Annotated in this window: 112 protein-coding genes, 3 tRNA genes and 1 pseudogene (1 of these 116 running past the window's edge); 45 read left to right on the top strand and 71 right to left on the bottom strand. The window is 50.2% G+C overall.

What is annotated here, in order from left to right:
- Together KGI06_02675 and KGI06_02670 are read right to left on the bottom strand one after the other, a co-directional pair.
- Positions 1-584, bottom strand: partial view of a hypothetical protein gene (locus tag KGI06_02675; protein ID MDE1871120.1) — the 5' portion only. Its footprint begins 478 nt before the window's first position; only the first 584 of its 1,062 coding nucleotides appear in the window; it begins with the start codon at positions 582-584; its stop codon lies off the left edge, out of view.
- Positions 585-597: 13 nt separating this feature from the next.
- Positions 598-704 (bottom strand) — tRNA-Arg (locus tag KGI06_02670).
- Positions 705-830: 126 nt separating this feature from the next.
- Between KGI06_02670 and KGI06_02665 the strand changes: the two genes are divergently transcribed.
- The gene (locus KGI06_02665; GenBank protein MDE1871119.1) at positions 831-1,040 is read left to right on the top strand and encodes a hypothetical protein; all 210 of its coding nucleotides are present in this window, start codon (positions 831-833) and stop codon (positions 1,038-1,040) included.
- Here KGI06_02665 and KGI06_02660 read toward each other — a convergent pair whose 3' ends face one another.
- Complete coding sequence (locus KGI06_02660) at positions 1,041-2,891, bottom strand: arginine--tRNA ligase (protein ID MDE1871118.1); 1,851 nt, start codon at positions 2,889-2,891, stop codon at positions 1,041-1,043.
- A 2-nt stretch (positions 2,892-2,893) separates the two neighbouring features.
- Positions 2,894-3,334: a GNAT family N-acetyltransferase gene (locus KGI06_02655; GenBank protein MDE1871117.1), complete on the bottom strand. Its 441-nt coding sequence runs from the start codon at positions 3,332-3,334 to the stop codon at positions 2,894-2,896.
- Between the two features lie 178 nt (positions 3,335-3,512).
- Here KGI06_02655 and KGI06_02650 point away from each other — a divergent pair, with 178 nt between their 5' ends.
- Positions 3,513-4,352: a hypothetical protein gene (locus tag KGI06_02650; protein ID MDE1871116.1), complete on the top strand. Its 840-nt coding sequence runs from the start codon at positions 3,513-3,515 to the stop codon at positions 4,350-4,352.
- Positions 4,353-4,864: 512 nt separating this feature from the next.
- Here KGI06_02650 and KGI06_02645 read toward each other — a convergent pair.
- The 3 genes and pseudogenes from KGI06_02645 to KGI06_02635 all read right to left on the bottom strand — a co-directional run bounded on the left by KGI06_02645 (position 4,865) and on the right by KGI06_02635 (position 6,393).
- Positions 4,865-5,509 (bottom strand): annotated as a pseudogene (locus tag KGI06_02645) (thioredoxin family protein).
- Positions 5,425-6,144 carry a cytochrome C biogenesis protein gene (locus KGI06_02640; protein MDE1871115.1) on the bottom strand — a complete coding sequence of 240 codons (720 nt, stop codon included), beginning with the start codon at positions 6,142-6,144 and terminating at the stop codon, positions 5,425-5,427. The pseudogene KGI06_02645 and the gene KGI06_02640 overlap by 85 nt, the downstream one beginning before the upstream one ends.
- Before the next feature lie 96 nt (positions 6,145-6,240).
- Positions 6,241-6,393, bottom strand: coding sequence for a preprotein translocase subunit Sec61beta (locus KGI06_02635; protein ID MDE1871114.1), 153 nt, complete (start codon positions 6,391-6,393; stop codon positions 6,241-6,243).
- Positions 6,394-6,458: 65 nt separating this feature from the next.
- Between KGI06_02635 and KGI06_02630 the strand changes: the two genes are divergently transcribed.
- Entirely contained in the window at positions 6,459-6,980 is a 522-nt protein-coding gene (locus KGI06_02630; GenBank protein MDE1871113.1) for a hypothetical protein, read from the top strand.
- On the opposite strand, the gene ychF is transcribed toward KGI06_02630, so the two are convergent.
- Together ychF and KGI06_02620 are read right to left on the bottom strand one after the other, a co-directional pair.
- Positions 6,981-8,153 carry a YchF-related putative GTPase gene (gene ychF, locus KGI06_02625; GenBank protein MDE1871112.1) on the bottom strand — a complete coding sequence of 391 codons (1,173 nt, stop codon included), beginning with the start codon at positions 8,151-8,153 and terminating at the stop codon, positions 6,981-6,983.
- A 12-nt stretch (positions 8,154-8,165) separates the two neighbouring features.
- Complete coding sequence (locus KGI06_02620; GenBank protein MDE1871111.1) at positions 8,166-9,494, bottom strand: amino acid permease; 1,329 nt, start codon at positions 9,492-9,494, stop codon at positions 8,166-8,168.
- Positions 9,495-9,565: 71 nt separating this feature from the next.
- Between KGI06_02620 and KGI06_02615 the strand changes: the two genes are divergently transcribed.
- Positions 9,566-9,651 (top strand) — tRNA-Leu (locus KGI06_02615).
- 31 nt (positions 9,652-9,682) lie between these two features.
- Here KGI06_02615 and KGI06_02610 read toward each other — a convergent pair.
- Genes KGI06_02610 through KGI06_02600 form a run of 3 tightly spaced genes read right to left on the bottom strand, consistent with a single transcriptional unit; the run spans position 9,683 to position 11,053 of the window.
- Positions 9,683-10,060, bottom strand: a complete 378-nt coding sequence (locus tag KGI06_02610) for a hypothetical protein (GenBank protein ID MDE1871110.1) — start codon at positions 10,058-10,060, stop codon at positions 9,683-9,685.
- Between the two features lie 10 nt (positions 10,061-10,070).
- Positions 10,071-10,847, bottom strand: coding sequence for a DUF814 domain-containing protein (locus KGI06_02605; protein ID MDE1871109.1), 777 nt, complete (start codon positions 10,845-10,847; stop codon positions 10,071-10,073).
- A 2-nt stretch (positions 10,848-10,849) separates the two neighbouring features.
- Positions 10,850-11,053 (bottom strand): protein translocase SEC61 complex subunit gamma, encoded by a 204-nt coding sequence (locus KGI06_02600; protein MDE1871108.1) that lies wholly within the window; start codon positions 11,051-11,053, stop codon positions 10,850-10,852.
- A gap of 82 nt (positions 11,054-11,135) precedes the next feature.
- Here KGI06_02600 and thiI point away from each other — a divergent pair, with 82 nt between their 5' ends.
- Positions 11,136-12,275 (top strand): tRNA 4-thiouridine(8) synthase ThiI, encoded by a 1,140-nt coding sequence (gene thiI, locus KGI06_02595; GenBank protein ID MDE1871107.1) that lies wholly within the window; start codon positions 11,136-11,138, stop codon positions 12,273-12,275.
- An 11-nt stretch (positions 12,276-12,286) separates the two neighbouring features.
- Here thiI and KGI06_02590 read toward each other — a convergent pair whose 3' ends face one another.
- Both KGI06_02590 and KGI06_02585 read right to left on the bottom strand, forming a co-directional pair.
- Positions 12,287-12,769: a DinB family protein gene (locus KGI06_02590; GenBank protein ID MDE1871106.1), complete on the bottom strand. Its 483-nt coding sequence runs from the start codon at positions 12,767-12,769 to the stop codon at positions 12,287-12,289.
- Positions 12,770-12,825: 56 nt separating this feature from the next.
- The gene (locus KGI06_02585) at positions 12,826-13,596 is read right to left on the bottom strand and encodes a serine protein kinase RIO (GenBank protein MDE1871105.1); all 771 of its coding nucleotides are present in this window, start codon (positions 13,594-13,596) and stop codon (positions 12,826-12,828) included.
- Positions 13,597-13,742: 146 nt separating this feature from the next.
- Between KGI06_02585 and KGI06_02580 the strand changes: the two genes are divergently transcribed.
- The 4 genes from KGI06_02580 (at position 13,743) to KGI06_02565 (ending at position 18,622) form a co-directional block, all read left to right on the top strand.
- Complete coding sequence (locus KGI06_02580) at positions 13,743-14,891, top strand: hypothetical protein (protein ID MDE1871104.1); 1,149 nt, start codon at positions 13,743-13,745, stop codon at positions 14,889-14,891.
- Positions 14,855-16,474 carry a hypothetical protein gene (locus KGI06_02575; protein MDE1871103.1) on the top strand — a complete coding sequence of 540 codons (1,620 nt, stop codon included), beginning with the start codon at positions 14,855-14,857 and terminating at the stop codon, positions 16,472-16,474. Before KGI06_02580 ends, KGI06_02575 begins: the two co-directional genes overlap by 37 nt.
- Before the next feature lie 77 nt (positions 16,475-16,551).
- Positions 16,552-17,217, top strand: a complete 666-nt coding sequence (locus KGI06_02570; GenBank protein ID MDE1871102.1) for a hypothetical protein — start codon at positions 16,552-16,554, stop codon at positions 17,215-17,217.
- Between the two features lie 112 nt (positions 17,218-17,329).
- A complete protein-coding gene (locus KGI06_02565; protein ID MDE1871101.1) occupies positions 17,330-18,622 on the top strand; it encodes an MFS transporter in 1,293 nt (430 codons plus the stop codon).
- An 8-nt stretch (positions 18,623-18,630) separates the two neighbouring features.
- Here the strand turns inward: KGI06_02565 and top6B are convergent, their stop codons facing one another.
- Together top6B and KGI06_02555 are read right to left on the bottom strand one after the other, a co-directional pair.
- Entirely contained in the window at positions 18,631-20,256 is a 1,626-nt protein-coding gene (gene top6B / locus KGI06_02560; protein ID MDE1871100.1) for a DNA topoisomerase VI subunit B, read from the bottom strand.
- Positions 20,257-20,266: 10 nt separating this feature from the next.
- Entirely contained in the window at positions 20,267-20,791 is a 525-nt protein-coding gene (locus tag KGI06_02555; protein MDE1871099.1) for a hypothetical protein, read from the bottom strand.
- Between the two features lie 290 nt (positions 20,792-21,081).
- On the opposite strand from KGI06_02555, the gene KGI06_02550 reads away from it, so the two are divergent.
- Both KGI06_02550 and lysS read left to right on the top strand, forming a co-directional pair.
- Complete coding sequence (locus tag KGI06_02550; GenBank protein ID MDE1871098.1) at positions 21,082-21,630, top strand: hypothetical protein; 549 nt, start codon at positions 21,082-21,084, stop codon at positions 21,628-21,630.
- Between the two features lie 99 nt (positions 21,631-21,729).
- Entirely contained in the window at positions 21,730-23,166 is a 1,437-nt protein-coding gene (lysS, locus tag KGI06_02545; GenBank protein MDE1871097.1) for a lysine--tRNA ligase, read from the top strand.
- On the opposite strand, the gene KGI06_02540 is transcribed toward lysS, so the two are convergent.
- Together KGI06_02540 and KGI06_02535 are read right to left on the bottom strand one after the other, a co-directional pair.
- Entirely contained in the window at positions 23,167-23,727 is a 561-nt protein-coding gene (locus KGI06_02540) for a uracil-DNA glycosylase (GenBank protein MDE1871096.1), read from the bottom strand.
- 8 nt (positions 23,728-23,735) lie between these two features.
- Entirely contained in the window at positions 23,736-25,262 is a 1,527-nt protein-coding gene (locus tag KGI06_02535; protein MDE1871095.1) for an exosortase/archaeosortase family protein, read from the bottom strand.
- 134 nt (positions 25,263-25,396) lie between these two features.
- Here KGI06_02535 and KGI06_02530 point away from each other — a divergent pair, with 134 nt between their 5' ends.
- Both KGI06_02530 and KGI06_02525 read left to right on the top strand, forming a co-directional pair.
- Positions 25,397-25,849 (top strand): archease, encoded by a 453-nt coding sequence (locus KGI06_02530; protein MDE1871094.1) that lies wholly within the window; start codon positions 25,397-25,399, stop codon positions 25,847-25,849.
- Positions 25,850-25,934: 85 nt separating this feature from the next.
- A complete protein-coding gene (locus KGI06_02525; GenBank protein ID MDE1871093.1) occupies positions 25,935-26,312 on the top strand; it encodes a DUF4870 domain-containing protein in 378 nt (125 codons plus the stop codon).
- Positions 26,313-26,556: 244 nt separating this feature from the next.
- On the opposite strand, the gene KGI06_02520 is transcribed toward KGI06_02525, so the two are convergent.
- Complete coding sequence (locus KGI06_02520) at positions 26,557-27,393, bottom strand: hypothetical protein (GenBank protein MDE1871092.1); 837 nt, start codon at positions 27,391-27,393, stop codon at positions 26,557-26,559.
- Positions 27,394-27,618: 225 nt separating this feature from the next.
- Between KGI06_02520 and KGI06_02515 the strand changes: the two genes are divergently transcribed.
- Both KGI06_02515 and KGI06_02510 read left to right on the top strand, forming a co-directional pair.
- A complete protein-coding gene (locus KGI06_02515) occupies positions 27,619-28,761 on the top strand; it encodes a CBS domain-containing protein (protein MDE1871091.1) in 1,143 nt (380 codons plus the stop codon).
- Positions 28,758-29,237: a hypothetical protein gene (locus tag KGI06_02510; protein ID MDE1871090.1), complete on the top strand. Its 480-nt coding sequence runs from the start codon at positions 28,758-28,760 to the stop codon at positions 29,235-29,237. The genes KGI06_02515 and KGI06_02510 overlap by 4 nt, the downstream gene beginning before the upstream one ends.
- Positions 29,238-29,244: 7 nt before the next feature.
- On the opposite strand, the gene KGI06_02505 is transcribed toward KGI06_02510, so the two are convergent.
- From KGI06_02505 to KGI06_02410, 20 genes are all read right to left on the bottom strand, one after another.
- Positions 29,245-29,973 carry a histidine phosphatase family protein gene (locus KGI06_02505; protein MDE1871089.1) on the bottom strand — a complete coding sequence of 243 codons (729 nt, stop codon included), beginning with the start codon at positions 29,971-29,973 and terminating at the stop codon, positions 29,245-29,247.
- 63 nt (positions 29,974-30,036) lie between these two features.
- Positions 30,037-30,639: a hypothetical protein gene (locus KGI06_02500; GenBank protein ID MDE1871088.1), complete on the bottom strand. Its 603-nt coding sequence runs from the start codon at positions 30,637-30,639 to the stop codon at positions 30,037-30,039.
- A gap of 70 nt (positions 30,640-30,709) precedes the next feature.
- Positions 30,710-33,133 carry a hypothetical protein gene (locus tag KGI06_02495; protein ID MDE1871087.1) on the bottom strand — a complete coding sequence of 808 codons (2,424 nt, stop codon included), beginning with the start codon at positions 33,131-33,133 and terminating at the stop codon, positions 30,710-30,712.
- Positions 33,133-33,303: a hypothetical protein gene (locus KGI06_02490; protein ID MDE1871086.1), complete on the bottom strand. Its 171-nt coding sequence runs from the start codon at positions 33,301-33,303 to the stop codon at positions 33,133-33,135. The genes KGI06_02495 and KGI06_02490 overlap by 1 nt, the downstream gene beginning before the upstream one ends.
- A gap of 4 nt (positions 33,304-33,307) precedes the next feature.
- Positions 33,308-34,039 carry a hypothetical protein gene (locus KGI06_02485; protein ID MDE1871085.1) on the bottom strand — a complete coding sequence of 244 codons (732 nt, stop codon included), beginning with the start codon at positions 34,037-34,039 and terminating at the stop codon, positions 33,308-33,310.
- Between the two features lie 99 nt (positions 34,040-34,138).
- Positions 34,139-34,528: a hypothetical protein gene (locus KGI06_02480; protein ID MDE1871084.1), complete on the bottom strand. Its 390-nt coding sequence runs from the start codon at positions 34,526-34,528 to the stop codon at positions 34,139-34,141.
- A gap of 4 nt (positions 34,529-34,532) precedes the next feature.
- A complete protein-coding gene (locus KGI06_02475) occupies positions 34,533-34,841 on the bottom strand; it encodes a hypothetical protein (GenBank protein MDE1871083.1) in 309 nt (102 codons plus the stop codon).
- Positions 34,834-36,354: an ATP-binding protein gene (locus KGI06_02470; protein MDE1871082.1), complete on the bottom strand. Its 1,521-nt coding sequence runs from the start codon at positions 36,352-36,354 to the stop codon at positions 34,834-34,836. The genes KGI06_02475 and KGI06_02470 overlap by 8 nt, the downstream gene beginning before the upstream one ends.
- A 41-nt stretch (positions 36,355-36,395) precedes the next feature.
- Entirely contained in the window at positions 36,396-37,229 is an 834-nt protein-coding gene (locus tag KGI06_02465; GenBank protein MDE1871081.1) for a hypothetical protein, read from the bottom strand.
- Positions 37,230-38,066, bottom strand: a complete 837-nt coding sequence (locus KGI06_02460; GenBank protein MDE1871080.1) for a hypothetical protein — start codon at positions 38,064-38,066, stop codon at positions 37,230-37,232.
- 135 nt (positions 38,067-38,201) lie between these two features.
- Positions 38,202-39,341, bottom strand: coding sequence for a hypothetical protein (locus tag KGI06_02455; protein MDE1871079.1), 1,140 nt, complete (start codon positions 39,339-39,341; stop codon positions 38,202-38,204).
- 14 nt (positions 39,342-39,355) lie between these two features.
- Positions 39,356-40,378: a hypothetical protein gene (locus KGI06_02450; protein ID MDE1871078.1), complete on the bottom strand. Its 1,023-nt coding sequence runs from the start codon at positions 40,376-40,378 to the stop codon at positions 39,356-39,358.
- Positions 40,379-40,388: 10 nt separating this feature from the next.
- Positions 40,389-41,564 (bottom strand): hypothetical protein, encoded by a 1,176-nt coding sequence (locus tag KGI06_02445; protein MDE1871077.1) that lies wholly within the window; start codon positions 41,562-41,564, stop codon positions 40,389-40,391.
- Between the two features lie 9 nt (positions 41,565-41,573).
- Positions 41,574-43,118, bottom strand: coding sequence for a hypothetical protein (locus KGI06_02440; protein MDE1871076.1), 1,545 nt, complete (start codon positions 43,116-43,118; stop codon positions 41,574-41,576).
- Entirely contained in the window at positions 43,115-44,266 is a 1,152-nt protein-coding gene (locus KGI06_02435; protein MDE1871075.1) for a hypothetical protein, read from the bottom strand. Before KGI06_02435 ends, KGI06_02440 begins: the two co-directional genes overlap by 4 nt.
- A gap of 9 nt (positions 44,267-44,275) precedes the next feature.
- Complete coding sequence (locus KGI06_02430) at positions 44,276-45,607, bottom strand: hypothetical protein (protein MDE1871074.1); 1,332 nt, start codon at positions 45,605-45,607, stop codon at positions 44,276-44,278.
- A gap of 37 nt (positions 45,608-45,644) precedes the next feature.
- Positions 45,645-46,376 carry a hypothetical protein gene (locus KGI06_02425; GenBank protein MDE1871073.1) on the bottom strand — a complete coding sequence of 244 codons (732 nt, stop codon included), beginning with the start codon at positions 46,374-46,376 and terminating at the stop codon, positions 45,645-45,647.
- 151 nt (positions 46,377-46,527) lie between these two features.
- The gene (locus KGI06_02420) at positions 46,528-46,959 is read right to left on the bottom strand and encodes a hypothetical protein (protein MDE1871072.1); all 432 of its coding nucleotides are present in this window, start codon (positions 46,957-46,959) and stop codon (positions 46,528-46,530) included.
- Positions 46,960-47,075: 116 nt separating this feature from the next.
- A complete protein-coding gene (locus KGI06_02415) occupies positions 47,076-48,632 on the bottom strand; it encodes a DUF2079 domain-containing protein (GenBank protein ID MDE1871071.1) in 1,557 nt (518 codons plus the stop codon).
- 21 nt (positions 48,633-48,653) lie between these two features.
- On the bottom strand, positions 48,654-50,405 hold the full coding sequence (locus tag KGI06_02410; GenBank protein MDE1871070.1) for a hypothetical protein: 1,752 nt from the start codon (positions 50,403-50,405) through the stop codon (positions 48,654-48,656).
- Positions 50,406-50,538: 133 nt separating this feature from the next.
- Between KGI06_02410 and KGI06_02405 the strand changes: the two genes are divergently transcribed.
- Positions 50,539-50,943 (top strand): hypothetical protein, encoded by a 405-nt coding sequence (locus tag KGI06_02405; GenBank protein ID MDE1871069.1) that lies wholly within the window; start codon positions 50,539-50,541, stop codon positions 50,941-50,943.
- Here the strand turns inward: KGI06_02405 and KGI06_02400 are convergent, their stop codons facing one another.
- Genes KGI06_02400 through KGI06_02375 form a run of 6 tightly spaced genes read right to left on the bottom strand, consistent with a single transcriptional unit; the run spans position 50,944 to position 58,801 of the window.
- Positions 50,944-52,683: a glycosyltransferase family 39 protein gene (locus KGI06_02400; protein MDE1871068.1), complete on the bottom strand. Its 1,740-nt coding sequence runs from the start codon at positions 52,681-52,683 to the stop codon at positions 50,944-50,946. It lies immediately after the preceding gene.
- Positions 52,684-54,390 (bottom strand): hypothetical protein, encoded by a 1,707-nt coding sequence (locus tag KGI06_02395; GenBank protein ID MDE1871067.1) that lies wholly within the window; start codon positions 54,388-54,390, stop codon positions 52,684-52,686.
- Positions 54,391-54,412: 22 nt separating this feature from the next.
- A complete protein-coding gene (thrS, locus tag KGI06_02390) occupies positions 54,413-56,113 on the bottom strand; it encodes a threonine--tRNA ligase (GenBank protein ID MDE1871066.1) in 1,701 nt (566 codons plus the stop codon).
- 56 nt (positions 56,114-56,169) lie between these two features.
- Positions 56,170-56,859, bottom strand: coding sequence for a glycosyltransferase family 2 protein (locus KGI06_02385; protein MDE1871065.1), 690 nt, complete (start codon positions 56,857-56,859; stop codon positions 56,170-56,172).
- The gene (locus KGI06_02380) at positions 56,856-57,704 is read right to left on the bottom strand and encodes a hypothetical protein (protein ID MDE1871064.1); all 849 of its coding nucleotides are present in this window, start codon (positions 57,702-57,704) and stop codon (positions 56,856-56,858) included. Before KGI06_02380 ends, KGI06_02385 begins: the two co-directional genes overlap by 4 nt.
- Positions 57,705-57,757: 53 nt before the next feature.
- A complete protein-coding gene (locus KGI06_02375) occupies positions 57,758-58,801 on the bottom strand; it encodes a radical SAM protein (protein ID MDE1871063.1) in 1,044 nt (347 codons plus the stop codon).
- Positions 58,802-58,913: 112 nt separating this feature from the next.
- On the opposite strand from KGI06_02375, the gene KGI06_02370 reads away from it, so the two are divergent.
- Positions 58,914-59,990 carry a polyprenyl synthetase family protein gene (locus tag KGI06_02370; protein ID MDE1871062.1) on the top strand — a complete coding sequence of 359 codons (1,077 nt, stop codon included), beginning with the start codon at positions 58,914-58,916 and terminating at the stop codon, positions 59,988-59,990.
- Position 59,991: 1 nt separating this feature from the next.
- On the opposite strand, the gene KGI06_02365 is transcribed toward KGI06_02370, so the two are convergent.
- Positions 59,992-60,507: an NUDIX hydrolase gene (locus KGI06_02365; GenBank protein MDE1871061.1), complete on the bottom strand. Its 516-nt coding sequence runs from the start codon at positions 60,505-60,507 to the stop codon at positions 59,992-59,994.
- An 80-nt stretch (positions 60,508-60,587) separates the two neighbouring features.
- Between KGI06_02365 and KGI06_02360 the strand changes: the two genes are divergently transcribed.
- Entirely contained in the window at positions 60,588-62,474 is a 1,887-nt protein-coding gene (locus tag KGI06_02360; GenBank protein MDE1871060.1) for a hypothetical protein, read from the top strand.
- A 263-nt stretch (positions 62,475-62,737) separates the two neighbouring features.
- Here KGI06_02360 and KGI06_02355 read toward each other — a convergent pair whose 3' ends face one another.
- Positions 62,738-63,274 (bottom strand): hypothetical protein, encoded by a 537-nt coding sequence (locus tag KGI06_02355; GenBank protein ID MDE1871059.1) that lies wholly within the window; start codon positions 63,272-63,274, stop codon positions 62,738-62,740.
- A gap of 923 nt (positions 63,275-64,197) precedes the next feature.
- Here KGI06_02355 and KGI06_02350 point away from each other — a divergent pair.
- Both KGI06_02350 and KGI06_02345 read left to right on the top strand, forming a co-directional pair.
- Positions 64,198-64,458 carry a hypothetical protein gene (locus tag KGI06_02350; protein ID MDE1871058.1) on the top strand — a complete coding sequence of 87 codons (261 nt, stop codon included), beginning with the start codon at positions 64,198-64,200 and terminating at the stop codon, positions 64,456-64,458.
- Positions 64,455-64,787, top strand: a complete 333-nt coding sequence (locus tag KGI06_02345; protein ID MDE1871057.1) for a hypothetical protein — start codon at positions 64,455-64,457, stop codon at positions 64,785-64,787. Before KGI06_02350 ends, KGI06_02345 begins: the two co-directional genes overlap by 4 nt.
- Positions 64,788-64,916: 129 nt before the next feature.
- Here the strand turns inward: KGI06_02345 and KGI06_02340 are convergent, their stop codons facing one another.
- Positions 64,917-65,546: a site-specific integrase gene (locus KGI06_02340; protein MDE1871056.1), complete on the bottom strand. Its 630-nt coding sequence runs from the start codon at positions 65,544-65,546 to the stop codon at positions 64,917-64,919.
- An 87-nt stretch (positions 65,547-65,633) separates the two neighbouring features.
- Positions 65,634-65,719, bottom strand: a tRNA-Leu gene (locus KGI06_02335).
- Positions 65,720-65,827: 108 nt separating this feature from the next.
- Between KGI06_02335 and serS the strand changes: the two genes are divergently transcribed.
- Both serS and prf1 read left to right on the top strand, forming a co-directional pair.
- Positions 65,828-67,126, top strand: a complete 1,299-nt coding sequence (gene serS, locus KGI06_02330) for a serine--tRNA ligase (GenBank protein ID MDE1871055.1) — start codon at positions 65,828-65,830, stop codon at positions 67,124-67,126.
- Positions 67,127-67,137: 11 nt separating this feature from the next.
- Complete coding sequence (prf1, locus tag KGI06_02325; GenBank protein MDE1871054.1) at positions 67,138-68,340, top strand: peptide chain release factor aRF-1; 1,203 nt, start codon at positions 67,138-67,140, stop codon at positions 68,338-68,340.
- 5 nt (positions 68,341-68,345) lie between these two features.
- On the opposite strand, the gene KGI06_02320 is transcribed toward prf1, so the two are convergent.
- The 12 genes from KGI06_02320 to KGI06_02265 all read right to left on the bottom strand — a co-directional run bounded on the left by KGI06_02320 (position 68,346) and on the right by KGI06_02265 (position 81,958).
- A complete protein-coding gene (locus KGI06_02320; protein ID MDE1871053.1) occupies positions 68,346-68,867 on the bottom strand; it encodes an adenine phosphoribosyltransferase in 522 nt (173 codons plus the stop codon).
- A 4-nt stretch (positions 68,868-68,871) separates the two neighbouring features.
- On the bottom strand, positions 68,872-69,468 hold the full coding sequence (locus KGI06_02315; protein ID MDE1871052.1) for a hypothetical protein: 597 nt from the start codon (positions 69,466-69,468) through the stop codon (positions 68,872-68,874).
- 44 nt (positions 69,469-69,512) lie between these two features.
- Positions 69,513-71,588, bottom strand: a complete 2,076-nt coding sequence (locus tag KGI06_02310; GenBank protein ID MDE1871051.1) for a hypothetical protein — start codon at positions 71,586-71,588, stop codon at positions 69,513-69,515.
- A 174-nt stretch (positions 71,589-71,762) separates the two neighbouring features.
- On the bottom strand, positions 71,763-74,741 hold the full coding sequence (locus KGI06_02305; protein ID MDE1871050.1) for an S-layer protein: 2,979 nt from the start codon (positions 74,739-74,741) through the stop codon (positions 71,763-71,765).
- 125 nt (positions 74,742-74,866) lie between these two features.
- Complete coding sequence (locus KGI06_02300) at positions 74,867-75,469, bottom strand: hypothetical protein (protein MDE1871049.1); 603 nt, start codon at positions 75,467-75,469, stop codon at positions 74,867-74,869.
- Between the two features lie 20 nt (positions 75,470-75,489).
- On the bottom strand, positions 75,490-77,085 hold the full coding sequence (locus KGI06_02295; protein ID MDE1871048.1) for an oligosaccharide flippase family protein: 1,596 nt from the start codon (positions 77,083-77,085) through the stop codon (positions 75,490-75,492).
- A 9-nt stretch (positions 77,086-77,094) separates the two neighbouring features.
- Entirely contained in the window at positions 77,095-77,751 is a 657-nt protein-coding gene (locus KGI06_02290; GenBank protein ID MDE1871047.1) for an FkbM family methyltransferase, read from the bottom strand.
- A gap of 22 nt (positions 77,752-77,773) precedes the next feature.
- A complete protein-coding gene (locus KGI06_02285) occupies positions 77,774-78,679 on the bottom strand; it encodes a glycosyltransferase (GenBank protein MDE1871046.1) in 906 nt (301 codons plus the stop codon).
- A gap of 43 nt (positions 78,680-78,722) precedes the next feature.
- The gene (locus KGI06_02280; GenBank protein ID MDE1871045.1) at positions 78,723-79,937 is read right to left on the bottom strand and encodes a methyltransferase domain-containing protein; all 1,215 of its coding nucleotides are present in this window, start codon (positions 79,935-79,937) and stop codon (positions 78,723-78,725) included.
- The gene (locus KGI06_02275) at positions 79,934-81,004 is read right to left on the bottom strand and encodes a glycosyltransferase (protein ID MDE1871044.1); all 1,071 of its coding nucleotides are present in this window, start codon (positions 81,002-81,004) and stop codon (positions 79,934-79,936) included. Before KGI06_02275 ends, KGI06_02280 begins: the two co-directional genes overlap by 4 nt.
- A complete protein-coding gene (locus KGI06_02270) occupies positions 81,001-81,840 on the bottom strand; it encodes an NAD(P)-dependent oxidoreductase (protein MDE1871043.1) in 840 nt (279 codons plus the stop codon). The genes KGI06_02275 and KGI06_02270 overlap by 4 nt, the downstream gene beginning before the upstream one ends.
- Positions 81,841-81,871: 31 nt before the next feature.
- Positions 81,872-81,958 (bottom strand): hypothetical protein, encoded by an 87-nt coding sequence (locus KGI06_02265; GenBank protein MDE1871042.1) that lies wholly within the window; start codon positions 81,956-81,958, stop codon positions 81,872-81,874.
- Between the two features lie 110 nt (positions 81,959-82,068).
- On the opposite strand from KGI06_02265, the gene KGI06_02260 reads away from it, so the two are divergent.
- The 11 genes from KGI06_02260 to KGI06_02210 all read left to right on the top strand — a co-directional run bounded on the left by KGI06_02260 (position 82,069) and on the right by KGI06_02210 (position 94,980).
- Positions 82,069-84,627, top strand: coding sequence for a phospholipid carrier-dependent glycosyltransferase (locus KGI06_02260; protein ID MDE1871041.1), 2,559 nt, complete (start codon positions 82,069-82,071; stop codon positions 84,625-84,627).
- Positions 84,628-84,673: 46 nt separating this feature from the next.
- Positions 84,674-85,306 (top strand): HAD-IA family hydrolase, encoded by a 633-nt coding sequence (locus KGI06_02255; protein MDE1871040.1) that lies wholly within the window; start codon positions 84,674-84,676, stop codon positions 85,304-85,306.
- 34 nt (positions 85,307-85,340) lie between these two features.
- Positions 85,341-86,423 (top strand): glycosyltransferase family 4 protein, encoded by a 1,083-nt coding sequence (locus KGI06_02250; GenBank protein MDE1871039.1) that lies wholly within the window; start codon positions 85,341-85,343, stop codon positions 86,421-86,423.
- 29 nt (positions 86,424-86,452) lie between these two features.
- Positions 86,453-87,553, top strand: coding sequence for a DegT/DnrJ/EryC1/StrS family aminotransferase (locus KGI06_02245; protein ID MDE1871038.1), 1,101 nt, complete (start codon positions 86,453-86,455; stop codon positions 87,551-87,553).
- A 4-nt stretch (positions 87,554-87,557) separates the two neighbouring features.
- Positions 87,558-87,947 carry a WxcM-like domain-containing protein gene (locus KGI06_02240; protein MDE1871037.1) on the top strand — a complete coding sequence of 130 codons (390 nt, stop codon included), beginning with the start codon at positions 87,558-87,560 and terminating at the stop codon, positions 87,945-87,947.
- 21 nt (positions 87,948-87,968) lie between these two features.
- Positions 87,969-89,039 (top strand): GDP-mannose 4,6-dehydratase, encoded by a 1,071-nt coding sequence (locus tag KGI06_02235; GenBank protein ID MDE1871036.1) that lies wholly within the window; start codon positions 87,969-87,971, stop codon positions 89,037-89,039.
- Between the two features lie 41 nt (positions 89,040-89,080).
- The gene (locus KGI06_02230) at positions 89,081-90,610 is read left to right on the top strand and encodes an alkaline phosphatase family protein (GenBank protein ID MDE1871035.1); all 1,530 of its coding nucleotides are present in this window, start codon (positions 89,081-89,083) and stop codon (positions 90,608-90,610) included.
- Positions 90,607-91,479, top strand: a complete 873-nt coding sequence (locus tag KGI06_02225; GenBank protein ID MDE1871034.1) for an FkbM family methyltransferase — start codon at positions 90,607-90,609, stop codon at positions 91,477-91,479. The genes KGI06_02230 and KGI06_02225 overlap by 4 nt, the downstream gene beginning before the upstream one ends.
- 5 nt (positions 91,480-91,484) lie before the next feature.
- Complete coding sequence (locus KGI06_02220) at positions 91,485-92,552, top strand: hypothetical protein (GenBank protein ID MDE1871033.1); 1,068 nt, start codon at positions 91,485-91,487, stop codon at positions 92,550-92,552.
- A 69-nt stretch (positions 92,553-92,621) separates the two neighbouring features.
- Entirely contained in the window at positions 92,622-94,235 is a 1,614-nt protein-coding gene (locus KGI06_02215) for an ABC transporter permease subunit (GenBank protein ID MDE1871032.1), read from the top strand.
- Between the two features lie 10 nt (positions 94,236-94,245).
- Positions 94,246-94,980, top strand: a complete 735-nt coding sequence (locus KGI06_02210) for an ABC transporter ATP-binding protein (protein MDE1871031.1) — start codon at positions 94,246-94,248, stop codon at positions 94,978-94,980.
- 1 nt (position 94,981) lies between these two features.
- Here the strand turns inward: KGI06_02210 and KGI06_02205 are convergent, their stop codons facing one another.
- Positions 94,982-95,455 carry an AAA-associated domain-containing protein gene (locus KGI06_02205; GenBank protein MDE1871030.1) on the bottom strand — a complete coding sequence of 158 codons (474 nt, stop codon included), beginning with the start codon at positions 95,453-95,455 and terminating at the stop codon, positions 94,982-94,984.
- A 71-nt stretch (positions 95,456-95,526) separates the two neighbouring features.
- On the opposite strand from KGI06_02205, the gene KGI06_02200 reads away from it, so the two are divergent.
- Complete coding sequence (locus KGI06_02200; protein MDE1871029.1) at positions 95,527-96,459, top strand: hypothetical protein; 933 nt, start codon at positions 95,527-95,529, stop codon at positions 96,457-96,459.
- Positions 96,460-96,499: 40 nt separating this feature from the next.
- Here KGI06_02200 and KGI06_02195 read toward each other — a convergent pair whose 3' ends face one another.
- The 3 genes from KGI06_02195 to KGI06_02185 are packed head-to-tail and all read right to left on the bottom strand — an operon-like array spanning position 96,500 to position 100,557.
- Positions 96,500-97,006, bottom strand: a complete 507-nt coding sequence (locus KGI06_02195) for a CDP-2,3-bis-(O-geranylgeranyl)-sn-glycerol synthase (protein MDE1871028.1) — start codon at positions 97,004-97,006, stop codon at positions 96,500-96,502.
- A 9-nt stretch (positions 97,007-97,015) separates the two neighbouring features.
- A complete protein-coding gene (alaS, locus tag KGI06_02190; GenBank protein ID MDE1871027.1) occupies positions 97,016-99,715 on the bottom strand; it encodes an alanine--tRNA ligase in 2,700 nt (899 codons plus the stop codon).
- Positions 99,691-100,557, bottom strand: a complete 867-nt coding sequence (locus KGI06_02185; protein MDE1871026.1) for a PD-(D/E)XK nuclease family protein — start codon at positions 100,555-100,557, stop codon at positions 99,691-99,693. Before KGI06_02185 ends, alaS begins: the two co-directional genes overlap by 25 nt.
- Before the next feature lie 278 nt (positions 100,558-100,835).
- Between KGI06_02185 and KGI06_02180 the strand changes: the two genes are divergently transcribed.
- Positions 100,836-101,663, top strand: coding sequence for a hypothetical protein (locus KGI06_02180; GenBank protein MDE1871025.1), 828 nt, complete (start codon positions 100,836-100,838; stop codon positions 101,661-101,663).
- Here the strand turns inward: KGI06_02180 and KGI06_02175 are convergent.
- Complete coding sequence (locus KGI06_02175; GenBank protein MDE1871024.1) at positions 101,650-102,300, bottom strand: DedA family protein; 651 nt, start codon at positions 102,298-102,300, stop codon at positions 101,650-101,652. The two genes, KGI06_02180 and KGI06_02175, sit on opposite strands and share 14 nt — an antisense overlap.
- Before the next feature lie 64 nt (positions 102,301-102,364).
- On the opposite strand from KGI06_02175, the gene KGI06_02170 reads away from it, so the two are divergent.
- The 6 genes from KGI06_02170 (at position 102,365) to KGI06_02145 (ending at position 107,332) form a co-directional block, all read left to right on the top strand.
- Positions 102,365-103,711: a serine hydroxymethyltransferase gene (locus KGI06_02170; protein ID MDE1871023.1), complete on the top strand. Its 1,347-nt coding sequence runs from the start codon at positions 102,365-102,367 to the stop codon at positions 103,709-103,711.
- Positions 103,712-103,810: 99 nt separating this feature from the next.
- Complete coding sequence (locus tag KGI06_02165) at positions 103,811-104,419, top strand: lactate utilization protein (GenBank protein ID MDE1871022.1); 609 nt, start codon at positions 103,811-103,813, stop codon at positions 104,417-104,419.
- A gap of 120 nt (positions 104,420-104,539) precedes the next feature.
- Positions 104,540-104,788, top strand: coding sequence for a hypothetical protein (locus KGI06_02160; GenBank protein ID MDE1871021.1), 249 nt, complete (start codon positions 104,540-104,542; stop codon positions 104,786-104,788).
- 116 nt (positions 104,789-104,904) lie between these two features.
- Positions 104,905-105,930, top strand: a complete 1,026-nt coding sequence (locus tag KGI06_02155; protein ID MDE1871020.1) for an mRNA surveillance protein pelota — start codon at positions 104,905-104,907, stop codon at positions 105,928-105,930.
- Between the two features lie 27 nt (positions 105,931-105,957).
- On the top strand, positions 105,958-106,905 hold the full coding sequence (locus tag KGI06_02150; protein MDE1871019.1) for an FAD-dependent thymidylate synthase: 948 nt from the start codon (positions 105,958-105,960) through the stop codon (positions 106,903-106,905).
- Between the two features lie 94 nt (positions 106,906-106,999).
- On the top strand, positions 107,000-107,332 hold the full coding sequence (locus KGI06_02145) for a hypothetical protein (protein MDE1871018.1): 333 nt from the start codon (positions 107,000-107,002) through the stop codon (positions 107,330-107,332).
- Positions 107,333-107,342: 10 nt separating this feature from the next.
- Here KGI06_02145 and KGI06_02140 read toward each other — a convergent pair whose 3' ends face one another.
- Together KGI06_02140 and KGI06_02135 are read right to left on the bottom strand one after the other, a co-directional pair.
- Positions 107,343-108,887 carry a DUF2079 domain-containing protein gene (locus tag KGI06_02140; protein ID MDE1871017.1) on the bottom strand — a complete coding sequence of 515 codons (1,545 nt, stop codon included), beginning with the start codon at positions 108,885-108,887 and terminating at the stop codon, positions 107,343-107,345.
- A complete protein-coding gene (locus KGI06_02135) occupies positions 108,884-109,615 on the bottom strand; it encodes a glycosyltransferase (protein MDE1871016.1) in 732 nt (243 codons plus the stop codon). The genes KGI06_02140 and KGI06_02135 overlap by 4 nt, the downstream gene beginning before the upstream one ends.
- A gap of 314 nt (positions 109,616-109,929) precedes the next feature.
- On the opposite strand from KGI06_02135, the gene KGI06_02130 reads away from it, so the two are divergent.
- The gene (locus KGI06_02130; protein ID MDE1871015.1) at positions 109,930-110,316 is read left to right on the top strand and encodes a hypothetical protein; all 387 of its coding nucleotides are present in this window, start codon (positions 109,930-109,932) and stop codon (positions 110,314-110,316) included.
- A gap of 307 nt (positions 110,317-110,623) precedes the next feature.
- Here the strand turns inward: KGI06_02130 and KGI06_02125 are convergent, their stop codons facing one another.
- Entirely contained in the window at positions 110,624-111,049 is a 426-nt protein-coding gene (locus KGI06_02125; GenBank protein MDE1871014.1) for a hypothetical protein, read from the bottom strand.
- 176 nt (positions 111,050-111,225) lie between these two features.
- Here KGI06_02125 and KGI06_02120 point away from each other — a divergent pair, with 176 nt between their 5' ends.
- Complete coding sequence (locus tag KGI06_02120) at positions 111,226-111,585, top strand: type II toxin-antitoxin system death-on-curing family toxin (GenBank protein MDE1871013.1); 360 nt, start codon at positions 111,226-111,228, stop codon at positions 111,583-111,585.
- Between the two features lie 66 nt (positions 111,586-111,651).
- On the opposite strand, the gene KGI06_02115 is transcribed toward KGI06_02120, so the two are convergent.
- Positions 111,652-111,954, bottom strand: a complete 303-nt coding sequence (locus KGI06_02115) for an MGMT family protein (GenBank protein ID MDE1871012.1) — start codon at positions 111,952-111,954, stop codon at positions 111,652-111,654.
- Positions 111,955-112,009: 55 nt separating this feature from the next.
- Between KGI06_02115 and KGI06_02110 the strand changes: the two genes are divergently transcribed.
- Both KGI06_02110 and KGI06_02105 read left to right on the top strand, forming a co-directional pair.
- Positions 112,010-112,930, top strand: coding sequence for a branched-chain amino acid transaminase (locus tag KGI06_02110; protein ID MDE1871011.1), 921 nt, complete (start codon positions 112,010-112,012; stop codon positions 112,928-112,930).
- Between the two features lie 50 nt (positions 112,931-112,980).
- Positions 112,981-113,511 carry an AAA family ATPase gene (locus KGI06_02105; protein MDE1871010.1) on the top strand — a complete coding sequence of 177 codons (531 nt, stop codon included), beginning with the start codon at positions 112,981-112,983 and terminating at the stop codon, positions 113,509-113,511.
- A 2-nt stretch (positions 113,512-113,513) separates the two neighbouring features.
- Here KGI06_02105 and KGI06_02100 read toward each other — a convergent pair whose 3' ends face one another.
- A complete protein-coding gene (locus KGI06_02100; GenBank protein ID MDE1871009.1) occupies positions 113,514-114,308 on the bottom strand; it encodes an inositol monophosphatase in 795 nt (264 codons plus the stop codon).
- Between the last annotated feature and the right edge of the window lie 213 nt (positions 114,309-114,521).

The raw sequence follows: 114,521 nt of genomic DNA, 5'->3' as shown, positions 1-114,521 counted from the left end.
ACGTATATCGGTATTGGAAGAGAGGTCTTGCATGCGGATTCTCCGTACAGGCTCACTGTTCCGAGAGCAGCCACGCTGTCGTTCGTGGGGATTGCCGGCTTGAGCGTCTGGAGGTAGGAGTTTGCGATGCTCAGGTTCGAATCGTGGAGAGCCATTGAGATGTTGAATGTTATGTTCCTGTTGTACGGGTCTATGTACGGGGTTACCACGAGCCATTCCTTGCTCTGCGGCAGGTAGCTTACCTCAGACTCGTTCACAAGCGAGAAGTACGGTATGAGCGAGAGCGACGTGTTTATGCTGGAATACGCCGCAAGGTACCTGCTTGCCGCTGCAAGCGCCTGCGCGCTCGTGTGCATCGTGGTGTTGCAGGTTCCGTTTGACATAGATCCGTACTGGCAGTTGGTTATGACAACGCCCTGCTTGAAGTAGCTTAGCGCGAACGCAAGCACAATCAATACCACAACAAGCGCGAGAAGCGTTATGTGAAGGTAATCGAGCCCGAAGTTCTTGAGCGCAGGCTTGACTATGAAGACAGGCTCCTTGCCCGTCATTTTGGGATCCTTGCCCTGTTTTTTGACTACCATGCATACACCATTACGGGCCTGGTGGGATTTTCATAACTTTCGGACTATCAAAAGTTTACTTTGAACCCACGACCTTCACCTTAGGAGGATGCCGCTCTATCCAAGCTGAGCTACAGGCCCTTCATTAATTTTAGAAGGATAGTTATATTAAACATTAACGGATTAAGCGATTTTGCAATCCCCAGGCATTGCCCAGAATCAGTAAACTATATATATCTCGCATATCGTATATGAATTGATGGTAATATGGAAGTTAGGAAACCTGTGTCAAATACCAAGAATGATTCTGTAGCGCCGCTATTAAGGAAGGAGGCAGAGAAGCAGACAAAAAAGAGGAGAAGCAAGAGGCCGGTTGCAGAAGGGTCCGTAATACTACCGCCTTCCGAATGCTATGGATTGCGCCTCCCGACCCCGGTAAAGGGGTTTAGGTATCCCATACCATACGCTGAAGACTAGTCACATCCTTTCCAATGCACATATGCCGATAACTTCAAGCATCTCCTTCATCGAATCCTTGAACGCAGCGGTTAGCTTGATCCTGATTAGCTTCTCGCTGTCAGATTCTGCCTTGAGTATCGGCGAGTTCTCGTAGAAGCTCGCGAACGCATAGCCGAGCTCGCTTATGTAATCGGTTATCACGTTTGGCCTCAGCTCTTTCACGGCCTTTTCAAGCACAAATCCCTTCTTGGAGATTAATTTTATCAGCGCAAACTCCGATTCATTCAGTTCCGGTATACGCATTTCCTTTTTCAATAATTCCTTCGGGGCTTCCTCCATTATCCTTGACGCCCTAGCATGCATGTATTGGGCATAGGGGCCTGAGTTACCCTCGAAGTTCAGCGCCTTTTCCCACGAGAACACTATCTTTTTTTCAGGGCTGACTTTCAGGAATTCAAACTTTATTGCGGCGATTGCGACCTCCTTTGCTATCTCATGCTCCTCCTCCCTGCCAAGCTTGAACCTTGAGCTTACAAGGGTCATCGCCTTTGCCTCCGTTTCCCTTAGCAGGTCATCTGCGCTGTAACCCTGCCATGTGCCCTTTCTCCCCGAGAGCGCCCCTGATTCAAGCTCGACCATCCCGTATGCCAGATGCCTGATATTTCCGGCTTCGTCCTTTTTGCCCATGGTGCTGAACACAAGCCTCAGGACAGACTGCGGGTGGCTCTGCCTTACGTCTATGATGTTTATCGCGATCTTCGCGTTGGTGAAATCCATCTGTTTGCCCTCCGGACTGGTCGTGTACAACGCATCGCCATTCGGCTGCCTTCCCATAAATGCGGAGTACTTGAACGTATTCTCTATCATCCCGAATTTCCACATGTGGAAGGCTATGTCCTTGGCTATGTACGTTGGCGCGCCGTTGCTCCTCACCAGCACCTTGACGTCTTCCTTCAGGCCCTTGAATTCTTCAGGGAGATCCTTTATTTTCTTGAGATCGATTAGGATGCAATTGGCGTAATCCCCTTCTTTGGGCGTTTCCACGAACCCGTGGCCCTTGAGCATATGCAGCGCCTTTTCGAGGAGCTTCTCCCTTACTATGTCGCTTTCCCATACGAGCAGGTCATGGAATATGGAAAGGTTGAACGCGGTTTCGTATTGAGCCTTCACGCATTCATTCACCACGTCCCTCAGGAGCTTCGATTCATACGTTCCGTCCTGGCTCATCAGCGACATCATGTCCGATATGCCGCTCTTTGCAGATTCCTCGTTTATGTGCTGGTTGGCCTTAACGTATTCCTCACCGAGCCAGTGATCGAATTTCTTTTCTGGCTTCCGGTTTGTGCTCACGTACCACCACAGCGTTTCGGCCATCTGCAAGCCCAGATCGTCTATGTAGTCCTCGCGCTCTATATCGAAGCCCAGGGCAGAATACATCTTGGATATCGAATCCCCGAGAAGCGCGTTCCTTAGGTGACCGATGTGCCATGGCTTGTTCGGGTTTACGCTCGGATACTCTATTATGACCTTGCCTGCCTTGCGCTTGGCTGGATTTTCATTTGGCCTCAGGACCATTTCAGCAAACGCGTTCCTGTCCAAATGGAAATTAAGGAAACCGTTTTCAACCGTTATTTCACTGACAAACCCCGGCTTTTCCATTTTTGACATTATTTCCCTTGCTATGGAATTCGCATCCTTCTTCAGCTCCTTTGCAAGCCTGAACGATATGGATGACGAGAAATCCCCGAATCCCTTCGAGAATTCTATTGTGCCCGTTATGTTTTCCGCGCTGTGGCCCAGTTTGCCCGCGGCCTTGCCTATCGCCTCTGACAATTTCGAGACCGCATTTGAATATGTTGAGCCGTTCATGCTTACCCATAGAATACTTTATCGACTATATAGAAGTCGTACCCCCTATTGAACCCGAGTTTCTTCATCATCTTCAATGTCCTGCTGTTGTTTGTGCGCACAAGGCCCTGTGCATACACCACCCCGAGTTTCTTCAGCCTTTTGCTTGCGCCGTTTATCAATGCTGTCGCTATGCCCTTCCTCCTGTGCATAGGATCCACAACCATGCTGTCAAGCAGCGACCAGCGCTTGTAGTGCACGTAGCACAGGAGAAATCCAACGACTTTCCTGTTTTCTTCCGCAACGAGCAGCAGGTCGTCGCCCTTTGATTTGAGCCACACATTCAATGCAATCTTCGGGTACCACCTGCCAAGCGAGGAAGACTGCAGCTCCCTTGCCTTTACGGCCATTTTATATACTGCGTTTATGTCGCTTTTCCGCATATTCCTTATTTTTAGCGCCACGGAAATCATCCCATCAGCATAAGTATCGTTGCTTCAGCCTTTGGCTATTCCAAACCATTTTAAGCTTTCTATTCTATAAATATAACTGGCAATACTTATTTATTGGCTTTAGTGTGGTGGTAAGATTCCAAAGGTATACAAGACGAACAACAAGCTTGTCGTATCGATACCGTATGACGTGATAGATTCGCTTGGCATAAAGGACGGCGACGACCTTGATTTCCTGAAATACGGCGAGAGCACGTTCCTGGTAGCAAAGAAGATGGACATCGTAAAGCTGCTTTCCAAGAACACTCCGGACGAGGCGAAGCCTGCGGGAAAGGCCTATGTGCCGCGAAGCACTGGAAGGGCCGCGCATCTTGAGCCGCAGGAGCTTGCGGTGCTCAAGAAGCTTGACACGCTGAAATACAACGACAGGACGAGCGTAAAGGTCGCGCCGATGCTCAACAGCTCCGAAAAGGAGACATTGCAGGCACTGATAAACAGGAGCATAGTGGTGCCGTTCAGGAAAGGGAGCGAGAAGGAAGTAAGGTACAGCATACAGAAGAGCGTCTACGATGCGTTTTTGTACAGGAAGAAGCAGGAGCAGCAGCCTGCCGCTTCGCAGCAGGTGCAGAAAGCGAGGCCGCAGCTTTCCTCCAGGCAGCCAAAGGCATGGGAGCAGAAAATAGGCGGCGACAACGACGTTTACATAGAGACGCTGGAGTCAAAGGGCTTTGTAGTCCTTGGGAACGAGGCCGAGGCAGCGATAGTTTCCGCCTCTTTGGAGGACAGCATAAGGCAGGGGCTCATCCTAGGAACCAGGGCCTTCAACAAGAAGTTCTACATAGGCCTGCGCGGCTTCATAAACAAGAATGCGCCGAAGATACTGAAGCTGATAGAGCAGAGGAGCGTGGACATAGAGGAGATAGCCAAGAGCGTCGGCCTTGAAGAGGACGGGGTAAGGACCATACTCTACGTCCTGTCGGAGAGCGGTGACGTGACTGAGGTAAGGAAGGACGTTTTCAGGGCGGCCTAGCCGAACGTGAACGTGTACAGCCTGAATCCCTTGCTTGCGTCTATTTCAATCGTGTGCCATCCTGCCGATGGCGCTGATACAATGTTGTAAAGCCTTGACGAGTTTACCGCTGCGATTGCCGTGCCGTTCGATAAATGCACGTCCGCACCGAGGTAATCCTGCTGCTCGCTGCTGCCGTCCACCTTTACGCCTATCATCGTGGACGAATTTCCATCAGCGACTATATTCAGTTTCTTTGCATAGTAGACCAGGAATACCTTTGAGCCGTTCCCTCCTGCAATCATGGAGTCCGGCGCATTGTACCAGTTACCCGAAAAGTACACCGTGTTGTTCTTCGATATGGCCGTGAATGAATAGTTCACGGTCCTGTTCGGGGCGAATCCCTGGCCGTTTCCTATCGGCGCCCTGGCCCTGGAATAGCCGACGTATATTTCAGGCGTGCCTATCTGCGAGAAGTTTACTCCGAGAGGTACGCTGGTGAGGTTTTGCTGTATCTTGTATCCCGCATTCTGCAACAGCTCCCTTATTACTGCTTCCGTCTGGTTGTAGTTGCCCTCTCCGAAAACGACGTACCTTACGTTGCCGTTCCTGTCTATCAGGTAATCTGCTGGCCAGTACTGGTTCCCATATGCGTCCCATGTGGAATAATTGTTGTCCAGCGCGACAGGATACCTTACGCCGAACCTCTGCACAGCGGAATAAACGTTGCTGTAGTTGTGCTCGAACTGGAACTCAGGGGTATGCACCCCTATTATGACAAGGCCGTTTGCGCCGTATGCGCCGTACCATGCGTTGAGGTGGGGTATGGAGCGTATGCAGTTTATGCAGGAATACGTCCAGAAATCAACCAGCACAACCTTGCCCTTGAGCTGGGATATGTTTATCGGCCCGGAATTTATCCAGCCGGATATCCCTTGCAGGTTCGGTGCCGGGCCGTAATTTGTCAGATTCGCCGCTGAGATGTTTTTAGGGGAGGAATTTGCGAGGTTTTTGTTGAATGCGAATGTTGAGAATGCAGCAACGAGCACCAATGCTGCTATGATGCCGAACACGATAACATATATGTTGGTTTTTATTTTCTCACCGTTTCGGATGCTGTACCTGCCATATAGGAGAAATATGCCGGAAGAAGCGGCAGTATGCACGGGGAAAGGAATGTAAGCACTCCGGCAACAATCGCGAGCAGGAAATTGAGCTGGTTGCTGAGGGACATCGGGCCGTTTGGACCCACAAGGAATACAGAGATCAGGCCTATATAACCAGTGATTACGAGGATGCCTAGCGCCATCAGGAAAAGGCCGCTTATGATGCTGAAGTACTTCAGGAAGAGTCGTATTCTTTTGAGGAAGCCTGACAATTTGGATATGAAGGCCCCGAATATAAGGAATGGTATTCCTAGCCCGATGGAGTATGCGAGCAGAAGCAGGAAACTCAGGCCCGGGGATGATGCGGCCAATGCGTATATGGAGCCGAGTATGGCGCCGACGCACGGCGTCCACCCCAGCGCGAACGCAATCCCGAATACTATCGACGTCAGGTAGCTGTTGCTGAATCTCCTCACGCTGATTTTATGCTCTGCCGAAAAGAAGGGTATTATGTACCGCGTAGAGGCTATCATCAATATCCCGAAGAATATTATCACCGCGCCGCCTATGTCCCTGACTACGTACATCGCTGTGTGCCCCACATGCAGCAAAATCGTCTGGAACAGTATGCCGATGATTGAAAAGACGATAGTAAAGCCAAGGACGAAGAACACGGAGTTGAGGAATATTATATCCTGTTTGCGCATTTGGATCACATGCATTGCATCGCATCCGTTGGGCTGCCGGCCGTAGGATTTTCACCCATTGAGCCTCGCACGGTTATTGCGCGTTGAGGCCGGGAATCAATAAAGGAAATGGTCCGCCACGAGTATGGCTATGGTGAATATTATGACTATCGCAAGCAGCAGCTTCGGGTTTACCTTCGGCCCTTTGGTCGGTGCGTCGTAGAAGCTCTGTATGCCCGCGGAGCTTTGGGGCGTGTACAAGTCTGCCATCAAATCATTATACTATTTTATGCAAGACTTTAATATCTTTTCTGCTCATATAGAAAAGTGATTCGGTGGCCTACGACAGCTATTACAGGAAGGACAAGGCGGAGAACAAGGAGGAAAGGAAGGATGAAGAGGTAACGATAAGCATCGAGAGCCCGCTGATGTTCTGGGTAGGCCTTCTCCTAATAGCAGCTTTGCTGCAGCTCGTGATACTGCCTTTTGCAAGCCACTACGGACGCGTGCTGTTCAAGGGAGTACTGGAGGACTTCGCAAACTACCTCATATACATACCGGGGATAGTCGTAATGCCGCTGGTCATATCGCTTTGGGTCGGGGACAGGGTAAGCTACATACGCAAGGGGTCGCAGGTGCTCGCCTACAAGGGGCTCCTGAACGCGCTTTACACCTCGCTGGTATACTCGATATCCATATTCATAATCTACATACTGATGAGGTTCTCCAACGGCGGCGTGCTCGCTAACCTGAGCGTGGTCACGTTCTCCGAGTACCTCATAGTCATACCCTTCGCGATAAACATGATAGTCATACCGATATTCGCGATCCTCTCGGCTGAAAGGAGGCACGGATAGTCATCTTGCAGCGCTGACTATCCTTATCACGTCGTTGTGCTTGAGCTCGTAGTCCTTGCCAAGGCGCATCTTGCTCCTCGCATCGACCGCATACAGCATATTCTTGGCTATGTCGGTGTGTATCCTAGCAGCGAGGTCCAGGGCGGTTGAGCCCTTCCTCATCAGGAGCGCATCCGGCAGCACGTTCCCGAAATGGTCCGTATATTTGTTTTCATCCTCTACGGGATATACGACTATGTCATCGAGCAGATTGAACACGACGTGGTTGACGAGCCCCTGAGCGCTTGCATCGCTTTTCCTTATGAAGTCCTGCATGTAGCCCAGTGCGTCGGTTTGCTCCTTTGTCATGCTTGGACTGAGTATTTTTATTTCCTTTGAGCCCGGGGCTCGCTCTATCATGTGCTGCTTCTCCGCCTTCCTCAATGCGAGCTCTATCGCGGCTGAAACTGCGACCACATTGGCCTCCCCGAAGCTCGATTTCAGTATGCTTACCTCCCCCTCCGAGCCCTTTACGTCGCACTTGTTTGCGACTATCAGCATGGGCTTGCTTATTTCAAGGAGCTTGTCGGCGAATTTCTTCGTGTCTTCGTCGCTCCATGAAATCCTTGCATCTGCGATACCGTTTGACTCTATGGCGAATTTTATCTCGTCCCTGTTGACCTTCAGACCGGTGAGCGCCTCGGAAAGCGCATTTATCCCGTCCTGTCTCCTCGAAATCTGCGGCATGTGCCTTTTCACTATCGATGCAATCCAGTCAGCGATCTCCCCCTTGACCATTCTTATTTCCGGCGATGCGTCGCACGACTCGCACGGGTTACCGCCTGGATCCGTTTTGCCGCTCGCATCAACCACGAGCATCAGCGCGTCGGAGGCCGCAAGGTCGTTGAGGAACTGGTTGCCCATGCCCTTGCCTAGGTGGGCGCCCTCTACGAGCCCAGCTACATCGACCACGTTAACAGGTATGTGCCTTATGCCGTTCTGGCACAGGGAGTTCCTTGCGCCGCACCTTGTCCCTAGCTCAGTTTCCGGGCACTTGCTCGTGGCGTATGTTATCCCCTTGTTGGGATCTATTGTGGTGAACGGGTAATCCGCTATGCCCACGTCGTTAAGCGTGAGCGCGGAAAACAGCGTGCTTTTGCCCTTGTTCGGGGCGCCTACTATTCCTATGAGCATCGGATCACCTGGCTAGTCGAACAGCTTTATCCTTATCACTTTCTTCTCCCTTGCCTCCCTGAGCGAATAGTACACGACTATCAGGGAGAGTATCATTATCACGCCAACTACAAGCGCTATCTTCGGCATTCCGGTGAAGAACACAAGTATCGCTATTATGCCTATGATCGGGAGGTAGGGATACAGCGGCATCTTGAACGGAGCATTGCTCCCTATCCTCCTGAAATGTATCACGTCGAACCCTATAAGCAGGTAATCGAACATGAGGCCGAAGTTGGCTATCGAGGCGATTATGTATATGTTGCCTGAGAAGAGCATCGCCACACCTATTATTGCGGATACTATGATGCCGTTAGTTGCGATGTCGTTCTTTTTGTCGTATTTCCTCAGGAATTTCGGAAGCAGCCTGTCGGTGCTCATCTGGTACAGCGACCTCGATGAGCTGAGTATCATTGCTATGGTTGCCGATGCTGTGGCCACTAGCGCGCCTATGTCGACTACGCTGAACAGCCATACAGGGGCGCCGGTGCTCTTGAGCGCGAACGACAGCGGATCAGCTGCTATCTTGTAGGAAGCTGCAGGCATCATCAGCAATAGCGCGAACACGACGAGCGCATACACTATTATGCTTATTATCACCGCGGCTATTATCGCCTTCACGTAACCGGATGAGCCGTTCTTTATCTTGTCCGTTATCGTGGATATGGACTGGAACCCTGAATACGCGAAGAACACCACAACGCTTGCGGCGAATATCCCGGCGGCACCGCCCCTTGATATGTCAAAGCTGAAGTTGGACGGCCCTATGTGCACCCTTGTCGCGGCCATGAATATCGCGAACCCTATGAATATGAGGAGTATTGTTATCTTTATTATCACGAGCCCGAAGTCCGTCTGCGCCGCCTTCTTGACGCCGAGCATGTTGACCAGCGATAGGACAGCTATGAGTATTATCGCGAATGGTATGGAATATGCAGCTATCGGGATTCCTAGAAAGCTTGACAGATAGGATCCGAACCCGAGCGATATCGCAGATATGGACGTCGCAAGCGCCATGTAGCGCAGCATCCCGGTTATGAAACCGAGCTGGCTTCCTAGGGCGTTGTACGTATATGAATAGGATGCGCCCTTTACGTAGGGCATGAGCGAGCCGAGCTCCCCCAGCTCCAGGGCGACTATGAACGCAACGATTCCGACTATGACAAATGCTATCAGCGCGTCGGCCCCGGCAAGCGCGACGGCGGTGCCGCTCAGGACGTATATCCCAGCGCCTATTATCGCGCCTAGGCCCACAGCTGTTGCAACTGCGACACTGACCTTGTTTTTATCATCGCCTGCCATCAAAATACCGATTGTTTATTATACCAATGCCAAACTTTATATAAAAGTTAAAGTATATTAATAGGTTCATCGCAGGGATCGCGGAGCATGGTCAAACGCGCAAGGTTCAGGGCCTTGTCCCTTAGCGGGTTCGGGAGTTCAAATCTCCCTCCCTGCATAAAGCTAACTGTGCAGAGCTTGGGCTGCTCTCATTTCCTCCTTTTCTTCCTTGCCCTTATCGCCTTCTCGATCATGGATATCGCGGCCCTCTTGTCTGGAACCTCGAATATCGCAGTCCTGTACATTTCGTGGTTGAGCCTTATTGATATGCATTTCTCCGGGTTGTGCATCACGTAGAACACCCAGCCCCTTGAGGTTACGAACCTGCCGTCCCTCACCATACCGGGAATGGAGGTGCCGCCGACTTTTACGTAGGGTATGGGCTTGAACCAGCCGATGCTGCTTGAGGACACAGAAGTCACGTGCTTCAGCGGAATTTTTATTATGCGCTTTATCGCGAATATCTCGTCGATACCCTCAACCTCGAAAACAAGATTGTCGTTCCTTATGGATAATTTCCCCGCCAATTATTCACCATCACTCTATCCTGAAGCTCCCTGCAGGAAGGCACCTCATCACCGAGTCTATGTCCATGTAGCCCAATTTGGCGGCTATCTTCTTGGCGGCCTCGGATTTCCTGTAGTTGCCCTGCGTTACCTTCGCGTGCGTTACCTTATCTTTGCCCAGCCTTTTAAATGTTAACTCAGGCACCGCATGCATGCGCTCGCCTTCCACGAAAAGAACGAGCGACAGCTGGACCCCCCTGTACCAGTCGCGCTCCCCGCTGAGAAGGAAGCTCCCTGTGCCAAGGGATCCCTTGCTGCTCGACTTGCTCACCTGCTCGCGCCTCATCGCATATACATCAGCGGTGCGCATCCCGTCCCTCCATGCGCTTGAATATGATGCGGCGAACTGCGCGGCCTCCTCCCTGACCTGCCTGTCTGAGGCTGCCCCGCCCTTGAGTATTACGACATCGGCCCCGAAGACATCCGCATGGAAGAACAGGTCCTTCTCCTCGAAATGCTTGGAGTTCAGCGCCTCGTTCTGGTGGGCGTCCCTTCCGCCTATCGCAAGCATGCCGCTGCTGGTGAAGAACCAGTGGAACTTCTCGTACCACTCCCTCTTTACCACTTTCAGTACCAGGCGCTCCTGCCTTTTCTTGGATGAGTCGGACCTTGCGGCCGAGAGTTTCTCCTGGAGCTCTACTATAGCCTTCTCCGCGCCCTCCTTCTTCAGCGCAAGCTTCTTGGACCTCTTGTAGTATTCGTTCGCGTTCTCCTGTGCGGACTTGGTGAAATCAATTTCTATCTCCATGACTATATAAGTGACAGCGATCCGGTTATTATTATCGATATTGCAAGCGCAAGCACGAAGCCCATTGCGCCTATGAGCAGTATGCCGAATATTATCAGCTTTGCTGCCTTGTTGAACTCGTCCCTGTTGGGCTTGTAGCTTACGCTCATCACGTGCTTGGAATTGCCTATGAACTTCCTGAAGGATCCAGCTATGTCAAGATTCATTTCAAACACTCAAACATATGTTTAATAGCTTAAGATAAATAATAGGAAGGGATATTTATATTGCTTTTTGTTCGTGGTGCCCATGAATGAATACGAAGGCATACTCATACATTTCGGCGAGATATGGCTCAAGGGGAGGAACAGGAGCTCGTTCGTAAATAGTCTTTACGACAACGTAAGGCTAGCCCTGAGCGGCGAGAGCTATTCGGAGCTCAGGCACATGAGGGACAGGTTCTTCCTGGTCTTCGATAGTAGTTCCGACCGGAAATCGATAGAGGGAAAGCTATCAATGGTTTTCGGCATAAGCAGGTTCTCCCCTGTCATAACGTGCGGCAACGACCTCGATTCCATGGTCGATGCGGCAAACAGGATGCTGAAAAGGGCGGACAAGGTAAGGATAGTGCCGCACAGGTCGGTGAAGAGCCTGAGCTTCGATTCCTCCGATGTGGTAAGCCATTTCATAAAAAACACCAAGAGACTAAAATTCAAGATAGACAAGGATGCGAGGAAGGACCTCTACATAAATGCAACGAAGAATGTCGCATTCCTTTACACCGAAAGGATCGGCGGAGCTAACGGGCTCCCGGTCGGGTCGTCGGGCAGCGCGGTAGTCCTATTTTCAGGGGGCATAGACTCTCCGGTGGCATCCTTCTACGCGATGAAGAGGGGCCTCAGGCCGATATATATGCACGTGCACGCATTCCCGGACAACGGCGACGAGAGGCTATCGAAAATAAAGAGCCTAGGCAGGATACTTTCATCCTATTCGAATGATTACAAGCTCTGCCTGATGCCAGGGCACGTGTTCCAGTCTGCTGCCCTGAAGACACCTAGGAAATACGAGCTTGTCCTATTCAAGCTGTTCCTGTACAGGATTGCGGAGGAGATAGCGAAGAAGGAGGGAGCCGGATGCATCGTAAGCGGGGAGAGCCTGGGCCAGGTCGCGTCCCAAACTGTCGGAAACCTCACATCGTCGCAGTACGGCATAAAGCGCCTCATAATCAGGCCGCTCATAGGATTCGACAAGCAGGAGATAATAAACGTAGCAAAGAGGATAGGCACCTACGAGGAATCGATAAAAAAATACAAGGACGTGTGCTCAATAGCTGCAAGGAGCCCAGCAACCAGCAGCGAATACCTGAAGATAAGGGAGCTTTGGAAAAAGGCATCGATGGATTCAGCGGTTAGGATGACGCTCAGGAAAATGTCAGTCTCTGGATGACACGGCAGATTCTATTTCCCCTTCCACTCCCCTATGGCCCTTTTCATTACTACGAACTCGCCAAGATGGTAAGCGGTATGGTCCGCGACAAGCATTATCTCCCTTGCGATGCTCTGGCCTGTCCCGTGCGGAATCTTGGCGTAAAGATCAATTTTCGGATTGCGCACTATCCCCTGCAGTCTTTCCGAATCGCTGTTGAATGAGGCTATGGAATCGCCCCAGTCCCTTTTCGTTGCCATTGAACCTTTTCTTGGCCAGTAGTCCTTCGGCCAGCCAAGATACCTGTACCTTGGGTTCTCTATGAAATCGAGTATGTCATTCTGCGTTATCCTCATGTGCTCCAGCAGGTGCCAGAAGGAGTAGGGGACGTTGGGAAGCGTCGAGTTTATGTGCTTGGCGGGAAAGCCCCTTACCGCGTCGTTGAACCTTATGTGCGCATTGCCTCCCTTAAGGAGCGACAGCAGCTGCTCGCGCACTATTTTATCGCCATCCATTGGGTCACAATTGGATTGCTCGTTGAATTAATTTTAACCTATGCATGCGATTCGTTTCATCCCTTTATTCGCTCGAGGACCTTTTCCGGGTTCATGTCTATGGAATACCTTTTCGAGAAATATGATAGCATGTTTTTCACGTCCCTCTCCAGGAACGGCTGCGCGTTCGGGTGCTTGAGTATGACAGCCTGGCCGAAATCTATCATATGCGGCTCGCCCTCATGCACAAGTATGTTGTACTCGCTCAGATCCGCATGCACAAGCCCTGCCCTGTACAGCTTCCTTGCCTGATCTATCACTATGTCAAGGAACGCCCCGGGGTTGTCCAGGAATGCGTCCTTCAGCTGCGGTGCTGGTACGCCGTCGTCATTTCCTATGAACTCCATTGCAAGTATGCTTCCGTTCGCCATGTACGGCCTAGGTGACGGTATCCCTGCCGATTTCGCTATCCGGAGGTTGCCCATCTCCTTCATGCACCAGGCCTTGACTATGTTCCTTTTCGTGAGCCTGATCTTGGAGAACCTCGGGTCGCCCACTATGTAATTCTGCATGTTGAAGAACGAGGTGGTTTCCACCCTGAAGAATTTGATGGCTATGAATTTCGAGCCGCTTACGATATCCGAGGTCCCGGGCTGCGCGACGTACACGTTTGCCTCCTTGCCCTTCGCTATCATGAAGTCGAGCTTCCCTATTATGCCCTTGTTGTAGAACTTGCTCAGGTATACCATCGTCTTAGTATCGAATATTCCGGAGTCTATCTTGTTCTGCTCCTTGAGCGTGTAGAAATCCCTGCTGGGTTCCTTCCTCCTCGATACTCTCCTTGCCATATGACTACCTCTTGGCCCGTTTCGGCCTTCAGCGCGACCTCATAACATCTTTTAAGCTTTTCCTTATAAATATTAATGGAATCACGGGTTTGGGGCTGCCTGCCTGTTTCCGCCTAATAATTCAATAATATCGCTTACTGGTCTTAATGAAGAATATATACGAAAGCAAGCACTACAAGCTATACATAATCGTACCAGTAGCCATGCTTCTAATCAGTTTGTACTTTATCTCGCACATACAGCTCGACTCATCCCTCAAGGGAGGGGTCAGCGTGCAGCTGGTCACCAATTCCACGATAAACATAAGGTCCCTGACATCCATGGTCGACTCCAAGATACCCGGGGCGCAGGCCAGCGTGTCCAGGTCTCCCGGGGGCATATCCATAACAATGGCTGAGAACAGCAGCATAGCTGCGGGGGAAGCTGATCTCCTGGCGTTCTACAGCGCATACGGCAATTACACCTCTGCAACGTTCAACATATCCGCATACCAGACAGAGCTTAACACGCAGCCGGACAACTCCACAATACAGACGCTCCTGGCCGATTCCAGGATTGAGCAGCAGAAGTCCATAACCTCTTTCACTGCATCGCTCTCAAGCGAGCTTTCCAGCCTGAGGCCGTTCATAGGCAACGTAAGCTACAATTCAACTGATTATGCATCCATGACTAACGTCGCAAAGGGAAGCTACTCCAACGCATCGATCGTCTACCAGAACAGGATAATATCCACGCTCAAGTCCATACTACCGTTTTCCTCTTATTCGTACAACCAGGTAACGCCCACGCTCGGTGCATTCTTCCTTAACCAGATGAAGACGATAATAATAGTCGCGTTCATACTTGTTGCGATAGCCGTTTTCGCCGTATTCCGCACCCCGATACCAGCTTTTGCGGTTGTCTTCGGGGCCGCAAACGACATAATAGTCGCACTGGGCGCAATGGGGCTTTTCGGGATACCCCTCGGCATAGCATCGGTAGGCGGTCTTCTCATGCTTCTCGGCTATTCCATAGACACGGACATGCTTTCCGGCATAAGGGTGCTGAAGAGGAGCGAGGGCACATCCGCGGAAAGGGCGTTCTCGTCCTTCAAGACCGGATCCACGATGACCATAACCGCAATAATATCCTTCGGCATACTGCTGGCGGTGTCGTATTACGCGTTCATACCAACATACCTTGAAATATCCGGAGTAGTGCTAGTAGGTCTGATAGGAGACCTCATAACAACATGGATGGCGAACATGCCGATGATATTGTGGTACAAGCAGAGGAAGGAGGTGCACAACAAATGAGCGAGGGCCACAGCATAAAGGGCTACCTTAAGGACAGGCGCATATGGCCACTCATAATAATAGTCGTGGCCTTGGTTGTGCTCGACCTGCACTACGGGATACACTTCGGCATAGAGTTCATAGGCGGCACCCAGATACCCATAACCCTGGAGCATCCGGTAAACGTAACGGCGATGAGCGCGCTGATATCTGCGCTGCAGCAGCGAGTTTCGACTTTCGGGCTCAAGCAGGTCACCGTGGAGGGCGTCGGGGACTCCCACGTCTATTTGATAATACCGTCAGTCTCGCCCGCAGAGATAAACCAGACGATAAACATCATACAGAGCCAGGGCAAGTTCGAGGGGATTGTAAACGGCAGGGAGGCGATAAACGGCAGCGACATACTCAAGGGCAGCATAGGCCAGCTTTCCCCGCAGCAGACGAGCAACAATACGGTAACGTGGACGGTAACGTTCTTCGTGACGCAGGCCGCTTCGGTGAAGTTCGCAAGGACGGTTTTCGGCCAGTCAAACAAGCCTCTGTACATGTTCCTTGACAGGCCCAGCTCCACTGTGGTGCTCATGAATTATTCCGACCTGGGAAACACCACTGCAGGGCTAACCGCGCCAGAATCGCTCGCTGCGATGCAATCTGCCCTGAACTCCGGGAACCAGTCTATACCTGTCATTGGCGTCACGAATTCCAATTCAAGCATACGCAGCGCAGAGAATTTCCTTGCAGCTAACAACGGCAGGTACAAGACGGTCATAGCAAGCTCAAATCTGCAGGGCTCGCTGATAGGCTTCGCAATAGCGAACAACTATACGGTAAGGCTGGAGAGCAAGAAGAACATGACTCCGCAGTACACGAGGATATCCATCAACAGCAGCATAGTCCAGTCCTGGCCTGTTGTCGGGCTCCTTTCGGCCCCGCTGCTCAATCCATCCATAACCAACGGCACGACCAGCCAGAGCTACCAGATATCAGGGGTTTCCCCGCAGTCATCGCCGCAGAACGAGATGAAGTACGCCCAGAACCAGACTAAGACCATAGCCAGCATACTCAACGGCGGCGCTCTACCTGTCGCCATAATAGCAGGGACTCCAACAACGATACCGGCTACCCTTGGCCAGCGATTCCTGTACATAAGCGGCATAACCGGGCTAATCGCCGTTGCGTTCGTCTCCCTTTTCATAGTGTTCAGGTACAGGCGCATATTCCTCATAGCACCGATACTCATAACAACGGTAATGGAGCTTTTCATCATAATATCTATCATAGGCCTCGTCGGCACCATAGACCTGTCTGCGGTCGCAGGGATGATAGCGGTCGTTGGTACGGGGGTAGATGCCCAGATAATCATAACCGACGAGATGCTCGGCGAGAAGGGGGAGAACGCCTCAGCAAAGGTCGTTCTCGGCAACGCGTTCTACATAATATGGGCGGATGCGGCGCTGCTGGTCATAGCGATGCTTCCGCTGTTCTTCTCAACTTCTTTGGTAACAGTTGTAGGGTTCTCCGAATCCACCATAATAGGCGCGCTCCTCGGCGTGCTCGTGACGAGGCCGGCATACAGCGCGATACTGAGCAGGCACTACTCATAGGTGCACTGCATAGAATTGCGAACAAATAAATTCCTTGAAAACAATTAATGTAAGGTTCCTTTGGTGCTTTTACGACAATATACTGCCCGCTTTGCAACAACTCAAGCGACGAGATAAGGTTCATAGGCAATTTCTGCGAGCTTTGCGTAATCAAGAAACTGGAGAAGAGGGTTCCTGAAGAAGTTTCCATATACCAGTGCAGGTTCTGCAGGCGGATAAAGGAGGGCAAGACCTTCTCGAGGATGAGCAACGCATCGCTTTCGAGGGCGGTGAAGGTGGGGCACAGGCTGCAGTGCGAGGTCAAGGTGATAGGACACACAGGAAAGGAGATCGATGCGGTTTTCGTATTCGAGGTTGATGGCGAGAGGGTGAGCTTCCCGAGGAGGCTGCAGTACAAGGTGCTGCACGAGACATGCCAGCGCTGCTACAGGATAAGCTCAGGGTATTACGAAGCGGTAATACAGCTGAGGGGGGACATGTACAGGATAAACAACCTCATAGCAAAGGTGACCAAGTACGTGCAGAGGCGCGGTGGCTTCATAGCAAAGATAGAGGACGTAAATGAGGGCAGGGACGTTTACGTGAGCGACAAGCTCATGATGAACGAGTTCTTCAAGGACTACGGCCTCAAGCCTACAAGGTCGTTCAGGCTCTACGGGATGAAGCGCGGAAAGAAGCTGTACAGGAACACGTATTCGCTGCATCTGGATGCAGTTGTGCCATACAACAAGTTCATGAAGTGAGCGTACGAATGCAGCAATGCATTTATTGTATGAACAGGCACACGTGATTCCGGCAAGGTATAAATAGGCTCTGGTAGGAACCTTTAGGGTATAGGCTCATTTGGTGGGTAGAATGATGGAAAAGCTGAAGAACAACACCCTAGTGGTAATATTCTTTATAATATTCGTGGACCTGCTGGGCTTCGGCATACTCATACCGGTAATACCGCTTTTGCTCGCTGATCCGGCATCGCAGTACTTCCTGCTTTCCGGGGCCGGCTCGGTTGCAAGCGGATACATACTGCTTGGACTGCTTACGGCCATATACCCGCTCATGATGTTCCTGGCTGCGCCGATACTCGGGCAGCTTTCCGACAGGTTCGGGAGGAAGAAGCTGCTTGCGATCTCCGTTGCCGGGAGCGCGATAGCCTACATAATATTCGCCCTCGGGATACTCTTCAGGAACATACCAATGCTTTTCATATCCCGCGCATTTGACGGGATAACGGGCGGGAACATCGCCATCGCCCAGGCTTCCATAGCCGACGTGACGGAGCCCAAGGACAGGGCCAAGAACTTCGGCCTGATAGGCGCTGCGTTCGGCCTTGGGTTCATAATAGGGCCGTTCCTCGGGGGCGAGCTTTCCAATCCGGCACTGGTAAGCTGGTTCAGCGCATCCACGCCGTTTTACTTCGCCGCGATGCTCAGCTTCACCGAGCTAATGCTCATACTGCTCGTGCTTCCAGAAACGCTCAAGGAGAGGGCAAAGGCGCTGCATGTCAGCATGCTAAGATCGATAGAGAACATAATACAGGTATACAAGCACAAGAGCGTGCGCGCTGTCCTAAGCACCGTATTCCTGTTCCAGATGGGCTTCACCTTCTTCACCACCTTCATTGCGGTGTTCTACATAAACAAGTTCGGGTTCACGCAGGGCAGCATAGGCAACCTTTTCGCGTACATAGGCATATGGATAGCATTCACCCAGTTGTTCATAACAAGGAAACTCCCTGCTAACAGGGAATACCAGATATTGAGGATATCGCTAATAGCTACTGCGATCGCGCTCTTCCTTGTTGTGATCCCCACGGCACCGTGGCAGCTTCTAGTCATATACCCGATATTCGCGATATTCAACGGCATAACCCAGGCCTACCTCACAGGCCTGGTAAGCAGATCAGCGGACAGGTCCATACAGGGCCAGATACTTGGGATAAATTCAAGCGTGGCTGCGTTCGCGCAGATGATACCGCCGGTTATTGCGGGATTCATGGCGGCAGCATTTTCACCGGTGTTCCCGCTGTACATCGCATCAGGCATAGCGCTTGTTGCGGCCGCGGTATTCTGGATTTTCTGCAGGCCTGAGCATGCGGTAGTCGGGGAAACAGGAGATAACAGCGTGCATGAAGGCATGGCCCCGCACTGATCTTGCGGTTATTCCTTATCCTTTTTTTCGTCGGAGTCTGATTTCACCGACAGCTCGTCGTATTCCTTTTCCTGCTCCTCCTCCTTCTTCGCCTTGGGATAGTGCTTTGCGACGAGCTCCTCTATCTTCCTTTCCAGCACCTTCCGGTCCTCGCCTGTCATCTCGCCAAGGTCCTGCGCGAGCTGCTTGGTGTACCTCATTATGGTGTTGTAGCGGGATGCTTCTTCATGCATGCGCTGCTTCCCGCTTATGTACCTCTGCACGCCCCTCGCAGCCTCCATTATCGCGAGCTTTATCTCCTCCATTATCTCGTCTTCCTGTGATATGGATTCCTTTCCAACCCCGGAATACGGGATGTGCGCCGAGGAGACGTTTACCAGTATGCTCACAGGCTGGCTATCCAGGTCTATGTTGTACCTTTTCCACTGCACGTCCTTGGCTGCAACGGTTATAGCGCAGGAGCCGCTATCGAACAGCAGCGGCACCCTGTTGGAGAACCTCAGTATTGTGCCGGAATATCCCTCGGATGTCCTCTTGCCTGCGGTGCCGCCGAACGCAACTGCCGCTTCAACAACGAAAGGTATCCCGCCCTTGAAAACCGCGGGCTTCCTCTCAACTACGCTCATGTATTCCGGGTCAAGTATGTTCCTCAGTGCTATCCTTATCTGCTCCTCGCCTATCGGCTTGATCTGTGTTGCATCCGGGAACATCCACTTCACCTTCGCGAAAGCCTTTATCAGCTCCTCCGCGTCAGGCCAGGTGAGCGACCTGGGGTCCTTGTCGAAATCAACGCTTGCCGCTAGCTCCCTGAGCTCCCCGACCTTGTTTGGCGTGACCCTTGAGAACGTATCTACTAAGAACGATCCAACCTTCCTGCTTTCGCTGACCTGCGCGAACTCGAGCAGGTCGTTGACTGACAATCCGAGCGGGTGCGGCTTGGTGGGCTTCGGGCGCTCCGGCATCTTTTCTATGGCCCTCACGAACACGTTCTCCTTGCCCTCGGGATCCGTGTATTTTATCTCTATGTGGGGGTTGGAGAGGGCAGTCCTCCTTATGTACTCGTATATCCCGTGGTCCCCGTTCTCGTACTTCACCTCTGCGAATTCGCCCTCAACGTACAGGCCCCTGAAATCCTCGTCTATGGGTGCCATGTCGCTGACCACGGGCCTGTTCCTGACCGTGTCTATCGCTATGCTGCATGAATAGGCCTTCCCTGTGCCTGTTGAGGACTTAGCGAATATCTGCTTGCCCGTCGTTATCTGGGAGAACAGCGTGCACCCTGCTGCGCCTATGCCCTGCTGGCCGCGCTGCTGTATGTACCTGTGGAACTTTGTGCCTGCGAGTATCGTTGCAAGCGCCCTTCCTATGTAGTTCCTTGGTATCCCGGGGCCGTTGTCCGATACGGATATCCTGTACTTGTCCTCCGCCACCTGCTTCACCGAAACGCTCACAGAGGGCAGTATGTTGGCCTCTTCCGATGCGTCTATCGAGTTGGTCACCCATTCGTGGACAACAGTAACCAGCGATCGCACCTTCCCGGAATATCCCAGCATCTGCCTGTTCTTCTTGAAGAACTCCGCTATGGAATGCTCCTTGAATTCCTTGAATATGTCCTCTGCTTTCCTGGTCTCCATTTTTCTTACCTTAGAATCCTGCCTTTTTGGCGGCAACCTTGTTTTTCCTGTGCGCTGCCTCCATCCTTGCATATGCGAGCCTGTGCGTGCCGCCCTCTATCAGGGTGTTTACTGCGGTTTCGGCCTCATTTATTTCCTCTATGGTCCCTATAAAGCTTACGGTATCACCGTATACACTCAGCTTCGCGGAGCTCACCCCCTCTATATAGCGCTTGGTCTTTCCGCTCTCGCCTATTATCCTAGCCTTCACCTGCTTTATCCGCTTGTCGCTCGATATCAGCTGCGCGAGGTCTATGGAATTGAAGTAGTATTCGTTGTCGTGCAGCTTGCATGCTATGTCGCATTCGAAGCCCCTCCCGAATGCATACACTATGTTTCGCGCGGAGTACTCAGCGAACGCAGCCCCTGTTATCTCTATAATGTCATCGTCCCCGAAGCCTATGCTGCAGCCGCAGAGCTTTTCTATTTTATCCACGAGCTCCTTGTGCCCCCTCAGCTTCCTCGCCCTTTCGCGGGGTATGTTAACGCTCTGCATCCTATCAACCGGCCCAATACCTTATGCTTCTGCGGATATTAATATTTTCCATAATTCCGTCCTGCGAAAAGTACAGGTAGAATTATATTCGGAAAATTATAAAAGCATTTAATAAATGCGCGTTGAATATGTTAAACAAAATGCCTGTAGGGATGGAAAATTCCGCTAATTTTCGTCAGTTCCGCAATTTGGAAAGGTTTAAATACTTTTTCATCCACAATAAAGTCGTGATTCATTCATGATTGTTCCGTGCATGTTTCGTGAATGCATCAAGATTGGATTGGGATTGCATGTCAAATAACCGCTCAAGAAAGGAACTGGACAAGGAGCTTCAGGACATGAAGCGCCAGATAAGCAGGATGTCCGGCAGGAGCGAGGAGTTCAGGGAGGCGCTGCAGGAGAAGGCGAGATCCGAGGAAACCGGCTCGAGCCTCATAACGCTTCTCAAGTACATGATGAACGAGAACAAGAACACGACGATGATACTCAAGGCGATTGCGGATAAGCTTGAGAGGATAGAAGGCAACATTAACACTGAATACTATGAGCAAGACGACCAGGAACCCTACCAACAGGAAAACAAGCTTGTTAAGGTACAGCCGATTTCCGGGTTAGATGCGCAGATAATGCAGGTAATCCAGCTGCATGGCAATGGCATGGTCTGCGCTGACGACATAAAGAAGCAGATGAGCTACAAGGGCAGGAATGCGGCTTCGGCTAGGCTGAATAAGCTTTACAAGCTTGGCCTGTTGGAGAGATACCAGTTGGGGCACAAGGTCTATTACAAATTTGATGCTGGCAAGACGACTAACACGCTAATTGTTTCACCCCCACAGTAAAGTTCGGGCCTGCGCTACGCGCAGGCTCTAATGCTTTTCCTAAAACATTAGCGTTCATATTTGATTTTTATATCTTTACACGCCCATTTATATGATTGAATGGATACAGGTTTGAAGGAACTCAGCGATCTACTGTCCGGCTTGCCGTATTCGTACCGCGTCTCGGATTTCTCAAAGGAGATAAAGGGAAAATACGACTCGTACGAGGGCAAGGAGGTGAACGTGGCGGGGCGCGTGGTTGCCATAAGGAAATCCGGGAAGCTTGTGTTTGCGGATTTGTTGGACAGGACGGGCAGGATACAGATATACTTCGACTATTCGGCCATAGGCGAAAAGGCATTCGGCGAGGCAAAAAGGCTGAATGCGGGCGACATAATAGGGGTAAGGGGCACCGTATTCAAGACCAAGCCGGGGGAGATAAGCGTGAAGTCAATAGAGTATACGCTGCTTTCAAAGGCTATGCGCACGCTTCCGGACAAGTGGCACGGCCTTCAGGACGTTGAGACAAGGTACAGGAAAAGGCACCTTGACCTCATAATGAACGATGAGTCAAGGGACGTATTCGCCAAGAGGAGCAGAGTAATATCGCTCATACGAGGGTTTCTTGACGGGCAGGGCTTCCTTGAATTCGAAACGCCGGTAATACAGCCGCTCTACGGCGGTGCCGATGCCGAGCCGTTCAAGGTGAGGGTGAATACGCTTGACGAGGAGCACTACCTGAGGATATCTGACGAGCTCTACCTGAAAAGGCTCATAATAGGCGGGTTCGACAGGGTCTACGAGATATACAAGGCGTTCAGGAACGAGGACATAGACAGCACGCACAGCCCGGAATTCACGATGATAGAATGGTACCAGGCATACGCAGATTACAACGACATGATGGATCTGTCTGAAAGCCTTCTAAGAGCGATATGCAAGGGCATGACCGGCTCGCATGAAACGGAATACCAGGGCGGCAGGATAGGCTTCGGGGGAAAGTTCAGGCGCATAGGCTACATGAAGAGCATAGAGGAGAAGACTGGCGTTGACATAACCAGAATAGGCGACGACGAGCTATTCAAGCTTGCGGGAAGCCACGGCATAAGGTTCGAAAAGGGGAAGATGACGCGCGTGCATGCGTATGACAAGCTGTTCAGCGCGCTGGTGCAGCCGGGGATAGTGCAGCCTACGTTCGTGATCGATTATCCAAGGGATTCCTCCCCATTGACAAGGCCCAAGCGCGGCGATCCGGGAATGACTGAAAGGTTCGAGCTGTACATAGCAGGCATGGAGATAGCCAACGCCTATTCGGAGCTCAACAACCCGGTAATACAGAGGGAGAATTTCGAGAAGGAGATGAAGAAGGCGGAGCTTGGCGACAGGGATGCCGAGCCGCTTGACATGGACTTCGTGGAGGCCATGGAATACGGGATGCCCCCAACGGGAGGGCTTGGCCTTGGAATAGACAGGCTGGTGATGATATTCGCCGACAAGAGCTCCATAAAGGAGGTTATACTCTTCCCCATGGAAAGGAGGGGGGACTCAAAGCATTAGCTACTTCCTGCTCATTATCTTCCTGAACCGCCTGAAATCCCTTTCCATCTCAGGCATCTTGCTCCTTATCCTTACCGCGGCCGCGGGATGCATGCTCAGCATGTATGTCCTGTTGCCCTTTTTTACGACAGTGCCGTGAATGGAGCCTATTTTTTCCATGCCTAGCACGGTTTTGCACGCAACAGATCCCAGCAGGATTACGAACCTCGGGTTTACGATATCTATCTGCCTGAAAAGGAACCTGCTGCATAATTGTATCTCCTCGTCGCTCGGGATCCTGTTTTCCGGCGGGAAGAACTGCACCACGCTTGCAATGTAGGCGGATTTCCTTTCAATGCCTGCAAGCCCCATCAGCCTGTCAAGGAATTTTCCGCTCGTGCCGATGAAAGGCCTGAGCTGCATGTCCTCGTTTCGCCCCGGGGCCTGGCCTATGAACATTACCTCAGCATCCGGCGGGCCCTCCGCCGGCACGAATCTCCTGCTGAGCAGCCAGCGCCCTGCCGTTCGCGGCAGCTTTCCGTATGCAGCATTGAGCCTCGTTATTTCCCTAGCCTTGTCCATGTAAACAACTATCCCGATGCTATGGCGTAGCCCTCGCATATGAATCCTTCGCTGGATGTACGCTGCATCATTACAAGATTGTATATTTCCGATTCAAAATAGCTGACCGGGCCGATGGAGCCGTAGTTTATCGCGCTGCAGCTTGGCGTGCTCCCTGGAATCGTCTTCCTGAATGCAACGTAGTTCACCATTACCCATTCGCCGCTTATGTTGTACGGTATCGAGAAATAGTTAAGCTCGAACGTGCTGTTTCCCGAATATGCGTCCTGCGCGTTTATCGTGATCCCGTTCCTGAGCAGATATGAGTGCAGCGGCCCCGTAGGCGTGTATCCTGGAATCCTGTATTTTGGCACTGCAGAGTAGGATGCGTTAGCTATGATGTAGGTGGAGTCCGTATCGTTCGCATGTCCGATCAGGAAGATTTCGCCGATGGACGTGGATCCTATTACAGTAACGTTGCCGCTTGAATTCGCCACGCTGCCTATTATCCTGTTGCCAAGCGCCACTGCATTGACCCCTGCATTGCCTGCAAACAGTGCATACGATGCGTGTATGTCGCTGTAATACCCGTAATTCAGGGCAAATGCGGCAATCGCAAAAGCAGCAGCTACCACCGTTGCCGCAGCCAGCCTGCCGGCTGCTATTCCTGGAGCAGCGACTCCGCGCCTAGATTTCTTCGCGCGCCTGGCAAGGCCGAGGCCGTACTTTCCGGAAACAAGCATCATGATTATTATCGCCGCGTAGAATATCAACTGCCCGGCGAATACATGGAAGGTGTTCACCGCGTTATCCAGGCCGTAGAACACCCAGATCAACGCTATAAAGAGCATCCTTGCAAAGTTCAGGAACAGCATCAGCGCGGATCCAGACAAAATCCAGTAGAGCTTGTGCTTCAGGGAGCCGTCGTATAAATATGCGACAGGGATCAGGAACATCACGAATGCTATGAAAGTGCCTATGGGCACGCATGCAGTCGAGATGGTTATGCTGGATCCAAGGGCCGAAGTTATCACGTACCCGGAGCGCAGCACCTGGACCCCGATGCCCTTGATTATCGCGTATACGAGTAGGGCGTTGAGGTTCGCGAACGCGGCGCTCAGGTTTATGACCGGAACCAGCAGCAGCGGGGATGCGAAAACCGAATATGCGATTAGTGGCCAAAGCTTTCTTGCGCCTTTGATTCCGAATACCAGCACCACGAGCGCTAGCATCGGCAGCGGGAAGAGCAGCGCGTCAATTCTGTACGACAGGAATGCGGACGATAGCGCAACCCGCATGGAAGATAGCAGGAGCGCATATGCGACGAATATGAATGCTGCATATGCGGCGTTCTTGGGGCCGAAGGAGAAATCAAGCTCAGCCTTTGAAGAGAATATTATGAACAGCAGGAGCATCAGCATGACTACGATTATGTACGTGCTGGAATCCGTGTCGAGTATGCTCGGATTCGTGGCAAGTATGGAATTGATTGATACCCCCAAGAAAGCCGCGAATATTATCGCGATTCCGAATAGCTTCGCTTTTTTTCCATTCATAATTCAACCGTTGCAAAGTCCTCAGCCGAGATGGGCTTCATCACGTTTCAGTAGTTACTCTTTTCGTCACAGGACCATAAGATTCTAGTTTATTAATTATAATAAGGTTTATAAATATATTACAGGTGCGTGCAATGGCAACAATCCGAAACAGCAAAAAATACAGGTTCGTGGAGCATACAGCGGACGTCGAGTACATAGCCTACGGCGTTTCTGTGGAATCATGCTTCAGGAACGCGCTCCTCGGCATGTTTGACACGATATCGTATACGGATAAGGCTTCGGCCTCAAGGTCAAAGGAGGAGTCCTTCGTGGTGAAGGACAGCGCCAGCAGCATCGAGGACCTGCTCTGGTATTCATTGCAGGACGCGTTGTCCGTAGCTGATTCGAGCGGTATTTTCGCATACAGGGTTTCGAAACTCCGGATAGGCAGGGATGGCGGCTCTTTCTCGATAAGCATGACGATACACGGCAAGAGGAAGAGCAGCGCCGCATCCAAGCTTGACGTCAAGGGGGTATCGCGATACAATCTTGGCATAAAAAGGGCAAAGGGCGGCATAAGCGCCACTGTCGTGCTTGACGTTTGAGCATATCGCTGATTTCGGTTATTTCTGGCCAGTTGCATAAGCTATAAATAGCCAACAAACGTATCTTTTTACTAGGGTCATTATAATGGCAACAAGATCCACAACAAAGAAATCCAGCACAAGTGCGCCTGACAACAGGAGTTGGTTTATAATTGCTTATTTCCTCTCCTTGGTCACAGGTATAGTCGTCCTCTTCTTGAAAGGAGAAGAAGATCAAAGGCTGAAATTACATTCAATGCAGGCAATATTCCTCGGCATACTCATGATAATCGTATCCATAGTCTTCACCGTGATCTCCTTCGGCCTTTTCTTCATAGGCACGCTCGGGACGCTGCTGAACCTGTTCATATGGCTGTACGGGCTTTACGTGGGCTTTGAGGCTTACAACGGCAACGACATTACGATACCGGTCATAACGGACTATGCAAAGCGCTACTCAGGCAAGTCGCAGGCGAAGACGTAGCAGCAAAGGCCAGGGCGATGCGCCGCGAACGCTGCGGCTCATTCATGATGCAGCGCATGCTATTCGTCGAAACCGCCGTCCTCGCAGTCTATCTCATAGCCGCACTTCTTGCACTTCTGCCTGCATGACTTTACGAACTTCATCTCATAGCCGCAGAGCAGACATCTCATAGCATTACCAGCCATTGCCAGGACGCTAGGCAAATCGCGGTATTATATAAAAGCGGCAGTTATTTAACCTTAGCTCAGCCGAGCATTTCCTTCAGGCGCGTATACCAGGGCCTTGCATGCCCTGACGCGTTTGCAGGCATTGCCATGCGGGCCTCGTACATCTTTGCGCATCTCGCAAACTCGCCCCATTGTGAGTGGATTCGCGGGTCCAGGTGCTGGATTCCAAGGTGTATGCCCTTTTTGTCCATTATCGCAGGGATATCCACATATACCGGGTTAAACGCGCTTTCAAGCGGGCTTTTCATCCTCATTATCCTGTTATGGCTGGATTCCAATGTCGTGACCGTGAGATTCCTTGGCACTATGACGTTTATTGCATCGTTGCCGCATAGTTCCCCAACTATTTCGCAGGACTTTTCCGCATAGTAAAAATTATTCATGAATGTCGCAAGTGTCTTTGCATCGCCGGGCGAGAGGACCCTTTGGAGGCGGTACACCTCGCTGTCGAATATAAGGAGGGTGTGGTTTTGCGTCTCTATGACCTTTTCCTTTTCCTCCCTTGTCATTTTTCTTGATATGCTGTCGATTTGCCTCCTTATTTCCTCTGGGGCTTCGGGCACCAGCCATTTCGTGATGTCATCCTCCCTGCGCTTCAGCCCCTCCAGCTGCCTTCTTGATCCGGCGGACATGCTTTCGGTGAGCCTGGCCAATTCATGCAGCTCAGGAAGGGAGCATGAGGGATCCAGGAGCGGGAGCAGCGCCGTCACCTTTTCGGGCTTGGGCATGTTCTTCTGTGCATTTTCGAATGAATAATCGTTGACATGGGTTATCTTTCCCCCTGATCTTATGCAATATACCAGGTAATCCGCCAGGTCCTCGGACCTTGCCGGGCGCAGCAATGCTGTTGCCATTCTATCACATATTTTGTATAGGTTCCAAGATATATATTTGTTCGGTTCATTGGCTGCAGATCGTGTGATAAGCCAGGAGGGGAAGTATCGCTTTTGGTAAAAAGTGTCGAATCCCCCTATGCCGCTCTGCAGGCGGCCGCATAGCCGATCTGCCATCCTGGCCTGATATGATTTACACAGAGACTATTATATATTTTCTTATTTACTTATAGGATAGATGATTGGATGGAGAGGCTGCAAAATATACCAAAGGAGCTTATATCACGCACGATAAACCTTGATTACAGGACGCCGATGTCCAAGGCGGGCCATTACCTGAACAAATATTCCGCCATAGTGATAACAAAGAACAAGGAGTACTACGGGATTGTCGATACGAGGACGAGATACAGGGCTTTGCAGGGGCTCAAGCTGCCAGCGAACGAGAAGGTGGAAAAGTTCAGCATAAAGACTCCGAAGATAACGAACAGCACCTCCATATACGACCTCGTGAACTACTTCTACAAGCTCGGGGTAAAGGCACTGCCTTTCTCGGCAGGGAGCAGGATAATAGGCATATTCGAAAGAAGCACGCTCCTGAAGGTACTCCTTTCGCTCAACATACTCGAAAACATGAAGGTGGGCGAGGCTATGACCACGCCGGTACTTGCGATAGACGCCAATGCAAGCGTGGCCCAGGCCAAGAGCACCATGCGCGAAAGGAAGGTGAACAGGCTGGTTGTCCTGCGCAACGACAAGTTCGTGGGGCTCATAACTAACTACGACATGGCAAACGAGATAGCGAAGGGCTCGGAGCGGCTTCCCCAGTTGAAGACAGATGTTTACAAGCCCTCAAACATATCCATAAGCAGCGTGATGGAGCCTAATGTCAGGTCAATAGAGTACAACAGGCCGCTGTCCGATGCGGTAAGAGACATGATAGAGAACAGCATATCATCGCTGGTCGTTGTGAAGAACAGCAACCCCATAGGCATCCTCACAGTAACGGACGTGATGGAAAACATACTGGTGAAGCAGCGTGTTGCACCCAGCAAGGTCTTCATGTCCGGCTTCGACGCGAACACCTACCAGTACGAGGACGATGCGAGGGAGGAGCTCAGGTCCTTTGTCGACAGCATCGAGAGGCTGAGCGGCATAGACGTGGATTACATAACCTTCAAGGTCAAGAGGAGCAAGAGCAAGCTCTACGAGCTGCAGGTCAGGCTCTCCCTGGGCAGGCACGGGATAATATCAATGCATGTCACGAAATACCTGTTCGATGACGCGCTGAGCGACCTGATCAAGAAGCTTAAGCACAGGATAATAAAGGAAAAGGAGAGCATAATAACCCACAAGAAGGTAAATACGCTAAAGGACACGATGGAATGAACAACAACAGGAGGCGCGGCGACCCAAGGGGGCAGTCCAGCCTTGAGCTGCTTGTCACGCTCTCTTTCGGGCTCATAATACTCCTGCCCATAATCCTTCTCGCATTCATACAGATATCCACGTCGACTTCCACGCTTTCGGCCACGGAGGCGCAGGGAACAGCTGCAAAGCTTGCAACGGCAGCCACATCCGTAGGCTCGCAGGGCTATCCCGCCAAGCAGCTGGTGCTCATACAGGTACCGCCGGACGTGCAGAGCATATACATAGGAAACCAGACCAACGGCGTGGGCCACGAGATAATATTCACGATAAACACAAACGCAGGGATAAGCTACGTCACCGCATATACCCCGGTCAACGTTAGCGGGTACCTGGAGGGGCTTTCCCAGCCCGGGACCTACCTGGTCAACGTCAGCGCCCAGGACTATTGCCCTTCCAACAACGCAGTGCAGTGCGTCTACATGCAATCCGCATGATTCATTTCTATGGCGTCGGGCTTCTTGCCTTTCCAGTGCTTTCCGTATTCTTGAGGTGGGCCGTGGAATTCAGCAGCTCAAGGTGCGGCCTGCCGTATCTTATCTCAACTACCGAGAGCGCGCAGTTCTTCAGCATGTACTTGACGTAGTTGCCCTCTTCCCTCTCGTTGAACAGGTTCAGCATTATAGCCACGCCCGTGGCGCAGTGCGCCATGATCAGTATCGCCTCGCCGCCGTGCCTGGCAAGTATTTCCCGCATAACTGCACGTGCGCGTGCCCTCAGGTCCTGGAACGTCTCGCCACCGGGCGGCCTGAAGCTGTAGTTCCCTTCGAAGCCGTTCCTCCTTATCCATTCCCTGTACTCGCTCCCTGGCCTGCCGTCAAAAACGCCGTAGTCCCTTTCCTCCAGATCCTTCACGTAATTTACTTTTATGCCGGCGCTGTTCTTGTACGGCATTATGCTCTGCCTGCACCTCCTCATGCTCGAGCAGTATGCTACGTCTATCTTGTGCCGCAGCAGCTCCACTGCGAGCTCCTCGCTCTGCAGCTTCCCCGCGTCGGATATTTCCGAATCGTATCTCCTGCCCTGCACAAGGTCTTCCTGGTTCGGCGCAGTGACTGCGTGCCTCGTTATGTAGAGCACGGTAACGCCATCCGTTCTGCCGCGCCTCAATTGCGCATTTGGCAGCTTGCCGTTTTTTGCGGCGCTGCCTTCGTTTCCAGAATTGGCCTTCATTATACAATCACCGAATGGAAAATATTCGCCGGTGCGCAAGGCACCGGCATGGCCTATGCAGGCTCATCCCGACTTTATTGCGGTAAGGTTCGCGTATGTAGCGTAGGATCCGTTGCTCCCTGCAACGGAAACGGAGTAGGTGCGGTTAGCAGCCAGCATTGAGCTGCTGTAGTTGTCGTACACGAATGTGGTGTTCTGGTGCGGAGCAAGCACGAACCCGGAGCTGGAATTCAGCTGCGTGGGCAGCTGCATGCTGCTGTTGGACGGGTTTATCATGAACGTAATGCTGCTGCCGTTTTCTCCCTTGAATGTTACGGTTTTCACAGCTATGGGCACGCTTGCGTTGTTGCTGACTGATACCCCAAGCAGCGTCGTGTTCTCGTGTCCAGAATTGGGCCCCACGTATGCGCTTGCGCCAGTTATGTATATCATTGAATCAGCACCCCCTTCATGCGCCTGCATTCCAGCATTGCTGATTGTAGTGCTGCTTGCTGTTGTGCCCGTTGTTGAGTTTGCAGTCTGCAAAGAGTTCGCATCCGATGCCCTGTAGGGCGCCATAGGCAACAGCTGTGACCTGTAGGCGCCGCTTGCCGCGATATACACGCCCGAAGCGGCTACGGCAAGCATCGCCGCTACTAGCACGTAAGCTATCGTTTTCTTGTCCATCCTATCACCCTTTTCCCTGCTTGTATACTATCCGCGGTTAAATTATTTATAGAGTCTGGTATCTTTAGGTTTAGCTGAGGAGCCCTTCCGGATTGTCGGCATCTATCAGCCTCACGTGATCCGCCGCCATGTACATCTTGAGCTCCTCGGCCTCGAAGGTAGTGGAAACGTAAAGGTTGTTCCTGAACTCCTCCAGCCTGTAATTGTTGAGGAAAACTATGTAGGTCTTCCAGTCGGGGTATATGGGTATGTTCTGGAACTTGCTCGTCTTGGAGTACAGCACTATGTACTTGCGCTCCCCGTGCAGCGTAGCGACTACGTCGCTTTCCTTGCTTATGTCGATGTCCGTGAATATGAACGCGTGCGTGACAAGGAATATCCTCAGCTTCTTGAACGTGGATAGGTACTCTATGTCGTGACCGCTGCCGGTTACCCATTCAACAGGGGCGTACAGCTCGTCGGCGCTCACCAGGTACTTCTTCACTGTGAGCTGCCCTATTATCTGCTCCACGTTGCTGTACGTCAGGCTCACTGGTATGCTGTTGTACTTTATGTAGCTAGCTATTGCCGAGCGCACCTCAGTCTTCGATAATGGCATGTATTTCCACCTGTACGAGGTATTGAGCCTGTCGAAGACGTTGACTATGTCAGTCGCCTTCAGCTGCACCTGCGTCTTCTTTTCCTCGGGAAGGTGCGGGACATCTATGTAGAACTCGTCCCTGTAGGGCGCCTTCACGAATATTATCATCACGAGCATTATCACTACGACCACGACCACCTCGATGTACTGCTGGTTTATCTTGAACGGCAATGGGTTGTAGGAGGTATGGTAGTAGAACGTGCTCCCGGATACGTTCAGCGTGAAGTTGAGGCTGCCCCTGGGAACAGACACGTCCTGCGGCAGCGTGTATGATATGAACCCGTATTTTATGGTTCCCTTCTCGGGATACTGGCCGTTGAGGCTTATGGTGTAGTTGAGGTTGGTAACGGACTGGTTGTTGGACGTCACGGAGAAGTTGAACCTGCCTGTGCTGACGTTGGCTCCGATGAGGTAGAGGTTGAGCGGCGAGACGTTGAAGAATGCGCCTCCGTATTCCTGGCCGTAGAAGCTGTGCAGCTTCATAACGTAGCCCTGCCCGGGCTGCAGCACAAGGCGCTGGTACGGTATTAGAAACGTGAAATTGTCGGTTACGTTGTGTATGAACGCAAGCGGCGTGCTGAATATGAGCGTCATGTTCAAATTGTATATGGAGAGGTGGGGCTGTATGTTCTCCGGCACCTGCGAATGCGTGTGTATGCTGAACGACAGTGGAACAGTCTGGTTTGTTATTATGGACCTGTTTATCCCTATGGTCCCGTTGTCGTAGAACAGCGGCTTAGCGACTATGTACTGGTAGACGCTTGTGGATCTGCCGTAGGAATACGTCGCGTTGGCAGTCAGCACGACCCGCATCGCGCCGTTGCTCTCAACGTTTGCCACGAACGTCGTATTGTAAGGTATCTCCAGATTGTCAAGCACCACGCCTATCCTGCCGGTTGAATTGGGCTTTATTGTGTTCACGGTCCTTGTACCGTATGCGTATTTCGGGAGCCAGAACATATCCTGCACAGCCTTGGCTATGTCGTTGCCCGCTTCCTGCGAGGTCTTCCACGAGGTCGGGGTATTGGGGAACGCGGCTATGGAGCCGTTGTAGACGTTGACATAGGTAAGGTAGCCGCTGTATACGCTCCCGTTGGTGAAGTAGAATGTAGACTTGTTGAAGTAGAAGCCGTTGTTCTTTATCGCGTTGCCGGAATACCTTAGTGTGTACAGGTATCCGGGGATGTGCTGCGCAGGTATTACGACCGAATCGGGCAGCAGCACGCTGGAGAAGGCCTGGCCCACGTAAAGGATGCTCACGTGCCTTTGCATTAGGGTGTCAAGCACGGTGGTGTTGGCGCTAACGGGCGCAAGGAACTGGTACGGGAGCAGGCCGTTTAGGACTATGAGCAGCGAATCGTCCGGGAGCGACCTCACGTTGCTTATGGATATCTCGCTCAGGTTCGCGGGACTCTCTATGACGTTGTATGCCATCAGCTTGTTTATCATCGCGCTCTCTATGGCGCTGGTGTCTCCGCAGTTGAAGCACTGGTCGCTTATGTTCAGTATGAATATGCTGCTCGGCGGCGCATAATAGTAGAGGCTCACGTTTGCGTTTATGTTAGTCACGTTGGTGACGGTATAGTTCACAAGCGCGTATGGCACGTACTGCTTGACCAGGTTGTACGTGAGCAGGTCCTGCTCCTCCAACGAGGCGTTGTTTATTGCCGAGGGGGGCAGCGCGCCCTTGTGCTGCTGCGCACCGTTGCCGTTCAGTATGCTCGAGAAGGATAGCGTGAAGTACAAGATCGCAAGCAGCCCGGCAACGGCTATTACCGCCACTATTATGAAAATGAGCTTCCTGTTGGACTTCTTTTCCCCCTCGCGAGCCTTAGCCTGGTCATTGTATGCCATCATCTCAGCCTATCTACCGCAGATTCAGACGTGGTGCCCTTGTTCTCCTGCCTGAATATCTTCATGAACAGCTTTGTCATGAAGGATTGCTTCCTCTGGTTCTGCCGCTTGAGCACCACGTAGACCTTCACGTTGCTCAGCCTTCGGTTCATCCTTACCTTGTAAATCATACGCCTAACCCTTCAGCTCTATATAGCCTAGAGAGACCATCCTGTTCAGTATCTGCTCCACCCTTGTGGGCGTTACCTTGTAGTTCTTGGCGAACTCCGCTATGTCTATGGCCGAATCGTGCGCGTCCAGCCAGTCCTGCACCATCACCATGAGCGAGCTGTCGGAATACGCCTCCAGCGCCGCAAGCTCCGCCTTCAGATGCCCGTTCTCGTCGTTGAACTGGAGCGCCTGCACTGTGAGGTTCTTGTTTGAAGCCTCGAGCTCTATGTTGAGCCTTTTCACCTCCCTGTATTCGTTGAACAGGGAATCGTAGTTGTTGAAGAGCTTGCTGTAGCTTTGCGTTATGGAGTTGAGCACATCATCTATGGATGAATCCATGTACTGGAAGAGCTCTGTGTCCTCCGCCTTGTACAAATCGGAGACGAGCGACAGCACCCCGAGAAGGGTCTTCAGCACGAATAGCTTCCTTATTTTCGGGCTCGCATCAAGCGCTATGGTGTAATATACAGCAAGCTTGTCGGACCTCATGTCGAATATCATGAACAGGAACGGCCTCTTCTGTATGTCGCGGCTTTCCACGCGGAGCATCCTCAATCCCGTAGTTGACTTGCTTATGGAGAACAGCTGCAGCTTGCCAAGCCTCCTGTACATTTCGTCAAAACTTCCAGAGAGCTTCGCGCTTATCTCAAACCCGTCGGTCTTCGGCTCTATAAATGCGGCTTCTTCATCAGGCAAGCAAACACTCTATGTTTTTGTCCTTATCAAAATCCTCCACTGACTGAATATATGAAGAGTATATTTATATAGCTTTATATGTGCTTTGCGACGTCCATCCTAGTTTTTCCCGCGCCTTTTCCCCTTGCCCGAAGACTTAGGCGCATCCGGCATTTTCACGGCTGGCATGTAGCTGAACTGAGCAAGCAGGAGCAGCCCGATTATTATGAGTATGCCTACGCCTATGGCCCCCAGCCTACCGCCTGCCGAAACCAGCAGCGCAAGGAGGAAGATCACGCCTATCGCGCCGTATATCATCATCTTCCTCTCGTAGCTTTCGCGCCTCTTCCTGTAGCTCAGGAAGCAGTCCTTGCACACAACAAGCCTGTAGTTCTTCTGGCTCTTAGTCACGTTTTTCTTTATCCAGCGGAGTGACTTTATGATGATGTCGTCCCTTACCTCCAGCCCGTCCCTCTCCTTTCCGCAGATTATGCACGCAGGTTTTCCCATAGAATCAGCTGAAGTCAACGGTCGCATAGTATATCCTTCCGGTTTCCGCGCTTATCTTGTTCTCGTCGACCATGCGGAACGCCCTTGATATCGTAACGTCGTCCATGCCCATCCTCCTGAGCACGTTGGACATCTTGTCCCTGCCTATGCCCATCTTTTCCAGCATGTTCGCGAACACTACCACGTTCGTGTGCCTGTGCGCCTTGTCCAGAAGGCTTATCAGATTGCCTATGTCCTTCTCCCTTGCCCCGAGCCCGACGAGCACCTGCCTCAGGTCGGTCCTGCTTATCGTGAAGGTATCCTGCTTACTCAACGCTAACACCTGTGCTCGCTATTATCCTCGTTATCAGCTGGTCGTCTATCCCCAGGCTCTTCAGGAATATCACAGTATTGGATATGCTTATGCCCCCGCTCTTCTTGAGTATCCTCAGGAAGTCGAGGAGCTTCATCGTCCTGTCGTGCATGTCCATAGTGCTGAATATCTGGTTTATTATCTCGAGGCCGACGTTGTACTCTATCAGCCTGTTGCGCAGCTCGTCCCTCTCGAACTGGTAGTCCTTCTGCAGCACGTTTGCTGACATCTCGCTCTGCGTGAGCACGTCCGACAGGTCGAGCGTGTAAACGTATAGGGGCTCCTCGCCGTATATCTTGTCCAGTATGAACACGCTGGGGAACCTTATCGCGCTCTGGAACGCCATGTCGACCGCAGCCTGCCCGACGCCGAACTTCCCTATCTCCAGCCTTATGAAGTCGGAGAAGTTAAGCGATCCCTGTATGTAGTTCATGAACTTCTCGAACTTTATCTTGAGTATGAATGTGGTTCCGACGTTGGAGAATATCGCCTCGTTTATATCAGTAGGGTTCTGCGACGCCACTATGAGCCCGAACTGGAACTTCCTGCCCTCCCTGACTATGAGTATCGCGTCGCTCTTGTCATCGCTTGCGACCTTCCACGCCTCGTCGAGCACCACCAGAGCCTTCAGCCCCTTCGACTCGCTCCAGTTCTCGCTCCTCATTATCTCCTTGAGCGTTTGGAGTATGAAGAGAGCGGCGAATGCCCTGAACCTGTCGTCGGAAAGCCCTGATAGGTCGACCGCGACCAGCCCGGAATGTGAGAGCTTCCCTAGATCGAGCGTGCTCTTCTTGGAGAAATAGTCCTCGCCCTCGCGCGCGAACTGCCTGAGCCTGTACACTGCATTCTCCAGCTCCGCAGGGTACTCGTAGGTTCCCTCCTGCAGCTTCTCCTGCAAAAGGGATATGACGTTGTGCAGCGTAGGGACCTCCTTTTTCTTAGGCGCCGCTTCCGAAAGCGAGAACCCGAAGTTTATGTATGCCTGCTCTATCGCTTCCTCGGTTATGCGCTTCTGCTCAGGATACATGGATATGTCGGTAAGTATCTCCAGCGACGTCATTATCTGCTTGGTCCTGTCGAGCGGCTTCATGGAGGATAGGTCCATTATGTTGAGGTAGTCGCCCTTTCCCAACGACACCACCACGCCGCCGCTCTGCTTCACCCATGCCTTGTACTCCCCAGCAAAGTCTATTATTATCGCATTGGTGCCCCAGATGTAGTTTGCCCTTACCAGGAACGTCTTGACGAAATAGCTCTTCCCTGCGCCTGTTATCCCGACAACAGCTATGTGCGGGTTGGTTATGTTGGAATAGGACCAGGTGAACGGCACCTTGAATATCTTGGTGGTGCCTATGAATATCGAGCTCAACGGGTCGCCCATGAGTATGCCTGCGGGCGGCTCCGGAGGCCTGGATATGAACGACCTCTTCGATATCTCGTTGCTCATTATGTGCTGAAGTTTCACCAGCGTCATATTTCATTACCCTTATTATCTAACATCAAGCCTATAAATACTCAGCTCTGCTGGTCGAAGTGCGCGGATGCCTCGTCGAACGATATAGGCAGCGAGAAGTTGAAGTTGAACAGCGTGTACATCTCCCTTCCCGACACCCTTGACAAATCCACGTCCATGGACCCGAGCGCTATCTGGAGCCCGTCTATCTGCTGCGCGAGGTTGTCTAGTGCAGCTTTCATGCTCACGCCTATCGCGGTTGTCTCAACGTACATTATCGTAGCGATAGGCTTCTCGCCCTGCGATATCCTGTCCATCTTCCTCTGTATGACGTTTATCTTCCTCTGTATGTTGGATATCGTGACGCTGTCTATGTTCTGGTTCTGCAGCGCCCTGGACATCTGGAACTCCTGGTACGACCTCTTGCCCTCCTGCTCGTCCCTCACCTTCTGGACGTCAAGCCCCATCGCTATGACGTGCCACTTGAACGGGAAGCCGAGGTTCATGACGGCGCGCTCCCAGTTTTCCGGCGCGGCCATCATCTTCGCGTCCTCCTCCCTGGGCTCCAGCTCCAGCTTGAACGTGTATGGGAAAAGGTTCGCTGTGACGTATCCTGTTGCGTAGAAGAGGCCGTTTACGTTCTTTATGACTGCGTTCTGCTCCTTTATTATCGTGTATCCCTGCGCCGGTTGGAAGGTTATCCCTAGCAGGCTGAACACCACGGATATGAGCACGTAATCTGCGAAGTTCAGTATGAGTATCATCACCACTCCCGTAAGTATTATGATGAGCGCTATTATCCTTATGAACCCGGTGCCGAAGTAGAACAGCAGCGACAGCGAAGCCATGGATATGGCAAGGCACAGTGCAAGATATACTATCCCTTCCTCGTCCATCTATGACACCTGCTGCTGTATCTTCCTGCTTATCTGCTCCGTTATCGTAGTGAATGGTATCAGGTATTCGGGCTCTATGTACTTGAGCAGCTCGTTACCTACCACTATGCTTGGGGGCACGCCCAGTATGGATGCCATCCCGTTCATCAGGTCCCTGGCCTTCTGCTGGACCATTGTTATCGCCTCGAATTCCTTTGTGCCCTTTGCGGATATTGTCGCGAAAGTGTTCAGCTCGAAGGACGTTCCGTTGGACACGTTGTCAAGCATCTTCCTCCACATGGAGAGCTTTCCCTTCACGTGCTCAAGCTCGTTAGGCGGCGTTTTCTTGTTGCTCGACATCTTTGCCTGCTCGTCCTCTATCTCCACTATGTTCTCCTTCAGCTTCTGTATGTACTCGTCCTTGTTCATGAGGTAGAGCTCTGTTGTGAACCTCACAGGATCCCTGCTTATGCCGACTAGCTTGCTTACCTGGCTTGCGAACATCAGCTTGTCGTCGTCGCTCATCTCGCTCGCAGATACATAAAGAGGTATGTTTATGTAAGCGGTTGCTATGTAGTCGTCGCCCTCCTTCTTCACTATGCAGTCCCCTGTGGTTGATAGCCAGTATGCGGTGTGCTCGTTTATCACCGCATGCCTTTTGCGCTGCCTCACCAGCGGCAGTATCAGGTAGGTGTAGTATCTTGATGCGAATGCCAGCACGTCGAAAAGCACCGAGAGTATCAGAAGGAGGAGCTTAGGCGCGACGAAGTAAATCGTGTTCGGCATCGCTATTGCTAGTCCCAGCATGGCCACCGAAAGCCCCAGGAATCCTATGAATACCAAAATCTTCGGGTTCATTGACTCAGGTTAATATGATTGTAGGCAATTTATTTATTATTGACGCTCCCCCTTTCGTAAGGCAGGTGAACGCCATCGAGCCGCATGCTCCAGGCATATTTGCCCAAAAGCCCCGCGCCGCGGGGATCATGCCCCTCATATGAAGCTCCTCATCCTCCCGGCGGTGAAGGGCGCCCTGCCTATGAAGTTGGCTATCTCCCTTATCGCGGCGTATGTTATCGCTATTATGAGCGGCGGATAGAAGAATATCAGCAGCCAGAAGCCGTTCAGCGAGGATTTCACGTTTGAGAGCTGCTCTGCTAGCGGGCTGGTCGCCGAGGCCGCATTCTGCTCGGTGTTGCCGAGCCTCTGCATCTGCAGCGTTGACAGTCCCATGTCCCTCTGCACCGTAGGGGCTGTGAAGTAGTATGCAACTGCGAACAGGGCAGGCATCACAAGGTAGAACCCGAACGCAAACGCTATCAGTATGCCGCCGAGTGCCCTTGTCGGGAAGAGCGACCTGAACAATACCCCGGGAACGAGGAAAACTGGTATCGCGGCAACTGAGAAGAACACAAGCAGGTAATACTCGGCGTAAAGCGCGGCTATCCCGTCAACCAGGAAGCCGCCTATGGCAACTGCCGGGTCGAGGAAGAATATCGTTATCGGGATCGTGAGAAGGTTCACGAAAAGCTGCGGCGCATAGCCTATGAAGTTGAGCAGCGTCTTCGCAAGGCCGCTCAGGGCCCCACCGATGTTGAGTATCACCTGCGGCGAAGTTGCGAATGAGAGCGAGAAGTAGACGTTGAAAAGCGACGTATACATCTGCTCGGCTGTGCCTATGGTCTTTGTCATGAGGTTGAATGCAGTGGCATACGGGTTTATATCGGCTACGTACAGCCCCGGAAGGAGCCCGAACATGACTGCGGAAAGGTAAAGGAAGGCCACGACGATTATGGCCGTAGCTATCGCCTCGTAGAGCTCGCCGACCCCGAAGTTCCTTATCCTAGTGTTGTTGAGGGCCACCCCGATCATGAATATTATCCCGGCTATGAAGAAGGATATGAGGACCATTGCTATTCCAAGCGGGAGGTACCCGACCCATTGCGAGTATATCTGCTGGTTTATCGGGCAGTACCATGGCTCGTTGGTGCTTATCTGAGAGGCTATGCTTCCGAGCACAAGGCCGCAGCCCGTTGTAGTTGTACCCTGCGCGCTGACTATCCTCGGCAGACTTGCGAGAAGCGCTACGACTAAGATTGCGGCAACCGCAAGGGCCAGTATTTTGGTTTTCATGCTTGCACCGTTTTTCATAACAGGTTGGAGAACAGCTGGCCGAAGCTCATGGGCTCCCCTACAGCTTTTGAAAAGTCGATTATGAACGCATCGACTATGACTATGTTGAGCAATGGCACTATTGTAAGCCCTGCTATTATGTAGCCTATGTCAGTGAACAGAGTCCCAACCGCGGCTGGTATCGCGCTGAACCCTGTGGACCATACGCCGAAAATTGTCGTCCATATCGCGGTCCATGTGCTGCTCAATGCGCATGACGCAGTCTGCATGCACACCAGGTTAGCCGCGACATCGACATAGCCGTAAGTGAGGCTTACCAATAGAGGGTATATTATGCCAAGGCCGAGCCCGAACGCTATCATCGCGCCGCCGAAGCTCCTCAGGAAACCGAGCGTCCTCGCTATCAGCCCTATTGTCAGGAAGAACGACAGGAAGAGCAGCGACCCGGCTATGAGCATGAGCTGGAGCTGGTTGAATATGAGCATGAACAGTATAGTTGCGTAAAGTATCCCGAGCAGCGATGTGGTTCCTGTCGGGAACAGCCCGGCCGCGGTTATCTCTATGTTTATGCTGGGGCTCGCTGGTATTGGCGCTATCTGGAACTCTGGGCCTATGCCAGAGATTATGGCAGGGAGGTAGGAGGCATAGAATGCATACTCCGAAAACGCGAAGGATGCGCTGTTGAAAAGGCTAACATCGCATGCCGCGAGCTGGTACAGATCCGGCGCTGATGTGCATGTCGATGGAACAAGGTTGAGCTTGCCGTAAACTGTCTGCGGGTTGAGGAAGAATATGTACGTTATGGATCCGAATGCCAGTATCAAAACTGCTGAGAATAGCGCCTCGTATATCTGGAACCTCGACCAGACCCTTGCCCTTTCGCTCTGTATTATGCCTGAAAGCATGTAGACCATTGCGGAAACCATTATGACCGCAAGGACGGCGATCATCGACGTCACTACCCATTTCGACGGGCTTATCGGCAGGGTTGCAAGTGCGATTGATTGCAGATGCATTGCATACAGTGTCACTTGCATTGTATCACCATTATTTCACTATCCTACTTATTATATTCTGCGCAGATACGCTCGGCGCGCCGAGAATCCTTCCGGTCATTTCAGTGAATTCGAACGCCAGTATCAGCGATATTATTATCGCGAATATCGTGAAGGATGCGGGCTCTATCACGTAGAATATGTATCCGTTTATGAGCCCGAAGCTGCCTCCGGCGCTCGTGCCGATGAAATTGGTCGCTGCGCTCGCCAGCGTACTCAGTATGCTGGAGACCGTAGAGCTGCCGCCTCCAGCTGCTCCCGCTGCTATCCCGACTATGAATGCGTTGAAAGCCGTGGGGTTTGAGTTTATCGTTGTTGTCTGCAATGCTGTGACGTATCCCGAGAGCAGGAGGTGGAGCGCAAGCGGGAAAACTATGTAGAAGCCTACGAACAGCCCGAGGAAGGCGCCGCCTGCCGCTCTGGTCCATGGCAGCGTCCTGAGGACTATTCCAGCATACAGGAACACGGGGAACAGGCCGTAGACAAAGCCTATGAAAACCAGCACTGCAAGTATAGTTATGACGAAACCTCCGGTTATGGTGCTCAGCGTGCCCAGCACCGAGTCAAGCAGCGTGTATCCCTTCAGCGGGCTGAATGCAACGCCGAAGAACGACGGCTCTATCGTAATCTTGAGGCTTATCGCGGTATTAAGTATCAGCCTTGCGACGTTGATGAGGAGCATGGGCCCTATGATGAGCCCTATGGAGGTTGGCGCAAGGTAGGTGCAGTCCTCCACGTATATGTTGCGGCCGAAGTTCGTGCCGGCAACATGCAGGAACGTGGTGGAGCTGGTTGATGCAGCGGCAAGGTTCCACGAACCGAGGAACAGGAATACTACCAACCCGGTAACCAGCAGCTCGCCGAACTCCACGTTTGCCATCCTCTTCAGGAAATCCAGCCCGAAGACGTAGCTTACCATGTACATTATGGCTATGATCAACAGCATCGTGAGCATTATGAGCGCCGAGAGCTTGATGAGCGCGGCTTCGCCGCTGCCCTGGCCGGAGAGTATGCTGCTGTACGGTATCACGCCTCCGGAGCCCACGGCACCAGTTCCCCCGCAGAATGACTGGAAGAGCGAGCTGGTCTGCTGCGCCCCTGCGACGGAGAGCATTGCAGTAGCTGCCAGGAGCGCGAGAAGGAAAATTTTTAGGCATCTTGCATTCATCGGTTCATCTCATAATATCCTTGCCAGCCCTGCTAGGCTCGTGTCGCCCCCGAGCAGTTCGGAGATCCCCTGTATCGATGTTATCGTGAGTATTATGTTTATCAACGGCAGCAGATAAGACGTTATCCCTATTATGCCGTATGCATCAAGCATTGAAAACAGCGTATTGAGCGCGGCCTGCGGCGCGCAATATGCATCTATGGGGAACTGCGAGTTGGGGCTTCCAAGGGCGAAGGAGGTTATGTAGTTTATCGCGGAGAGTATGCTTGAGAATGGTATCATAAGCCCGGCTATGTCCGCGCTCTCGGCGCTGACGAGGTTCATGGGCGTTCCTTTCGGGAGGCCGAGAACGCTGGTGCTGAATATGTTGCCGGTTACAAGGCCGGTCGTGGTAAGAAGTCCCTGCGACGCAGGCCAGCAGCCGTTGGCGAACGTTATAGCCTTTATGTTAGGCTCCACGAAGAAATTGATCACGTAGTTGCCGGTTGCTGGGGTACCGACCTTGGGCCACGGCGGCGCAGGGGTTGCCGGAAGCGCAGTTATAGCGTTGAAACCGTACGTGGTGTTGAGCCCTCCAGGCTGGCCCGATGTCTGGGCCACGGATATCCCGTTCCCCAACGTCATGTACTCTATTGAGAATACCGCGGGATATATGAACATAGCGGCTATAGCCACAGCTATAAGCATGCCGCCGAGGCGCCTTGTGAAAATGGTGCTGCGTAGGACTATCCCCCCGAAAAGCAGCCACGGCCACGTATACAGGAATATGGTGATGAAGAGCAGTTGCACTATGAACGAGTCCATTGAAAGGTTGAGCAGCGACCCGAGAAGGCTCATGTTGCTAACGATGAGGCTGTACCCGGCGTAAGGCGTGAACTGCACCCTGAGGAAGAAGAGCGCCGAATCCCCAGGTATGGGCACCTGGCACGCCTCTGCTACCGGCGGCTTGTCTATGCAAAGCGCGATCGTTGGGCTTAGGTGCGAGAGGAACCCGAGCCAGGCGTCTATCGTGAAGCTGTAGTTCAGGTTTGCCGCTGTCTGGTTTGTCATGTTGGCAAGAATGACAGTAACCGCGGATATCGGATACTCCAGCTTCTCCGTAAGCGTGGATCCGCCCTGCACGTTTACAAGGTCGCATATGCCGGTAAACTGCTGCCCGGAGCTTGACTGCGCCCCTGCAAGCAGCGAGTCCTTGCCTTTCCCTATTATGTCAAGCTGCGACGTGGATTTTATGTTGTTGCAAAGGGTGCTTATCGCTGTGGGGCTCATCAGCTTGCTTGCGCTGTAAACGGAGTAGAACGCGGATGAGATTACCCCGAGCGAGCCTATGACTATCGCTATGAGTATTACAGTTCCTATGAACTGGTAGTACTCGCTTAATGCCGCGCCCTTGATCCTGCTGTTGTTCAGCATGGAGCCGATAAGGTACCATACAGCCACTATGAGCGCATCAACCATCAGGGCGGTGACAGCAAGGGGGAGTAGCTGCGATTCAGCAGTGGGGATGCTGGCAAGGAGCATCACCCGGGCGATAAGAGCTAGCGGAAACATCATACACTACCCCAGAATGATCCTGCGCCCTCTATTCCCGCGTTGAGCGCGTTGGCAAGGCCCATCGCGAAGCCGAGGGTTACCGAAAGGTCCATTACGAAAAGTATTACCCCTGCAAATATGAACTGCGCAGTCTGGTTCACCAGGAGCTGCGCCTGCGTTACTATCGTCCACGGCGATATCACCAGCCCGTTCTGGAAGGAGCTGCTCACAAGCGGATTGAGCACGCCGCCGTTGAAAAGCGCGTTGTAAATGGTGCCGAAGAACCCGGTATATGCGGTTGATGCGCTCTGGAAGAACGTGCTTATTGGTATTGCAGGCACTACGTAAGTCGAGTGTATGTACTGGAACGACGGATTCGATGCGGAGAATATCCACGCTATGACGTAGCCGTTGAACGATACCATAAGCGGGTACACAATGTACCCCGCTATGGCTATAGCTAGCACGGTATTGGAAGCGTACTTGAGATGCGTCCCGAGGAATGAAACTGAGCGCATGCCTATTGCCACAGGGAGAACGACGGAGAACGCAGTGTATTGGAGAACCGGCAGCGCGAGGAATTGCACGAACAAGAGCCCGACAACCACAGTTACCAGCGGCGCCATTATGTTCAGGTAAAGGGAACTGAGTATGCTGAACAGCACGCCTACCTGTATAACAGCGCCAATGAACACGCTCACAACGGAGGTGAGCCCTATGGAAGTGTACAATATCTTCAGTATCTTTGATGTCTTTACGTTGAGGAATGAGCCCAGGTCCTGGAGCACGTGGGCCTCTATGGAATACGACACGGATGTCGAGTATATGTTGGTCAGCAGGTTCAGCCCGGTGTTTGTGCTGAGGTTGCCGGTATAGTATTCGGCGTAGCCGAACGGGCTCAGTGCCTGGCCCGTGAGCGAGCTGCTTATGCTTGCGGATATGCTGCATGCGGTTGTCGCGACACCGGAAAGCACTATTATGATTATTATGCTTATGAACGCCTGGGTAAGCTCGGATTTCGAGGCCTCGCGGAGCTTGGCCCTGGTGAGCGAGGGGAATATGGTGCTGAGGGCGTACAGCGCCGCAACTATCAGGAAGGTTATTAGCACGACCATTATGTTGATGCCAGCCCAGCTTTGGGTACCGTACAATATGCAGGTGTTTACCATGTTTTCAACTCACGTAAGGCTGAACCTGCCCACGCCAAGCCTCAACGATCCGCCTAGCAGCCTTGCTATGCCTGCTGTCAGCGGAACCGCTATTATTATGTCCATCACGAAGAGTATGAACTGCACGCTCTGTATGAGCGTATTGTCTATCACGAAGTTTAGTGCGGGGAATATCCCGCTATTCAGCGGCGAGTTGAATCCCGTCCAGAAACCTGAAAATATGAGTGGCAGGGAAAGCGACGCCCTTGCGCCGAATGCCAGGTACATCGGCGCGCCTATAATGCCGCCGGCAACAGTTGCTCCGGCATTCTGGACTGTGTTTACCAGGTATTGGACGCTGTTATACAGTGTGCATATTAGGCTGAACGAAAACGGGCATGCCGCCTGCGCTGCCGGAGCCGACGTAAGCACGTATATGTAGTTGGTAACAGGAAGGTTGAGAGCAACGAGGAGCGTGGGGTATATTATGGAGAGCCCTATGCCCAATGCTATCGTGGTGCCGCCTATGCCCCTCACGAACGGTATGGCGCGCATGATTATGCCTATTGGTATGAGAAGGCCCAGGCCTATCGCGGCTATCGTGTAGAGCAGGTCGTGCTGCATCTGCATGACTATCAGTACGGTAGTCTCTATGTCTATTCCAGCATTGACCACGGAGAGCGCGGGCGAGCCGTATATGCTTGATAGGTAGTTGCTCTGGTATATCTGCGCTACGGATCCGAACTGCACGGAGCCGACGAAACCCGCCGCCGTGGGTATTGGGATGGGCAGCCAGGTTGCAAAGGTTATGCTGTTGAGCAGGTCTGTTCCTACAGAGAGACCTAGCATCGCGCCGAATGCCGCTTCCGATGCGTTTAGCTGTGGGACAAGGTATTTGGTTTCGACAGTGGTGTACAGGCTTGCAAGGTTGTTGGTTATCGTGGTGCCTGCAGCTGTCGGGCTCCCTCCCGAGAACTGCGGCGTGGATCCTGCAAGGGCCGTAGCAGCTGCGCTCGCCAGTATCAAAGCGGAAAATATGCCTGCGACTATTATGCCGCTCTTGGCAACCTCCCAGAGCTCGGACCTGTAGAAGCTCCTGAGCCCTGCATGGTTCAGCACGTGGCTGATCATGAAGGTTATCGCGACTATCATGAGCGAAACCCCTATGCCCAGAAGGCTGAGGGGCAGGGCCGATGCTATGCATGCACCTATTGTCGTCGACTTGTTCGTGATTATGCACTGCACAGTGGCTATTGAGGCGCCTGTCCCGGTTCCTGCGCCTTGGGCATAGGAGTTTAGAAGGAAAAGGCTCAGGACAGCAAACGCTATAATAAAGGCTTGCTTATACCGACAGGCAGACATATTTATTGATAACAAGACAAGTTATTTATATATTGCATTAGCCCTTAAGCAGTTTGAATCTGCTAATGTACAGCTCGCCCTGAAGCAGCACGAGGAATGGCAGTATGAACAATGAGCTGAATATGAGCATCACATATCTTGAGAGCGCAGTGCCTGAAACTGTTATGAATACAAAATCGAAGAAAGTGAGAAGCACCAGCGCTATTACCAGCCATACTATGAAATAGTCGAACCTCTTCACGAAGAACTTCAGGCTAGCCCTTACAGACCTGAGAAGCTTCGCGTCGTCTATGACTATGGATGCCGGAGCATAGAACACAAACGGGGTTATGGCAAGGGCGACTATGACCGTTATTATCCCGGAATAGCCGCTGTTGAACGTCAGTATGTTGGCAAGCACCATCACTATTGTTGCGATGAACAGTATGACGAACACGTTGCCGGTGTATTTCTCTATTCCCCTTATCACCTCGGCCCTTATCTTCGTCTGGGTCCTGCTGTGCTTCACCACTATGTTTATGGCAACCATCGCAAAGCTCAGGAAGAGCAGCGAGAACAGCACGGATATCACTATTATGGCGGTGTTGAACGGGTTAAGATTCAGGTATATGCTTGCTGTCCTGAGCAATACCCCGCCTATGTCGTTGTACGTCGGGAATGACGCAAAAAGGGGTATTATGAGCGCTATCACGAACGATAACGATGACAGTATTATCAGGTAAATGTTGGAAAAATACGTATTGACGCTGTGTTTCAGTATGTTTAGCATGTGATCCCATAAATACGGAGTATATGGGTGATAAATAATAAAAATACAGCACCCTGCATTCTGAAAGGCGGGTTGCTTTGCATACCTGCAATAAGCGGATAGAAATCAAAAAATAAAGAAAAAGAAAAAAAGAAAAGGAACTTCACTCAATTTAGAAGGTTCCTATTCCTGCGCATGCTGTTACTATGTTCTGGGAGCCTGTGCTTCCGAGAACACCACCGCCTCCAATACCAATCAAAAGGTTAAGTACGAATGGCGCCGCAACTGCTATTGCAACTCCAACTACTCCACCTATAATCATGGCCATTCCGTATCCTTGGAAGCCACCCTTGGCCGAAGCCGGCATTATGTTTGCGCCTGCATATAGAGCCGCACCCAATATCATGAGTGTCAGTCCCAGCAGGAATATAATGTTCCTTACAGAGTTGAACACTACGCATAATGCGCTTCCGGCACCAGTGGTGAACTGTGCTGTGGCCAATGTTCCGAACAGGCCGAGCACGGATAGTGCCAGCAAAACATATTTCGCATAGTACGCTATGCTTGTTGTCTTCACGAAGATTTTGTTTAGGAAATTCTTCATTTATATCCCCGTTTCCTGCTAATATATAAATTTGCCACATTTAAATACTTATCTATGAAATCACAGATAGGTTTAAATGTCTTTCGGCCATTTGCTGTCAAAGATAAAAATTGTGCCTATTTTCTTTTGTAGAGCACGACGTTGCCGCTGCTTGCGTATTCAACGTAGGGGTTGGCCGCTACGGCCCGCTGGAAAAGGTCATAGTAGCTGATGTTCGTGTATGCGTCGCTTGCGTTATGCGATATGAGTATGTAATCTGGCACGAAATACGTGCTGTTGCCCATTTCCCAGGATGCTGTGGTTTCCAGGTATTCCCTGCTGCCAAGATGCGGGGATATGACGTCCTGCGTCATAAGCGAGGCGTTCTGAGGTACGAGCCTCGCAATCTGGTATACCTGCACGGGATTGTACCCCGGCTCTGGTGAAGCGGATCCGTAAGTCGCGAGATACTTCAACGGTGCATATGCCAATATCAGCGACGCTGAAGAGAGCATCAAGGCGATTATTATGACGGAGATTGCCCCTATGGCGTTCCTGTCCAACATGTTGCTTGAACCGTTTTTGCATCTGGCATAGGAGATTGCGCCGATTATGGATGCAGCGATTGTTGAGCCCAGCGTATAGCCGTAGTACATGTAGCCGGTATAGAGGAACTTTATCTTTCCTGACCACGCTATAACGGGCACCAGCCATTGCAGCGAAAGCAGGAAGGTTACGGATGGCGTTTTCAGCGCGAAGAGGCCGAACCCGAACAGCACTATTGCCATTGAGAGCGCAAGCATGAAAAGCGCAAGCGGATTGGAGTATATTGCAAGATTGCTTCCCAGAAACGATATCGGATTGAGCGCAGCGCCGTGAAGCTGGGAGATGAATCCCACTTCAGAGCCAGTGCCTATCTGCAAAAACTGCGGTATTCCGGGATATTGCAAGCCGTATGAGGCGGCAAGCAGCCTTATCGAAGCGTAGTACATGGCACCCGTGGCAATCGACGAGAGCACGATGATGGCGATCATCTGCCTCTTTTCCCTGCTTATTGCCCTGCCGCTGGATCTTGACGATAGCAGCTCGTACGAAAAAAGCCCTATCCCCATTGTAAGGGCGATTACAGGCGCTATTTCCAGAGCGCCCAGCAGTAGCAGCAATGAAACCGCAAACAGCTTTCTCCTTGATTTCATATACGAGTAGAAAACCAGAAGGTACGCAGGCACGAGCACGAACTCGATATGGAAGTCAAATGTCAGTATTCCAGTAATTCCTGGGTTCAGGAGGAACGCAGCAAGCATCGCCATTGCAATCCTGTCGTCCTTTATGAGATCCCGCGCTATCGCGAACACCAGAAATGAGGTAAGGCATATCGTTATGGTCTGGATGTACAGCAGCGTCAAGGAATGCGGATAGGCGTAGAAGAACGGCAGCATGAGCAGCATATCCGGGGATATGTGGTTGCCGAACGTCAGGAACTGCAGCATTCCCGCAATACCCCCATAATGCAGGTAGTGGATGTTGAAATACAGGTTATATGAATAGTGCGTGAGGTCCAGGCTCCCGTCCTCGAATGCCCAGTAGGCATGCGTCACAAGCGCAAGCCAGTAGGTCGTTGCCGACAATGATATGAGCAGCGCGACAATGGTGTATATCGCCCTCCTGTTAATCTCGTGTCCCGTTGATTTCACCTCCAACAATTTGCAGCGAACTCACGTTATCTTTGTAATTGAACCAGACTGCGGGTCAAGGGCGTATTCAGCGCTCCTTATGTAATCTGAGCTGAACGCCAGTATGAATATCCTCGTGCTTCCGGACAGGGACTGCACATTATAAGGCAGCGAATACACCTTTGTTGAATGTGGAGCTGTTCCGTTCAGGTATACGGACTGGAATACGGCGTCCCTGCCGTTCTGCTCCGTCACCATGAAGAAGGTTATGTTCTCCAACGAATCGCCGTTGTTAGTAACGTTTATGTTGATGCCGTTGAACCCGTAGGTATTGCCGGAGTAGCCGAGCGAGACAGAGGCGCCGTTTATCGATATGGTGTTGTCCCTTGCATAGACCGAATGCGCATAGATTGCAAGCGCAACGGCAACCAATACGAGAATGCCCAATGCTATCGGTATGTAAGACCTATTCCTTGCAATGTCCTTCACATTCTCCTTCCGTGTCTCGTAGCACAGGAGTATCAGGAGGGGCACGAACGGCAGGCTATAGAGCAGGAAGTTGTGCCATGAGAGCATGAATATGAATGCCGGGGCAACAGCAAGCATGGGCTTCAGCGTATACGTATACAGGTAGAACAGCGCAAGGAACACCGCAAATGCGAGCAGCGACAATACCGCAGGGTACCATAATGCGACGCCGTAGCTCCTTACGAATACCTGCGCGATGTTTGTGCCCTCAAGCAGCAGCTTCGAGGTGCCGAAAAGGCCGAGTATGTTCATGAGGAACTGCTTAGGAGCGGCAATTATGAAGTAGCTGTTGGCAAGCAGGAATATCAATATGGTAACCATTATTGACTTGAGCATCGCCTCCTTTCCTTTCTCCCTCAGCACAAGCACGAAGAAGAACGGCAGCGCAAACCATGAGAGCTGGATGGTGCTTGCCGCAAGGCCCATGAATATCCCGGAAAGCATGATGTTCCGCCTTTCCGTATATGCTATGAGCAGGAAGAACGCCACCGCTATGTACTGGTCTATGGTTCCCAGGAATATGTAGGTGACGAGGAGCCATACAGCTACCGGAAGAAGCGCCATTCTGCTGTAGTTAGCCTTCCTGTATATTATGAATGCTACGGCTATTGTGATGAATGCGACAATCCCGACGAAGCCTATGAAGTTCCTGAGGTCGAAGAGGCCCATGAACAGCACCGGAAGGAAGCTGAATGCGGGGTAGTCGTATGCGGTTTCCACTGAGCCGTTGAGGAGGTATGTGGGCGTTATGTTGTGCGCGCTAAGTATGGGAAGCATGCTCACCGTATACGGGTTCGTGCCGTGCAATAGCAGGTAAGAGGCGTAGTAGTTGTAGGCTATCTCGTCTATCCCCTTCCAGTTGAGCCCCCTCAATGGGTACAGCATTGCATAGACAAGCGCAAACGCGAGTATTATTATCAGGAACGATGAGATGTACAGCCTGTAGCCCCTTAGTTTCCTCGACGGGTATTCCGACAGGAGCAATGCCACTATGGTGATGAGCACAGCAACGCCAACCAGCTGAAAGCTTATCACGAAGAAGAACAGGACCGATGCGATTATCACCATCCCGTTGCCCTTGAGAGGCAGTTTTATGCCTTTCCCGCGCTGCGAATACGCGAGGAAGAATGCGATCGCGGCGGAGAGGCCGAGGATGTTGAGGAGTATTATGTGCAACGGGTAGAAGTAGGTTATCTCCCCGATTTTCACGTTGGCGACATAGAGCGCGAGTATCGCGAATGAGAGTATCAGCGAGGACCTGTCCATACGGATAGAATTGCAGGCAAGAAATAAAAATGCCGGCATGTGTAGTCCTGCCCGCCAATGTATATCTGCATTAACGGCATATGTAGAAAAGATTTATATATGTTGTAATTTTATATAGTCCCGGCATGATGGCATGAGGATAACAGCTTCAAACGATGGTACGACCAAGGGCAAAAAGCTCGTATACAACGTGACTGTACCTGTAGAGCTCGCGACGACAATCAACAGGAAAGAGCCGATAGAGCTCAGGGTCGTCAGGAAGGACATAAAGGACCTCAAGAAACTTGTAATGTCCAAGGACGCTCAGAAGTACATCACAAACATGAAGATAAGTGAGGTCAACAGCTCGACATTCTCCCGCGTGAAGATACGGGAGAAGACAGATGCTCCTTCACCGATATCCTTCAAGGCGCTGCTCGTGTGCAGCAATCCAGCTGAATCGTTCGAGGACAAGCTGAAGGATTTCATAGCAAGCCAGCTGAGGATGGGGATAACTTCCTCTGAAGTTTCCAATATGCTGCGTAGGGAGAAGCCCTGATTACTGCTGCTTCTTGTAGACGTAGTAGAATCCGAAGTCGTATTTGTTGGGCGTGTAGTTTATCAGCTTCAGGGGCACCAGGTTGTAGCTTTGCGGGGCGTAGCTGCACTCGTTGTTGGGCGTATGGCACCAGTACCCGTAATCAAGCACAAGGCATTTCCCCTCGTTCATGTACTGGGTCGTCTGTGTCGTGTTGTAAAGGTTGTCCATCTGCGTTGCGGTGAGGTTCTGCAGCTGGAAGAGCGTGGGGTCGTACGTGTATATCAGGCAGTTCCTCGGTATCAGGTACGAGCTGTTGTAGACGAAATTCTCGTAGAACCTGGCGTCCCCTGCCTGCTGTATCGTTGCTGGGTTTACAGATATGAGCGGAAGCAGGTGGTATATCGGCGCTGCAAGGATCGCGAGTACCGCAATTACTGCGATCGCCTTTATTGCGATTGAGAACCTTGCCAGCTTCCTGGCGTGGTACTCCACTAGGTCCAGTATCTCCGCAAGCGCGAAGCCGCCGAGCATGCAGCTCTGCGCTATCAGGCTGAGCATGAAGCGCCAGTCAACCCCGTATATTACTGAGCCGGCGTAGAATGCGGTGTAGAGGAAGAAGAACACCAGGAACCATATGCCTATGGCAGCAAGTATGCGCCTGCTCTTCCCTATGAGGAGCATGAGCGCAGCGCCGAGTATCGCAAGCACGGTGAACAGTATCGGCTGCATCACGTAATCGGAATTGTACTGGTTGAACCAGAATTCCACGTTGGCGCACACGTTGGTATTGAAATTCCTGAGATTTATCGGGCCGGTCACGTTGACTGGGGAGAGGTTCTTGGTGCAGGTGTTCTGTATTACAGTTCCCTGCCAGCCGTACGTATCCACCTGGGATTCGTTGTATGAATATAGTATAGAGGGTATTACCGCTATCAGGAAGAACAGTATTATCAAAAGGAGCCTTGTGTTGAAGAAGTTATCCTTGACGCTCCTGAGCGTTTCAGATATGTTCTTTGCGATGCCCCTGTCGTCGAGCAGCAGGTAAAACGCCACGAATATTGGTATGAATATGACCTCGTCCACCTTCATGTAGAAGAGCAGCGAGAATGAGAACAGCATGTTGGAGAAGCTCCACAGGGTCTTCTTTTTCAGGAAAACCATGAAGAAGAACACGGATATGAGCGAATATGCAAGGACCGCAAGATCGGAGTTCGTGGGCTTTGACCATACTATTATCACAGGGGAAAGCGCCAGGAGGAGCTCGGTGAAGAATGCGGCCTTCTTGTTTTTCAGGAGCAGCAGGGATGCGAAGAAGCCCATGGCAACGGATATCACGCCAAGCGCAAGCTGGGTACCGTATGCCGAGGCCCTGCTGACCCCGAATATGGCGAAGGCCATTGCAAGGTTGAACGAAAGGCCTATCGGCTCGTGGAATATCTGGCCGGTGAAGCACGCGCTTGCGGTGCCGAAATTGCACATCCATGCCTGGCCGGTGCGCATGAGCATTAGCGCCATTGCCTGGTATATGGCGTCATCGAAGAATAGCAGCTGGGTGGCCTTGACGAAGAACATCTCTATGAACACGAATACGAGCACTATCCCTATGACTATCGCAACGTCTCTTGCCATGAAGCCGCTGCCGGAAAGGACTCGCCTTATGTTCTTCCTGTCCATCACGATCCCGAGGACCAGTGCCGCGAACGAGATTATTATTCCGAAGGTGAATATGTATTCTAGTAAGCCTTGTTGCAGCAGCATTTACACCCCACCCCTGTTCGTTATGAATATGTTGTTCATGAACATGTACCTAGTTTTCGTGGCCTTCATCGTTGCTATCGCGTCCTCCGGGGTCATGACTATCGGCATCCCGTGTATGTTGAAGCTCGTGTTAAGCACTATCCCGTAGCCGGATTTCTTCTTTATGCCGCTTAGCAGGCGCATGTAGGGCACGTTCTCCTTGCCTACCATGTGGGTCCTTGCGGATCCGTCTATGTGTATCACCGACTTTTCCCTTTCCCTGAGGCTCTCCTTGACGAAATAGGCTGATGTCATGAACTTGTCGTATCCCTTGTTGTCGTAATCCAGCATGCGCGATGCCTCCTCCTCAAGCATCGACGGTGCGAACGGCTGGAACCATTCGCGCTTCTTCACGTATATGTTGAGCTTTTCCTTTACCGCTTCGGAGTCGCTCGGCGCGAGTATGCTCCTGTCTCCCAGAGCCCTCGGGCCGTATTCCATCCTTCCCTGGAACCACATAAGGTAGTTGCCTGCGGTTATGAGCTCCGCTGCGTGCTTCGCGTGGCTCTCCGCTTCCTCAATTTCGTATTTGAGGGACCTGTCCGACTTTATGGCGTTTTCCGTATATTCGGTAGTATAGCTGTTGCCGAGATAAGGCGTGAACTCGTAGTTCGTTGCGCCGCTGACCAGGTAGTTGGTGTATAGCGCGGCTCCGAGCGCTATGCCCCCGTCGCCCATGTGCGGGAAAACGTACCAGCGCTTCAGGTGCTCCAGCTTCCTAAGCAGCATGTTGGACTTTATGTTAGCGAACGTGCCGCCTGAAAACGTGACTTCCCCGATCCCGTACCTGTCCAGCACGTTGCTGGTGAACTTCATCACCACGTTCTCCACGAGCTGCTGCGCCATGTAGGCGAACTGCTCGCGCGGCATCTGCCATGCGATCCTCTGCAGAAGCGAGAACTGCTTGACAGGGCCGTACTTTGCCACTATCTGGGTTCCGGACACGCTGAAGAAGTCCTTGAACCTGTTGTCCTCGAAATCGAACGGGTACGAATAGTCCGCCATCGCCATGACCTTGCCCTCGTCCTCCAGCTCGCGCATACCCACTATGTTTGTGACCTGCTCGAAGAATATGCCTATAGAGTCGCGCGCGCCTATCGCCATCTGCCTGTCCAGCTTCCCGTCCTTGAGTATGCTTACAGACCCGGAGAGCCCGTCGCCGAGCCCGTCAAGCGTTATCACGAGCGAGCTCTTCAGCGGGGCGGTGAATGCGGCCGTTGCGGCGTGCGCCGTATGATGGTCAACAGCGTGCAGCTTGAACCTGCTGAATCCTGCTGACCTGAGCCTCCTGCTTACTATGCTGCTGCTTATTTCCCTGCACAACGGGAGCACGCCTATGCTGGTGAGAGTGTACTTGAGGTCGTGCCTCGCGTTCTCGAAAGGAGGCTTAAGCATCTTCCTCCTCCTGAACCTGTAGTAATTCTCCTTCATGGAGGGTATCATGCGCTCCAGGGTCTTGGTGAATTCTGTAGTGGTATAGGCTATGTGCTCCACGTCGTCCGGCTTTATGTTGGCGTATGCGAGCGCAGCATTTATCGCGTTGTACGGGAAGTTCACCTCAAGCTTCCTCTTTGTGAAGCGCTCCTCGTTCGCGGCGTATATTATCCGCTTGTCGCCCACGAGCGCTGCCCCTGCGTCATGGCCGTCCCATATTCCAAGAACATACATATTGATCACTGATTTTCAAGCATCAAATCCCTACCGCCTGGCTCCTTGATTTTATCTCGCTGGTTATCCTGCCAATGAAATCGTCTATGGGGACGTCGTGCTTCTGCTTCCCGTCCCTGTCCCTTATCGTAAGTGTCTTCTTCTCCACTTCCTTCTTGCCTATGACTATCATGTATGGTATCTTCTGCAGTTGCGCCTCGCGTATCTTGTACTCCAGCGTCTTGTCGGAGAGATCAGCGTATGCGCGTATGCCGCAATCCTTCAGCTTGCGATATACGCCATTTGCGTATTCGTTCGCCTGCTCCGATATCGTTATTACCCTGGCCTGCACGGGCGCGAGCCACGTGGGAAACCTGCCCTGGTAGTGCTCTATCAGCACACCGAGGAACCTTTCAAGGGTTCCCAGTATTGCCCTGTGTATTATCACAGGGGTGTGGCTCCTCCCGTCCTCGCCTGTGTATTCCAGTTCGAACCTCAAGGGCAATTGGTAGTCCATCTGTATCGTTGCGCACTGCCAGGAGCGACCCATTGAATCAATAACATCGAAGTCTATCTTTGGTCCGTAGAATGCGCCCTCCTTCTCCTTTGTCTCGTACTCTATCCTGTTGATATCCAGCGCGCTTTTCAGCGCTTCGGTTGCCTTGCCCCAGAGTGCCTCATCGCCCATGTGGTTGTCCGGCATTGTTGACAGCTTGGCCTTGAATTTCATCCCGAAGGCATCGTACACCTCCTTTACGAATTTGAGCAGCATGGCAAGCTCTGATTCCTGCTGGTCCTCCCTGAGGAATATGTGGCCGTCGTCCTGCGTAAGCTCCCTCACCCTGAAAAGGCCGGTAAGCGCACCGCTTACCTCGTTCCTGTAGAGCCTGTCGAAGATTGCCGTCCTGAAGGGCAGTTCCCTGTAGCTCCACTTCCTTGACTTGTATATAAGTATGCTTGAGGGGCAGTTCATCGGCTTCATCCCTAGGCTCTCGCTCTCGGAAGAGAACACGAACATCTCGTTCCTGTAGTGGTCTATGTGCCCGCTGACGTGCCAGAGCGCTATGTTCGCCAACGACGGCGTGCTTATCTCATCGTAGCCGTACCTGTTTTCCAGCTCCCGCATGAACTCCATCACCTGCCTGAAAAGGGTAAGGCCGTTCCTGTGCCAGTATACCATTCCAGGAGATACCTCCTGGAAGCTGAAAAGGTCAAGCTTTTCGCCTATGGACCTGTGGTCCGTTTCCGGAAGCCCGGAGAATATGCTCTTTGTAACTATTGCGGTGTTCACGCTGACGGGCTTGGCCTTTTTGTATGTTTTTGGCTCATCCTCGATGCCATAGCTCTTGCCCTGCTCAGCCAGCGGATGTCCCTTCATCTCCAGGGTAAGCTTTTTGTTCCACCCGAACGGTGCCTTCCTCACCTCTATGCCCTTGTTGGAGGAGGCTGAAGCGTACATATAGTCGATTATCCTCATTGCGCTTTTCGGATCTGCCAGCTTGTTGCTGAGGTGGGCGAACGGGTAGAGAACCAGCCTCGGCCTCTTGAGCTGGCCCATGAACTTAGCAACGTCGGACAATGCCTTGTCTGCAACTGACTGGTCGTCTCCGCCCTCAACGCTGACCATCATCGCTATCGCGTCCCTTACGTCAACCTTCTTCTCGCTGCTCTCCTCGTATACGCTTGCCTCCGGCTTCACCAACTTGTATACAATCCTTTCAACATCTAAAAGCAAGACTTTCATCGATAAGCCCCCCTCTTAATATTTAGAGGGAAAAGTTTAAAAAGTTGCCAATTTCGTCACATGTTCTTCAATATCGTCTTCAGTATTATGAATCCGTCGGATATGCTCCTCAGCTTCCCCTCACCGGATGCCCTCAGCTTCTCGAAGCTCGGCACCTCCAGGACGCGCAGGCGCTTGCTCTGCACCTTCATGCTTATTTCCGTCTCTATACCGAAGCCCTTTTCCTTGAGCGAGAGCCTCTGGGCCACTCCCTTGGCAAAGCTCCTGTAGCCGTAGCACATGTCAGTATAATGCGATCCGTACCTGAGGTTCACTAGACTAACGAATATCTTGTTGCCCACTTTCCTGTGGAAGGGCATGTCCTCTGAGCCGCCCCCGGTCAGGAACCTGGACCCCATGCACACGTCGTAGCCTGCCTCTATCCCCGCAATGAGCAGCTTGAGCTCGTTGGGCCTGTTCGACAGATCCGCATCCATAGATATGGTTATGTCGCCCTTCGCTGCGTTGAGCCCCTTGATCAGCGCCATTCCCTTGCCGTGCCTGTCGTATATTATCCGCGCCCCAAGCTCCTTCGCATACTTGACAGTATTGTCGGTGGAATAGCCGTCCACGACTATTATCTCGTGCCTGTAGTCCTTTATCACCGCCCTTACCCCCCTCAATACCGTCTTTATGTTGCGCTCCTCGTTCAGCGTCGGTATCACAATGCTTATAGATGGTTTCGAGCCCATGGAAAATCCCTTCATTCAAAGACTTTTTCAGCCTCTTTCTCCTTTCTTTCAATCTCCTTTCTGCGTTTCTTTTTCCTGCTGAGGAGTATTGAAACTACTATGAGTATTATTATGATTATGACCGTGGCAAGGAGCGACAGGAGCAGCAGCGTATCCCCTAGCTTCGGGACAGCCTTTGCTATACCGCCAAAGGTTATTGTCGTAACTGCAAGCGTGGAATAGTGTATTCCGCTCCTCATGTATGCAACCCCGACAGCTACCGGGAACTTGGCGTTTGTATAGGATGGAGGGGTTACGTCAAACGATACCGTTGCCACGCCGTGCGAATCTATGGTAGCGTTCTTTATAGGCATCGTGACGTTGAATGCCGGAGGCGCGTAAAGCGTGACCTGCGAGTCGATAGGATATGCGGCTGCGTTGGTTATGTTGACGACTATGGAGCCGTTGCTGGTTTCGCCGAGATTCGATACAGTAAGCATGCTCTGCGTGCCCACGACGAAGTCCGTCAGGCAGGGGAATATCGTCTCGAAGGTGCTGGTGCCCTGCGAATACCTGACCAGGAACCTCTCGACGTAAGTGCCCGGCGTAGTGAAGTTGTAGAGGTATATCTTCTCAGGGTATGATGTGCCTGGCGCCACTATTGGTATTGTGACAGCGGTATTGTTGGTGCTTGCCCCCTGTATGAGAGGCACTATGGCGAGATTCGTAGCCGTCCCGTTTCCGGAATTGGTGAGGTTGAACTGTATGAAGTTGTTCGTGTTGTTTACAAGATTGGAATAGCACGTGCCAGTAAGGGTGACGGTTGACGCGCCTGCAATCCCGAATAGCACTATAAATGACAGTAGGAGGATCAGCTTCATAGCAACACTAGATGCATTAATATGAGAAAGCAAAATATAAAAGCGTTAGATAGCTAGACAAACAGGCTCACAACGTTGCCGGTGAGTATCTGGTATGCCTCGCATGAGGTCCACTGGTTAGGCTCCTTGCCCGTGGCTATTTCCTCCCTTACCTTCTTCGCCTCCTCGTTGTTCCACAGCTTTGACAGGTCGTATCCCACTTCGCGGACGTTCCCTATCTTCTTGTCCCACATGATTGAGGGATAAACGTTCCCGTAGCTGTCCATGAACAGCGACGCCTCCAGGCTCCTGCTCTTCATCGGGCTGTACCCCGTTTTCGCGTATTCCACGAGCTTCCTAGTGAATGCGGTTTCTATCATCGGTATTACGCCGAGCTCGAATTCCCTGTGCTTCAGTATGGATTCAAGCTCCCCGACTATTTCCGGATTGTTTGCCTTTATGTCGTCGTTGGAGTTGCCGTAGTAGTTGCTCGATACCTGCGCCAGGTTTATGTGGAAGTCGTTGTATTTTATGTCCGGTATGTCCTGCTTCACAGACTGGTAAGTCTTCTCGAATTCGCCCTTGTTGAACTTGCTCAAGGTGTAGCCGAACACGAAGAACAGGTTGCTGTATTCCTTCTTGAGCTCCTTGAGCCTTTTGAACATGTCTATAGCCTTGTCGTAGTTCCCGGGTATGCCCCTTATCTTGTCATGCAGCTCCCTGTATCCGTCAAGGCTCACAGTTACGGCTACCCGCGGTATGCCAAACGACAGTATCTCCCTTAACTTTTTCTCCACCATGTTGTGGTCGCACAGGGAGTTAGTAGGCATCGTGAGTATGTATAGTTCCTTCGAGTGCTCCTTGAAGGTGCGCGCTATCTCCACTATGTCGCCCCTGAGGAAAGGCTCCCCTCCGGTGAGCTCGACCCACTTGAAATAGGGGTTCTTTGCCACGAAGTCCCTGATTTCCTCTATTGTCATCTCGCCCTTCGGCTTTATCTGCCATATATTGCACGTCAGGCATCTGCTCTGGCACCAGTAAGTTATGCAAAAGTTGAGTTTGTAAGGCCTCTCCAGCTTTACGAAATTGCTCTTCATTGCGGTGCCTGCGAGACTCATTAGTCGTTCAACTGCCAACAGTAAACACCTATTATAGGTATGGTTTTAATAATATTTAAATATAACGGTAAAATAGGTATGTATTATTGTAAAAAACCCGCATGTTGGTTTTATGGGCAATGAGCAGGTAGTTGAGTATATAAAGCGCCGCGCGCTGGAGATAGACAAGAAGATAAACAAGTACCTTACGGACAAGACTTCCGTAAGATACCTTGAGACCCTCCTGGGCAGGAGCGGCTACCAGTACGATCCAAAGGCGATAAACAAGGCGGTGATAGAGCCTGCCAAGTACCTTCTCGACTTGGGCGGAAAGAGATGGAGGCCGGTGCTGATGCTTGCGGTCATAGACACGCTTGGAAAGGACTCGAACGAGTATCTGGAGTTTTCGATAATACCTGAGATAATACACAACGCGACGCTGATACACGATGACATAGAGGACCGCTCGGAGATGAGGAGGGGATCGCCGGCAGTGCACATGAAGTACGGCGTAGACGTGGCGCTCAACCTGGGTGATTTCATGTACTTCTTCCCCATAGTCGCGCTCCTTGACAGCAACAAGCTTGACAGGGACACCAAGATAAAGTTCCTTGAAATCTACCAGAAGGAGATGCTCAAGGTCACCATAGGACAGGCAACCGACATCGCATGGCACAACTTCCTCGTGGATCCAACCAGCGTTTCGGAAAGCGAGTACCTGCAGATGGCCTATTCAAAGACCGGCGTGCTGGCCAGCATGTCGGCGAAGCTGGGGGCCGTGCTCGGGGGTGCCGACGACAAAACAATCAGCGCGCTGGGGAACTTCGGCGCATCGATAGGGGTTGCATTCCAGCTGCAGGACGACCTGCTTAACGTAGTGAAAAGCGGGGTTTCGGAGAGCAAGGGGGGTACGGGCGACGACATAACCGAGGGCAAGATAACCCTTCTAACTACATATACGCTGGAGAAGGCCGAAAAGAGGGACAGGGAGAGGCTCATAGAAATACTGAAGATGCACACCACGGAAAGAACCCTGATAGACGAGGCCATAGAGATAATCGGGAAATACGGCGCTATAGACTATGCAAAAAACCTGGAGCAAAAGCTTGTGAAGGACGCGTGGAAGAACGTTGACGGTGCAATACCGGATTCTGATGCGAAGAAAGTACTGAAGTCGATGGCGGAGTTCCTGATAAGCAGGTCCATATGAGCTATTTCTTATCGACAAAGCGCTTATAGTACAGGACTGCGGCGATGGTCTTGAGGTCTATTATCTTTCCTGATTTTATCAGCTTTATGGCAGCATCCATGCTCACTTCCGCGAGCGTTATATCCTCGTCCTTGTCCAGCGACTGCGTTCCTTTCTTAAGCCCGGTGGCAACGTAGAGGTATTCCCTGTTTGTTAGTATTCCAGGAGACGGATAAAAATATGTCAGAAACCTCATTCCGGATGCCTTGAACCCCGTTTCTTCTTCCAGTTCCCTCCTTGCGGTATCGATTGGCTTCTCCATTCCCTCTACGTGCCCTGCAGGTATTTCGTATAATGTCCTGTTGGCTGCAGGCCTGAACTGCCTCTCGAGCAATACGCCATTTTTCCCTGTTATCGGTAGAACGGCTACGGTATCCTTCTGCCTGACGGTATACTCGGTGAACTTCCCCCTGCTGCGCAGGTTTACCTTCACTTCCTCAACGCTGAACAGCCTGTTTTTGTGCAGTGTTTTCCCCATCGTAAAACCAACTTTGTGTCAAGTTTATTATATCATACAGCTTATAAAAATTAGCGGGATTTTGATATTAGACTGGTTTGATGCTTAAACTCCTAAAAAACCAAAAATACTACATATTTTTCATAATCGTATCGTTTGCTTTCCTCGTTACGGTCAATTCCACCTACATGCTTAATTTCCTTTACACCTACGGCACAGCATTCGGCGCGGTGTCAGCTATTGCATTCGTGGCATATGCGTTCATTTACCTTCTGGGAATAAAGACAAGGAAAAGGCACGACGCATTGCTGAATGCGCTCTTCCTTATATCGGTACTGGATCTATTTGCGATGTTCCTCCTTTCCGGGCCTGTGTCCGGGGCGATTTTATCCTACAATGCCTATGCCCTCTATACGGTAGCAATAACCGCCATACTTATAATCATTATTGCATTCCCGCTGTTCTTGGGGGCGTACCTCGTGAGGGGCAAAACACATGCAAGGATCGGATATGCAATCTTCGGCATAGTCGTAGTGCTCGTGTTCGTGTACTTCGTCTCCCATATCCTCATAAAGTATTTCGTAATAGACGACGAGGTATTCATAAGCATAAGCGACATACATTACCTCCTCAGCGGGATAAACCCGTACCAGCATTCGCTGTCGCAGCAGATATACCGCAACAGCTCCTCAATGGGGTACACGTTCACCACTAACAACGAGCTTATAGGCATTCTCAATTATCCAGCGCTCTATCTGTTTTCCTATGTGCCGTTCTACTTCCTAGCTTCGCCGACGCTGTACAACATGGAGCACGTAATAGTGCCTTTCCAGGTTGCCGTGTTTTTCACATTACTGCTTTTTACAATAGCGTTTTCTATAGACAAGAAGTACCTTAAGTCGCCGCTGTTCGGCGTATTGGTATTCCTGTCTTTGATCTTCTCTTTTACGGCTTCGGCAATCACCTACCTGATGCTCGTTTTGCTTATAATAGCGTACAAGAAAACAGGCACCAAATACTCCTGGCTTTTCCTCGGCCTGTGCCTGGCCGTGCAGGAACTCATATGGATACCGGTAATACTGCTTGTCGTATATACGCTCAACAACTACGGGATAAGGAAAGGGGCATATGACACCATTGGAGCAGTGGCGGTTTTCCTGGCGGTAAACAGCTACTTCATAGCGCTGGGTCCCGCGGCGTTTTTTAACGGGATATTCAACCCGCTGCAGAAGCTCATCATGCCGCTCGGAAGCGGCATTTTCGGGTTCATTATGCTGGTGAATTACCACGTGCTTCTTAGCGCATACACCGCCATTTTCGGGATTGCCGTACTTATGATGATAGTCGCGATTGCATACATAAACAACAAGCTGCTCGTGGGATTGTTCAGCATTGTCCCGTTCCTCTTCCTTGCGCGCTCCTCCATTTCATACTATACGTTTTTCGTGGCCTTCATCTTCGTAACCTTGCTTGTCAAGGAGAGGAGCAAAGGCAACGGCTTTGTGTGCAATTACCTGCATAGGAGGAAATATTTCCCTGCATCGGTAATTTTGGCGCTTGCTGTACTGATGGCAATCGTCGTTTACTCTTCTCACGCAAGCTACGTGAAGGGCTTCGATGTTGCAGTATCAGGCCAGTCGTTGAGCTACAATGCAACCCTGAACGAAACAGTATATACTGGCAGGTTGAGCTATTCCAACCTTTCAACCGGGAATGTCCACATCATGTTTGCAGGATACGGCGGCCAAAGGTTCCTCCTTCTGGGGCTGTTCAATTACAGCATAATAGGCAATCCGGCAAAATGCAATGGCAATGACATAAGCTGCCTTTTCAACGTGAACCTTATTGCGCTCAACGGCAGCAGCGGCAACTACACCGTAAGGGCGTATTTCCCTGCTCCGAACTCGACTGCAAGGATAAGGGACGCAAGGCTAATGGTATACAGCGGGGAATACGTATACGTTTCGGATTCCATATCGGAAAAGTAGTATGCATATGTAGGTGAACTTACAACAGCCGGCAGCCTGCCGTTTTGTCGAGTGATTTCGTTTGCAGGGAGAGAGATTTGAACTCTCGAACCCCTACGGGTTCGATTCGCTATTTTAGCTGGTTTGTCGTCATTTTTCCTAGCCATTTTAAAGCACCTTTTAGCAAAATTTCCTAAATGCAAAAGCCATGTATCTGAACCTATGAATTATAGCAATTAAGGTATTTAAGCAAAGAGTGTTCGGATTCAAGGAAATTCGAACGTTTATTTTAGTTTGGTAACCAGCCCAACCTCTTTTATTATGTTTTCCAAATTTGCAGATAGATTTTTATTAATTAGAAATATGTTATTATAAATCGGAACAAAAATTTCAAATGAAGCTGAGAAATCCGTTAATTTGTCCTTGTCAGAAATCCAATTATTAAATCCAATCCTCTCTATTTTATTATACTTGAATTCGATATCTACCTTACCGTTTATACCTTCTTTTTGTCCTTTAGTTATCTTCCCATCATTTATCTTACTCTTTAGCTCATTAAATGTGTTTTCTGAATCTAAAAGCGGCGCAAAGGGGATGCTATGTAACTTTATACTTGGAGTTAGATGTTCTCCGAAGATAGAGTTCTCCGTAAATATTATGTTGTAAGGTATATATTCAATATAGCTTACTGTTGCAACTGGAGGCATAAATGGATTTCCTTGCCGAGCATGGAAATAATAGTAAAAAGCGTTAGAAATCACGTATTTGACTTGCTCATTTTTTAGGTCAGCCGAAAATTCAGTTTTAGGCCAAAACGACATTAATTCACCTAAACAAAACTTTTGGCCTCTTTTCTAGCAACGTAATAAATTACAAGAATCGGTAGAATTATATTCATTATAAGTGCATACACGATACTTTCTATTGCTCTATATCCATAACTACTTAGTTGCTGCTGCAATGAAGAGATATTTGATCCCACAAATAATAAACCGTAGAGCAACACCATGATTGCAAGTATCACTACAAGCAATTTACTCCATTTTTTCCTTGCATATAATCCATAAGACGCAATTAATTCTAACAACCCAGCTACAACAAAAAACAAATTAACAATTGTACTATATTTTAATAGAAAAATCGTTAACACTGTTACTGGGCTGAATACTGTAGCTAAAGTAGATATTATATTTATCAAAAACAAAGAGGATGTTACCTTTAATATAACATCAATAATTGTAGCTATTCCTAGAATTGCGTAAACAATGGTAAGTATAGTTATTCCTAATGGCCTTTTGGGTTCCAGCTAGACACCTAAAGTATAAATCTGGATACTCTTTTATAGCTATCTATCCTTGGGGTCGCCACATCTCTATCGCTTGCTTGAGCAAGCTCACGAGGTGGCTCCCTGACGCTCCAAAGAGCTTTAAGCTAGCTACCTAGCAGTTCAAGGAACCTTTACGCCGTTTTGTTGGGAGGGGGCAAAACGGCTTTAGATTGAGAGGCCTAGCCCGCCGAGCGTCGCCGGAAGGCGACTTTTGGGGCGGGCGACGGCTTACTCTACCTAACTTTTCAAAAAGTAGGCAAAATATGGTGTTTTCCGACTAATGGGGAGTTTTACGAGGGAAAACGACCAAAAATAGGGCAAACAAAGGTCATTTTACTCTACCTGAAAGGGTGTTTTACTCTACCTGAACCCTAAATGATAGATAAGTTTATATATTATATAGTTCTATATATTACTATGCAAAAGCAATTGATTCACTATCCTAGGTTGGACACCGTGCTTATGGTAGAGGAAATGTTGAAAAAGAACGGTGAATTCAGGTCTAAGAGGAGCCTTTGGCTTGCTCTGCCGAGGAAGACAATGTACCAGACTTTTACAGTCATACTAGACTACCTCGAGAATTCAGGAAAGATAGTAATAAAGGGGAGCAAGGTCATATGGATATGGAATCCAGAGCTTGCCGCAAAGTATAGGAACTCGAACCTGATGGTTAGATGAAAGACAATAGACCAGTCTATGTCCAATTTGCCGATGATAAGCTTAAAGAGGCATTTATGAAGCTAGAAAAGGAGGATCCAACTCTGTACAAATTCCTGAATAGAGCAATAGACGACCTGAAAAAGAACCCGTTATGTGGTATTCACATACCTAAGCGATTGATACCCAAAATCTACATTCAAAAATACGGCATAAACAACCTCTGGAAATATAATCTTCCGGGAGCGTGGCGATTGATGTACTCAATAGCTGGAAGCGAGGTAGACATAATTACCATATTGCTCGAATGGCTGCCGCATAAAGAATATGAACGCCGTTTCAAGTACTAATCCTTCTTTTTAGATTTTCTGCTCGCTCAAATGAGAAGGTATTGTCTATCTCTTTATAGAGTTCCTCTTTCTTGGTGCTTATGTAAATCATAGTAGTATCGGGATTAGAGTGCCTCGCAAATCTGATAGTCAATACAAGATTGCCGTTTGTTTGCTTGGCGAAGCTGGTAATTGCGTAGTGCCTAAGCTATGAGTAGTAAGCCTGTGCAGGCTTCTAGGCCGTCTGTTTATAACAGACTCTTCTGATGAATCGTAAGTCTGATCCAAACCAGCCTTTACTACATAGTATCTGAACCTGTTTCGCACATAATTTTGCTCCACAAAATTCTCAGTTCTGTTGCTTCTGGTTCTGAAAAAGATGTATCCAAGAGCTTTACCTATTTCTGCTTCATGCTTCGCTACGAAGGCTAAAGTATCCTTAAATAACAGAGCAGGTATTAGCAATGTGTCTATTCTACCTGCTTTTTCCGTCCTTAGAGTAAGCTCTCTTGTCTGGAAGTTGATGTCTTTTACATTTACTCTGACAGCTTCTCCTATCCTGAGCCCAAGCTGCGCTTGGTATTGGAAGATAAGTTGAAACTTGTCATTGTCTATAACCCTGAAGAATTGAGTTATCTGACTGTCCGTAAATGCCTTTGACAATGAGCCGTATTTTGGGGTTCTTCTTTTTCCTGCAAACCTCTTGGTTTGCGTTTTGTGAAGGACCGATTGCATCTGCTGGAGTTGGTGCCATGACACCAGCATGGACACCTGCCTCATTTTCTCCGAAAATTTCTCGAAATCTTTCCTCTTGAAAGATTTCTGCCTTGGATTTCTGAACTCGGTTTTGTCGTCGTAATTTTCATTTGCAGGGAGAGAGATTTGAACTCTCGAACCCTCTAAGGGAGCGGGCCCTAAACCCGTCGCATTTGGCCGGGCTTTGCTATCCCTGCATCTGTTTTAATTAATTTTCAAACATTAAAAATGTATCTGTTTCTCGTTATAAGCGCATCCTTTATAATTCTTTTATGCGAGAATAACTAGTAACAATAGGTATTCAGATGCTTACCACCAAATACGTGAGGGACCACCTGGAGGAGATAAGGGAATCGCTCAACAGGAGGAAAAGCGACTACCCGATAGGGAAACTGCTGGATCTTGATAGGGAATGGAGGGAATGCAAGACCCAGCTCCAGGAGCTGCAGTCCAAGAGGAACAGGGCAAGCATAGAGGTGTCGGAGCTCAAGAAGAAGGGAATGGAGATAAAGGAGAAGGTGGAGTCGCTTTCCTACCTGAAGGAGCAGATAGAGGAGATGGAGATGAGCCTCGACAAGGATTCTGCTGAAATGGAAAAGCTCCTCTGGAACATGCCCAACGTGCTTGACAGGGCCGTGCCCTACGGCGAGGGCGAGGACCAGAACGTTGAGATAAGGAAGTGGGGAGAGGTAGACAATAGCAGGAAGGGCGCAAACCACCAGGAAGCCCTTGAGAGGCTGGGCCTCCTTGAGATAGAGCAGGCATCTGTGGTGAGCGGGGCCAGGTTCTACTACCTGAAGGGGGACCTAGCGCTGCTTGAGCAGGCGCTCATAAGGTTCGGCATTGACGAAATGACGAAGAAGGGCTATACGCTCATTGCACCCCCATTGATGCTCAGGAAGGAATTCTACAAGGGCGTTGCCGCATTGGGGGACTTCGAGGAGCTGCTCTACAGGGTATCTGACCCTAATGAGGCATCTGGGAAAACGGATTACGAGAAAACAGGCGATGACCTGTTCCTGATAGCGACATCGGAGCATCCGATGGCTGCGCTGCACGCAAACCAGGTGCTCGATGCTGGGGATCTGCCTAAGAAATACCTTGGGATAAGCCCGTGCTTCAGGAGGGAAGCAGGATCCAGGAGCAAGGACACCAAGGGCATCTTCAGGGTGCACAACTTCTACAAGATAGAGCAGTTCATATTCTCAAAGCCTGAGGACTCAGGCAGGTATTTCGATGAGCTGCTTGCCAACGCCGAGGGCATATCGCAGAAGCTCAAGCTGCCATACAGAGTATTGGAGTTCTGCACCGGCGGCATAGGCGCTGTAGCTGCAAGGAAGAACGACATAGAGGCCTACATGTACGGGCAGAAGGCATACAGGGAAGTCGCATCATGCTCCAACTGCACTGACTGGCAGAGCGTAAGGCTCAACATAAGGTACGACGAAAGGGGAGAGCGGAGATACGTCCACACGCTCAATTCAACGCTTATACCCACTACGAGGATGATTGTTGCGATTACGGAGAATTACCTGAACGGCGACGGCACGATAACAGTTCCAGACGCGCTTGTGCCCTATATGGGTAAGAGCAGGATAGGCTAGCTGGTGCTTTTTTGAAGAACGAATACGATGTCAAGAAAGAATTGAAAAGGCTTTCGGCGATCAGGGGCTCCGGGACCGAGCTCATAAGCATATACGTGCCTCCTGATTTCTCCCTTAGCGACGAGATAGGGAAGCTGAACGATGAGAGGGGGCAGGCCGGCAACATAAAGTCCAAGACTACCAAGCAGAACGTGCAGGGGGCAATAGACAGGCTGGTGCAGTACCTGCGCCTCTACAAGAAGCCACCTAAGAACGGCTTCGCAGTTTTTGCGGGCAACATATCAAGCGTGCAGGCAAAGCCGGACATAGAGCTCTTCTCGATAGATCCGCCGCAGCCGATAAAGGCAAACATCTACAGGTGCGATTCCACGTTCCTGCTTGAGCCCCTAGAGGCGATGCTGGAGGCAAAGGAGATGTACGTGCTTGTTGTGATGGACGGCAGGGACGCGACTATAGGCGTGCTGAAGGGCACCTACTTCAACCTGGAGAAGAGGGCGAGGTCGTTCGCCCACGCCAAGGTCAGGAAGGGCGGCCAGTCGGCGGGCAGGTACGAGAGGGCCATAGAGGAGAGCATAGACGATTACTACAAGACTGTTGCGGATGCGGTGAACGACGTATACGTGAAATACCAGAACAAGCTCAGCGGGCTTGTGGTGGGCGGCCCGGGCCCTACCAAGGAAAACTTCGTGAAATCCAAGAACCTGAACTACCAGGTCAAGGTCCTTGGCATATTCGATACCGGATATACGGACGAGCACACAGGGATCAACGAGCTGCTTGAAAAGGCGAAGGAGCTCCTCTCGGAGCAGGCTGCGGTCAAGGAGAGGAGGATTATGGAAAGGTTCCTTGACGAGGTATCGAGGAACGGGCTTGCGGTTTACGGCTATGAGAACGTCAGGAAGGCCCTGAATTCCGACAACGTCTCCAGGCTCATAGTGAGCGAGGACGTTGAGTTGGCAGAGGTGGAGTACAAATGCTCCAGCTGCGGGAATACAATCAGGTCCATAGAGCAGGGGAACAGCAGGCGCGCGAAGCACGACGATGACGGCGGCAACCTCGACATATTGAGCCAGAAGGACGTCGTCGAGGAGCTCATAGAGATCGCCGACAAGAAGGGGATTGAAGTCGTTTTCGTCTCGGTGAACAGCCCGCACGGGAACGAGCTGCTTCTAGGATTCAAGGGCATAGCCGCTATGCTGAGATACAGGAAATAGTTGCCTCAGTATTTTGCAAGGGATATCACTTCGTAGCCCGAGAGCTTTTCGCGGCCCTTCAGCCCCGTCAGCTCGACCAGGAACGCGATCGCCGCGACGTTTGCGCCCATTTCGCCGATCATTTCCGCAGCGGCCTTGGCCGTGCCGCCGGTTGCAAGCAGGTCATCCGCTATGAGCACGCTGCTGCCTTTCCCTACCGCATCCTCGTGCATCTCCAGCGAATCCTTGCCGTATTCTAGATCGTAGCTCCTTACGACGGTCTTCCAGGGCAGCTTCCCCTTCTTCCTGGCAGGTATGAATCCCTTCCCGGTCTTGTAGGCAAGCGCAGATGCTATTATGAATCCGCGAGCCTCTATGCCCATTATGTAGTCTATGCGCTTGTCCTTGACGGAATCCGCAAGCGCGTCTATGCACATCTGGAATGCTGCGCCGTCGCTGAGTAGCGTTGTTATGTCCCTGAACACTATGCCCTTCTTAGGGTAATCGGGTATGTCCCTTATCCTGCTTTTTATGAGCTGCTCGTCCATCAGACTAACCGCCTTGGCTTATCTCTGACGCGAGGCCGCATTCGCTGAGGAACATGGAGTCCCCCGACATGTACAGGTATTCTGGCCTTATTATCGTCGTATTCGTGGCGCTGTAGTTTATGTATATTGAGGGCTCCGTGCTGCTCGTATTGAGGCAGTTCTGCAGCGACGTGGTCGTGTAGTTGCTTACGTTCTTCGTACCAAGTCCTGTCGTCCTTATGCATGAAGTCTGGTTGATTATGTTGAGGTCTATGGTGCTAGCGTTCCTGTGGTTCGACCTGCTTGCGACTATCTGCTCTATGATTGCGGTTGCGCAGCCCACGGTGCTGCTGAGGACTGTGCCATTGTATGCGGCTACGAATATGTTGACCCTTGGGGCTGAGTTGAAGTTGTTCTTGAATACGGTGAAGCTGCTGCTTGGGGTTGCCACCTTCGGAAACAGCGAATCGGCGAATATGGCGGCAATTATTATTATGACGACCAGTATTGTAGCGACTATGTACTTTGCTGCCCCCGGGTTTTTCCTCTGGCTTCTCGGAGCGGCAGCCTTGGGCCTTGGCTTTGTAGCTGACTTCGTCTTTGGCTGTGTTTGCGTTGCCATGATGCCCCCACTCTACTCTTACTTTTGTGCTCAGTTTTATATAATCATACGTTCTTGAACAGCTTGCCGAGGGTGCATGAGCTTCCTACAGCTATGTTGCCGCTAGCGTAAAGCACCGTTCCGTACAGGCCCTTGTAGGTTATGTTGCTTGATTGCGACTGGCTTATGAATATTATCGGTTTCCCGGAGTCGAGAAGCACCCTGTAGCAGTTTATCCCGAGTGACGAGATGTTGCTGCCGCTGACGCATGAGTAGTTGGTAAGCTTCACTATCTGCACCGTTTTGCCGGTGCCGTTGAGGTAGCCTTTTATCGTGTCCGCGCATGCGATTATGGAGGTGTTCGTCGCGGCGCTGCCGTTAAGCGCTATGTAGGCGTTGCCGCTGGCCTTGAGGTTGTTCATGAAATAGCCGAATGGCAGGAAGCTGTTGGCGTTCTGCGCGTATGCATAGGTGGAATAGGTGAGCGCAAGAAGCAGCGCTATCAGCACAGCAAATACCGCAATCCATGCGATCTTCTTGCTCCTGCTGCCCTTCAGCTTGCCCTTCCTTATGACCCTAAGGTATGTTATTACGAATATTACAAGTATCACCAATGCGCCTATTATGAATGACTCGACAGCCGCATACAACGGAGCAGTGGCTATCTTTTCAGGTACTGTGGCGCCTGATGGCCCGAGTATGGCGCTTATGAACGGCCCATCAGCCACTTTGAGCATGTAGCCGATCGTAAGCGGTGCCACGTAAAGCGCGGATTCTATCCTTATGGTTTGCAGTTCAGGCATTATCCTGGACACGTCGTTGGAGCCTATCCCCGAGTCTATCTGCGCGTTTATGCCCTGCTGCTCGCTTGCAAGGGCGGCTAGCTTCGTGGGCACCTGCTGATAATCGAGCTGCGCCGCAAGCAGCGCGTCGCTGTTGTTTTCCGCTATGCCGTATATCCTGTTATATGAGGAATTCGCCCTGTTGAAGGTTGCAACTGTGTTTGACAGGTATGATTGCAATGTCCTGTTTGCCGTGCTTATGTTCTGGTTTATCCCGGCATTCTGCACTATGGCGAACTGGTTCTTAAGCACCAGAATGGACTGGTTGAGCGTCTCGTTGTTGTACTCGAGAAGAAGCTTATCCGAGCTGTTTATTATGGAGTTGAACCTGGGGGTGAAGTTGGATATCATGCTGCTGAAAGCTGCGCCGTTCGTGGCCTGTAGCTTTGCGTTTATGTAGTTCTGCGCTATCGCAGATGAATTCGCGCTTATCCTCTGTATGCCCATGGTTGATGGAAGGCTGGCCTCTATGTTCGACAGGTCTGTCCTAACGTTGCCGAGAGCTGTGCTGTTGAATGGTATTACAGCGCAGAAACCCACGGCTACGCAGTACCATGGGGCGTTTAGCGGGTTTCCGCCGGTAGGGCAGGTGCTGAATGATGATCCTGACGGCGGCGGGAATATCGGGTTCTGGTCCATTACCTGGGATATTTTGGTTATGTTGGCGGTTATTGCCGAAAGCTCGGATATGACAGTACCAGCATTGGTTGAATTGACTGAATTAAGCAGTGCAAAGTAGCTGTTGTAGCTGCTGTTCAGCCTTGTGTAATTGGACTCGAAGTTCATGACCCCGAACCCGAACGGGGTATAGGGCCCTCCTATTGAGTTGAGCACCTTCTTGCACACAGGCACCGTCTGGCATGAGAAGCAGGAGTTTGCAAGCGTGCACGTGTTCTGGCTGTTCAGCCCCGTCTCGACCAGGCATGTGGATAGGTTCGCCTGCGAATAGCTTTCCGAGGCTGTCATCTCCGACTTCAGTATGGCCAGGGCTGAGGCGCTGGGATAGTACCTGTTGACAAGGAAAGGCGTAAGCACCGACTGTATGGTGCTGTTGTCTGTAACAAGGGAATATGTCCCGCTCGCGTTGCTTATGACCACGTACCTGTTGGATGCCCCGGAAAGCTGCATCACAACGTAGTTGTTGCCGTTTGCCTGCTGGTTGAAGTAGGATGCGCCGCTTATGGTCGCATTAGGTATGTAGGTTGCAAGGTAGCTGTTGAGCGTCTGGGCGTTAATGCCCGCAAGGAGCAGCGCTGCGACAACGCAGGAAATAACCACAGAGATTCTCTTGAAGGTCATCACTACATATTATATGGCAAGATTTATAAATATCTCTGCAGCAAATCGCACATTTGTCGTGGTAAAACGTGCCGGTTCGGAAGTGCAGCATAACCGCAAGGAAAGCAAAAAACAATAAAAGAAGAAAAAGAAAAATTGAAACCCTTTCGGGTTTCACCTTGACTGGCTACCAGATTATTGCGCCTGTGCGTACAACTGCTGTATGAAGCTGTTGCCCGCTGCTGCTGTCTGGTTCGCGTAGTATCCAGCTACCAGCACCCTGTTTGTCCCGTATGCCTGCGTTATCTGCGTTGTAGGCGTCATTGATATGTTGTATGCGCTCTGCAACTGTCCAGACAGCGTGTTTACGAAACCGCTTCCTATCAGTATCAGGTTGCTTCCTGGGCTTGCCTGCGAATCCAGCACTACAAGCGGTGTTGTAGTAAGGTTCTTCAGCAATACAGGCTGCGTAGCCGTTGCCACTGATGGTGTTGCCGTCAGGTTTGCTATGCCGGATATGGTGAAGTTCGCGCCGCTTACCTTTATCGTCGCATTCACCGGACCTATCGAAACGTTCGGTATGTTGGTTGCCTGTCCTACCCCGTATGGACCATACAGCTTGTAGTTCTTCGTCGGCGTGTTGGATGTAACCGAGCTGACTGAGAACTGCAGGTAGTCCTGCGCCTTTGCCAATCCGAATGTCACCAACGATGGTGTTATCGATACCAGCTTGCTTCCCTTTTCTGTCCTGAATCCTGCCTGGACGTTGAATGTTGATCCAAGGCTGGATGGCTGGTATGTGGCGTTGTTCCTTGTACCTGATGCCGTTGCGCTTCCTCCGTTGCTTGAATAGTTCAACTGGAAGAGTGGCGATGCCGCTATTCCTGCCGTTGAGTTGTCTATTCCAACCACGAAGCCGTCTACTGCGGCGCTGTTGGAAGGAACTGCCTGTTCACCAAGCGTATAGGTGAAGTACTGGCCCAGTGCTGGGCCTGTTGGCGTTGTCTGCGCAGCAAGGACAAATGTGTTTGTCGGCTGCCCGTTCTGCTGGTTGTATATGACGTTTCCTGGCGCTGTAAGCGACAGTGACTGGTATACCTGACCGGACTGCGTGTACAGTACTCCTGGGGAACCTACGTTCTGCAATATTGCCAGTGTTACAGAGTTGGTCGCTCCTGCCCCTCCTGCTGTTGCCGGTGCGCCTACTGACACTGCCAATGCTCCCGGAAGTGCCCTGTTTATCTGTACTCCAGTAACGTTGAATACGTTGGTTGGCAGAGGCTGTGTATACGAAGCTCCCGTGAACGTCAACGTCTGCGTTACCGCGGATGACGCTGTGTTGCTCGTGAATCCTGAGACTGTTATGAGCAACGGGTTTGTGGTTGTTATCCAGTTGGCTGCGTTTACGTTAGTATATGCAAGTGTCACGAAGCTGTTTGACACCTGGTTTCCTGCCGATGCAACCTGCGATGCCGCTCCAGGGCTTATCTGGTTTGCAAGCTCCGTAAGCTTGTATGGCGTCAAGTCGTACACTACGCTGCTTGCCGTCTGTCCCACATAGCTGAACGCATTAGGTATCTGGCTTGTTACAGTAAGCTCCTGTGCAGCTTCTGTCACGTTCTTTATCGTCAGGCCCGTAATGCTGTTTGCGTTTGTACCGCTGTTCTGGTACTGGACTGAGCTCGTCGATGATGTGCCCAATGTCACTGAGTCGAAGCTGCTTGAGCCGAGCGTGTCACCCAGGAATGTCAGCTTGTGAAGCTGTGGGTTCTGTATGAAGCTGAAGCTCTGTCCCGGAGACAATGTGGTCGGCGTGGAGTTGTATATTATTATGCTCTGCAACGCCTTTGCGCTTGCCGACGTGGATGAAGTGGTGTTTGTCCAAAGCAGGTTCACGTACCAACCTGGGTTTGTTGTGGCGTTGAACTGCTTGCCGTTCTGTATCTTGTACACGTTTGTATACAATTGCATCTTCGCCCACTTCTGGTATGCATACAATCCTGCGAATGTCGCATTGACGTTTACGTACAATGTGTGTCCAGTCACGTTGAACTTTGCAGTCGTTCCTGGGCTTACCGAGGATGTGTTTGTCAGTACATTATTGTACATAACAGACAATGATGCAGGGCTCACGCCGTTGCTGTTCGGCTGTCCCAAGTCTGTAAGCTGTACTGTCCATGGACCTGATGTTATGTTATGTCCTACATACAATGTTTGCAGTGGTACCAATGCCGCTGCAAGGTACAACTTTCCGCCTGCAACTGTGCTGGCTGAAGTAATTGTGGACTGCGGACCTGTAGCGTTTAGTATTGTCCAGTTCTGGCCCAATAGCCTTATCGGCACGTTTATTCCAGGTGCATTGCTTGTGGTTGAGTTCTGTATCGGTGCTCCGAATGTTGCCTGGTATGCTCCTCCTGCATCTATTATCTCAAACTGGTTAACCGGCGATCCGGCAGAACCTTGGTTGAATACAGGGAAACCTGTAAGCCATAGGTATTCTGTCTCTGAATTCCCGCCATAGTTGCTTGCCAGTCCTGAATATTGCGAGGATGTCACCTGCATTATGTTGTCGTTGCTCCCGCTTGTGAACTGGGAGAACGCTGTGCCTCCTCCGTTATTGCTTGCCGTTACTGACGTGGATATTGGCACGAACCCTGCAGTTGTATATGGTGACGCAACTGGGGATATTGCTATTGTTGTAGAGTGCGGGTATGTGTATTGGCCGCTGCCCTGCAACTGCTTCGTGTTCTGTGGCGAGTTTAGTATTACCGCGCCGTTCAGTACTGATCCTATCAATGCGCTGAACAGGTAAGTCCCTGCAGCTGCGCTTACGGATCCGCTCTCGTTCAGCCATACCTGCTGGTTTGACAGCGAATATGACGAAGAGGATACTGATACGCTCAATACCTTGTTTGCCTGTGTCTGGTTTACCGTTGCGGTTACTGGAACACTTGTGTATGCAAGGTTTCCGATTGCCGCAGCAATGTTTGCCGCAGTTACCCCGTCAGCGGGCTTTGCGGATGAACCTATTACGACCTGTACAACCGGTTGTCCACTATTGCTTATTATCGGTACATTCTGGAATGTTATTGATCCTGCGAACGCAAGACCTACTCCTAGTAAAGCCGCACCTGCTACGACAGCTGCGATTCTCTTTGCATTTAGAGTCTTCATGTTCTCACTTTAAACGTTGTGAAATATAGTCCACTGTAAAGTATTTAAATACATACGCTATGTATAATAGTTTTTTTATAAATAAAACTTTATAGTACGTTGATTGTCATATGTGGCATCTTTTATCAACGCTGTGCTCCGAGGGCAGCGGCCTTGCGCCTTGCGTACAATATCCCCCTTTCCCTTGACAGCTCCGACACCCTAACAGAAAATCCTGCATCGGAAAACATGGACTCCAGCTCTGAACGGCCTTTGTGGTACTCCATTATCGCTTCGTCGAACTTGCCCATGTCGAATTCCCTTACAAGGGCATACTCGCAGCCCTCGCAGTCTATCTTTATTACCGCGTTCTCTGAGTGCCTGCCGTCGTATGGCGTGTTGTACATGGTTATCCTGTCTTCGAGGCCGTTTGCCTTTATGTTCTCCAGCGCCATATTGTACCTTACGGCATCAGGCTCGTAGCCGTATACGTGCTTTGCCCCCTCCAGTGCGAAATAGATTGGCGAATCCGCTATGCTCGCCCCTATGTCAACCACGTTCCTGCCATTGACGCCAAGGCTGGCGTATTCCTCCTTTACGAATACCTCGTTAAGAGGGTATGCCGCCCATTCTGTGCGTATAAAGGATAGGTTCCTCCCCTTGTGGTTGAGCCTCAGGGTGTTTCCCTGCCTTTTTATCCTGCCCGACAGGAGTATCATCCTTTCCACTATGAGGTTGTGCAGGGTCATTCGAACACTCATCATGCCAGTTATTCCCTCGCAAAGTACCCGGAGTATCGGGTCAGTGCATGCATTACCGCATTCAACAACGGTATACTACCGGTAACGTCCTTGAGCACCTTCAGCTCCTTCCTGTTTGCGGCTCCGGTGAGGGCGAGTATTATTGGGTATATGGCTATCTGCTCCAGGGCGCCCAATACGAGTATGGCTATATAGTTGTCCTTGAGGAGAAGGAGCAGCGGAGCCAGGAATGCCATGCTTACCAGCCCTGCAAGGAATACCCTAGCCAGCTTTGCGATGTCTGGCCTTACCTTTATGAGCCTGCTGGCTGCCCTAGTCATCAGTATTATCATAAGGGTTGGGGTTATTATGTAGAGCAATATGCTAAGTCCTACGCCGCCGAACAATGGCACCACCACGAACAGCAGCAGGACCTCTATCGCTTCGACGATGAGGCTGTATTTGAGCAGGGTTTTCACCCTGTTCGTGCCTATGAGGAGCATTATGGTGAATGTGGCAAGTATCCACAGCAGCGTGCCTATGCTTATTATAGATATGAATACCGGCGCGATCGCGTATTTCGCGCTGAAAACAGTGTAGGAGAACTGCTTGGACAATATTGTTATATATAATAGGACAGGGGTTACCAGCACGTACGTCAGGTAAAGCGAGTAATTGTAGAATTTGCCTATCCTATCGCCTATGCCTTTCGTTGACGCAGTATAGGCGAACATAGGCAGCACCGCAAGCCCCAGCGCATCCGTTATGTTGCTTATTATCGCGCTTGTCCTTAGCGCTACGCCGAAGTTGCCGACTATCGCTATCGTCACGAACAGCCCAAGCACTATGGGCGACAGATTGGACACGAAGCCGCGCACGCTGTTGTATACCGCAATAGGGTAGGAAAAGTTAACCAGTTTCTTCATATAAGCTAACGACGGCATCCTGAACCTGATACCGAACTTTAGGTTGAACATTATGAATGCAAATATTATTGCCGATATATAGCCTATCAACAGGCCTATTATAGGCGCAAGGGCCTCGTAGCCCAGTATCGCAAGCGCTATGCTGGCAATGGCCTGGAACAACGACTGTATTATTATCGCAATAGCTATGTAGATTCCCTTGCCGAAGCCGACCAGCGCGTTGTAGGATATGTTGAACAGCATGCCGAGTATTACCGCGAAGGACACTATCTGCACAACGTATGTAAGGCTTGCGTCCTTCAGCTCATAGACAGCCACAACGTTGCCCAGCATCAGGGCCACGATTGTGAGTATAAGCCCTGATACTATGGCCACGGCATAGCCGTTTGACATTATCCTCTCTATCTCCGTCTTGTTGCCCTTCCCGGAATATTGCCCTATGAACTTGCTGAACGCGGTGCTTATCCCAAGATCCGCGAGTCCTGCGGTGAAAAATCCCGAATATGCTATCGCAAGCGTGTATATGCCATAGACGCTAGGTCCAAGCACCCTTGCCACTATTATGAAGGCTATTCCAGAAAGGAAAAGCGCTACGAACCTTCCGAAGGACATAAGGCTTGCTACCCCCGCGGTCTTCGCGCCTATTATTGCGTCGCTGTCCGTATGTGATTGCTTGTCTTTGGAGGTTTTATCAGGCAATAGATTACCCTATTTTTTCCATGCGTAAATTGTTCCGACATCCCCTTTCTGGGGGTCTCTCCCTTCCGGCCTTACTTCTATTTTGAAGCCCTTGGATTTTAGTATTTGGGGTAGCGCGCCGGTACCATAATGATAAGCTATGTGTATCCTTCTAACGTTCTTCAGATTTGCGCCACTGTTGAATATCTTGTGCTCGCTCCCTTCAGAGTTTGATTTTATTACCACATTGGTCTTGCCTTTCAGTATGGTGTTGATTGAGAGAGATGATGACATTTTCCCATCCTTTGCATCCTTGAATTCGCTTCCTATGTCGCCCTTGCCCTTTATCCTTATTGTTTCGTCCTCGGCGCCTATGCCCGTCCTTGACAGGCTTATCTTTTCGGAAAGCCCGGATATTGCTATGTTCCTTTTTGCCTGCCCGTATGCTGAGGGATAGGGCTCGTATGCATAGACTCGCCTTACGTTGTCGAAAGATGCAAAATATATTGCGGTGTCACCTATGAAGGCGCCGATGTCTATTACCGTGATGTCCTTTAGGCCCTTGACTAGCCATGCGAATCTCTGCTCTATTATAATCCCGTGTAACGCCACGGCCTTTTCAAGGTTCCTTTTGTAGCTAGGTATCAGTCTTTGCAGCGCCATGCTCAACACATCCTTAATACTCATGCCATCATCTTGTTGCTGAAACCTATCTTACCTGCACATATTTGTTATCGTCTTTTATTAGGAGTTTAATTTTCCCGGCCATAGTTGCGAGCGCTATCACTATAAGGTACTCCATGAAGCCGAGGAACTCCGCAGGGTTCGCCCTGCCCATCGTCAGGAATATTGCCTCTACGAATTCGCCGATCCTGTTCTTTATCGCGAATCTGTCCGTATTGAGCACCTCCTTCGCCTGTTTCCTGAACTTTTCTGTCCTGAGCCTCCTCTTGAATATGCCCTTTACGGTTATTTTTTTTTGCAATGGGTTGTTCTCTATGTGCTCCGACAGCTCCTTGTCGTATATCACCTCGTACCCTGCAGTCTGGAGCCTTAGTGTGGTTTCGGTATCGTCGTTCAGCGTGGTGGCGTAGGGCGGCCTGAGTGCGCTTTTCCTCCATATGTGCACGTAGAATATCGGAGAATCGACTACGTTGCCCTTCAGGTGGTGCTTCAATTGCACTTCCTTGTACACCTGATCGAACAGCCTGTGCCCGTCGTTCAGCCATTCCCTTGTAGCGACGTCAAACTGTATTATCCCGCCAACTTTTGGGTCTTTGAATATCTTCACTATCCTGTCTATATCGCCCTTGAACAGGTTGTCCGCGTCGTCTATCACTATTATGTCTGATTTCGTCTTGCCTATCATGAAGTTGGTCGCCTTCAGGAAGTCGGGTTTTTGCATCCTGTGAATGACAAGGTTTTTGAATTCCTTCCTGAATGAGGAGGCGATCCTGTAGCTGTCGTCGTTACCCTGTATCACCATCACTATCTCGCTTCTGGCGCCTGCCATCTTCAGCCTGGGTATCAGATCGTTAAGCTTGCTTTCCATGAACCGCTCCTCGTTGTAGGCGCGTATGCAGAAGCTTATGTCAACATTATTTTTTGCAGGCATATGCCACCATGATCATATCGATTATACAGGTTGGTCCGTCAGACTATATTACCTTTGGCTCTGGCAGGGGGACTATGAATTTCCCGTTGTAGCCCATGTTTCTCAGGCTGCTGATTATAGTGTCCTTCATATTCCATGACAAGATAAGAACGTAATCTATTTTGTGGTCCTTGAAATATGTGAGCTCGTTGTATACCTTTATACCTGAAGGCGAGTACGTACCTATCTTCAGATGGTTCAGCTCCGTAAGCGCATCGAGAAGCCTATCGTCTATGCCGCAGTAGCTCAGCAGGACGCTGGATTTCATAGGCGCTCCTGCACCGACTATTACTGCACCCTCGGATTTGGCCTTTTCGAGGAGCGCCAGAAGCTTGCTCTTGCTTGACTGGGCCCTTTCTGCGAAGTCCTTGTAGGTTTCGAACCTCTTGTATTTTTCCTCGCTCTCCTTTATGGACTTCAGCCTTTCCGTTTCAGGAATCTCTTTAACAGAGGCATATGCTATTATGGAGCCGCCATAATATTCCGTCCTTTTTGCATCGTATATTTTCATGCCGTGCTTGCTGAACAGGTTCTGCATTGAAGTTATGGTGTAGAACCTGTTGTGCTCATGATACATCGTATCGAACGACACCTTTTCCATTATGTCTGGAAGGTACTGCCCTTGGTTTACGAACACAGCATCGGGGTTCTTTTTCAATATGTATGCCACGTTCTCCAGGAATTTGTGTATGCTGCCGGTATGGGCCATTACGTTGAATGCCGTGATGAGCGCTATCCTGCCGTTTGCCCTTTTATCTATCTCCTCTGTGCAGTTTTCGAACTCGTTTACTATCGTATACAAGCCGTTGTCGTTCGCTATCTTCGCCGGCTTGGGCGCAGGCTCCACCCCGATAACGTTTATGCCTGCAAGCTTGAACGGAAGAAGCTCAGTGCCGTCGTTGCTCCCTATCGCAACGATGTATTCCCCGGGTTTTGTGCCAAGCTCCTTTATCAGCTCCTCGTCCAATGCTGTAAAATGCTTAACAGCATCCTTGCTTGCGCCGCTTAGGTAGTTGAAGTTCTCATCGAATACCAGGCCCGTAGGCAACACGACGCTCTGCTGCACCAGATAGCAGCTGGGGCAGAACACTATCCTTAATGGGTACTTCGTCTCTTTTTTTAGCATCTCCTTTGAAGCGGCGAACCTGTTGCATATTACCTGGTCGCCAAGGTCTATTATCGTCTTGCATTCAGCCCCGCAGTTTTGGCAATTAGTCATCCTAAAACCTTTTTGTAAACATTGACCGTGTCCTCGGTTAAACGCTTCCACGTGAAGCCACGCGCATATTCCATTGATTTCTTTCTCTTAGCATTATCATAACCATTTAGTTTCAAGTCTTTTATTATTTGGGCCATATGGGGCTCGTCCTTGGCCTCGATGCAATGCTCCAGCAGGTCCGGGCTCAGCTTCGAGCCCTTCTTGACTATCACAGGCAAGCCTCTTGAAAGCGCCTCGAACTGTATTATGCTCTCATATACCCCGGGATGCACAAACACATCGAAAGAATCGAATATCTGCACCTTCTGGCCCTCCGGAGCTACGCCCATGAAGCGTATCCTCTCGTCATTGCCCGATGACTTTTCAAGGACCTCAGCCTCCAGTGTCTTCTTGCCCCAAAGCTCCATGATTATCTCCCTGTCATCAATCATTTTCATGGCCCTGATCGCGAAGTCTATGTTCTTCGGGGCATTGAAGCTGCCAACATACCCCACCTTGAATTTAGCGCGTTGCTGCTTGGCATTTCGGGGCTGGGCTTCCAGGAATTTATAATCCATGGCAAGCCTTACTGTCGATATTTTATCCTTGTCATAGTCAAAGTGCTCAAGGAGCTCCTCCTTCCCGTAGTCTATGTCAACTATTATGTGATCGGATTTCAATGCCAGCTTGAAACCCTCGGTAGCCACATAATCGGAGAACCTTGAATTTACAGAGACCAGTACTTCCTTTACGCTGCCGCCAAGGTTCCTTTCCCTGTTGGTAACAGGCATGAGGTCGTGAATTGTTGTGACGAGCCTTGAGTTTTTGGGCTTTTTGAACAATCTCAGCCCGTTCGGATTGTGTATTATGTCATAGCCCCTGAAATCCGAGAATTCAGATTGTATGTAAAAGGCTGCGTGATTGGCCCATGGCAGTTTTTTGGCGACCTTGCCGTACTCTACCTTTGTTACCTCCATGCCTTTCATTTTGCACATTTCGTGATAGACATACGACATGTATTTGTTTATCCCTGAAATGGAGCCAAGATCATCGAACTCTCCTTTCATGCCGAGCAGCGCGACTTTCATCTGATCATCTTTTTCAGCCCTTCCTCAAGCGTGTAATCCGGCTTCCACTTCAGTATGCGCCTCGCCTTTGAATTGTCACAGACAGTCTTTTCCGCATCGACAACCCTGCCGTTCGTATTCCACTTTATTTTGCCCTTGAATTTAGTAACCCTGGCGATGATATCTGCAACTTGCCTTGTGCTATATCCAACACCAGTACCCAAGAGCATTGTTTCCTTCAATGCCTTTCCGTTGCCCAGCGCCTTCACGAATGCGTCTATGATGTCTTCAATGTATATCCAATCCCTAACCACGTTCGGATTTCCCAACTTGACCAAATCAGTCTTGAGCATTTGCGAGATTGTGCTTTCTATGAACTGGTCGCCTTTTTCCCTACCGTAGACATTGGACAGCCTGAATATCGTATAAGGGAAGTTGTACGCCGTGCCAAGGTATTCTATGTAGTAATCGCATGCTATCTTGCTTACGCCGTGAGAACTCATCGGCCGCACGGCAGATGTCTCGGTAAGTTTTTTTCGGGAAGGGGCATACACCCATACAGAGCTCGGATATATGAACTGCTTAAAGTTGCTCACGGACCTGCATGCCTCAACGATGTTTACAGTACCTAGCAGATTGGTCTTCAACGTATCAATGTAGTGCTCATAATAGGATTTGTGGTGCGTAATCGCGCCAAGGTGCACCACATAGTTGGGTGCGAATCTCTTGATCTCGGAGGCTGCGGCCTTGTAGTTCGTAAGATTTGAAGATAACTCGTGCACCTTGTAACCGTCAAGCCTGCGCCTCAGGTTCGACCCTATGAACCCATTCGAGCCTGTCAATAGCAACTTTTCCAATAAATCCACTCATGATTGCAGATCAGCTGATTTAGAGTATGCCCATTTTCTTTGCCATTTCCTTTGATGAAATGCGTTTATGTCCATTATCATGCATGCTTGCTCTAAGAAATAACATATGATTTTATTTATTATGCTGCCTAATTATGTTAGTTTATTAATGTTAACCATTATAAATTATTTGGGGGTCGTAGGCCAGGGTCTGCATTATAAATTCTGATGATCTAAATGAAGATAGACAAGTATTACAATCAAAACGAGCCAAATGCAGCAAAGCAGGCTGATGAGCCAAAGTCCGAGCCCCAAAAACAGAGCAGCAGCATCAACATAGGAATAAAAATGGATTCGTTTGTTGATAACAAGTTCCTTCTCATCGGGTTGGCCGTCCTCATAATTGCAATAAACGTAGTCTTGCGGGCAGGGCTTCTGCAGTATCAGGGCCTTTTCGAGCCTGACGGGTTCTTCTATTATTCTGTGATAAGGCAGGCGATAAGCAACCATTTTGTAGTTTCGAATTATCTCAACATATCCGGATTTCCAATGCATAACTTCATAGGCGAGGCCCCGGGGCTGCCGTACTTGACAGTCATGGCGTATTACCTTTTTCATAGCATAACCAGCCTCAGTGCGCTCACGATAATGCGGTGGATGCCCATATTCTTCGGGATCCTGTATGCGATACTTGCGTATTTCCTCGCAAGATACCTGTCCAACAGCAAGGCGCTTGGGCTCCTTACTATGTTCTTCGTAAGCGTGTCGAGCGGCAACATAGCAAGGACCGCCGGCACGGTATACAGGGGGGACAGCTTCATAACGCTGTTCCTGCTGCTTGCGCTGCTGCTGATGCTGAAATGTTTTGGGGAGAGGAAAAGCTTTAGAAAATACCTGTGGGCTGTTTTGTCAGCAGTATCCCTCAGCCTTGGCATGGTGGTATGGAACGGCGCGCCCTTCATAACGGTAGTGTACATGCTGGGGCTCATGTTCATCATACTGTACGGATTCATAAAGGCGGACAATGATATCCTGTTTTCGGGCGTGGTTCTATCCATAACCCTGCTCATAATGCATTTCCTCCAATTGCTGTATGTTTCTTTGGGGATTGCAAGGGCGGGATTGCAACTGACAAGCAATACCGAGTTTTTCATATTCTACACGCCGATACTCATCGGAAGCGTTGCTGCGTATTACATCATCAGGAACATCCAGCAGTTTAGCATAGTGTCAACCCAGAAAAGAAGGGCCTTTGCAACTGCTGGCGCTGTACTTGTGGTTTTTGTAATATTAGTAGCAGTGTTCAGCAATACGCTGCTAGGCCTTGCATCTCCCGTTAGTCCGATAATAACCCCTACTGTCACATCCAACAGCGCCACTGTCGGTGCAGCAATAACCCAAACAACCCAGGAGCTCCAGAAGCCGAGCTATAGCTTCCTATGGTCCAGCTTTAGCGTGCAGCTATATTTATCTATTATTGGCGTTCTCCTGTTCCTGTTGTTCTCGTTCCTCGTTTCAAAGGGATTGATAAAGGACGATAATCTCAGGCTGAACAATGTCGCATTCCTTGCCATATTCGCATACTTCGTTGTGACCGGATACCTTCAATACAGCGCGATAAGGTTCAATGCGATAATATCGCTGCCGCTTGCAGTATTCTCCGCCTTCGCGATATATTCAATAGGCAAGCTGGTATACAATCGCAATATAAATAGTAAGACAGTCGCGGCCTTGGTAACGGTAATAACCGCACTTATAATGATCGCCTTGGTTTACTACTATTACTTTTATCCGTCGCCGCAAACAAGCATCTTTTCGGCCCTTAACAGGTTCACTTTCATAGCAGCTAGCATAATATTAATCTCGGTATTGCTTGTCGCGGCGTTCGTGTATAGCATATACGGGACCGCAAAAGGAAACATCAGCGTAATGTACATCGTGGTGGCGCTGGTGCTGGTTATACTCATCTTCAACATGTTCAATACGTATCTTGAATCGTACACCGCGGCGCAGGCGGACGGCATAAACCCGCAGTTCCTGGAGGCAATGGCATGGCTAAGGAACAATACCTCGCCGAACGCCACGGTTCTTGCCCTTTGGCCAGACGGCTCGGTAGTCGAGGGCTGGGGGAACAGGACCAGCTACATGGACAGCGTCGGCGGTGAACGAAGCGCGAGGATTTACAACTTCTCCAATTTCCTTTTCAACACCAGCCTTGATACGCAATACCTTTACGGCATAGGCAAGCCGCAGTATTTCATAGCAAGAAACTTCTGGTATGCCGAGCTCGGGGGGATAGCCCAGGAGGGCCTTGTCCAGAATGCGAGCGCCTACGGCTATGTTGCGCTGAGCTCGTTCAATTCCACCAGCAACGGCACTGCGACCTTCTTCACGTTCGGCGAAAGCACCCCGCCGTACTACGTAACCGAGCTCATAACGATACCATCTGCGAACTCCACGCAGCCGCCTACCTACAAGGCATATCTTGGCATCCGCAATGGCACGAGGCTAACTATGATGAGGAGCATAATATTCATGAACACCTCGAACTCGCAGTATTCCATATCGAACATAGGCTCTGCAAACGACTCCGTGAATTACAGCCTGCTCATATCATTCTCAGGCCATCAGATAAACGGCGCGTACATACTCGGGCCGAACCTCGTCCAGAGCAACATCTTCAAGTTCACCTTCCTCTGCAACGCATTTACCTGCCCGTATAACAGCAGCAGCGCGTCGATGAGCCAGGTCTATGCAAACGGCGATACAAGGATATTCAGGATAAACTACAGGTAAATGCAGAGCCTTCTGGCAATTCACCGATAGGGCTTGACTTGATAAAATGGATGGCCAAAATTCAAATGGAGGAGGCTCAAGAAAACTTATAATGTTTGACATTGGCGGCGTTATATTGGACTATGACGAGATTACCCACTATACGAAGATTTCCCGCAACATAAATGTAAATCCCAGGTTGTTGATATCGTTCGTATCTGGTTTTTCGGATCAACTGGAACTCGGAAAAATAACAATAAATGACGCAGAGAAGAAAATAGCCAATAAGTTCGGCGCCAAGGGCAATAAAATAAGATGGGAAAAGGAATTCGTGAATAACTCAAGACCCGATAGAAAAGTCATCGGCATAGTGAACAGGTTGCATAATGACCATGTCGTTGTCTTGGCGAGCAATACAAACATCGGCGACTATAGGAGCATGTTTGGCAAAAACGGCACTTTAAAGGACCTGAGGCGCCTCAGGATATTTGCATCCTGTTACATGGGGGTTAAAAAACCAGATCCCGAATTTTACAATTACATACTAAGGCGCATGAAATTCGATGCCAAGAATGCGGTATTCATAGACAACAGGAGGGAAAACGTTGCCGCTGCAAGGAAATTAGGAATACGGTCCATACAATTCAGCAATGCAAGATCGCTTGCCAATGAGTTGAAAAAGGTTCTTAATGCGAACTGATAAATTAAAAGCATGCTCTAATTTATGTGATTACGTGAAGATAGCGCTTATAAATACCATAAAACCGGAGGCCGGCAGCGGGGACGGGATCACAGACTATACCTATAGGCTGTATGAAAGGCTCAAAAAACACAACAGGGTCGACCTTGTATACGGCTTGAGGGAATCCAGGAGAAACGACGTTAGTGGAAACATAATAATACACTCGCTTTTCAAATCAAAGATAAGGGGACTTGCGGGCATGGACTACGACATCATACACATAACCAACCAGGAGCTCGGCTTCGCTGCGAAGATACTCAAAAAGGCTGGCACAAAGGCCAAGATAGTAATATCTGTGCATGACCTTATGCGCCTTGACGAGCACGAGAAGAGGGATTTCCATAAAGGCGTTTTGCAGAGCACCTTCAATTACATGGTTTCCTCCAGCATGCATGACGGGATAAGGTACTCCGACATGATAGTATTCACTGCAAGCACCGTACAAAGAGATTCAATGAAAAGATTTAAGATCAAGAGATGGTGCACAACGCTTCTTGGTCCGAAGGAGCATTTTAGGAGATCCAGGATACCGCCTAAAAGGCATGGCGAGCACGTGAATATAGGATGGGTTGGCGCCCTTGCCTTCAGGAAGAATGCAATTTTCATACTTAAGACCGCATTGCTTGTAAAAGATGACGACAGGTACAGATTCGCAGTGTGGGGCGACGGTGCCGAAAGGCAGAATCTTATAAATTTCAAAAATGAGAACAGTCTGGATAAAGTTGATTTTAAGGGATTTGCCCCTGAAAATGGGCTCATGAGGATATATGACAGCTTTGACATATTTTTTTATCCGTCATTGGAGGAAGGCTCAAGCCTCCCAATACTAGATGCCCAAGCCAGGGGATTGCCCGTAATAGTACACAGGGACAACCACATGGACATTGAAGTGACAAAGTACTGCTTTGCGGCGAAAAACCCCAAAGAGGCTGTCAAATTGATAAAGAAACTTTCGGAAATGGGCTATGATGCAAAGCTAAGGAAGAGGGCCACGGCTTATGCAAGAAGCTTTTCTTGGGATAGGGTAGCAAAAGGGACTTTTGATGCCTATAAAAGCTTATTAAAGTATGAATGAATAATATTCGTAGCGATAGAGGCAAATCCATGGACAAGATAAGGATGGTGGATGTAAGGCTCGGAGACGAGGAGCTTCAGAATATTACCAATGCGGTTAAAACCAGCTGGATAAGTTCGAAAGGCGCTTACCTGGAAGAGTTTGAGAAAGGATTTTCAAGCTATATAGGCACAAAGCACGGAATTGCGACAACAAACGGCACGACTGCAATACACCTGGCGCTGGTTGCACTCGGGATAAAGAAGGGCGACGAAGTCTTGGTACCCACGTTCACCCACATTTCCAATGCATTTACTGTCACATATACCGGTGCAAAACCCGTTTTCATGGATTCGCATGCCGATTATTGGTGCATTGATCCCCAAAAGATTGAGGATAAGATAACAAGCAAGACAAAGGCGATAGTTCTGGTGCACATTTATGGACATCCTTGCGATATGGACCCAATAATGGAGATAGCAAACAGGCACGGCTTGCCGGTTATAGAAGATTGCGCAGAAGCCCATGGCGCGGAATACAAGAGTAGAAAAGTGGGCACCTTTGGCACTATAAACTGTTTCTCGTTCTACGGCAATAAGATAATAACTACGGGAGAAGGGGGCATGTGCCTTACAAACGATGAAGAACTTGCTGCAAGGATGCGGATGCTGAAAGACATGGGGATCAATCCAAACAACCCAACCAAGAAGAAATACTGGTTTGAGATTGTCGGGTACAATTACCGCATGACCAATCTGCAGGCCGCCATAGGCGCAGCGCAGGTCAAGCGCCTGGACGACATGGTAGAAAAGAGGCGTTGGGTCGCATCCACGTATAATAAGTTTTTAAAAGACGCGCCCGGTGTTGTAACCCATCCGGAAATGGCATGGGCGAAGAACGTATATTGGTATTACACCATACTTGTGGAAAAGAGGAAACGGGATAAGCTGATAGATGATCTTGAAGCCAGAAACATAGAGTCAAGGCCGGCATTTTACCCCATACATAAGCTGCCAGTATACAGGAAAAGAGAAAATCTCCCAGTTGCAGCGGATCTTGGCGCAAGGGGCATAAATCTGCCTAGCGGGCCTAGTCTTACCGAGGAGCAGATAGCCTACATAGTAGATGCAATAAAAGAGTCTCTGAAATGATTGAATGGACCTGGAAATAACGAAGCTTGATTTAAGGGGCGATGACAGGGGCATAGTTGTTGAAATATTGAAAAAAAGTAGGATTGATCCTGAAATAAAGGAGATCCTTTTGATATCGTCAAAACCGGGAGTGGTAAGGGGCAACCATTACCATAAGACGAAAGCGGAATGGCTGTGTATCATACGCGGCAGGGCAAAATTTGTTTACGAGGACAACGAAACGGGCGAGAGAAAGGAGATTATAGTTTCAGGGGAAAAGCCGTCATTGATAAGGACGCCGGTAAACGTCGCACATGCAGTCAAGAACATAGGGGACGATGAGCTTTATATGATAGAGATATCAAACCAGATATATGATGAAATACAGGATACATTTAAAAAGCAGATAATGTGAATTGTAAATAATGGTGTTTTTGTGGCCAAGAAGGCTTTGATAACTGGGATAACCGGACAAGACGGCGCATATCTTGCCAAGCTGCTCATCGACAAGGGTTATGACATCTACGGAGCGTACAGGAGGGTATCCACGCCGAACTTTTGGAGGCTCAATTATCTCGGGATATTCAACAAGGTAAAACTGATACCTTTTGAGCTTGTCGACATAACATCCATCAACGAGGCTTTGGACATCGCAGATCCAGATGAAGTCTACAATCTTGCCGCGCAGAGCTTTGTTGGTGCAGCGTTTGAGCAGCCCATCGCTACAGGGATGGTAGACGGCCTGGGAGTCACCGCATTCCTCGAGGCCATAAGGCACAAGGACTCCACCATAAGGTTTTACCAGGCATCCACGAGCGAGATGTTCGGAACGCAGGGATCGCTTAACGAGCACACGATTAAAAAACCGTTAAACGAGGAAAGCGTCTTTTCCCCGGCAAGCCCTTACGGCGCTGCAAAACTCTACGCCTATTGGATAGGCAGGATATACAGGAAGGGTTACAAGCTGTTCGCGTGCAACGGCATACTGTTCAACCATGAGAGCCCACTTAGAGGCCTGGAGTTCGTTACGAGGAAAATCACCAACAGCGTGGCTAAGATACACCTGGGGCTTGAGAAAGAGCTAGTGCTAGGAAGCCTTGAGCCGAGCAGGGACTGGGGATACGCACCTGAATATGTTGAAGGAATGTGGCGCATGCTGCAGCAGAAGGAGCCTGATGACTACATACTTGCCACTGGGGAATCCCATTCGGTCCAGGCGTTCGTAAAGGAGGCCTTTGAAGTCATGGGAATGAACTGGCAGGAATACGTAAAGACTGATAAAAGGTTCACGAGGCCCGTAGATGTGAACTTCCTCAGGGGAGACAACTCAAAGGCGCAGAAAAAGCTAGGCTGGAAGCCCAAGACATCGTTCAAGGAGCTCGTAAAGATAATGGTCAATGCAGATGTCGATAGGTGGAAACGCCGCCTAGACGGGGAGACGTTCCCGTGGGATGCGCCAAACTATTCAAGCGAGGCAAGCATACTCACAAGGTCGCTTAAAGATTGAGCAGTTGCATGCTCTTAGCCATTAACCATAGATGAGCTTAAATGAAAGAAACAAGGAAGAGGTTTTACCTGATAGGTATAGATTCTGCACCGCTCTGGATAATAGAAAGATTGTGCAAAAATCACAGCATGAACGGATTCAACTTGTTTATTGGGGGCAAAAGCCTTGTTAACATAGAATCTACCGTTCCTCCAGTCACAAGCGCCGCATGGCCCACCGTATATACCGGCCTGGAGCCTAAAGACCACGGAATAATCGACTTCTCCGGAATAGACGAAGATTACGGGAAGCGCCTCCTGTATTACGACCAATCCGAGAATCCGCCATTTTGGGACGTTCTTGCAGCCAAAGGCTTCAAATCCCTTGTTATGACTCCGGCCGTTGCGCTTGAAAAGAGCAGATACAGCAACGTGGACATGGTAACGGGATGGCCGCTGCAGCCCAGGTTCACCTCGCGGAAGGTTGAAGAGGCATGCAAACGATTCGGATTCGAAGGGGAGCCGGACATCGGGAACGCGCTTAACACGGGCAAGTTGTCGTTATCCGATGCAACGAAAATATACGCCGAAAGCACCAAAAAAAGGGCAGAAGCATCCATATACCTCATAGACAGGAACAATTACGACATGTCGTTCATATGCTTCACAGAAACCGACAGGATACAGCATTATTCGCTAAGCCTGAAGGACTGGGAGGATTATGTAGCGCCGTTATACGAGGAGATATCCGATTTCATAATGTATCTGCACAAGAGGATAGTGAAACTTGGAGAAAATGCCGAGCTTATGATTGTTTCCGACCACGGGGCACAGCAGATAAGGCACAAATTTTTGTCCAATTCGTGGATGGCCCAGAACGGCTACGTTGCTCTAAAGGATGAAGCCTACAGGAAGAGGCCGCAAAGGAAAAAGGGTGCGGTGTCCGACTTAAAAAGCAGCATAGTCAACAGGCTTGTCGAAAGCAGATTCAGGAGACAGGTGTACTCGAAACTGCCCAGGTCCGTCCAAAAGATTGCAGAAAGCTTTGTCGAAGAATCATTCGACTACGAATCAGAAGGGAGGTACGTAAGGATAAGCGAGTCGGATTTTGACATGCCAAGGACGAAGGCATTCTGCTCAGTAGCTTTTGGACCCATGGGAATGATATGGGTGAACGACCAAAGGTTTTCCATGCCGTCCATCAAGAAAGGCGAAAAGGAAAGGCTCAAGAGGGAGATAACCGCAAAGCTAAAAAAGATAAAAAGCGCAGAAAAAAAGCCGCTGGTTAAAAACGTGTACGATGGGTCAAAGTTCTTCTCTGATAGTGGGAAGCTCATACCCCCGGACCTGGTATTCGAATTGAAGGAAGGATATACTGCTGATTTTTCGGGATACTCGAAAAACCACATATTCACAAAGCCTGAGATAAACAGGAGGGGGGAGCATACGCGGATGGGAGTATTCGGATTGAAGGCGTACAAGGGCAAAACGGACGTATCCAAGCCATACATAGGGAAACTGAAACTCTCGGACGTTAATCCGATAATACTTGACTACTTCGGGGTTGCACGTTCTGAAAGGTCATTAAAATGAGCATACTCGTAAAAGCGCTTTCCAAGCTTACGCATGACAATTCTGGTTCGCTTGATTTCCTGCACAAGACTGTGGCGAATTGGCATGAGGTCTTGATGCTGCTTGCAGGTGCAAGGAGCGGCATGAATGTCAAACTGCGGAACGGGCGATCCTACAGCATAAGCGCCGCAGGAGGCAATGTAGTTTCGGACTACAAAGGCAGGAAATTGAAATTTGCTTACAGCACAAAAGACGAAAGGATCCATGCGATACTCATGACAATAGGTGAGTTCTTTGACGAGCCGCATGGGGAGCTTGACGTAAATGGCAGGATCGTAGTGGACATAGGAGCGTACATTGGCGACACCGCCATATATTTCGCATTGGAAGGGGCGAAGCACGTATACGGATTCGAGCCTTACCCCTATTCCTACGAGCTTGCGAAAAAGAACATAAACGCGAATGCCCTAGGGAAGAAGATAACCATGGTAAATGCCGGTTGCGGAGGTAAAAGAGGAGCGATAAAGATAAGCTCCGACTACAGGAACCTGGCAGGGAGCGAACTGCGGTCCTCAGGTTCCGGCAAGAGCATACCGATACTTTCATTGGATGACATCGTAAAAAGGTATAGGTTGAACGGCGCCGCCCTCAAGATAGACTGCGAGGGCTGCGAATACGACATAGTACTTAAATCAAAAAGGGAGACGCTCCGCAAATTCAAGAGCATACTCATAGAGTACCATTATAACTATCCAAAATTAGAAAAGAGGCTTAGGGAATCCGGGTTCAATGTAAGGCACACCAAGCCCGAGCGCATGAAAAACGCGAACGCCGAGAATAAGGAAATGTATGGCGGCACCATATTTGCAGAGTTAAGCGGTAAGAGGTAAAATAAATGCAGAAGCTTTCCGTGCTGATATTTTGCAGGGATGACATAGCCAAGGCAGTCGGGCTTGTGAAGGACTTGCTGGATTTATCGGACCAGATCGTGCTGATGGACAACTCCACAAATGGGAAAAACCTGGAAAGGCTGGTATCAAAAACCAGGAAGTACAAGGGCAAGGTCGTTGTATACCATACGATATCGCTCGGTTATCCTGATCCGATGAGGGCCTACGGGTTGGGCAAGTGCAAGTATGACTGGGTTCTTTATGTCGATACCGATGAAAGGATAAACCAAGAGCTAAAGAACGACATAAAAAGGATAATAGGCAACCCTAACTGCGATGCGTTTGCGATAAAGCGATACGAGCAGGCGCACCTTGACGGCAGGAGCGGCGGTTTCTTCACCTGGCAGACAAGGCTTTACAACAGGAGGAAGGTGGCCTACAGGGGGCTGGTCCATGAGCAGCCGCTTGTCAAGGGAGTGCTGAAAAAGCTTGAGGGCAGATACTGCATGCTTCATATCGAGGAGCTCAAGGCGAAGGGATCCAGAAGGACAGACCTGGAGTACAGCCAGATAAAAAGGTATTATGACAGGCTTTCCTACGGCATGTTGAACGAGCGCATGAAGGAATACCTTGAGAAGCTTGTCGTGCCGGACAAAAGGATAGAGGACACCATTATAGGTAAGATAGTCCTCGGCTGGATGCGCCTTTACCAGGGCATTACTTTCAGGAAAACCGGCAGCGAGCTCAGCACTTTTGACTATTTCGTATTCTTTTCCATGATTGAAGGGGCTTATGTGATGAAAAGGAAGGACTTGAAGTACCTCTTTGACGAGGCGCTGCCCACAGTCATGAAGGATACAAAAAGCGCGCACAAAATGAAAAAGGAGGAGCGCAGCAGGGAAATCTTCGAGATATCAAAAGCGGTGAACAAATACGGGATGATAAGGTACCTCATGCTAGATGATGACAGGGTCGTGGAAAAGCTCAACAGGAAGTACAGGAACAGCAAGCAGGGAATAATGCTGCTCATGAAGCTCCTAGAAGACAGATATGAGGGAAATTACATTATGTAGATGTTGGTTGCAGATGCGCATCCCCAGCCAATATATTAACTTATAAGGTTTTGTTTCGTATTCCTGACTATGCAGCAGCTATTGGGCTTTGTGTTGTCGATAATAATCGATACTTCCTTCTCATGGGTGAGGATGCTTGTTGCCCTCTTCCTTTCCATTGCAATAAGCATGTTCGTCGGAATATATGCTGCAACTAACAGGACCGCAGAAAAGGTGATAATACCCGTATGGGACATATTCCAGACGCTTCCGATACTCGCGTTCTTCCCGTTCGTCATACTCGTTGTCGTTTCAACGCTTCCGGGATACATAGGAATAAACGCAGCTGTTGTCTTCCTCATCATAACCAGCATGGTGTGGAACATAACCTTTGGCGTGTACGAATCAATAAAGATGCTCCCGGAGGAGTTCAACGAAGTAGGCAGGATATTCAACCTCAGCCCATCGGACAGGCTCACGAAGATACTGATACCTGCTAGCATGCCGCGGGTGGTGGAGCAGTCGATGCTTTCGTGGTCCATAGGCCTTTTCTACCTTGTAACCAGCGAGATATTTTCTACGGGGAACTCAGTCTATTCCGTAAAGCACGGGATAGGTGTTGCGCTCACGAACCTCGCCATTTCCGGCAGCTTCACCGAATACTTCATAGGCATAGGCGTGTTCATAGCATTCGTCATAGCCACGCGCCTGCTCCTTTTCAACTACCTCAAGAGAAGGTTCACGAGGCATACAGTGCAGGAGAAGCGGAACAAGGAGGAGGCGAACAGGCTGGACATAGCCAAGGCGATAGGGAGGATAGGGCCTCTCGGCAAGGTGGGCATGGGCGCGCTGCACAGGAACATAGTCAGCATAAGGAACATGTTCGCGCTGCCTGTCGTGCTTCCGAAGAGAGCATCAAGGAGGTCTCCAGCGCAGAAGATTGCGGAGCATTCAAGGGACTACAGGCACCTGCTGTACATAGCAGCGGCACTGATCGTCATATACCTGCTTTACGTCTATCGCGGCTCCCTGGCATCCCTTGCAGGTTACGAATACGAGGTGCTTCTTTCCCTTGGCGCGTCGATGCTCAGGATATGGTTCGCGTTTGCGGTGATATTCGCGGTTGCGCTTCCGCTCGGCGTTTACCTCGTGTTCATTTCCAGGAGGAGCGAAATGTACCTGCTGGCATTCCAGATACTCGCATCGATACCCGCAACGATACTCCTCCCTTTCATTGCAATATCCTTGAGGAATGCGCCTTTCCATAACGAGCTTGTTGCGTTCATAGTCTTCTTCCTGAGCGGGATATGGTACATGGTGTTCAGCATAGTCTCCAGCAGGAGCACCATATCCCCCGCAGTTAACGAGGTGAGGAGGATATTCGACGTGAAGGGCAGGCTCGCATGGAAGGACATCTACGTCAAGGCGCTGCTTCCCGCGATGATTACCGGCGCGATAACAGGAATAGCAGCGGAATGGAACGCCAGCATAGTCGCGGAGAGGTTCACCACGAACGTTCTTGGGAACGGCAATGTGATAACGTCCGTAAGCATAGGCCTTGGAAGGCTTCTTGACGTATCCCTGGCCAGCGGGAACATAGCCCTAATGGTATTGGGTTTAATAAACCTGACAATTGTTATAATAGTTGTCAACAGGTTCTTCTGGAAGAGGCTGTACAACAGGGTGCTTGCGCCTTACAAGTGATAGAATGGACATGATAAAAGTTCAGGACGTCGCATATGCCGTCGGGGGGATAGACGTGATAAAGGGCGTTTCCTTTTCCACAAAGAAGAACGAATTCATATCCATAATAGGTCCGTCCGGCTGCGGCAAGAGCACGCTCCTCAGGATGATGATCGGCCTCGTGAGCCCGACAAGCGGGAGGGTGCTGTTCATGAACAGGGAGATCACCGCGCCAAGGAAGGAGATATCGTTCGTATTCCAGGATTTCGGGCTCCTTCCGTGGCTGACCAACATAGAGAACGTGAAGATAGGATTGTCCTACTTTGAGATAAGCGACGAAGAGAAGGACAGGACCGCAAAGGACCTCCTGGCCAGGTTCGGGCTTGAGGGATTCGAGGATTCGTACCCCAATGTACTTAGCGGAGGGATGAGGCAGCGCGTCGGCATCGCAAGGGCGATAGCATCGGAGCCGCTAGTTCTACTCATGGACGAGCCCTTCAGCTCGCTCGACGAGCTTACCGCAAATACGCTGAGATCCGACATACTCAGCATGGTGAGGAACACAGCCATACCGGTGAATTCAGTGATAATGGTCACGCATAACGTGGAGGAGGCGGTGGAGCTCTCCAACAAGATCGTGATCCTTTCAGGGAAGCCGACCAGCGTGAAGGAGGTGATGGAGGTTGACATGGATTACCCGAGGAACAGGAGGAGCAGGAAATTCCAGGGCATGGTGGACCATGTGTACAGGATACTTACCGGCTGAGTCATCCCATGGACCATACGTCGAGCTCGTAGTCGTATGAGAACAGCTTGTTGCTTATGCCCCACTTGAGTAGCAGGTTCTTCAGCAATTCGGTATTCGTTATCTCGTCGCTGTTGTAAAGTATGCCCTTCTTGTAAAGCGCCTTGGAAACCTCCGGAGTGGTCATCCTTTTGCCCTTTTTGATGGCGCTTATGGCGCTCTTGAAGGGCTCAACGTTGTGCAAGGCCCTTGCGAACACCTCCCTAGTGTTGTGCGTTGCGAGGTTCATGCCTGTCTTAGTGAGCTTCACGGCGCCGCTCTTTACGGTGCACAGCTTCAGAAGCACGCAGGTGTCTATGAGCGGAAATAGATCATCAATCTCGTCGTTAGTCTCTTCGGCGAGCTTCGACACGTCTATGGAGCCGTTGCTGTCCTTCATTATCTCTATTATGCCCCTTATCTGGCTGACACTGGTGTCAAGAGGAAACAGCTTCATTTAATCCTTTGACTATTGAGCTGGGAACTCTTTTAAGCTTTGTGTGGATAATAGTCTTAGCGAGTGTTTCGATGCGTTACAACGGCAGGAAAGCCCAGTCGGCAATTGAGTTCGTCACATCGTACGGCTGGATGTTCATCATAATAATGATAGTGCTTGCGGCGTTGTACTTCTCAGGCATATTCGGGGGCAGGTCCATACAGCCGAGGGCGCCCCCTGGGGAATGCCAGGTGTACAGGGGAGGAGGGCCAGGCTCGGTATCCAACATAAACCTTGTCGGGGTATGCGGAGGAGAGCTCCCGAGGTTCGTGACGCATTTCGGGTATTTCGGGCAGTTCCAGGAGTTCGGGAATTCCAACATATCTGTAGCGCACGCGAGGTTCATGCCGTTCATATTCAGCGGCAGCGGCAACTCCGTCACCCTGACCGGCTGGATATTCTCCGCTCCGCAGGGCAATACCCAGACGGCGCTGGCCTACGGGAACTTTACCGGCTATAGGGGCCCGCCGTGGAACGCGGTATTCATAAACACCAACGAAACCCCCTACTGCAACAGGGGACTGTTCGAGGCAGTGAAGTCGGCGGTCAACTGCATGTACTCCAATCCGATTGCGCTTGATACGTGGATATTCGTGGCAATAGAATACAACGGCACTACTGCTGTGGCGTATTCCATCACCAATGGCAACGTCATAAGGACATATTCCTCGGTTCCGCTTTCGGCGAATGTTTACATACCTGCGCACAGCGCTGTTTTGATAAGCACGCCCTGGAACGGGATCATAAGCAACGTTCAGCTCTACAATACCTCCCTGTCGCAGAATGCTGTGGTGAGCCTGTACGATGAGGGGCTCGGCGGCGCTCCGATAAACCTGAAGAACCTCGTTGGGTGGTGGCCCCTAAACGGAGACATATACGACTACAGCGGCAATGGGAACAACGGCTACGCATACAACAGCGCGGCGCAGGGCGGTTCCTACGACCTCAACTATACGCCGCCGTAAAGCCATAATAAAGATGCAGGGCAGATTTTCCCTTCATGTGTTACCAGGGGACAGACTTGAGTCTCAGCCTGTTTGCGCCCCTGTTCGTAAGAACGTGCGCCGTTCCTGTGAGCACCACAAGGAAGAGTATCCCGTAAACATTTGGAAGATGCCCCAATGGAAGCGCGAACAGCATAGCAAATATGAAGAAACCGTACTGGTCCATTATCGGGAAGCTGCTCCCGCTCTTTATGCCGATCCTCCTCTTTATGAAGCTGCCGGTAAGATCGCCGAAGTTTGCGCCGATTGCTAGCAGAATCGCGACCGCAAGCATGTAGTGCAGGAACGGGTATTCTATAAGCCCTACAATAACCCCGACAGCAATGCTTGATATTGTCCCCCTTACGGTCTTGTTGTCACCGAATACTCTCTTGCCGTTTAGCTTCCTGCCCATGTCGAGCGGCCTCTTGCCCCCTCCGAATAGTATCGGCGCGCCGTTCGCTGCGTACGCTGGGAATATGTAAATTATAGGGTATATTATGTAAAGGTAGATCAGATTCAGGTACAACCAATCGCCCTACAGCTCCACCATCTTGCCCTCGGCCATCCTCCTGGATCCCCCGCCCCTGAAATCCATGTCGGATGACTTTGCATACGCCTTTATTGAGTCTATGGCGGATTCCCTGGATTCTGTGCCTGCCATAGCTATTGCGTGGCCCTCGCCGTTGTAGAGTATCAGCACCCTTTCCTTGTTGCTTTCCGCGAATAGCGTGGCTATCTTCCTGAGCATTGATCTGCTGTAATCCGCCTGCTTTACAACAAGCTTGCCCTGCGCATTGGCAAGATCCTTTGCTATGTAGAAGCTTAATTCCTCCTCAGCCTTCTGGTAGCGATCCCTGTAAAGCTTTAGCTCCTCCAGCTTAGCCGAAAGCCCTGTATCAAGCTTGTCCTTGTCTATCCCCGCATTGGATGCTATGCTTTCTATTGTTGAGCCAAGCCTGTCCATGTGCTCCTGCGCTGCAGGCCCTGCTACGAATTCTATCCTGTTGATGCCGTCGTGTATCCTCGACGAGTTTGTTATCTTTATCAGCCCGACAACGGACTCCATGCCCGAAAGATGGAGGCCCCCGCATGCTTCTGCATCTATGATGTTGCCGTCAAGGTCCTTGACCTGCACTATCCTTAACCTGCTTCCAGGGACCCCGTGGCCCTGATATATGGAAAACCCGAACCTGGATTCCGCCTCGTTCCTGCCCATCTCCTGGACGGCAACTTTTATGCCGTGGGTAATGTAGGAGTTTGCGGTATCCTCTATCTTTTGTATCTGCTCTGGCGTTAGCCTTTCGTAGTGCGACACGTCTATGTGGGCCTTGGCCGCGCCTTTGTGGGCACCTTCCTGCCATGCATGCTTGCCAAGAATTTTTCGCGATGCCGCGCTTATAAGATGCGTTGCGGTATGGTGCGCCATGAGCCTTACCCTTCTTTCCCTGTCTACAGCGCAGCTTGCGGTCGCGCCGTTTTTAAGATCGGCATGCTTCTCCAGCGTGTGCACTATAATCCCGTTTGCGTTCTGCACGTCCTTGACCTTTACCCCGTTTATGGTGCCGGTATCGGCCTCCTGGCCGCCGCCCTCAGGATAGAAAGGCGTCTTGTCAAGCACCACGTATGCGCCGTGCGACGCAAGCACCTTTGATTTCGATTCAAGCACAATGCCCCTGTAGTACAGTTTTTCCGTTTTCTGCAGCGCGCCCATGTCAATGCCGTAATCGTGCTTGTGCTCCTTGCGCTTCGATGCGAAATCGCTCTTTATTATGGAATTGTAGCTCTCCTCGGGTATGTCCATCTTTATGCCCTTTGATTCAGCTACCGAACTTATGAAGTCAGGGGTTATCCCGTTGCTTTCATAGAGCATTCTTGCCCTTTCTGCGGTGAGCTGCTCGTTGTTGGAAAGTATCTGCGTAACTATCCTCAATGCCTGCTCTTTCGTGTTGGAATACCTCTTCCGTTCTATGGATATTATCTCGTTTATCTCGCTTATGCTCTCGTCTATGTCGTTGTAAAGGGGCTTCAGGTCCTTTGCATGCAGCTCCATGAGCTTGATCAGGTCAAGCTCCATCCTGTACTGCTCCATGAAGTCGAGCACCCTCCTGAGTATGACCCTCAGGTTGTAGCCGCCGCCTACGTTGCTGGGAAGGGCCCCGTCGCTTATCGCGAAAAGCAGCGATCTTGTGTGGTCCGCTATCGCATATGAAGCCTGCATGGGCTTTATTATGCTGTAGTAGTCATCGACAGGGACTTTTGCCCTCTCTAGTGCCCTCATCTCCAAATCGGCCGTGTTTCCCGATTCTGTCGCATCCAAGGAGCCGAGGTACGGCGCGACCTTCGCGTATATCTTCCTGTTCGGCCTTATGGCCGTGCTCTTGTGTATGTACTCAAGCTCCTTACGGAATACCGCGTCGTACAGGGTATCGTGGCCTGTATAGAACCACAGGAGCCTCTCGAACCCCCAGCCGACGTCGACCACCTTGCCCTTCAGCTCGCCTATCCTTCCGTTTACATACTCGAACTGGGTGAATACGCTGTTCACTATTTCCAGGCCGTTGGCGAAGCTCTCGAGGCAGGGGCCGTATTCGGAGAAGTCCCCCATTGCCCACACGTCCTCTACGTAAGTGAGGTTTTTCTTCTTTATCCCGAGCAGATTGGTGAGCACCTTGTAGTTGAGCTCTATCGTCCTGTCCCTCCAGTATCCTTCCTTCGGGTAGTTAAACGCATGCTGGCCGGCCATCATGAAAGAGGTGAGGTGCCTGCCAGTCAGCCCCACGTTGGGTATGTCGTTGAACCTCATGCATATCTGCGGCACCAGCAACGGATTTGCGTTGTATTCGAAGCTCATCTTCCCCTTCTCTATCCGCTGGAAGTCCTGTATGCTTGCTATCGTGAAGTAGAGGTCCTGGCGCCACCTGCTCACTACGGGGTACTTCTCTATGACCTCGTGGTTGCTATCCGAGAAGAACTTCGAGAACTTTTTCCAGAATTCAAAATACGTGATGTCCTTGGGCTTTTCCCTCATGAGCGAATACGGCTCGTGGGAAGGATCGCCGCACAATTCGCGCTTGCTGTCTGATGTCCAGAAGTACTTGCCGCACACGTCGCACTGCCTCCTCTCGAACCCCTCCTTCCTGAAGGTCCTAACGGAATAGTACTTACCCGGCTCCTTTGAGAAGCCCTCGCGCAGTTTGTCCTTGCTAAGCATCACAACGCCTTCTGATCCCACCATACCTTGCACTCCTTTCCGAAGAACATGCAGAACCTGCATTTCCATTTTTCGTTCTCAGGAACAGGCATCGATTCCCTTTCTCCGTTCCAGTATTTAAGTATGTACCTTATTATGCCGTCCATCTCCCCCTCCTTGTATTCGAAGGACTGGGACTTTATGCTCTTGCCGGTGAACTGGTTTATGTAGCGCACGTACAGGGTGTCGCTTATGGCGCCTATGGACCTTATGGAATTGAAGAACTCAACGGACATGGGCTGTATTTCCTGCAGTGACCTGTCCACGTTTATTGCCTCCAGCTGCCTCTTGAACTCGTCGGTGAGCTTCAATGCCCTTACGTGGTACGCCACCTCGAAGTTGCTGTATCCGTAATGCCCCTCCGTCAGGTCCCCGAGCAGCTTCCTGTAAACCATGAGCTGTATCCTGTGAATCAATTGCTGCGCGTCAGAGGGTACGTTCCCGTTGGCCCTGGTCTTGTCCTCGGATATGGCGACCTTCCCGTCCTTGAGCTCCAGCTGGTCCATCTTCCCGACTATCGTATAGCCGCCTATGGAGCCGTAGAGCTGTATCTCCCTGGTCTTCTTGTTGTCCTTCAGCGCCCTGATTGCCACGAGGCTTGTGTATACCCTCTTGTAAAGGGCATCCGCATAGCTCTTGGGCTGCAGTATTATGGGCACGTTGACCTCATTCTCGAGCTCCTCGTGTATGGTCTTGCCCTCCTTTATCTCGCTGGTTATCTTCTGCCCGTACCTGTAGTTGTATTCCATCTGGCGCTCGCACCAGTATTGGGAGGCGATGTCGGATACCCTTATGTTTGTCTTGTGCAGCTCACTCAATACGCTCATGTCACACCCCGCGCAATACTTGCAGGAAGATATCAGCCCGCCTACTTGTCTTCATAGCTAATAGCTCAGCGATTACCTCAATCATCACTTATAGCTATTGGCACAGCATTTTTATAAATACCTATACTTTTCGTGCCTTGCCCGGAGAAAGGCAACCCGCGAACCCTTTATAGGAATAAAACGGCGCATTTTTTGCAACGCCTGCAAACGAAACTATAAATATCTCCTTGGATGCATAAAATATATTTTAATGCAACAGTGCCACCTAGTGATAAAAGATGGATAAGGAAAATAGCAGGAAAAAGGACAAGCTGCTGAGCGCAAGGGAGGCGTTTGACACGATAGTCAGCTACGGCTACGGCAAGGTGAAGGAATCGCAGGAGAGCGAAAGCTACAAGAAAAAACTGGAAACCCTGAAAAAGGTTTGCACAAGGTTGAGTGCCGAGAGGATAAACTCCCTGATAGGCAATATACGCACCGAACTGGAACTCGACGATGACAAAACGAGAAACATGCAGAAAGTCGCGATCGGTATGCTGTTCAGCGCACGCAAGCTCAAAGAGGCAGAGGAGCTTAGGAAGATATCAAAAACCTCTGGCAGGGATATAGAGGACGTGGCACTTGACAGCGTTGAGAATTTGGTGAAGTCAGGATACGTCAAGGAGGCGTACATAGTAGCGGGCTACGCCGATGGAAGCAAGGTGAAGGTACGCGTAGTCAACGGGGCTGCGCACCTTATAGGCAACGGAAGGACCAAGGATGCGGAAACCGCAGCGCTTGCATTCGACAAGTTCGGCATGCCGCGCACCGGCAGGGAAGGCACAGATGCGCTGTCTACCGGGCTCATGGCTCTTGCAAGGAACACGCACATAAACCACGAGTCCAAGATGAACATCGTGGCATTCACATTGCAGACATTCGGGCCCGAAGAGGACGACAGGAAGAGGATATCCCTGGACATAGTGGAGTATTTCATAAATGCGGGAAGCGTTGGAAGCGCCTCAAGCTCTGTGCCGAAACTGGGGATAACAAAGGACGACCTTGTGGGCTTGCTAGAAAAAATGAAGCGGAAAGAGATCAATGGTCCGATGCTCAGGAAGGACTGACCTTATCCCCTGTATGCTTTTTCATCTTGCCCATAGTGTACCTGTATATTATGTAAAGCAGTATAGCGAATACGCCGATTCCTGCCAGTATTATTGTCGCGTTGTGCACGGACAGCACGTAATAGCCGAACGCCATCAATACCACGTCCCAGACAACTATCCCTGCGACAGTGTATGCGAGGAACTCCTTGAGGTTCATCCTCGCGAAACCTGCAGGGAAGTTTATTACGGTCCTGACTACAGGGACAAGCCTTGTCAGGAATACCGCAGCAACGCCGTTCTTCTCGAACCACGAATCAAAGCTATCAAGCGTTTCCTTTTTCACGTGGAACAGCTTCAGGTGCTTGTACACTATGTCCTTGCCTATTACGTATCCGATCGCGTAGTCCACCATTGTTCCCACAATGCTGCCCAATACGCTGGCAAGAAGCGCCATGTAGAAATTAAGGGTGCCGTTTGCTGCGAATGCCCCCGCAAGCGGAAGCACGACCTCGCTAGGAACTGGTATGGTAGAGCTCTCAAGCGCCATGAGCACGAATATTGCGACGTAGCCGTATACCTTTATGAATGCGTTTATCGCGCCGTACGAATTGAATATAAGCGAGCTTAGGAATCCAACTATGCCCAAAAGGAACATGATATTTCTTTTATCTAATAGTATTTAAATCTTAATTTCTAAGCTGTAGTTGGGGGCAAAGCCAATGGGAACACTAAGAAATCTGAAGAGGGACGATCCCGAAGTTTACAAGTCGATAAAGGATGAGCTCAAGAGGCAGCGGGATTCACTCGAGATGATACCATCCGAGAACTTCGCAAGCATAAACGTGATAAGCGCGCTTGGCACAGTCCTGAACAACAAGTACTCTGAAGGCTATCCGAAAAGGAGGTACTATGGCGGCAACGAGTTCATCGACAATATAGAAAGCATTGCGATAGAGAGGGCAAAGGCGCTTTTCGGTGTTCCACACGTGAACGTGCAGCCTTATTCGGGATCCCCGGCCAATTTTGCAGTATACGCGGCGCTGTGCAAGCCGGGGGACACAATCATGGGGCTGAATCTGACCGATGGGGGGCATCTCACCCATGGATGGAAGACAAGCGTCACTGGGGAATTCTTCAAAAGCGTACCCTATCACGTAAAGGCCGACGGATACATAGACATTGACGAGGCAAGGAAGCTTGCGATGGAGAGCAGGCCGAAGCTCATATGGATAGGCGCTACCGCATACGCAAGGGAGCTTCCGTTCAAGGAGTTCGGCGAGATTGCGGATAGTTCAGGGGCCTATCTTGCCGCTGACATATCGCACATAGCGGGCTTGGTTGCGGGAAAAGTCCATGGCAGCCCGGTGGAATATGCACATGTGATAACCTCGACAACGCACAAGACGCTGCGGGGCCCGAGGGGCGCAATGATAATGATTACAGGGAAAGGCCTAAGTAAGGATCCCGAACTGGCAAACAAGATAGACAGGACGGTATTCCCGGGATTGCAGGGAGGGCCGCATGACAACGTGACTGCAGCTCTTGCGGTCGCGTTGCTGGAGGCGTCAAGGCCTGAATTCAAGGAATACGCATCGCAGATAGTTAAAAATTCAAGGGCGCTTGCGGACGGGCTTATGGGCAGCGGATTGAGCCTTGTGACAGGCGGCACGGACAACCACATGATGCTCATAGATTTGACACCCTTTGGGAAGGGCAAGGGTATATTCGGCCAGGAGGCGCTGAATGCGGCAGGTATAGTTGTAAACAAGAACACGATACCTAACGAGCAATCGAGCCCGTTCTATCCGAGCGGCATAAGGCTAGGAACTCCGGCGATCACCTCAAGGGGCATGAAGGAGGAGCAGATGATGGCGATAGCCGGGCTTATCGCAGATACAATAAAGAAAGTGAAGGACTATTCGCTCCCTGAAGACAAGGAGGCAAGGCGCAAGTACATGGAAGCGTTCCACAAAAAGGTAAAATCCGACAAGGGAATAAGGCAGACAAGGGTTAAGGTCAGGGAGCTTTGCGATGCGTTTCCGCTGTATAAAGGGCTAAAACTGTAGCAGAACCAAGGGCTTCACCATGCATGCAATAAATATAGGACATCCTATATATTTAAGTATTTTGCTGCAGTAATATAATCAGCAACGAGAGGTGAGGCAATGGAATGGGTTGAACTGGCAGGGGAGGAGCAACTGGAAAGGACGATCAAGGCGCTAAACGGCAACGGGATTGATGCGACAGCTGTGGAGAACGGCGAAGAGGCGAGGAACAGGCTTATTGGACTGATACCGAAGGGGTCGGAGGTATTTCACGCCACGTCCATCACCCTTAGGGAGATAGGCGCGACAAAGGCGATTTCAGAAAGCGGCGACTATGAGGATATAGGGAAAAAGGCAAGGGGGATAAATGACGCAAGCGAAAGGGCGGAGGCCAGGAGGAGGAGCCTCAGTCCGGAGTACGTAGTTGGAAGCGTGCATGCCGTCACAGAGAAAGGGGAGGTGGTCATAGCCTCGGCTTCGGGCAGCCAGCTTGCGCCGTATGTGTTCGGCGCCAAGAACGTCATATGGGTTGTTGGAACGCAGAAGATAGTGAAAAACCTTGACGATGCATTCAAGAGAATATACGAGCGTTCGCTACCCATGGAGAACGACAGGGTAAGGAAGGCATATGGGATGCAGGGAAGCACCGTGGCGAAGATCCTCATATTCAACAGGGAAAGGCCGGGAAGGATAAAGCTTATCTTTGTCAAGGAATTGCTGGGTTTTTAGTCGCGACTGATGGAAACGGTTCATCCTAGCGCCTGAGCTGCAATGGCAATTAAATACCGTTTCATGAAGCGTTGAAAAGGTATATATATCTAGTTAGACAGGTTTATCTACGATGATATCATGGAACAAGAAAGAAAAATAAAGGCATCAGATATCGAAAATAGCAACAGAGAGCACAAGGCACAGACGGTAAGGAGGAACATGCTCAGGCAGATAGAAAATGCCGAGATCGAGGTGCTTGTAGAGCAGAGCATAGAAAAGTCTCTCAGGAAGGCAAACAGGAGAAGCGAGGAGAGAAACGAGCTGCACTTTGCAGGCATGAAGTCGGCAAGCAAACAGTCATCGAAAGGGCATTGGAATTCAGCCTGACAGCCCTTTTCTTATCCTTTTTACATTTCAGCAATTGCGTAGGGCTGGTTATGCACCACCATACCAATTACTAAATCTTTCATCTTCATACTTATGTTGTACCTTCAGTGCATTGTATGAGGATAGTTAAATTCTACGAGAATGTTGGCTCGCTCAAGCTCAGGGTGGACACGCTCGAGGACCTGTGGACGGCGCAGCGCATAATATTCGCAAACGACATCGTGAAGTCGGAAAGCGAGAGGAAGTTCAGGTCCAGCGAAAGCGACAAGGGCGAGCTGAAGAAGGTGGTGATAACACTCCGCGTGGAGAAGACGGAGCTGGACAAGGACGCAGGAAGGCTCAGGATACTGGGCAAGATACTGGAGGGGAAGCCGCTTGAGTACGTGAAGATAAACAGCTACCACACCCTCAACATAGCCCCGGGGGACGTATTCGAGATACTGAAGGGCGAGTGGCACAACTACATAATGGACGTGGTGCGCAATGCTGTTTCCGACTCGAAGAGGCCCAGGCTGGGGATAATAGTGCTTGACGACGAGAAGGCGCTGCCAGCTTATCTGCTCGGCTATGGCCTTGAATTCAGGAACGAGATATACAGCAGGCTGAGCAAGAGGATGAGCCCAAAGGACTTCAACGATCAGCAGAGGAAGTATTACGAGGACATAATAGAAATGGCAAGGGGGATGGTCGTTGATACCGTGGTGATAGCCGGGCCGGGGTTCACAAAGGATGACGTGAAGGCATACGGGGAATCAAACGGGATGCTCAAGAAGATAGGCAAGCGCCTGTTTTTCGAGAGCATAAGCAACTCCGAGCGCTCCGGGGTTTACGAGCTGATCAAGAGCGACAGGTTCGCGCGAATCCTGGAGCGGGAGCGCATACGCGATGAATTCAAGCTAATAGAGGAGTTCCTCGTAAACCTGAGCACAGGCAAGTCGAAATACGGGCTCGACAACGTAAGCATAGCGCTTGACAACATGGAGGCCAACACCGTATTCGTGAACGACAACATGCTCGGCGACAGTGCGGTGCAGCAGCTTCTTGCAAAGGCTGAGGAGGGCCACGTAAGGATAGAGGTATTCAACTCCAGCGACGAGGTAGGCATGCAGCTTCATTCGTTCAAGGACATCGCATGCATCTAGGAATAATAATAAATATTACCTCCCTTAATGATTAACAAGGCATTTGGGGTGAACTATTTGACGGAAAACAGGAGCGTAGAAAATGACAAAATGAACAGGCACTCTAATCCGGAAGTCGATGCGATAGTGGGGAAAAAGTTCAAGGTCCTTGAAAACGGATTTGTCGCGCTTGTCGATTACATGGGCGGCGACGATGCAATAGTGCAGGCGGCAAGAGTCTCGTACGGCAAGGGCACAAAGACGGTCAACGATGATACAGGGCTTATAAGGTACCTCATGAGGCACAGGCATACGACGCCATTCGAGATGGTTGAGGTAAAGTTCGTGGCGAGCATGCCGATATATGTTGCAAGGCAGTGGATAAGGCACAGGACGGCAAATGTGAACGAGTATTCCGCAAGGTATTCGGAGGTGCCGGACAGGTTTGACATTCCCGAATTGGAAAGGATACAGCCGCAATCAAAGAGCAACAAGCAGGGAAGGGAGGGGGTTCTTCCAGAGGATGTATCCAATGCCTTTAGGAATTCGGTTGACAGGATAAGCAAGGACTCCTACTCTGAATACCAAAACGCATTGGGGAAGGGCATAGCCAGGGAGACTGCAAGGATATTGCTGCCATTGAACACATATACAGAATGGTATTGGAAGATAGACCTGCACAACCTTTTCCATTTCCTCTCCTTGAGGCTTGACCCGCATGCGCAGTACGAGATAAGGCAGTATGCGGAAGTCATGGGGGACATAACGAAGAAAATAGCGCCCATAGCATACAAGGCCTTTGAGGATTACAGGCTCGGGGGCGTTTCCTTCTCATCATTGGAGCAAAAAGCCCTGGCAAACATATTAAGGGGCAAGTCCCCGGAAGAGGCGGCTCAAACTGCAGGGCTAAAGCTTTTCAAGGAGGACGGCACAAGAATGAAAAGCGGAGAAGGGATGGAATTCCTGGACAAAGTCAAGAAGATTAATGAATTATAGGCGCAGCGCAGTCCCAAAAGGCCTTTCGCAAACTACAACGGAATATGCAACAAGCGATAACAAGCATTGCGCAAGAATATTAATTGGTGAGGATATGACAAACGCCACAAACGAGCAATTAAACATGAACATAGCCAACTCAAGCCTGAAACCCATTTTTGCCGACGGCACTGCGATAGTCATGAGGGTCAAGACGTTCAAGAATCCGCAGAGCGGCGAAATAGAGAAGGACGGCTACATAGAGATAGTATTCCTTGACATGATGAAGCGCCAGCCGGTAGGTGAATTCGTGATAGGAAAGAATACGGCTAAGGAGCTCATAGACGGGATTGCCCAGAACATAACAAATCTCGAAAAGGAGCTTAAGAGCAAGGACATGCCGAAGTCGCCTGAAATTACCCCTTCCGGAAACACGAGCTACAGGTAAAATAGGATTGCTACGTGCCGCTGGAGCCGATCCGCCTGTATATGTATAGCCCGGAGCCGTTGTACAATGCGGTGTAGTTGTCGCCCATATACGAATATACGTTGAACGCATTGCTGGAGAATTCCGAGTAGTACGTGGGCAGGTTCTTGTCTATTACTATGTACTCGGGCACAAACCAGTACACTGTCACTTTCGTAGGTATCGGCCCGCTCACGTTGAGCGTGGGCGCGAATTCAAGGTTGCGCATGTATGCCAGGTGCGGCGCTATTGTCGTCTGCGTCATTACGCTGGAATTGTTGGGTATCATTGACAGCGCGCCGTTTATTTGGGTGTAATTTACCCCAGGATAGCTTTGGAACACCAACGGCGTATATACTTCCGACAGGAACAGCAGCGAGAACATGAACGAGAGTATCACGATGCTCGCGGGGACGAGTATTTCCATGCTCCTCGCATTCATCCTCAATGCGTGCGATATCCTCCCCTTGTACTTGTCAAGTATAAGATATCCCAGTATCGCCGACACGTAGCTAGCCCCGACGACATAGCCGAAGTACTGTGCGGAGAATATCAGGAAGGTCCAGTTGTGGAGTATGAACACCTCGAATAGCCATGGCGAATACAGAACCAGGCTCATAATGGGATTCGACAAAGATGTTATGCCGAAACCAAGGAATATCTCTGACAGGTCTATCCCGCCAAGCCCGTATATCGGGCCTGCCTTGTAGCTTACAACGGACGGATTCGCAAGTGTCTTGACCTGTATCGTTATGTAGTTTATCAGACGCGTTACTGGAGGCACCGCATACGTGCTAGTAGTGGCGTATGTCTGCGTGATGTATACAGCTGCACCCCTGTAAAGTATCGCAACTACGACCGTCAACGCTATGCCTATCAGGATAAGCCCCAGCCTTTTCCTGTAATTGGCGTTGTCGATCCCGTCTTTCCTTGCATTGTAGAGCAATTCGAACATAAGAAGCCCGACAAGAAGGGTTATGCCCACGACATATGCTGTTTCCATCACGCTCAAAAGGAGCACATAGCTGAGGATGAAATACCTCTTCCTGCACTTGTAGTAGAAGTAGAAAGAGAGTATGTAGAAAAACGGTATGAATGCCTCCGGATGGAAATCGTAGTATGCAAGACCGCGTATGCCCGAGTTTATGAGCATCGCAAGCCCGAAGGCGAATCCTATCTTCCTGCTCTTGAATATGTCAAGGGCTACAAAATAGGCGAGCGCCGCGGTAAGCGCTAGGAGCACGTCCTGCGCCACAGTGAGAGTAATCGCGTGCGGGTATATTGCGAATATCGGCACCATTGCCAGCATTATCGGGGACAGGTGAGCGAAGAACACGAGGTATTGCATTGGGCCCATCGTTATGCCGTGCACATGCTGGTACATCACGTACACCCAGCCGCCTATGTCGAAGAACGAGGACTGGTAGTTGACGTACTTGTAGTGCGCGAGCATGATCCAGTAGCCGAAGTATGCCGTTGACAGGATAACCAAAATTAGAAGGTACCTGTTTACGCTTGGGGATTTGCTTTGCCTCATGAGTATTCCTTGAGTATCCTGAACCTGTAAAACAATTTGGCTATCCCTATGGTGAATTCCGTCATGTCCTTGATGAGCCTTTTAAGCGGCGTCCTTTCCGACCATTTCCTTTCCTTCATCAGTATGGGTATTTCGCAGACCTTCAGCCCGTTGTAGCGCGCTATCAGCAGTGTTTCGGTGTCCCATACCCAGTGCCTTTCCCGCGATACCCTGTTTATTATTTTGAATGCCCTCCTGCTGAACAGCTTGAAGCCGCACTGGTGATCCATTATCCTGTCGTTGAAGATTATGTTTATGAGCAGATTGTAGCTTTTCGAGACCATAGTCCTAAGCGGTGGGCGCTTCGCAATCCTTTCGTTGGCATACTTCGAGCCTGTTACTACGTCGCACCCTCTCCTGAAATGCCTCATCGCATTATCAAGGTAGGGCAGGCTGGGCTCCAGATCAGCATCTATGAAAAAATAGGCCCTAGACTCGTATCTTGACATCCCGTATTTGACGTCAAGCCCCCTGTTTCCGGGATGCCTCCCGCTTATGAGCGCCACGGATTTGTGTTTTTCCATGAATTGCTCCACTATCTTCGTGGTCGCGTCCCTGGAAGATTCGTCAACCACTACAATCCTGTAGCTCCTGAACATCCCGGATAGTTTCCTGTCGGCGCTTTTGAGCATTTCGCCTATGTATCCCTCCTCATTTAGGGTCGGAACTACCATAACGAAATCCAGCATATGAAAATGACTTGGGCAACAAGATATATATGCATATTGAGGACAGGCCCTGACGACACCAGGGATTTCCGATATTAAAGGAACTTTTTTGATACAAAAGGTTTTTATACTATTTCGTACAACAAAGTATTGGTTTAGAATATCTAGGCAGGTTGGTGTAAAACCCATGCACATGCTACAAAAGTGGCTAATGAAGCAGTTCTCTTTGTTTATAGGTAGCATAGGCGTTTGTGCATACAGGTTTGTAATGACACCAAATACACACCCTGTCGCTGCATAAATCTCAAAAAATTTCTAAATCTTTGGGTGTTTATGTGGCGCAAATATATAGGGTAGAGTTCAGTAAATCAAAACTCAGCAGGAGAGAGCAACTTCTGATGTTCGAGATAGACAGGGATACGATAGACACCGCATCAAGCTTCGTCGATTACATAAACGAGGAATACGGGTTCTCGAAGAGCTCGATATGGTACTGCCTCAACAGGCTCAAGGATTCCGGATTGTTGGAATTCGCCAACAAGACAGAGCACGGGAAGCCGCTATGCCTTACAAAGCAGGGGCTGTCCCAGCTAGGCACCATAAAGGGGAGCAGGAACGAGATAGTCACGGAATTCAGCAATTCGTTCCTAAACAACATGCGGAGCGGGGACGATGGAAGGCAGGCAAGCATCGTAAGCAACAGGATTTCGCTATATAGATAAAGGCTTGGGTGAATAGGTTAGGGTTTTAGGGAAGATGCCGGCCATGAGCTAAATGCTCTGGCCGGCTAATGCTTAAGGTAGGACTATGAGCAAAACGGACAGCGCCTGCGTCTGGAGATCCGGGAAGCTTGTCGTCGAATGGTTTGGACTTTGTCATCAGGTGTTCGGTTATGTACAGAAACGATAAAGCCTGCTTCGGGCGCTATAGGCTTATTTTGCTTAATTTGACGTCTAAAGATAATGCTTAGTTTTGATGCCCGGTAGGGGCGTTAGCATGGCAGGTACGATGCCTTTCTTTCTATGCCATTTAGGACTTAAGCCAATTAACAGGCTCTGTAAATCTAAGGTAAAAACCAAAAGGATCGGCTAATCTGAAGTCTTTCTTGCCCCATCTCTTTGTTATGAGCGGTTGTACTACATTGTTTTTTACTTTTGGAAATACTGATTTATAGTATCCTTCAATATCATCTAAAATGATCGTTATTTCTACCCCATATCCTAGTCTAGTGTTTTTAGGAAACTCTTTGAAGAATGTGTGTTTATAAACTCTTGAGTCCCCACCATAAAAATTTAGAAAAGTTTTTCCAAGTCTCATTACTAGATAACCTAATTCTTTACCTATTGGATCTTCGCTAACCACTTCAAAACCCAACTTTTTGTAAAAAGCCTTAGTTTTCTTAAAATCAGGAACATGTAGTTCAATCACCACCCTATTTGACTTAATTGTATCCATCAAATCCTCTTTAATAAATTTAATGTCAGTAAGATTTATAGGCTTATATTACCTAATGTTATTGATGAGCATGCCATATGCATCTAAGAAATTATTTAGAACGACATTCAAGCAGCAATTCAAGAAGTACTACGATCTTCTGGTTAATCTAGGAACTGAGCGAATGAGGAGAAAAGATGCCACTTTTTCCGACTATTGATGATATTCTAGAAATCAATAAGGAAGTGGTTAAGGTAACAAAAGAGGAACATGTTGTGCTATCTCGTGGGAATATTGAGTACATTGTTGAAAAGGTATTCAATAATCCAAACCATATAGACAATGCTGCTACCTATTTACATGATATTATTACCGTTCATCCATTTTTGGCTGGAAATAAAAGAACAGCCTTTGCAACTACAGCTACATATCTAGCATTAAATAAACTAAGTTTCACAGCGTCAAAGCTTGAGCTTGAGAAGCTTGCTTATAAATGTGCAAGAAATGAGATAAGTTATGATAAACTTAGAAAATTATTTAGAAAAATAATTAAATAGGTGAAATCCATGTCCAAAACAAACGGGCGTGGGACTTCTCATCCTGTTGCCTGCTTCGGGCGGTATTTACTTTATAGCTCCTTCTGCCATAAGAAGTTCTAATTTTCTTTTCTTGCCTCCGCTGTTGTAGTTTCCAACAGTCCCATCGCTCTTGATTACCCTATGGCATGGAATCCTTATCGGCAATGGATTCTTTTTCAGTGCTGTCCCAACCGCCCTGTATGCCCTTTTGTGCCCGACCTTTGCCGCCATAGCCTTGTACGTCATCGTCCTTCCCTTCTTTATCGACATCGTGGCTACAAGCACGTCCTTCTGAAATTTCGTAAGGCCGTACCTTTCCAATTCCTTGAGAATGCCGCCCCTGGCCATCGGATCACTTAGAATATTTTATATAACTTAATTGCTTTATCTCTTTGGTGTCTATATGGCAAAAAAGAATCAAGGCGCTTATTTTTGGCTTGACGGAAAGATGGTGAAGAGCAAGGATGCCAAGGTACCGATACTCACGCATTCGATGCAGTACGGAAGCGGCATATTCGAGGGCATGAGGGCGTACAAGACCCAGAACGGCACTGCGATATTCAGGCTGGATGATCACGTTAAAAGGTTCTTCAGGAGCGCAAAGGTATACGGGATGAAGCTAGGATATGCGAAAAGCGACATAAGGGACGCGATAATCAAGGTCGTGAAGCAGTCAAGGCTCGAATCCTGCTACATAAGGCCGTTTGCGTTCTACAACGATGACAACATAGGCATCAGCACTCACGGGAAGAGGATAAGCGTATTCGTTGCAGCGGTTCCTTTCGGGGCCTATTTCGGGAAAGGCAAGGAGAGGGGCATTAGGTGCAGGATATCCTCATGGCAGCGGATCAACTCGCTCATACTACCCCCTGAGGCAAAGGCCAGCGGAAATTACATAAATTCCATAATAGCAAACATGGATGCTATATATTCCGGAGCCGACGAGGCGATACTCACGTCGCTTGACGGATACGTTGCAGAAGGCCCCGGAGAGAACATCTTCATAGTGGAGGAGGGCAAGCTGGTTACCCCGTCAAGGGAGGCGGACATACTCCTGGGCATCACGAGGGAATCCATAATGATGCTCGCGAAGAGGATAGGCATAGACGTAGTGGAAAGGAACATACACAAGGAGGAGCTGTACACGTGCGACGAGGCTTTCTTTGCAGGCACGGCCGCGGAGATAACACCCATAACCTCGATAGATTCTAGGGGCATAGGCACCGGCAGGCCCGGCAGGATAACCAATCTGCTGGCTGGTGAGTATACGAAAGCGGTAACTGGGAAGATAAAGGAGTACGAGAACTGGCTTACCTACGTGTGATCGCTAACAGGACATATGGTTTATATATCAGTTAGGATTAAGTCCATATCATGAAGCTTATTGTAATATATGGCCCCCCGGCCGTAGGCAAGCTAACCGTTGCAAACGAGCTTTCAAAATTGACGGGCTATAGGATACTTCACAACCACCTTGCCCTCGACTTGCTGGAAACGGTGCTCGACAGAAGCGACAGCAGATACTGGGAGCTGTTTGATAAGTACAGGCTTGAGCTCATAGAGAGCGCCGCGAAGGCAGGCAGGAGCGGCCTCATACTGACGTCAGTCAATATCGCGGGAAAGGATGACGGGTTCGTCAAGGAGCTGATAAACGTAGTTGAAAGGAATTCAGGCACCATGCACTTCGTCCGGTTGAGCTGCGAGAGGACGGAACTGGAAAGGAGGATAATGGAGCCCTCAAGGAAGCGGTACAATAAATTGACGGACATTGGAATATTTGACGAGTTCGTAAAGGAGAACGACGTCTTTTCACCCATAAGTTTCGTGGAGTCTTACAGCATAGACAATACCGGAATCCCTCCGGTAGAGGTTGCAAAATTAATCAAGGGGCATTATGGGCTGTAGCCCTATTTCCTCATAAGCGCCACGATCTCATCGTGCAGTATGCCATTGGAAAGTACGGAGCCCCTTATCTTGTCATATGACATGTTATTCTTGCCGAACAGGTCGGTCTCCCTGCCGCCTGCCTCTTCCACTATCACTTTAAGCGCTGGAGTCTCGTAGGACATTCGCGCAGGATGTATTGCTACGGAGTATTCCCCAGAGGAAACCTTTAACCCGCTGAAGACTATCGATCCCGGCATGAGCACCCCGGCGCCGGAATCAACCAACCTTTTGTACAATGATGTCATATCAAACTGCGCGCCGGTCCAGTTTGCAAGGCCTATGACAGAGCCCTTTAACCGGCTGTCTTTTGATACATGTATGTGCTTGCCGCTCAAAAAAGCGCCATGCCCCTTGACGGCAGAATATATGAAATCCTCGCTCCGATCGAAATTATTGGCAACACCGATGATGGGCATGCCGTTTCCTTTTTCCACTAAAGACAAGGAAAAGCAGAATGTAGGGGTATCGTGTGAAAATGCTATGGTTCCGTCAAGCGGATCGCATACGTAAATGTAGTTTCCGCCCTTATTGGAAATGTAGTTGCCCTCCTCTGCAATGACGCTGTGGTCCGGGAACCTCTTTTTCACCTCTGATATGACCATATCGTTTATTTTTAGATCGGTTTCTGTCACGAAACTTTTGTCCTTTTTCAGGCTTTTCTCCATTTTAGGCTTGAACTCGCCCCTCATTATCGCCATCGCATTTTTCGCCATTTCTATTGCGAAATCCCTTTTTATCTCAAGCTGCTTGTCCATTTTCAACACGTTTTTATCACTGGATTACTTCTGTTTTAGGAGATATAAAAACATTGCTTTGCGCCGCCTGTGTCCAATAACTACTGAAAAATTAGGCACACTTTTCAGTAGTTGTCTATTGACGAGAGTTACGTCAAGAATCTGTTGTACACCACCGCCTTCAGAAGTAGTTCCTTCTCTCTCATTTTATTATTTGTCGAGAAGGTATACTCC

The sequence above is a fragment of the Candidatus Micrarchaeota archaeon genome, assembly GCA_028866575.1.
Lineage (GTDB): Archaea > Micrarchaeota > Micrarchaeia > Micrarchaeales > Micrarchaeaceae > UBA12276.
The sequence above is the reverse complement of the archived record's forward strand: the minus strand, read 5'-3'. Positions and strand labels throughout refer to the sequence as shown.

What these genes read in the sequence shown, in the direction of transcription:
- KGI06_02305 (MDE1871050.1), bottom strand. Translation starts at nt 74,741, where the DNA reads ATGAAGACTCTAAATGCAAAGAGAATCGCAGCTGTCGTAGCAGGTGCG.
- ychF (MDE1871112.1), bottom strand. Translation starts at nt 8,153, where the DNA reads ATGCTCATAGGAATAGTAGGCGCCCCGAACAAGGGCAAAAGCACGCTG.
- KGI06_02410 (MDE1871070.1), bottom strand. Translation starts at nt 50,405, where the DNA reads ATGGACAGGTCCTCGCTGATACTCTCATTCGCGATACTCGCGCTCTAT.
- KGI06_02205 (MDE1871030.1), bottom strand. Translation starts at nt 95,455, where the DNA reads ATGAAGCTGTTTCCTCTTGACACCAGTGTCAGCCAGATAAGGGGCATA.
- KGI06_02480 (MDE1871084.1), bottom strand. Translation starts at nt 34,528, where the DNA reads ATGGGAAAACCTGCGTGCATAATCTGCGGAAAGGAGAGGGACGGGCTG.
- KGI06_02285 (MDE1871046.1), bottom strand. Translation starts at nt 78,679, where the DNA reads ATGCCTGCAAAAAATAATGTTGACATAAGCTTCTGCATACGCGCCTAC.
- KGI06_02515 (MDE1871091.1), top strand. Translation starts at nt 27,619, where the DNA reads ATGGAGAGGCTGCAAAATATACCAAAGGAGCTTATATCACGCACGATA.
- KGI06_02290 (MDE1871047.1), bottom strand. Translation starts at nt 77,751, where the DNA reads ATGAGTATTAAGGATGTGTTGAGCATGGCGCTGCAAAGACTGATACCT.
- KGI06_02470 (MDE1871082.1), bottom strand. Translation starts at nt 36,354, where the DNA reads ATGACGCTGGTGAAACTTCAGCACATAATGAGCAACGAGATATCGAAG.
- KGI06_02600 (MDE1871108.1), bottom strand. Translation starts at nt 11,053, where the DNA reads ATGAATCTTGACATAGCTGGATCCTTCAGGAAGTTCATAGGCAATTCC.
- KGI06_02360 (MDE1871060.1), top strand. Translation starts at nt 60,588, where the DNA reads ATGCTTAAACTCCTAAAAAACCAAAAATACTACATATTTTTCATAATC.
- KGI06_02260 (MDE1871041.1), top strand. Translation starts at nt 82,069, where the DNA reads ATGAAGATAGACAAGTATTACAATCAAAACGAGCCAAATGCAGCAAAG.
- KGI06_02450 (MDE1871078.1), bottom strand. Translation starts at nt 40,378, where the DNA reads ATGCAAGTGACACTGTATGCAATGCATCTGCAATCAATCGCACTTGCA.
- KGI06_02435 (MDE1871075.1), bottom strand. Translation starts at nt 44,266, where the DNA reads ATGGTAAACACCTGCATATTGTACGGTACCCAAAGCTGGGCTGGCATC.
- serS (MDE1871055.1), top strand. Translation starts at nt 65,828, where the DNA reads ATGCTTACCACCAAATACGTGAGGGACCACCTGGAGGAGATAAGGGAA.
- KGI06_02620 (MDE1871111.1), bottom strand. Translation starts at nt 9,494, where the DNA reads ATGGCAGGCGATGATAAAAACAAGGTCAGTGTCGCAGTTGCAACAGCT.
- KGI06_02240 (MDE1871037.1), top strand. Translation starts at nt 87,558, where the DNA reads ATGGACCTGGAAATAACGAAGCTTGATTTAAGGGGCGATGACAGGGGC.
- KGI06_02395 (MDE1871067.1), bottom strand. Translation starts at nt 54,390, where the DNA reads ATGTATGTTCTTGGAATATGGGACGGCCATGACGCAGGGGCAGCGCTC.
- KGI06_02445 (MDE1871077.1), bottom strand. Translation starts at nt 41,564, where the DNA reads ATGAATGCAAGATGCCTAAAAATTTTCCTTCTCGCGCTCCTGGCAGCT.
- KGI06_02170 (MDE1871023.1), top strand. Translation starts at nt 102,365, where the DNA reads ATGGGAACACTAAGAAATCTGAAGAGGGACGATCCCGAAGTTTACAAG.
- thiI (MDE1871107.1), top strand. Translation starts at nt 11,136, where the DNA reads ATGAATGAATACGAAGGCATACTCATACATTTCGGCGAGATATGGCTC.
- KGI06_02555 (MDE1871099.1), bottom strand. Translation starts at nt 20,791, where the DNA reads ATGCAGAGCGTTAACATACCCCGCGAAAGGGCGAGGAAGCTGAGGGGG.
- alaS (MDE1871027.1), bottom strand. Translation starts at nt 99,715, where the DNA reads ATGGTGGGATCAGAAGGCGTTGTGATGCTTAGCAAGGACAAACTGCGC.
- KGI06_02125 (MDE1871014.1), bottom strand. Translation starts at nt 111,049, where the DNA reads ATGGATACAATTAAGTCAAATAGGGTGGTGATTGAACTACATGTTCCT.
- KGI06_02505 (MDE1871089.1), bottom strand. Translation starts at nt 29,973, where the DNA reads ATGAAGGCCAATTCTGGAAACGAAGGCAGCGCCGCAAAAAACGGCAAG.
- lysS (MDE1871097.1), top strand. Translation starts at nt 21,730, where the DNA reads ATGGATACAGGTTTGAAGGAACTCAGCGATCTACTGTCCGGCTTGCCG.
- KGI06_02420 (MDE1871072.1), bottom strand. Translation starts at nt 46,959, where the DNA reads ATGAAGAATTTCCTAAACAAAATCTTCGTGAAGACAACAAGCATAGCG.
- KGI06_02580 (MDE1871104.1), top strand. Translation starts at nt 13,743, where the DNA reads ATGAAGAATATATACGAAAGCAAGCACTACAAGCTATACATAATCGTA.
- KGI06_02530 (MDE1871094.1), top strand. Translation starts at nt 25,397, where the DNA reads ATGGCAACAATCCGAAACAGCAAAAAATACAGGTTCGTGGAGCATACA.
- KGI06_02495 (MDE1871087.1), bottom strand. Translation starts at nt 33,133, where the DNA reads ATGGCATACAATGACCAGGCTAAGGCTCGCGAGGGGGAAAAGAAGTCC.
- KGI06_02465 (MDE1871081.1), bottom strand. Translation starts at nt 37,229, where the DNA reads ATGGACGAGGAAGGGATAGTATATCTTGCACTGTGCCTTGCCATATCC.
- KGI06_02320 (MDE1871053.1), bottom strand. Translation starts at nt 68,867, where the DNA reads ATGGACGAGCAGCTCATAAAAAGCAGGATAAGGGACATACCCGATTAC.
- KGI06_02275 (MDE1871044.1), bottom strand. Translation starts at nt 81,004, where the DNA reads ATGAAAGTCGCGCTGCTCGGCATGAAAGGAGAGTTCGATGATCTTGGC.
- KGI06_02340 (MDE1871056.1), bottom strand. Translation starts at nt 65,546, where the DNA reads ATGAGGCAGGTGTCCATGCTGGTGTCATGGCACCAACTCCAGCAGATG.
- KGI06_02370 (MDE1871062.1), top strand. Translation starts at nt 58,914, where the DNA reads ATGGGCAATGAGCAGGTAGTTGAGTATATAAAGCGCCGCGCGCTGGAG.
- KGI06_02230 (MDE1871035.1), top strand. Translation starts at nt 89,081, where the DNA reads ATGAAAGAAACAAGGAAGAGGTTTTACCTGATAGGTATAGATTCTGCA.
- KGI06_02365 (MDE1871061.1), bottom strand. Translation starts at nt 60,507, where the DNA reads ATGGGGAAAACACTGCACAAAAACAGGCTGTTCAGCGTTGAGGAAGTG.
- KGI06_02185 (MDE1871026.1), bottom strand. Translation starts at nt 100,557, where the DNA reads ATGAGCGTATTGAGTGAGCTGCACAAGACAAACATAAGGGTATCCGAC.
- KGI06_02215 (MDE1871032.1), top strand. Translation starts at nt 92,622, where the DNA reads ATGCAGCAGCTATTGGGCTTTGTGTTGTCGATAATAATCGATACTTCC.
- KGI06_02105 (MDE1871010.1), top strand. Translation starts at nt 112,981, where the DNA reads ATGAAGCTTATTGTAATATATGGCCCCCCGGCCGTAGGCAAGCTAACC.
- KGI06_02430 (MDE1871074.1), bottom strand. Translation starts at nt 45,607, where the DNA reads ATGTCTGCCTGTCGGTATAAGCAAGCCTTTATTATAGCGTTTGCTGTC.
- KGI06_02345 (MDE1871057.1), top strand. Translation starts at nt 64,455, where the DNA reads ATGAAAGACAATAGACCAGTCTATGTCCAATTTGCCGATGATAAGCTT.
- KGI06_02605 (MDE1871109.1), bottom strand. Translation starts at nt 10,847, where the DNA reads ATGGAGATAGAAATTGATTTCACCAAGTCCGCACAGGAGAACGCGAAC.
- KGI06_02225 (MDE1871034.1), top strand. Translation starts at nt 90,607, where the DNA reads ATGAGCATACTCGTAAAAGCGCTTTCCAAGCTTACGCATGACAATTCT.
- KGI06_02500 (MDE1871088.1), bottom strand. Translation starts at nt 30,639, where the DNA reads ATGGACAAGAAAACGATAGCTTACGTGCTAGTAGCGGCGATGCTTGCC.
- KGI06_02165 (MDE1871022.1), top strand. Translation starts at nt 103,811, where the DNA reads ATGGAATGGGTTGAACTGGCAGGGGAGGAGCAACTGGAAAGGACGATC.
- KGI06_02180 (MDE1871025.1), top strand. Translation starts at nt 100,836, where the DNA reads ATGGATAAGGAAAATAGCAGGAAAAAGGACAAGCTGCTGAGCGCAAGG.
- KGI06_02550 (MDE1871098.1), top strand. Translation starts at nt 21,082, where the DNA reads ATGTCAAATAACCGCTCAAGAAAGGAACTGGACAAGGAGCTTCAGGAC.
- KGI06_02510 (MDE1871090.1), top strand. Translation starts at nt 28,758, where the DNA reads ATGAACAACAACAGGAGGCGCGGCGACCCAAGGGGGCAGTCCAGCCTT.
- KGI06_02565 (MDE1871101.1), top strand. Translation starts at nt 17,330, where the DNA reads ATGATGGAAAAGCTGAAGAACAACACCCTAGTGGTAATATTCTTTATA.
- KGI06_02490 (MDE1871086.1), bottom strand. Translation starts at nt 33,303, where the DNA reads ATGATTTACAAGGTAAGGATGAACCGAAGGCTGAGCAACGTGAAGGTC.
- KGI06_02150 (MDE1871019.1), top strand. Translation starts at nt 105,958, where the DNA reads ATGATTAACAAGGCATTTGGGGTGAACTATTTGACGGAAAACAGGAGC.
- KGI06_02660 (MDE1871118.1), bottom strand. Translation starts at nt 2,891, where the DNA reads ATGAACGGCTCAACATATTCAAATGCGGTCTCGAAATTGTCAGAGGCG.
- KGI06_02585 (MDE1871105.1), bottom strand. Translation starts at nt 13,596, where the DNA reads ATGGCAAGGAGAGTATCGAGGAGGAAGGAACCCAGCAGGGATTTCTAC.
- KGI06_02635 (MDE1871114.1), bottom strand. Translation starts at nt 6,393, where the DNA reads ATGGCAGACTTGTACACGCCCCAAAGCTCCGCGGGCATACAGAGCTTC.
- KGI06_02300 (MDE1871049.1), bottom strand. Translation starts at nt 75,469, where the DNA reads ATGACCCTGCACAACCTCATAGTGGAAAGGATGATACTCCTGTCGGGC.
- KGI06_02375 (MDE1871063.1), bottom strand. Translation starts at nt 58,801, where the DNA reads ATGAGTCTCGCAGGCACCGCAATGAAGAGCAATTTCGTAAAGCTGGAG.
- KGI06_02425 (MDE1871073.1), bottom strand. Translation starts at nt 46,376, where the DNA reads ATGCTAAACATACTGAAACACAGCGTCAATACGTATTTTTCCAACATT.
- KGI06_02210 (MDE1871031.1), top strand. Translation starts at nt 94,246, where the DNA reads ATGATAAAAGTTCAGGACGTCGCATATGCCGTCGGGGGGATAGACGTG.
- KGI06_02520 (MDE1871092.1), bottom strand. Translation starts at nt 27,393, where the DNA reads ATGGCAACAGCATTGCTGCGCCCGGCAAGGTCCGAGGACCTGGCGGAT.
- KGI06_02175 (MDE1871024.1), bottom strand. Translation starts at nt 102,300, where the DNA reads ATGTTCCTTTTGGGCATAGTTGGATTCCTAAGCTCGCTTATATTCAAT.
- KGI06_02145 (MDE1871018.1), top strand. Translation starts at nt 107,000, where the DNA reads ATGACAAACGCCACAAACGAGCAATTAAACATGAACATAGCCAACTCA.
- KGI06_02220 (MDE1871033.1), top strand. Translation starts at nt 91,485, where the DNA reads ATGCAGAAGCTTTCCGTGCTGATATTTTGCAGGGATGACATAGCCAAG.
- KGI06_02200 (MDE1871029.1), top strand. Translation starts at nt 95,527, where the DNA reads ATGCGTTACAACGGCAGGAAAGCCCAGTCGGCAATTGAGTTCGTCACA.
- KGI06_02525 (MDE1871093.1), top strand. Translation starts at nt 25,935, where the DNA reads ATGGCAACAAGATCCACAACAAAGAAATCCAGCACAAGTGCGCCTGAC.
- KGI06_02440 (MDE1871076.1), bottom strand. Translation starts at nt 43,118, where the DNA reads ATGATGTTTCCGCTAGCTCTTATCGCCCGGGTGATGCTCCTTGCCAGC.
- KGI06_02380 (MDE1871064.1), bottom strand. Translation starts at nt 57,704, where the DNA reads ATGAAGCTGATCCTCCTACTGTCATTTATAGTGCTATTCGGGATTGCA.
- KGI06_02455 (MDE1871079.1), bottom strand. Translation starts at nt 39,341, where the DNA reads ATGAAAACCAAAATACTGGCCCTTGCGGTTGCCGCAATCTTAGTCGTA.
- KGI06_02245 (MDE1871038.1), top strand. Translation starts at nt 86,453, where the DNA reads ATGGACAAGATAAGGATGGTGGATGTAAGGCTCGGAGACGAGGAGCTT.
- KGI06_02355 (MDE1871059.1), bottom strand. Translation starts at nt 63,274, where the DNA reads ATGTCGTTTTGGCCTAAAACTGAATTTTCGGCTGACCTAAAAAATGAG.
- KGI06_02135 (MDE1871016.1), bottom strand. Translation starts at nt 109,615, where the DNA reads ATGCTGGATTTCGTTATGGTAGTTCCGACCCTAAATGAGGAGGGATAC.
- KGI06_02400 (MDE1871068.1), bottom strand. Translation starts at nt 52,683, where the DNA reads ATGCTGCTGCAACAAGGCTTACTAGAATACATATTCACCTTCGGAATA.
- KGI06_02405 (MDE1871069.1), top strand. Translation starts at nt 50,539, where the DNA reads ATGAGGATAACAGCTTCAAACGATGGTACGACCAAGGGCAAAAAGCTC.
- KGI06_02120 (MDE1871013.1), top strand. Translation starts at nt 111,226, where the DNA reads ATGCCACTTTTTCCGACTATTGATGATATTCTAGAAATCAATAAGGAA.
- KGI06_02640 (MDE1871115.1), bottom strand. Translation starts at nt 6,144, where the DNA reads ATGCGCAAACAGGATATAATATTCCTCAACTCCGTGTTCTTCGTCCTT.
- KGI06_02535 (MDE1871095.1), bottom strand. Translation starts at nt 25,262, where the DNA reads ATGAATGGAAAAAAAGCGAAGCTATTCGGAATCGCGATAATATTCGCG.
- KGI06_02115 (MDE1871012.1), bottom strand. Translation starts at nt 111,954, where the DNA reads ATGGCCAGGGGCGGCATTCTCAAGGAATTGGAAAGGTACGGCCTTACG.
- KGI06_02140 (MDE1871017.1), bottom strand. Translation starts at nt 108,887, where the DNA reads ATGAGGCAAAGCAAATCCCCAAGCGTAAACAGGTACCTTCTAATTTTG.
- thrS (MDE1871066.1), bottom strand. Translation starts at nt 56,113, where the DNA reads ATGAAAGTCTTGCTTTTAGATGTTGAAAGGATTGTATACAAGTTGGTG.
- KGI06_02385 (MDE1871065.1), bottom strand. Translation starts at nt 56,859, where the DNA reads ATGAAGGGATTTTCCATGGGCTCGAAACCATCTATAAGCATTGTGATA.
- KGI06_02665 (MDE1871119.1), top strand. Translation starts at nt 831, where the DNA reads ATGGAAGTTAGGAAACCTGTGTCAAATACCAAGAATGATTCTGTAGCG.
- KGI06_02255 (MDE1871040.1), top strand. Translation starts at nt 84,674, where the DNA reads ATGGATGGCCAAAATTCAAATGGAGGAGGCTCAAGAAAACTTATAATG.
- KGI06_02155 (MDE1871020.1), top strand. Translation starts at nt 104,905, where the DNA reads ATGAGGATAGTTAAATTCTACGAGAATGTTGGCTCGCTCAAGCTCAGG.
- KGI06_02265 (MDE1871042.1), bottom strand. Translation starts at nt 81,958, where the DNA reads ATGTTATTTCTTAGAGCAAGCATGCATGATAATGGACATAAACGCATT.
- KGI06_02110 (MDE1871011.1), top strand. Translation starts at nt 112,010, where the DNA reads ATGGCAAAAAAGAATCAAGGCGCTTATTTTTGGCTTGACGGAAAGATG.
- KGI06_02160 (MDE1871021.1), top strand. Translation starts at nt 104,540, where the DNA reads ATGGAACAAGAAAGAAAAATAAAGGCATCAGATATCGAAAATAGCAAC.
- KGI06_02350 (MDE1871058.1), top strand. Translation starts at nt 64,198, where the DNA reads ATGCAAAAGCAATTGATTCACTATCCTAGGTTGGACACCGTGCTTATG.
- KGI06_02460 (MDE1871080.1), bottom strand. Translation starts at nt 38,066, where the DNA reads ATGAACCCGAAGATTTTGGTATTCATAGGATTCCTGGGGCTTTCGGTG.
- KGI06_02310 (MDE1871051.1), bottom strand. Translation starts at nt 71,588, where the DNA reads ATGACCTTCAAGAGAATCTCTGTGGTTATTTCCTGCGTTGTCGCAGCG.
- KGI06_02280 (MDE1871045.1), bottom strand. Translation starts at nt 79,937, where the DNA reads ATGACTAATTGCCAAAACTGCGGGGCTGAATGCAAGACGATAATAGAC.
- KGI06_02315 (MDE1871052.1), bottom strand. Translation starts at nt 69,468, where the DNA reads ATGGCAACGCAAACACAGCCAAAGACGAAGTCAGCTACAAAGCCAAGG.
- KGI06_02590 (MDE1871106.1), bottom strand. Translation starts at nt 12,769, where the DNA reads ATGGATGGCGATAAAATAGTGCGCGAGCAGCTGCTGTCGCTCCTTAAG.
- KGI06_02100 (MDE1871009.1), bottom strand. Translation starts at nt 114,308, where the DNA reads ATGGACAAGCAGCTTGAGATAAAAAGGGATTTCGCAATAGAAATGGCG.
- top6B (MDE1871100.1), bottom strand. Translation starts at nt 20,256, where the DNA reads ATGGAGACCAGGAAAGCAGAGGACATATTCAAGGAATTCAAGGAGCAT.
- KGI06_02540 (MDE1871096.1), bottom strand. Translation starts at nt 23,727, where the DNA reads ATGGACAAGGCTAGGGAAATAACGAGGCTCAATGCTGCATACGGAAAG.